Source organism: Lentzea sp. NPDC055074 (assembly GCF_053608005.1).
In genome coordinates this window covers 81,568-193,738 of the sequence record NZ_JBSGUQ010000008.1, presented here as the reverse complement: position 1 = coordinate 193,738, position 112,171 = coordinate 81,568, and the positions used below count along the sequence as shown (strand labels likewise).

The following is a 112,171-nucleotide window of genomic DNA, read 5'->3' as shown; positions in this document are numbered from 1 at the left end:
CCGTGGCGGCCGAGGACAACCAGACGATCTGGGCCCGCTGGGACGCGTCCGCGCCGCGAGCGCAGGCCGAGGGCTTCCTGGAGCACGACGGCCGCTGGCTCGACGTGGTCGAGGCGCTCACGCCCGAACAGCGCTCGTCGCTGACCGTCGACCTCGGCTTCCTGCCGGAGCCGGTCCCGCTGCTGACCGCCCTGGGCATGCGGCTCAACGAGGTGGCCAACCACTCGTGGGACGTGCGCGTGGCGTTCGACCCGGACGCCGGGGTGCACGCCGACTCGGCCGCGGTGCTCGTCGACCTCCTGGCCGGGCCCATGGGCTTCCTGCTCGGCTTCTTCGCGAAGCCGGCCGAGATCGCGGCCCCCGTGTCCGTCGCGATTCCCGGTGGGGGCCTGGTGATCGACGACGCGGTCACCGTGACGGACCACCTCGAGTCGCCCTCCGCGACGTTCGACGGGCCGCAGGAAGCGCTCGTCCGCCTGATCAGCGGCCGCCCCAAGGCACCCCACGACGCCGGCGTCACCGTCGAGGGCGCTGTCACGCTCGACGACCTGCGGCGCGTGTTTCCCGGCTTCTGACAGAGCTGTGCTGTTCGTCCCTGTGCGTCCGGGTTCGAGCTCACGGACGCACAGGGACGTGCGTGGCGCCGTCCCGAGCCGGCTGAACCGCATCTGGCGGATCCGCGCACTGGACATCCGTGCGCGACACCCGGCCGGATCGGTGCCGGGGGCCGGATGCACCTGATGGAGTGACTACCTCGCGGACGTCAGGTCGATGTCTTCGAGCGCTCGTTCGAGCTCGCGGCGGTTCTTCGCGCCGAGCTTGTTCCTGATGCGGGTGACGTGGTGTTCGACGGTCTTGGCCGAGATGAACAGGGCGTCGCCGACCTCGCGGTAGGTGAGGCCGTCGCGGACCAGTGCGGCGACCTCCTGCTCGCGGTCGCTCAGGACGTCCGCGCCGCCGCCGGCCTGGCCGTGGGTGCCGTGGAACTGGCGAGCGACGTCCAGCAGCTGGGTCATCGCCTTGCGGTCCGTCGTGTGCATGGCGGCGTGTCCGGCCAGTCGTGCCGCGTCCGCGCCCATGCCGTGGGCGTGCAGTTCCTGGGCCGCCGACTCGACCCGCGTGTGGTCCACGTCGCCGCGGGCCGCCTGGTTCCAGCAGTGCGCGGCGGTGGCGAGTGCGCGGGCGAACGGGAGCGCGTCGGCGGCGTCGTCCAGTGCCGCGAGGTGCTGTTGCGTGGCTGGGTGGTCGCCTAGGAGAAGGGCGGCGTGGAAGGCGTTCCAGCGCGGGAGCACTGACCACAGTGGAGGGTCGCCCAGGTTGGCGAGCAGCGTCCACGCCTCGTTCAGGTGCGTCTCGACTCGGTGGAACTGGCCGATTCTCGCCGCGGCGACGGCGATCTCGGTCAGCGGGATCAGCGTGTAGAGGTCGACGGGGTGCACGACCAGTGCCTGCTGGGCCGGTTCCCACGCCGAACGCAGGGCGCGGAGGTCACCGGCGCGGCGGGTGATGCCCAGTTCCAGTGCCGCGGCGAACAAGGCTTCCCGGGGTTCTCGGGGCAGGGCTGGGTGTTGTGCCGCTTCGGCATCCCCGCCGAAGAGCTCGACGCACGCGAGCAGCAGTCGGTGCCGGTCCGCGTGCAGTCCCCTGCCGTCGTCGCCGTGCACTGCCTTGGCCAGCAACGACTTCGCGACCGTCAGTTCGCCGGCGTGGACGCAGATCAGCGCGGCGAGCGCGGTCGGGCTGTCCGGCTGCACCGAGGCCCTGGACCCCGCCTGGTTCACCCCGGCCGTGGCCACCGCGGCGGCCACCGCGGCCATCGGCGGTCCGGTGACGGTCTCGAGCACCACGTCTGCCAGCCGGTGGCCGAGGGTGTCGGTCAGGGACCTGGCGGGCTGCGACTGCGTGCCGAGCTGGACGGTGCGGGCCTCCTCCAGGCGTCCGGCGCCGAGCAGGCCCGTCACGGCGTAGCCCAGGGCGAGGCCGTTGTCGGAGCGCTGGAGCAGTTCGCCGCCGCGGCCCACCTGTCCGCGCAGCGTCAGCACGGTCGCGGCGACCAGCAACGCGTCCGCGTCGGCGTGTTCGAGGTCCACCACCTCCACGGCGCCGTCCAGGTCACCGCTGAGAGCGCGGGCCCGTGCCAGGAGCGTGGACGAACCGGTGCCGGCGGCGGTGAACAGACGCGCTGCCAGCCCTGGCTCGTCGTCGATCACCTCGTGGCCCGCGGCGGTGAACACGTCCGCGAGGCCGGGGTCCACCACGCCGAGTTCGAGCAACAGCCGGGCGTAGCCGTGCACCGGTCGTGCGCGTGCGGCCTGGGCGAGAGCGAGTTTGCGCAGCAGGTCAGCGCGTTGCTCCACCGGGGCGAGCGCCTCGATCGCGTCGGCGGCGACGGGCAGCGGCGCACCGTCGATCTGGAGCAGACCGGCCGACCTGAGGGCCTCGATCGACTCCGACACCGCGGGCAGGTCCAGCGCGAGCACGGTCGCGAGCAGGCCGACGTCGAACGGGGCGCCGAGCGCGCGGGCCAGCAGCAGGTCGCTCGCTGCCGGGGAGAGGCCGTCGAAGTGGCGGGCGAACGCGCTGCGCGGCTCCGGCGACAGCTCGTCCAGCACGAACCCCGGCGTGCCCCCGGTCCGCTCGTGCAGGAGTGCCGCGAACTCCTCGCTCACCTCGGCGTCCAGCAGGTGCGCGGCGAGGGAACGGACGTGGCCGCGCGTCAACGGCCGGAGATGCACCCGGACCACGGCACCGGGAAGTTCGCTGATCAGCCGGTTCAGCGCCCGGTTGTCCGGCCACGGCCGATGGGCGAGAGCGAGCCGGCCCCCGGCGTGCACGTCGTCCAGCAGGCGTCCGACCTCGTCGTCCCCGAGCGCGTGCCCGTCGTCGACGACGATCGGCTGACCGAAGGTGCGCAGCACCGTGGTCTTGCCGCACCCGGCGGGACCGACCAGCACGACGTGGTCCGCGCCGCGTGCCCGTTCGAGCGTCCGAGCGGTCCCGCTGTCGAGCAACAAGGGCGAGTCCGGCATCGGGGACATGAGCGCGTGAACCTCCTGGTGGCCGACCTCTACCTCAGTGCTTCGGTGCATCACCCGTTCAGGTTTGGTCACGCCCCAAGATCGGGAGACACCCCTATTCCCCTACGCGCGGTGGTGCCGATCCCCGATCAACCCCCGGCGGACAGAACCAGGCATGTCACCCGATGTGGTGAGCACCCTGCTCTTCGTAGCTTTGAGTGGCACAAGCACAACGACGCACCCTGGAGTTCGACGTGACCCTGCCGCAGACGCTGCACGACTTCACCCTCAACCTGCTGAGCGACCCGGACGCCCGGTCGGCCTTCCAGCTCGACCCGCAGGGCTCGCTCGACGCGGCCGGTCTCGGTGACGTGCACCCGGCGGACATCCAGGAGCTGCTGCCGCTCGTGCTCGACTTCGCCCCGGTCACCTCGCTCGGCGACTTCGGTTCGACGATCTCGAACCTGGACCTCGACCAGCAGCTCGACCTGATGAGCACGCTGCAGAACACCGTCGGCCAGCAGATCGACGACAACACCGTCCTCGGTGCCGTCTCGGGCCTCACCGCCGCCGTGCACGGCGTCACGACCGGCTTCGACGTGCTCAGCGACCCGTCGAGCGCGCTGGACGTCGTCGGCAAGACCGAGATCACCGACGTCACCAAGACCGTCACCGACCTCGACGTCACCAACACCGTCGGCGACATCACCAACGGCACCGACGTGCTCGACACCACGCAGGTCACGGACGTCGTCGGCGACGTCACGAACACCCTGCACACCGGTGACCTGGGCGTGAACGACGTGCTCAGCGGTGACGTCACCTCCGCCATCGGCAACGTGACCGGCAACGACCTGTCGCTCGACCACGTCGGCAACGTCGGCGACGTCGTGGGCAACGTCGGCGACGTCGTCTCCCACGTGGGCAACGTCGGCGACCTGACCGGTGTCGGCCACGTCGGTGACATCGGCAAGATCGGCGACATCTCCGGCGAGCTCGGTGACGTCAACGTCGGCGGCGTGCTGAACGACCTCGACCTGAGCCTCTGACCCACCGCTCGCGAAAGGCCGCCCCGACCGCGCTCCGGGGCGGCCTTTCGGCGTTCTCCGGGCAGAACGCGATCACCTGGGGCAATCCGCTCATCGGACGGCTTCGAAGTCCCCAAGTGAAACCGGGAACGATGCGTGCGATCAACCCGCACCTGCTGACCGGTGCTCACGCACTCGGCGCGCTGCCCGACGCCGAGCGGGACGCGTTCGAGGCGCACCTGGACAGGTGCCGCCCCTGCACGGACGAACTGGCCGGCCTGCGGGAGACCGCGGCCCGGCTCGGTGCCGCCGCCGAACGCGTGTTCCCGCTCTCGTTGCGGCCACAGGTCCTCGGCGCGGCCCGGCTCGTCCGGCAGGCGCCACCGAACTCGGAGATCACGACGGATCTCTCGCGACGCCAAGGCTTCCGGCGTGCGGCAGCTCTCGTCGCGGCCGCCTGCGTGGCGGCCGCCGCGGTGGCGGGTGTGCACGGCGCGCTGACGACGTCGACGATCGCCCCCGTGGCCGCGTCCCCGCACACCAGGGTCGGAGATCTGCTGGCGGCGCCGGACCTCCGGCTCGTCACGGGACGGGATCCGGCGGGCACCGCGGCGATGTCGCCCAGCCGCGACGAGATGCTGCTCCTGGCCGACGGCCTGCGGGCGTTGCCGCGCGACCGGGTCTACCAGCTGTGGCTGGTGGACGCCCACGGCCCGCGGCCGGCGGGAACGGTGCGTCCGGCGAGCGAGGTGACGTCGTTGCTGGCGCACGGGATCGCGGGAGTCGGTGAGGCGATCCTCACCGTCGAGCCCGCCGGTGGGTCACCGGGTCCCACGAGCGCGCCGGTCCTCACCATCGACTTTCGCTGAACCGGACGCAATCCGGTCCGCGCCGCACGCCGAATCCAGGGCGTGACCGATCACATTCTCGTCGTCGGGTACGGCGACGCCGGGCGCTGCGCCGTGAACTCGGTGCTGGCGGCTCAGCCGGATGCGCGACTGACCGTGCTCGACACCGACTACCTGGCCGTCGTCGAGGCCGCGGCCAACGGCGCCGTCGCGGTCGTCGGCGACGGGCGGGACAGATGCGCGCTCGACGAGGCCGCCGTCGACGCCGCCGATCGGGTCATCGTGGCGGTCCCGGACGACCTCAACGCGTTCCTGATCACGAGGGCGGTCCGCCCGCTCAACCCCGACACGGTCATCGTGGTCATCATCCGCGAGGCGGAGAACCACGCGATCTTCGAGTCCGACGGGACCATGACGGTCCACATGCGACACACCGGCGACCAGTAGACGTAAAACTCCGGGAACCGCTTGACACAGCGCGGTTCCCGGAGCCGGTGGTGCTGGTGCCCTGGAGATGTCAGGCAGGCATCAGCACCGAGTCGATGAGGTACACGGTGGCGTTCGCGGTCTTCACGCCACCACAGATGACGTTGGCGTCGTTGACCTTGATCGCGTTGCCCGAACCGGTGACCTTCACGGTGCCGGTCTGCACGGTCTTCTGGTCGCCGGCGATCTTGTCGGGCGCGATCTGGCCGGGGACGACGTGGTAGGTCAGGATCTTGGTCAGCAGCGCGTCATCGGTCTTGAGCTTCTCGATCGTCGCGGCATCGATCTTCGCGAACGCCGAGTCGACCGGCGCGAAGACGGTGAACTCGGCGCCGTTGAGCGTCGAGACCAGGTTGACCTTCGGGTTCAGCTTGCCCGACACGGCGCTGACCAGAGTCGTCAGCAGCGGGTTGTTGCTCGCGGCAACGGCAACCGGGTCAGCGGCCATGCCGGACACGGAGCCGGCGCCGGACGGGACCTGCTTCGCGTAGTCGGCACAACCAGGGCCGACCAGGTTCGCGGCCGGGTCCGCCATCGCCGCGGAAGAAGACGCGGCGGTCGAGGTCGGAGCAGCGGTCGACGAGGAGCCGGTGCTGGCCATGTCGCCCGAGCCGCACGCCGCGCCGAACAGGGCGAGCGAGGCGGCGCCGAGGGCCAGGACGGTGTTGCGGACGGTCTTGTTCATGGCGAGACATCTCCAAAGGTGAACGGGGAAGTTTCTACGAGTGATTCGCCGCCCCCGAGGGAGCGGATGGGTGTGGTTATCCAGCTGTTACCAACGGATCCGCACATCACCCTTGACCAGCGGAAACACCTCGCGCGGACTTGAAAGTCCACAGTGGAGCTTCAGCGAGACGCGCAATCCGTGCAGCTCGCAGGCCCGAAGAAGGGTCATGAAACAAGGCGACATCGCACCCGACTTCACCCTGCCCGACGACAAGGGCGAACCCCGCACGTTGTCCGACTTCCTGGAGTCAGGCCCGGTCGTGCTGTTCTTCTACCCGGCCGCGATGACGGGCGGCTGCACCGCCGAGAGCTGCCACTTCCGCGACCTGGCCGCGGAGTTCGAGGAGGTGGGCGCGCACCGGATCGGGATCAGCCCCGACGGCGTGAGCAAGCAACGCACGTTCTCGGCCGCCAACGGCTTCGACTACCCGCTGCTGTCCGATGTGGACGGAACCGTGGCGAAGCAGTTCGGCGTCTGGCGGCGGTTCAGCCCTCTGCACGCGAAGCGCCACACGTTCGTCATCGACACGAACCGCGAGGTCCTCGCCGTGGTCAAGAGCGAGCTGAAGTTCACCGTCCACGCCGACGAAGCTCTCGACGTCCTGCGCCAGCGCGCGGCCGAGCACGCCTAGACGGGCTTCACCGGTCCCGCCGCGGCGGGACCGGTGCGACGTCGTGCCGCTCAGCCGGCGACCGAGGTGAAGACCATCGAGTGCCAGCCGGTGGCGCCGTCCGGGATGGGGGCGGCGCGCTCGTTGGTCTGCGTGTAGCCCTTGCGGTCGGTGGCCCGGCATTCCACAGTGTGGTTGCCTTCCTTGAGGTCCAGCTCGATGCGCCACATCCGCCAGGTGTCGACGTTGACCTCGGTGCTCAGCATCGTCTCCTGCCACGGCCCGCCGTCGACGCGGACCTCGACGCGGTCGATGCCGGTGTGCTGCGCCCAGGCGATGCCCGCCGCGACGAACTTCCCCGCGGGAACCCGTTCGAACGACTTCGGCCGGTCGACCCTGGACATCACCTTGACCGGGGCCTTCTTGCCCCAGCCGCGCTGCGCCCAGTACGGGTCGAACGCGTCGAACGTCGTGAGCTCCATGTCCACGAGCCACTTCGTCGCGGAGACGTAGCCGTAGAGACCCGGGACGACCATGCGGACCGGAAACCCGCGTTCCAGCGGCAACGGCTCGCCGTTCATGCCGATGGCCAGCATGGCGTTCGAGCCGGGCGCCATGATCGACTCGACCGGCGTGCCGCACGTCCAGCCGTCCACGCTGCGCGTCGCGAGCTGGTCGGCACCGGGCCGCACCCCCGCGTCCCGCAACAGGTCGGCCAGGTCCACGCCGATGAAGTTCGTCGTGGAGATGTACGGGCCGCCGACCTCGTTCGACACGCACACGAGCGTGATGGTCTTCTCCAGCAACGGGCGCCGCAGCAGGTCGTCGTAGGTCAGCACCATCTCGTTGTCCACCATGCCGTGCACCCGCATCCGCCAGTCCTCGGCGCGCAGGCGGGGGATGGAGAGGGCGGTGTCGACCCGGTAGAACTTGTCGTTCGGCGTCAGGAACGACGGCGTGCCCTCGCGGGAGAAGTCGGCGTTGAACGGGATCTCCGGCGCCTTCTCCCGAGGTCGCAACGTGATGCCGCGCCGGGAGGCCTCGACGTCCACCCGGCCTGCGAGGAACTGACCGCCCACCGCCGCGACACCGGCCCCGGCCGCGATCGCCGCGGTCGACAGCAGGAACCTCCGCCTCCCGGGCACCTCCGCGGGCGCCTGCGACCACAACCAGCGGAACGCCAGGACACCGACCACGAGACTGGCCAGCGGGGCGATCACCGCCCAGGTCGTCGTGGTCGGTCTGGCCAGCACCGCGACGACTCCGAGCACGCCGAGAGCACCGGCGAGCGCCGTGCCGGGCCAAGGGCTCCGGCGCGACAGCAGACCCGCCACCACGCCGAGCACCGCGAGCACGACCGCCATGCCGCCGAGCAGCACCAGCTTGTCGTTCTCGCCGAACGTGCGGATGGCGAAGTCCTTGACGGGGTGGGGCGTCAGGTCGATCGCGGTGTTGCCGACCGCGAGGAACGGCGACGCCAGCGGGCTGACGAGACCCGCGACGAGGTGTCCCGCTGCCAGCGCCGCGGCGACCGACACCAGGCCGATGAGGACGGATCGTGTTGCCTTCACACGTGTGTTTCGAAACGAACGGCTCACCAGATTGGCGACGAACCCGTTCGGGGCTTTCCGGCCACGAACGGGGCAGTGCTCCAGATCACAGCGGTTCACCCCAAGCGTCGTAACCGAGCGAATCGGCCCGCGACGGAGAGCACCTGTCGATACGGTGGCCCGATGCTCACGGCGTGGGGGCTGACCAAGGCCTACGAGGGTCGCACGGTCGTTGATCAGGTGGGCTTCGAGCTCCAACCGGGCACCGTGACGGCCTTCCTCGGGCCCAACGGGGCCGGCAAGTCGACGACCCTGCGGATGATCACCGGACTCACCAGACCCGATCGAGGTCAGGCGACGGTGGCGGGCCGCCCGTTCACCGCGTGGCCCAACCCGGCGCACGTGGCCGGGGTGCTGCTCGACGCGGCGGCCGTCCACCCGGGACGCAGCGGCCGCGGCCACCTGCGCATGGCCGCCACGCTCGCCGGCGTGCCCGCTCGCAGGGCGGACGAGGTGCTGGAGATGCTGGGCCTCGCGGACGCGGCCGGCCGCAAGATCGGCAAGTACAGCCTCGGCATGCGCCAGCGCCTGGGCATCGCGCACGCCCTGCTCACCAACCCGCCGTTGCTCGTGCTCGACGAGCCCATCAACGGCCTCGACCCCGAGGGCATCCGCGCGGTGCGCACCCTGTTGCGGGGCCACGCCTCCCGGGGCGGCACCGTGCTGCTGTCGAGCCACGTGCTGTCCGAAGTGGACCAGACCGCCGACCGCGTGCTGGTGATCGGCAACGGCCGCATCGTCGCGGACGGCCCGCTGGCGAGCCTGACCACGTCCTCGCGTTCCCTGGTGCGCGCCAAGGACATGAACCGCCTGGCCGGCGCGTTGCAGCAGGGCGGGGTCGCGATCCAACCGGCGCCGGACGGGTACATCGCCGCCCACGCGCCGGTCGAGCGGGTCTCGGACGTCACGTTCGCCGCGGGCATCCCGTTGCTGGGCCTGCGCGAGGAGCAGATGAGCCTCGAGGACCTGTTCTTCCGTCTCACGAGTGGAGGCAGGGCATGATCCCCGGCCACGTCGCCCCGCCGATCCTCGCGCCGCCCGCGGCCGGTGGGCCCTGGGCTGCCCGTGCCGCCGAGCGCTCCCCGTTCTGGCGGCTGGTCGCGGTCGAGCTGCGCAAGCTCGTCGGCACCAGGTCGGACAAGCTCGTCCTGGCGTTCGCGCCGGTCTTCCTGGTCGGCCTGATGGTGCTGTTCACGCTCCCGCAGTCGAACCTCGCGAGCGCGGGCAAGCAGATCGGTCCGCTGCTGATCGTGGTCCAGCTCGGTCTGCTGCTCGTGTTCGCGACCGTGATCAAGCTGGTCGCGGGCGAGTGGCAGTACAAGAGCGTGCAGCCGACGTTGCTGGTGCAGCCCTCGCGCATGCGCTACTTCCTGGCGCAGGGCACGGTGCTCGCGACCGTGTGGCTCGCGTGCTCGCTGGTCACGTTCGTCCTGTTCCCGTTGCTCATCAAGTCCGCGGCGAACGGGAACAACCACAACTACCTGCTCGGCATGCGCCTGGGCTGGGTGCTCGGCGTGACCATGCTGGCCACCGCCCTGGTGCTGCTCACGGCGTTGATCGTCTCGCTGCTCGTGCCCAACACCGGTGGCGCGCTGACGGTGTTCTTCATCGTGGTGCCGATCCTGATGCTCGCGAGGATGGCGCTGCCGGAGGTGTTCGGGCTGATCTACCCGCTCGAGGCCGCCTGGCACCTGGCGGGGCTCGGCACGGGCTGGGCGCAGACGATCTGCTCGCTGGTCCTCTGGCTGTCCCTGCTCGGGTTCTCGCTCTTCCGGCTGCAGCGCCGCGACGCGGGCTAACGGGCGCGGCTGCCGCCGTTCTCGTCGATCAGCGGCAGCAGCTTCTCCGCCACCTCCCGTGCCGGAGGGCAGAACTCGCGCAGGGCCCGGTCGATCGGCTGGTCGACGTCCTGGGCCTGCAGCGCCATGCTCTCCTCGAAGTCCATCGAGGCCTGCACCTCGAACGGCAGCTCGGAGCCGGTGTCGACGGTGACCGTGCAGCTCTCGTTCACCTCGCCGCTGATCACCGTGGTCGCGTAGTAGCGGTCGAGCAGGACGGACCGCTGGAAGTAGTGCCCCGCCCCGCGGTCGCCGTTCCAGACGTCCACGAAGTGCCGCGCGTTCGACTTGCGCCCGGCGCCCGGCCCCAGCAGCGAGATCGTCAGCCTGCCCCACTCGAGGTCGGTGAAGCAGCCACCGCCGTTGCCCGTGATCGGTTTCTTCGCGGAGCCGACCAGCTTCTGCAGGTTCGCCGGCAACGTCTCACACGTGTTGTCGAAGACCTCCTGCCGGTCCAGGCGGAAGTCGAGGTTGTCGTAGGCGATCGCCTGCGGGTCCAGCGCCGGCCCCGGCGAGCCCAGCGGCGGCTCCGGCGGTGACGTGCACGCCGTGAGGGCCGAGAGGGCGGCCAGAACGGCGATGAAGCGGAACGTGCCCATGCGGCCAAGTTCAGCACATTCACGATCTTCGGGCGGTGGTTTGAGCGGTTCGCCCGCCCGCACGACCGGGTGACATCGGTAGCGTCGGGGGAAGCCGGACATCTGGGGGCGGGCGTGACCGAGCTCTACGACGACATCGGCGCCGGGTACTCGCTGGGCCGGCGCACCGACCCGCGCTGGATGGCCGAGATCCTCGCCGCCCTGAGCACCGCGGGGACCATCGCCGACGTGGGCGCGGGCACCGGGTCGTACGAGCCGCCCGGCCGGACGGTGCTCGCGCTCGAACCGTCCGGCGAGATGATCCGGCAGAGGGCTCCCGGCGCGAGTCCTGCCGTGCGCGCGGTCGCCGAGGCCCTGCCGGTGCGGGACAACGCCGTCGACGCCGTGCTGGCCGTGCTCACCGTGCACCACTGGACGGACTGGCGGGCCGGGCTCGCCGAACTGCGCCGGATCGCGCCGCGGCGGGTCGTCCTGGCCTACGACACGCGCCGGCACAGCGAGTTCTGGTTCGTCCGCGAGTACGTGCCCGAGATCGCGGACCTGGAACGCACCCGGCCGTCCGCGGACGACATCGCCGCCGAGCTCGGCGCGGACGGCGTCACCGCGCTGCCGCTGCCGTGGGACTTCACCGACGGGGTGTTCCCGGCCTACTGGCGGCGCCCGGCCGCCTACCTCGACCCCGGTGTCCGCCGCGCGTGCTCGGCACTGGCCCAGACCGCTCCGGACGCCGTCGAGCGGGGCATCGGGCGGCTGCGCGAGGACCTGCGCACCGGCCGTTGGCACGACACCCACCGGGACCTGCTCGAACTCGACGAGTGGGACGCCGGCTTCCGCCTCGTCGTGTCGGGTTAGACCCAGTCGGGCGACCGTCCCAGCGTCGCCAGGATCCGGCGCAACGGGTCCTGGCTCTCCTCGTCCACCGCGGGCCGGAACGGTGCGCCGGGCTTGCGCCTGCCCTCGCCGTCCGGGACTGCCAGCGCGATCTCCAGAGCGGGTGCGGCGACCTCGTCCGCCAGGCGGTACTCGAGTCCGAGCGAGCGCGCGACGTCCCAGCCGTGCACGACGTAGTCGATCAGGTGGAACCCGACCGCCTGGACCGCGGGGAAGCTCGCGTGGAACTCCGGCAGCTCGAACTCCTGGTGTGACACCTCCGAGAAGGCTGCCAGGACGTCCTCTGCCGCCTCGGCGTGGTCGGCCGGTCCGGCGGGCCGGACCTCCCAGGCCGCGAGGTCTCCTCCCCTGCCCCGTGCCGCGGCGGCGAACCCGCGGTGCTGGGCGGTCATGTGGGCGAGCAGGTCCGCGAGCGTCCACTCGGCGCAGGGCGTGCGCCTGCCCAGGTCGTCCCCGGTTGTGCGGGACACGATCTCGACGCTGGTCAGCACCACTGTCCGGTGGTGAGCCAGCAGGTCATTGATAAGCATCTGCTTACGATAAGCAGATGCACATTATCGCCGCAAGGTCGGTATCATCCCGGACGTGGATGGCCGGCGACGTGACCTCGCGGCGATGATCGCGCCGTTGCAACGAGCGCTGGTCGCCGCCGAGCAACCGGTGCTGCGCGCGCACAGCCTGAGCATGTGGGGCTACGTGGTGCTCGACGCGCTCGAAGGCCAGCCGGTGCGCACCCAGGCCGCGCTCGCGGAGTTCATCGGCGCGGACAAGAGCCGCATCATCGGTGTGCTGGACGAACTGGAGAACGACGGCCTGCTGGAGCGCACCCGCGACCCGGCGGACCGGCGAGCGCGGCTGGTGGCCATCACCGAGGAGGGCCGTCGCCGCCACGGCGAGGTCCAGGCCGAGATCCAGCGCGGCGAGGAACGCCTGCTCGCCCGGCTGGCCCCGGCCGACCGCGAGGCGTTGCTGCGCTCGCTGACCCTGCTCGTCGACGAGTTGCCGAAGCTCGGCTGAGGGAGACACAGTGCCCGACCTGCACGCGCTCTACCGCGATCTGCACCAGCACCCCGAGCTGTCGTTGCAGGAGTTCCGCACGGCTGGTGTGCTCGCGGACGCGTTGCGCCCGTTGGGCTACGAGGTCACGACCGAGGTCGGCGGCACCGGAGTGGTCGGCGTGCTGCGCAACGGCAACGGACCGCTCGTGATGCTGAGGGCGGACATCGACGCGTTGCCCGTGGAGGAGACGACGGGGCTGCCGTACGCCTCCACGGCCCGTGCGACCAATTCGGACGGTGAGGACGTGCCGGTGGCGCACGCGTGCGGGCACGACATGCACGCCACGTGCCTCATCGGAGCCGCAGCGCGTCTGTCGGAGACGCGCGAGGAGTGGTCCGGCACGCTGCTCGTGGTGTTCCAGCCCGCCGAGGAGCTGGGTTCGGGCGCGCGTGCCATGGTCGACGACGGCCTGTTCGACCGCTTCGGCACGCCGGAAGTCGTGCTGGCGCAACACGTCGGCCCGTTGCCCGCCGGGATGATCGCGCACGGCAGCGGCCCGGTGATGGCCGCCTCCGACTCGGTGCGCGTGACGTTGTTCGGCCGGGGCGGCCACGGTTCGGCGCCAGAGATCGCCGTCGACCCGGTGCTGATGGCCGCACATGCCGTCGTGCGCCTGCAAGGCATCGTGGCGCGCGAGATCGCACCGTCCGAACGTGCCGTCGTCACGGTCGGACGGCTGCACGCGGGCACCAAGGAGAACGTCATCCCGGAGACGGCCGAGATCGGCGTCAACATCCGGGCGTTCAGCGACCACATCCGCGGCATCGTCCGCGCCGCCGTGGAACGGATCGTGCGCGCCGAGGCCGCCGCCTCCGGTGCGCCGCGCGAGCCCGAGTTCGACTGGTACGACGGCACTCCGGTGCTCGTGTCCGATCCGGACGCGACCGCCAGGACGGTGGCCGCGTTCACCGAGCATTTCGGCGCGGGCAACCTGATCCCCGGTGCGGTCGTCAACGCCAGCGAGGACGTTGGGGTGTTCGGCACCTCCGCCGGTGTGCCGACGGTGTTCTGGTTCTTGGGCGGCACCGACTTCAGCACCCGTGAGCCCGGAAAGCCCGTGGCGATGAACCACTCGCCTGAGTTCGCGCCGGACGTCGAGCCGACGCTGTCCACCGGGGTCGACGCGCTGGTGGTGGCCGCGCGGGCGTGGCTCCGGTAGCCACGAGCCCGGCGACCGTCACGCGTCTCGGCCGCGCAACCGATCGAGCGCCCGGTCTCGGACCTGGTCCCAGTCGTGCGTGGTCAGCCGCCGCAGAGCTGACGACGGCGTGTTCCGGTGGCCTGCGACGAGCAAGGCCACCGCCTGGCTGCCGTCGTGCGAAAGCCGGTCGAGCAGATCGGACGGACACGAGTTCTTCATCGCGACGCGGTGCCGGACGCGCCAGTCTCGGTTCCCGCAGAGCTCCCCGAGGATCTCCTCGGGAAGAGTCCGGTTCGAGGCGACCGCGAACGCCAGATCTTCGTGTCCACCGAGGACGGACCGCCAGACCTCGACCGGCGCCTCGTCGAACGACGCGCGACGACGTTCGGCGGTGTCCTCGCTCTCGACGAGTGCCCGGAAGAGCTCAACCGAGTCGATCATCGGCCACTCCCGGCACCCCTTCTCGTTCGAAGCGAACGACGAACCTCCTGTCCGGAGGCTTGCCCTCGTCGCCGGCCATCACGTCGGTCAGGAGCCTCTCGATCCTGCCGAAGAGAACGCTGCCCAGATTGCTCCGGCTGATCTCGGAGCGGGTCCAGACGAGCTCGACCGGGCGCTCGACGTCCACGGTGAGCCGATCCCAGAGGGCATCGAGATTCCTGCCGTAGTACGGCCCGAAGTCGAGCGGACCCGAGAGCGCGTCGTGAAGATCGCTCTCGGTTCCGATCAACGCCCCGTCGATGACGACCTTCACGACTCACCTCCCCCGTGGCGCGGCTCGGCCGCGATCCCGTCGTACATCACCCGCCGCACCGCCTCGCTCTGCGCGGCCTGGGCCTCCGGCGTGCGCAGGGACGAGATCGCGGTGCCGAGGATCATCCCGTTGATCGCCCTGGCCGTGTTGTCGACGTCGAGGTCGGCGCGCAGGTACCCCAGCGCGACGCCGTGCGAGAGGTACGCGGACGTGAGGGCCGCGGCCAGGTCGAACAGGTCGAGGATCCGCTCGGCCATGGCGCGGTCGATGCCGGGCGCCTCGAAGAGCAGCAGACGCGGCACTCGCGGGTCCTCGCCGAAGATGCGGGCGAGCGACTCGCCGATGCGCGCGGACTGCTCGCGGTACTCGGCGAGGGTCGACACCGCGTCCGGCGCGTTCTCCGCCGTGAGGGCCCCGGTGATGCGGCCCACCAGGTCGTCCACGACGTGGTCGACGATGTCCCGCTTGTTCTGGAAGTAGCGGTAGAACGTGCCGTGCCCGATGCCGAGCCGCGTGGCGACGTCGGCGATGCCGGTGGCGTGGTAGCCGCGTTCGGCGAAGCAGTCGAAGGCCGCGTCGATGATCTCGCGGCGCAGTTCCTGCTTCTTGCGCTCGGCGCGGCTGACGGGTTCGGCACTGGACGTCATGGGCCGAGTCTATGACCTGCGGAGTCTTGCGATCATCAGCGGAACTGACATACGGTTCCGGAACTGACATGCGATTCCGTTCGAGTGCGGAGGCCTGGATGCGGTACGACGCGGTGATCGTCGGAGCGGGGTTCGGGGGCATGGGCGCGGCGATCGAGCTCCAGCGGCTCGGGCTGCGCGACCTGCTGATCCTCGAGCGGGAGGACGACCTCGGCGGCACCTGGCACGTGAACCGCTATCCGGGGCTCGCCGTCGACATCCCGTCCTCGACCTACTCGTACTCGTTCGAACCGAACCCGCACTGGTCACGGCTGTTCGCGCCGGGTGCGGAGCTCAAGCGGTACGCCGAGCACGTGGCCGTGAAGTACGGGCTGCGGCCGTTGATGCGCTTCGGCGTGACGGTGGACGGTGCTCGCTGGCGGGGTGACCACTGGGAGGTGTCCGCCGGCGAGGAGACCTTCACCGCGCGGTATCTCGTGACCGCTACCGGGTTCCTGTCGATGCCGAAGACTCCGGACATCGAGGGCATCGGGTCGTTCCGGGGCAAGGTGGTGCACACCGCCGCCTGGGAGCCCGTCGACCTGGCCGGGCAGCGGGTGGCGATCATCGGCACGGGCGCCACCGCCGTGCAGCTGATCCCCGAGCTCGCACGGGACGCCGCCGCGCTGACCGTCTTCCAGCGCACGCCGATCTGGGTCAGCCCGAAGCCCGACCACCCGGTTCCGCCGGTGATGCGGAGCGTGTTCGCGCGGCTGCCGTTCGTGCAACGGATCGTGCGCTGGGTGGGCAGTTCGGTCCTCGAGCTGATGATGATCTCCGGAGTGGTGCGCTACAAGCAGTTGCGGGTGGTGAACCGGCTGGCCGAACGGTGGTGCCGGCTGCACCTGCGCCGGCAGGTCCGCGATCCCGGGCTGCGGCGCGCGCTCACGCCGGACTACTCGTTCGGCTGCAAGCGGCCGACGTTCTCCAACGACTACTTCCGCACGTTCACGCGGCCGCACGTGAGGCTGGAGACCTCGGCGATCGAACGGGTCGACGAGGGCGGGATCGTCACGGCCTCCGGCCGCACCGAGGTCGACGTGCTCGTGCTGGCGACAGGATTCAACCTGTGGAACACCAACTTCCCCGCGTTCGAGGTGATCGGGCGGGACGGCAAGGACCTCGGTGCGTGGTGGCGCGAGAACCGCTTCCAGGCCTACGAAGGCGTGACGGTGCCGGGGTTTCCGAACTACCTGTCGCTCAACAGTCCTTACTCCTACAGCGGGTTGTCGTACTTCACGACGATCGAGTGCCAGATGACGCACATGCGGCGGCTCTTCACGGCGATGCGCTCGCGTGGGTCGTCGGTGTTCGAGGTGACGCAACGGGCGAACGACGAGTTCCTCGAACGGATGCGGTCCAAGGTCGTGCGGAACTCGGTGTTCTCGCTCGGCCAGTGCGCCACCGCGCACAGCTACTACTTCAACCAGCACGGTGAGGCCACGCTGCTGCGGCCGACCTCGACGGTCAGCGCGCACCGTGCCGCGGGCCGCTTTCCGTTGTCGGACTACGACTTCTCGCCCGCGCTCGCGACGGCACGGCTGACCTGAGTCACTCCGACAGGCAGAGCAGGTGCCCCTGCGGGTCGGCCAGGACGGTCCACTGTCCCTCGCCGGGCTGGAAGTCAGGTGTGGTGGCACCGAGCTCGAGCAGTCGCTCGACCGCGAGCGCGACGTCCTCGACGCGGAAGTCGAGGTGCGCCTGCTTGTCCGCTCCGGGCCACGCGGGCGGCCGGTAGCCGGGCACGCGGACGAGTGCGAGCTGGACGCCGTCCTCGCCCAGGTAGGCGGAGTCGTCGTCGCTGGAGGTGATCTTCCAGCCGGTCACGGCGCGGTAGAACTCGGCGAGCGGGCCGGGATCGGCGCAGTCGAGGACGATCGTGGTGAGCTGGGCCAGAGCGGGCATGGTCGGTTCCTTCCGGGTTGGTGCGCCCAGCCTGCTTCGCGACCCCCTTTCCGGTCTTGAACATCCTTGCGGCGAAAAAGTGTCGGACCCCGTCTCTAGCCTGGGGTGGTGCTCTCCTTCAACGCTCTCGCGGCCCGCCCGGAGTTCACCGTGTCCGCGGTGGACTGCTCGGACGACCGCCGCGGCTGGTCGGCCGAGCAGCCGCGCCCGGACGTGTGCCTGGTGCTCGTGCGCGGCGGTGGGTTCCGCCGCCGCGTCCGGGGCGTGTGCACCGATCTCGACCGCACGGTCGGCTATCTCGGGCTACCTGGGGAGGAAGAGCACTTCTCCCATCCCGCCGGCGGCGACGTGTGCACGTCGATCAGCCTGCGGCCCGAGCTGTGGCGTTCGCTGGCGGGCGACGCGCCGCGGCTCGCCGGACCGTCGCTCTACGTGGACGGCAGGCTCGACCTCGCCCATCGCCGGCTGCTCCGCGCCGCGCGGGAGGACGGGGCGGAGGAGCTGGTGGGCCTGGTGGCGCAGGCCGTCCGGCAGGTCGTCACCACACCGGTGCCGTCCGGCGGTGGCGACGAGGCTTTGGTGGCGAGGGCGCGGAGTGCGATCGGTGACGACGATCCGGCGGCTTCGGGACTGATCCCGCTGGCCGAGTCGCTCGGCGTCTCGCCGTACCGGTTGAGCCGCGCGTTCACCCGAGCGCTGGGGGTGTCGCTGACCCGCTACCGCAACGGTGTCCGGGTGTCCCGTGCGCTGGATCGCTTGCAGGAGGGCGAACCCAGCCTCGCCATGCTCGCCGCCGACCTCGGGTTCGCCGACCAGGCGCACCTGTGCCGGACGGTGCGCGAACACCTCGGACACACGCCAACCGCCCTGCGCAGACTTCTCGGGGCAAATCGAACATCGAGCCAGACAAAGGAATGTTCGGCAGCAAGTCCTACAAATGCGCACGAATTGTTGGTGTGAATAAGTTAGTACTTGTTAACGGTCGGCCGGGAACTCATTCTTTCCCTGCTCCGCCACCACATTCACCTCGACGAACACCCGGCTCCCCCTGCAACGAGGGCCGGGTCCGTTCGCCCTGCAACGAGGAGAAAAATGCAAGCGAGACGCACACTCGTGCTGGCCGCGGCAGGTTCACTGGTCGCAGCCGTCCTCACCCAGACCGGCGCGCAGACCGCCGCCGCCCAGCCAGGTCCGACCGCGGAGGCGCTGGCCGTCGACGCGGCCGCGAGCCTCGTCGCGAACCGCCCGGCACAGCTGCACGCCGGGTCGAACGACGCGTTCGTGCGGCACGGCGTCATCTCGTCGACGAACGGCCTGAAGTACGTCCCGTACGACCGGACGTACAAGGGAATTCCGGTCGTGGGCGGTGACTTCGTCGTCGTCACGAACTCGACCGGCCAGGTCCTGCAGACCTCCGTCAGCCAGAACACCACGATCGACCTCGCGAGCACCACGGCCTCCGTCACCAAGGCGCAGGCCGAGACCACCGCGAGGACCACGATGTCCACTGTGGACGGCGTCGGCACCGCGGAACAGGTCGTGTACGCGCTCGACTCCGCGCCGGCGCTCGCGTGGAAGGTCACGGTCACCGGCCGCGACGCCGAGGGCCCGAGCAAGCTCGACGTGGTCGTCGACGCCACCAGCGGCAAGGTCCTGCGCAAGCAGGAACGCGTCATGCACGGCACCGGCACCAGCGGCTGGAACGGCCCCGTCACCATCGCCACCACGCACTCCGGCTCGAACTACTCGCTCAAGGACCCGACGCTGACCAACGTCAGCTGCCAGGACGCGGCGAACAACACCACGTTCACCAAGACCACCGACACGTGGGGCAACGGCACCCAGACCAACCGCGAGACCGGCTGCGTGGACGTCCTGTTCGCCGCGCAGACCGAGGCGAAGATGCTCTCGCAGTGGCTGGGCCGCAACGGTTTCGACGGCAACGGCGGCGGCTGGCCGATGCGTGTCGGCCTGAACGACCAGAACGCCTACTACGACGGCAGCCAGGTCCAGATCGGCAAGAACTCCGCCGGCCAGTGGATCGGGTCGATCGACGTCGTCGCGCACGAGCTCGGCCACGGCATCGACGACCACACGCCCGGCGGCATCTCCGGCGCGGGCACGCAGGAGTTCGTCGCGGACGTCTTCGGCGCCACCACCGAGTGGTACGCGAACGAGGCGTCGCCCTACGACACCCCGGACTTCCTCGTCGGCGAGACGATCAACCTCGTCGGCCGCGGCCCGATCCGCAACATGTACAACCCGTCCGCGCTGAACCACGCGAACTGCTACTCGAGCTCCATCCCGAACACCGAGGTCCACGCGGCCGCAGGCCCCGGCAACCACTGGTTCTACCTGCTCTCCCAGGGCACGAACCCGACCAACGGCCAGCCGGCGAGCACCACGTGCAACAACACGTCGATCACGGGCCTCGGCGTCGAGAAGGCCATCAAGATCTTCTACAACGCCATGCTGCTCAAGACCTCCAGCAGCTCGTACCTGAAGTACCGCACCTGGACGCTGACGGCGGCGAAGAACCTCTACCCCGGCAGCTGCGCGGAGTTCAACACCGTCAAGGCGGCCTGGGACGCGATCAGCGTGCCCGCCCAGTCGGCCGACCCGACGTGCAGCGCCACCGGCACGGTGACGGTCAGCAGCCCCGGCAACCAGTCGAGCACCCTCGGCACCGCGGTGAGCCTGCCGCTGTCCGCGAGCGGCGGCACCGCGCCGTACAGCTGGTCCGCCACCGGCCTGCCCGCGGGCCTGTCGATCAACTCCGGCACCGGCACCATCTCCGGCACCCCGACCACCGCGGCCACCTCGAACGTCACGGTCACCGCGACGGACAGCGCCTCCAAGAGCGGCACCGCGTCGTTCAGCTGGACCGTCGGCACCACCGGTGGCAACTGCTCCGGCCAGAAGCTCGCCAACCAGGGCTTCGAGTCCGGCACCGCCTCCTGGACCGCGAGCTCGGGCGTCATCGGCCAGCACAGCGCGGACGGCCAGCCCGCCCGCACCGGCACCTGGTCGTCGTGGCTGAACGGCTACGGCTCCTCGCACACCGACTCGCTGTCCCAGTCGGTGACGATCCCCGCCGGCTGCAAGGCGTCGCTCAGCTTCTACGTCCACATCGACACCAAGGAGACCGGCAGCACGGTCTACGACAAGCTGACCGTCGCCGCGGGCGCCACCACCCTCGCCACGCTCTCGAACACGAACGCGGCTTCGGGCTACGTGCTCAAGACGTTCGACGTCTCCTCGTTCGCGGGCGAGACGGTGACCATCAAGTTCACCGGCGTCGAGGACGCCTCGCTGCAGACGTCGTTCGTGATCGACGACACGGCGGTGACCTTGAGCTGACCGCCTTACCCTGAGCGCCTCGACGAAGAGGTGCTCATGAAGAAGCAGGCATACGCGGTCGCCGCGATCGTGGACTCGATCGCGGCGACCGTGCGCGGCGCCAAACCCGTGCGCCCCATCACGAAGACCGCGCTCATGCCCGCCCTGGCCGTGGCCAGCCCACCCCAGGACCTGGGCATGGCGACGGGCCTGGCCGGCTCGTGGCTCGGCGACGTCGCCCTGCTGGGCGACACGGACAAGGCGTTCCGAACAGGACTCTTCAGCTTCCTGGTCGCCCACCTCGGCTACACCGCGGCCCTCGCCCGCCGCTCGGCTCCGGGCTCCCGGCGCCTGGTGGTCCCGATCGTCGCGGCCTCGGCGGCGGGCGCGGTCGCGTTCGGCAAGGCAGCGGGCCCGATGGGCAAGCCGGTCGGCCTCTACGCCCTGACGCTGGGCACCATGGTCGCCGCCGCCTCGACGGCCCGCGGCCCCGGCGCACGGCGAGTTCTCGGTGGCGCGGCCCTGTTCGCGCTCTCGGACGCCCTGCTCGGAGCCAGCCGTTTCGTCCTCGACGGACGCGCGGCACGAGTCGCCTCAGCAGGCGTGATGCCGACCTACGCGGCGGCCCAGTGGCTCCTGCACACGGGGTTCAAGACGTCGAACGGGTGACCCCCGCGAAAACCCGTTGGAACCCCTGTGCTAACGTTCTCCACGTCGGAACGAGCAAGGCTCCGGCACACAAACAAGCGCCGCTAGCTCAGTTGGTTAGAGCAGCTGACTCTTAATCAGCGGGTCCGGGGTTCGAGTCCCTGGCGGCGTACTCCAGAGAAGCAGGCAGAGATTCGTCTCTGCCTGCTTCTCTGCTTTTCGGGTGCTCATCCGAATTCTCCCTTCCGTGGTTCTGGATCATGGTTTGCGAGCCCGAGACATGCCCTGGAAGTCAGGCGAACCGCTCGGTGTGGTGGGCCCAGGCGGCGGTCTCGTTGTAGGTCGTGCGACTGGCGAGGCAGCCGTGAAAGATGCCGACGAGCCGGTTGGCGACGTGCCGCAAGGCGGCGTCGTGCGGCACGTCATGGGCACACCGGCGGTCGTAGTAGGCACGTGCGGCGGGCGAGATGCTCAGCGCGCTTGACGCATGAGCGAGTCGACCAGTCCGGTTGTTGCGCACGTACCGGCAGTTCACGGTGGTCTTGCGGCCAGAGACGATCGTGATCGGGCTGGTACCGGCGTCGTTCTTGCGGGCTTTCGGGCTGGCATGGCGGGTGCGGTCGTCGCCGAGTGCCCTGGCGCTCGGGACGAGAGCGGAGTTGCGGTACTCCACCTGTCTCCCTTCCGAACTAGCGCGTCGGCTCCACGACGCTGGCACAGCTGAGTGCTTTGCCGTCCTTGAACACGAAAGTCACGTGCAGGTCGGTGTCCGGGTTCTCACCAAGCCCCAGCATCACTTCCAGATTCACGTTCGGCTCCTCCGGATTCTCGAAGCACTGATGCGGCTCCCCCACGTCCAGGCCCTCGGGCACACGAGGCAGAGCAGCCTTCTCGTGACGAAGGACCCACCCCAGCTTGGGGAACTCCTCGCGGAAGTACGCGAGGAGCGCATCGTCCTTCGACGTGGAAGTCAGCTGCCTGCCCACCCGACCGGAACCGTCTTCGTCGTCACAGGGCTTGGTCGCGTAGACCGGACTCCCCTTCGTCTCGGGCGGCAACGACTCCAGCACCGGACTCACCTTCAGCCTCGTCACAACGGCATCAGCAGCGGAACCGCATTCCGGTGCGGTGAAGGCCGAGGTGCATCCGGCCAGACCAGACGTTGTCGCCAGCAGCGCCAGGCCCAGCGCGAACCACCGAAACGCAACCCTCATCAAGTCCTCAATCGTCCCGATCTCAGAAGTCCGTTGCACGAACCCAGCGAGTAGCCCTACGAGGCTCCCCGTACCAGCGCGCGTTGAGGCCGACAGCGCGTCCACAGATGTTCTTGTACTCATCCTTAGTCATTGGCGCTACCACCTTCCACGGGGTCGACCGACAGGGATCGGGCGAGCAGCGGACTGTACGAGCGGGCTCCCATCTGGACGATGGACAACGCGCCGGCGTGCTCGTACAACCGCTGGTGCTCGCCTGGCCATCCGTTGTCCATCTGGCCTGGCATGTTGTCCGGAACGCCACCCGGATCAACCGCGCCATCGGACTTGACCGGCTCGCCGAACGGCGTGCAGGTCCGGAGTGCACCGACCTGCTCGCCGTCCGCGCCCGTGGTCAACGCCAGATCACCGCGCACGGTCGGACGGATGGTCCAGCGTGAACGTGGTCGACTTCCACGTGTAGATCACACCTCCTGGCAAGCTGATGCTGTAGGAGACGTCCGCCGCGTCCGCACCGGTGACCCGCGCCGCGATGTTGCGGTCCGCGCCGTCCCACGACAGATGCGTCGTCGCACCGCTGGTCGTGCACTGCGTGGTGTTGCCGTTGTTGTCATAGCGGACATCGCTGACCACAGAAGCACCTACGGTGCTCAGCAGCCTCTCCGCGGCGTCGTAGCAGTAGCCGGTCTCGGCGACGCCCGAAGAGGTTTCGTCAAGCAGGCGCACCCGGTTCGTGTTGAGACCTGCGTTGGCTTGATCAGCGGGTCCGGGTTCGAGTCGCTGGCGGCGTGCTCCAGAGAAGCAGGCAGGGATTCGTCTCTTCCTGCTTCTCTGCTTTTCGGGTGCTCATGAAGCTCCGGGCGCCGTCCTCATCCCTGAAACCTCGCAAAACGTGAGACAGTTGAGGTCTTCACGCGCCTCGGTTCACGCCCGCGAGCGCGCTTCACCGGAGCGGACGCCGCCTCATCCAGGCGCGTTTCACCGCTGCCGGGACGATTCGCACCACTCCACGCCCAGGACCGGGCCCAGCACCACCCCCACGAGGGAGAACTCCATCACCACTTCCGCGCTCACGCCGGCCCTGGCCGCACCCCGCACCCTCACCGACGTCTACGGCCCCGACGTCGCCGTCTGCGCCCGCCCCGCCCAAGAACCGGCCGTGCCGTCGAGCAGACACCGCACCACCCGCGACGTCCTGTCCGCCCGTCCTCTCGCCGTCGCCGCCGACACCCCGGTCATCACCAGCGCGGGCGGCACCGAACGCAACCTCCTGGCCGCCCTCCGCGACGGCGGCCTGCCCGTCTGCACCGACCCGCGCGAGTTCCGCACCGAGGCCGAGTTCGCCACCCGCGTCGCCGAAGCCCTCAGTGACGGGCTGCGTCTCTCGATGGAGTACCCGCAGCCCGCCGACCTGCGTCTGGACGAGCGGTCCGTGAAGAGCGCCGAACTCGTCGGGTATCTCAACAACAAGGCCAGCATCAGCACCTTCGTGGACCCCCGTTTCCAGGCCCGCCGCCAGATTCTCGGCATCGACGAGCTCGCCCTGGCCACCCCCGTCCAGAAGTCGTGGGTCCTCAAAGCCGCCACCAACGCCGCCCACGGCGCGAGCCTCGACGTCTATCTGCACCGAGCCGGGGATCCGGTCGCTCTGCCCGCGTTCACCGACGTCCTCACCGAGGTCGTCGTCGAGGAGTACCTGCACATCCACCGCAACTGGGGCATCCAGCTCTACGTCGCCCCCGACGGCAGGGCCCGCCTGCTCGCCGTGACCGACCAGCGGATCGACGCCGACGGCGTCTACACCGGCGGTCGCTTCGGGCTCGTCGAGCCGCTTCCCGCCGACCTGCTCACCGAATGTCTCGCGATCGCCCAGCGTGCCGCCGACGTCGGCTACCGCGGCGTGTGCAGCCTCGACTGCGCCCAGACCCACGACGGCAGGCTCGTCATGCTCGACCTCAACTTCCGCATCACCAGCGGGTCCATCCCCCTGCTGGCGCTGCAGACCATCCGTCCCGACGCCCTCGACCGCCCGTCGGAGTCGATGAAGGTCACCACCGCCGCACCCGTCGGCGCGCTGCTCGCCGCACTGCGGCCCGCGCTCCTGCGCGGAGGCCTGCTCATCACCGGTGGCCACGACACCCGCCACACCGACGACCCGGTCAACCAGACCACACTGCACCTGCTCGTCTTCGGCGACGACCCCGACGAGGTCACCACCCGCCGCACCGCGCTCGAAGCGATGTACAACCGCCGCTGACACACCGACCCTCGCACAGGAACGGAGAAGCAGGTGGAGACGGATCTCCACCTGCTTCTCCGGCTTGCTCGGGACGTCAGCCGCGGTGCCACTTCTGGTTGGCGCCGCCGACGCAGTCCCACATGTGCAGGACGGCGTCGTTGTTCGGGTTCCACTCCGCGATGTCCACGCACTTGTTCGCCTGCGGGTTCACCAGGTCACCGGAGCCGTTCAGCACGAACTGCTGCGCCGCGTTGCCGGAGCAGGTCGCGAGCTGCACGGCGGCACCGTTGGCCGTCGAGCCCCACGCCACGTCCACGCACTTGTTGTTCTCGGTGCGCAGGGTGCCGCCGACGAACTCGAACTTCTGGTTCGTGCCACCCGTGCAGTTCCACACGATGAGGCGCTGGCCGTCGGCGAAGTTCCAGTTCGGCACGTCGATGCACTTGCCGTGCCAGTCGCTGACGATGCTGCTGAAGTTGCCCGCGGGCGGCGGGGTGGAGCCGCCGCTGAACGGGGTGAGGATGATGCCGGCGGAGCGCGGGTCGCCGTCGTGCACCAGGGACTCCTGGGCCTGCACGTCGTCGAACGCGAAGCCGTAGGCCTTGCCGTCCACCATGTTCTGGTGCACCAGCCGCGAGTAGTGGTTGGTGATCGCGCCCTGGTAGAAGTCGGCGGGGCCGCCTCCCGGCTGGACGTCGATGCGGCCGAGCGTGGAACGGTGCAGCGCGGCGCACAGGGTGCGGGCGATCGGGCCGACCACCTGGTCGTTGGGTGCGTGCAGCGCGCCGTCGCAGCCCCACACGTTCGACGTGGACGGCTTCGCGAACGACGCCACCTGCTGGCCGGAGGTGTTCGTGAAGTTCATGTTGTTGCCGGACGTGCGGCCGAAGTACTTCACGTCCGGACGGTCACCGAACGGCTGCACGGTCAGCGTCTTGCCGGTGTACGCGTTCCAGGCCTGGCTGATGTAGGAGTCCAGGTAGTTGCGGTCGAAGTTGCCGACGTCGGCGGCCTTGCCCGGCGCGAGCACGCGCAGGACGGTGCCGTCCGAGCGGGACATGATCGACCCGCCCCAGCCGGACTGGTTGCGGATGCCGTTGATGACCGCGTCGCGCCCACCGGACTTGAGTTCGCCGGTCTTCTTCGTGGCACCGCTCGCGCCCGTCACGGTGACCGCGTGCGGAACGGCGAACATGTCGACCTGCGAGCTGTTGAGCCACAGGCCGGCGTCGTTGTAGGTGAACTCGCTCCAGTCGAACAGGATGCCGCTGTTCGGGTCGCCGCCCGCCCACGGTGCCGGTTGCACCAGGCCGTCGGGGGTCAGGAAGAACTTGAGCTTCTCGCCGAACGACATGTAGACGCGGCCGGAGATGAACCGGGGCACCCGCAGCGAGGCGGTACCGCCGGGACCGGGGCCGGCGATCGACACGTCCGGTGCGGGCGTGGGCGGGTTGCCGCCCGGCGACCACGGCGTGAAGGTGCCGCCCTGGTTGACGTACCCGAGGCGGCCGTTGCGGATGTCCGTGCCCAGGACGTACAGGTGCACGGCCTCGGACCGGCCACTGTTGTTGGTGACGTTGAGCGGCAGCAGGTCGGGGCCGATCGCCTGTGCCGGCGGCAGCGCGAGAGCCGTCGACGCGGTCACCGCCAGGGCGGCGAGCGCGCTCCACCACTTCGTTCGAGTGCGCATGTGACTCCTTGTGCAGGGGTGCTCCGCGACCAGGCCTCCGACCGGCTTCAGGGCAGTCGGCGGCCTCCGATCGAGAAGTGGTCCAGACCGGTTATGAGAGCGCTTCCATGGTTGTTCTCAGGTGCGCACCCTGTCAATACCGGACCTGCACAAAACAAAGCAGGCCGAGACGAGTCCCGGCCCGCTTTCCCCTCTTTCGTCCACAATGGATCCGGGCGGAAACCGGACCGATCGGGCCCGAACGTCAGCGCCTCGCGGCCCACCACCGCCGGCCCGCCTCGGGAAGCGAGGAAATCGGGTCGTAGTAGGGGAAGTGCTGGTCCTGGTCGGGCGACTCGGTGTCGAGCAGCGTCCGGTAGTTCTTGGTCCAGCTGGAGATGCCGCGCTCCCGGTCGTACGCGACGGCCTGGTCGACCCACCGCTTCCCCACGTACGGCACGTCGCACACGATCCGCGGCGTCGCGTAACCGGGCAGGTACCCCATGATCGCGTGCTGCAGGTCCTGCGCCTCCGCCACCGACACCCGCCAGTGCTCGGCGGCGGGGATCATGTCGCACATGTAGAAGTAGTACGGCAGGATGCCCGCCTCGCCCTGCAACGCGAAGCAGAGGTCCAGCAGGTCCTCGGCCGTGGCGTTGACGCCGCGCATCAGCACGCCCTGGTTGCGCACGTCGCGCACACCGGCGTCGAGCAACGCCCTGGTCGCCTCGGCCACCAGCGGCGTCACCGACCGCACGTGGTTGACGTGGGTGTGGACCGCGAGGTTGACGCCCCGGCGGGCGGCGGTCCGGGCGACCTTGGCCATGCCCTCGACGACGGCCGGCTGCAACCAGTGCTGAGGCAGGCCGGCCAACGCCTTCGAGGCCAGCCGGATGTCGCGCACCGAGGAGATCGCCAGCAGCCGCATCAGGAACGCCTCCAGCTGGCGCCACGGCACGTTCGCCACGTCACCGCCGGAGACCACGACGTCGCGGACGCCGGGAGTGCGTTGCAGGTACTCGAGCATGGCGTCCTGGCGGTCGACCGGCTTGAGCAGCAGGCGCTGCTTGTCCACCTGCGGGGTCGAGGTGCCGACGAGGTCCATGCGGGTGCAGTGCCCGCAGTACTGCGGACAGGTCGACACCAGCTCGGCGAGGACCTTGGTCGGATAGCGGTGCGTCAGGCCTTCGACGACCCACATCTCCGCCTCGTGCAGCGAGTCGCGGCTCGAGTGCGGGTGCGACGGCCACACCGGGTCGCGGTCGGAGGCGACCGGGAGCATGTAGCGGCGGATCGGGTCGGCCAGGAACGCCTCCGTGAAGCCGGAGGACGCGGACGGCGCCATCGTGTTGAGCATCTGCGGTGGCAACAGCATCGACATGGTCGCGAACTTCGCCTGGTCCTCGGCGAGGTCGTCGTAGAACGCCTCGGACAGCAGGCCACCGACCAGCGAATGCAGCTGCCGGGCGTTCTTCACGCAATGCGCGCGTTGCCACTGGGGATCACGCCACTGTTCTTCCGTGACGTCGGCCCAGCCCGGGAAACGGCGCCAGTCGGGCTCCACCAGTTCCCTGCGCACGTAGTCGTAGGGCTGCTCCAGAGCACCCCGCACCGCCGCCGTCGTCACACCGACACCCCCAGGAACCCCGGCCGGACCACAGAATCACCCGCACCATCCACACTGGACAGTCCGGTCAGGACGGACCGGTAGGCCGCGCTGTGCGTCGACAGCAGACGGCCCAGCGGTTGCGGCACCGACCGGACGGCGGGCAGCACCGCCTCGATCCGCGCCGCCCACGACGCGCGCACGGCGGGGTCGGCGAAGTCCACCGTGCCGACCTCGCCGCGGCACCAGGGCGAGCCGCAGACGCAGTCCATGGACCACGACTCCGGATCACCGTTGAACGTGCCGTAGTCGCACGTCACCTCGGCGCCCGCCGGGATGTCCACGACCGCGACACCGAAGTCCAGGCCGAAGTCCAGCACCGACGGCGTGCACGAGTGGTTCATCAGGTAGGCGCCCGCGCACGGCACCAGCATCCGCGAGTCGGAGAGCAGGTGACCCCAGGTGTCGAGGCGGTCGACGACGTCCGGCGGCAGCAGACCGAGCTGGTCCGGCGTGTAGGTCGGGCACTGCGGACAGGGGAACCACACCACGGTGCCCGCCGGAACGGGGGCGGTGGCCCGGAGACCGAGGCCGTGCGTGGTGCCCCCGTCCGGCGCGACGGAACCGAGCAGCATCAGGTCAGGTCCAGCACGTCGACCAGGCGCTTCTCCAGCGTCGCGACCTCGTCGTGGTCGCGGCCCAGCACCAGGAACCGCCACTTGCGGTCCAGCCGCCGGGTGTCCGCGGTGAGGATCACGCCGACGCCGTCCGCGTAGGCGATGCCCGCCTCCCGCAACGCTTCCGCGGCCTCGGTGAAGGACAGGTCGCTCTGCCCGACGCGGCCGTCCGCGAGCCAGGTGACCTGCTCGTCGCCGTGCAGGCGGCGGATCAGGAACTCCAGGTACGTCGTGCCCGTGCGGCGGACGTTCGTCTCCGTCACGTACAGCTCGTCGCCCGCGGTGATCGCGTCCAGGTCGAACGGTCCCCGGTACCCGGCGTCGTGCAGCTTCCGGCCCCACGTGAGGCCGTGCTCGCCGAGTGCGTCCAGATGCGCGCCCCACTCGCGGGGCGGCGTGAGCTGGCCGCTGAAGCTGCCGTTCGGGGTGATCATCTGGCCGGTGTGCACCAGCTCCGGACCGTCGGCGTGTGACCACATCTCGACCGTCAGGATCGACTGGACCTGCATGAACTCCTCGACCAGCCACCCGTCGGGCTGCGCGGTGAGTCCCGCGAGGTGGGCGTCGAGCGCGGCCTTGGCGTCCTGGTCCGCTTCGAGGAACAGCAGGGCGAAGCCGTTGGAGCTGCGGTTCAGCTTGACGACCGCGCCCTTGCCCCGGCTCTGCAGGTCGGCCACGGCGGCGTCGAGGGACGCGCGGTCCGGGCAGAACGTGCCGGGGACGACCGGGATGCCGAGCTCGACGGCCAGGTCGCGGAAGCCCGACTTGGTGTTGAGCCGGTACGCGGTCTCGACGGCGGTCTCGGTGACCTCGTCGTAGCCCTCGAGCGGCACACCCAGCTCCGCGAAGAGCTCCAGCGTGGGCCGGTCGAACGCGAACGGCAGCACCCGCACGCCGGGCCGTGCCGCCAGAGCGTCGCGCAACCGGTCGACGAGGCCGAGCTCGCGGATCCGGGTCGCGAGCGGCCGCAACGGCCCCGAGTCGACCGTGATCACCTCGACGTCACCGACCTCGATGCCCAGCAGTTCGTGGGCGTACTCCCAGAACCCGGCGGGCGGCTCCGACGGCAGCACCATCAGGTCGCCGGGCTCGGCGAGCCATATCTTGCGCGGCGCGACCTCGACCAGCGCGCGGGCGTGGCGCTCGTCGGGCACCGCCACCATCAGCTCGTTGACGAAGTTGCCGAAGATGCAGCGAGGCTGGTCAGCCATCCTGGCGCTCCCCTGTCTTCGTCGCCCCGAACACGGCGTGGCCCGCACGCGCCCAGTAGACGTCCACGTCGGCGAAGCCGATCTCGTGCAGCCAGTCGAGCTGGTCGCGCAGCGGGGACGGCTTGTCGAGGTCGTCCGGGTACTGCAGCCAGCTCCACTCGTTCTCGTGGAACGCCTTGTAGGGCTCGTCGCCGAGACCGGAGGCGAGCGCGTTGTCGCGCACCCACTCGTCCCACTCGCGGCGGGCCAGCTCGGTCGCGCGGGCACCGACCGGTTCGATCAGGTCGGCGATCACGAACGCGCCACCGGGCGCCAGCATGCTGTGCACGTCGGTGTAGAGCTGCTTCTTCTGCGGGCCGTCGAGGTGGTGGATCGCGAGCGACGACACCACCGCCGCCGGGGCCTCGGCACGGGCGCGCCAGTCCGCGGCCGGGAGGTCGAACTCCTCGGCGGTGAACCGGTCGCCGTAGGCCGACAGGACCTCGCGGGACTCGGCGAGCATCGCCGCGCTGGCGTCGAGACCGACGACGCGGGCCCGCTCGTGGTCGGCCAGCAGCCGGCCGCACAGCGCGCCGGGGCCGCTGCACAGGTCGAGCACCAGCCCGGAGCCGACCGGGCCGATCATCGTGCTGATCAGTTCCTGTTGTTTCTCGCGCTCGGGAACGAAGAAGTCCGCGAATCGGATGAACGACGCGGAGTCCGCCTCGCTCCACACGCCGGTGGTCATACCTGTTCAGCCCTCTCGCCGATTGCGTCCAGGAACCCGTCGAGCGCGGCACCGATGGCCGGCACCGCCTCGACGTGGCACATGTGTCCCGCGCCGGGCAGGACGGCCGACGGCACGCCCAGCTCGGCCAGGTGGGTGGGGCCGGCCCAGGCGTCGAGAACGCCCGCGACGGCCAGTGCGGGCACGCCCGCGGCGGCGACGTCGGCCGCCACCGTGTCCAGCTTCGGGAAGACGTGGTCGTTGAAGTACCGCAACGCGTCGAGGTTCGCGGGCTGCGCGGCGATCCGCTCGCACCAGCGACGCGTCTCGCCGGTCAGCGGGCCGAGCCACAACGGGGCGACGTCGGCGATGTGGCGGCCCAGGTCGGCTTCGTCCGGGTAGACGTCGCCCTGGGCGGCCAACGCGGCGAGCGCCCGCGCGCAGTCCGGTTCGTGCGCACGGGTGGTGTGCAGCGCGTCCGCCTCGGCTTCCGCGCGCTCACCTCCGTACGCGGGAGTCGCGAGCAGCACGAGCGCACGCACCAGGTCGGGCCTGCGCGCGGCGGCACGGGCCACGACCACGCCTCCGTGCGAGTGCCCGAGCAGCACGGGCGGCTCGGCACGGCCGCTGAGCCACGTGATCAGGTCGTCGGCGTACTCGTCGGGCGAGTAGGCGTCCGGGTTCGCCGGGCGGGCGGTGCCGCCGGTGCCGCGCGGGTGCAGGATCGTGACCCGGTACCGGTCGGCGAGGTCGAGCAGCGTGTCCACGTACGCGGGGTCCATGCCGGGCCCGCCGGGGTGCACGACGAGGTCCGGGCCCGTGCCCCGCACCGTCGTCGCGAGCGCCGGGCTCACCGGCCGGCTCGCGGGATGAGCACGGCCGCCATCACGGCACCGACCGCGGCGCAGACCGCGGCGACCCAGAACGCCGCCGCGACGGACTGGCTCGCCAGCACACCGCCGAGTGCCGTGCCGATCGGGAAGCCGATGAGGTTGACGCTGATCGACACCGTCATGACCCGGCCGAGCCACTGCGGTTCGGTGCGGCGCTGGCGCAGCGACAGCACGCCGACGTTGAGCCCGCCCTCGACCAGCCCGAACAACGCCATGCCGACGCCGAGGGTGATCACCGACGCGATCGCGTTGATCGGCAGCACGGCGGCGGACGCGATCAGCGTGACGATGATGGTCATCCGCTCGGCGCTCGCGTGCACGACCTTGCCCGCGACCAGGGCGCCGACCGCGCCGCAGACACCCGTGATGCTCCAGATCAGACCGGCCCACTGCTCGGTCGCGCCGTCGCCGGGGATCCGCTGCGCCACAGCGACCGGCACGGCGACCACGAGGATGCCGAACGCGATCTGGTAGGTCGAGTAGGCGGCCGCCAGCCCGCGCAGGGTGGCGTTGCGCATCAGGTAGACGATGCCGTCCCACGCCTCGCGCACCAGGTGCTTGCGCGGCTCGCGTTCGGGCTCGGTGAACGGGCCGCGCACCGCGAGCAGGCTGAGCGCCGCCAGCACGAAGATCACCGCGACGACCGCGAGTGCGGGGTCGGCGCCGACGAGCGCGATCAGGGCACCCGCCGCCAACGGGCCGGTGACCTCGATGGCGGAGTAGGTGCTGAGGTCGAGCGCGTTCGCCTTGGCGTAGGCGTGCGGCGGCACGATCATCGGGAACAGCGTGCGCACCCCGCCCGCGCTGAGCGGGCTGGTCAGCGAGAACACACCCAGCGCGCCGAGCAGCAGCGGCGCGGTCAGCCAGTCGCCGACCGACGCCACCACGATCAGTCCGATGAGGACACCGCTGACGAGCATGTCGAGGATGACGGCCCGGCGCGCGCCGACCCGGTCGAGCAGGGCACCGGCCACCGGGCTGACGAGGAATCCGGGCAGGGTCAGGAAGAACCCGCTCAGACCGGCCAGCACCGGTGAGTCGAAGCGGACGAGCACCGACAGCACGACGGTGAACAGCGTCATCTCCGACGCCAGCCGCGACAGCGACGCCGACAGCAGCAGCGGCGCCACGTTGCGGGTGGTCAGGACCTGCCAGTACCCGATCTGGGTCGGCTGGTCCCCGGTGTCCTGGGTGGTCTGGGTCATCGTGCTGCGGCCTCCGCGGGTTCCCGGTACGGGAACGCGGCCTGCCACCCGCGGTCCTCGTACCACGCCTTGTCGAACCCGCGGATCGGCCCGACAGGGATGTCACCGGTGTCGAGGCACTCGGCGAGGGCACGCCAGAAGGCGTCGACCAGCGAGGTGTGACGCACGGCGTCGGTCAGTTCACCCAGAGTGTAGGGCGGGCCCTGCATGCGAACGAGGCGAATGTCGTAACAGCCCCGGAAGCCGTGACCGAAGACGGTGAACGGCTCGCGCCACACCTGCGCACCGGGTGCGCGGATCGTGTAGCGGACCGCGGAGGCGACGTGGCCGCCGTGGATGTGGTCGGCGTGCTCGGCGATGTCGGGGATCTGCGGCGGGAAGAAGTAGTGCCGGTTCTCCGGGATGTCCGCGCGGTCGAACTCGCCCGGGATGAAGTGCCAGCGGTTGTACTGCATGCGTTGCGCCGACCGCCAGAGGATCGGCACGTCCTCGTCGCCGACGTGCGCCATCCGCGTCGGGTGCGGCAGGCAGCAGCAGAAGAAGTCGGCCTTGCGCAGGGCCAGCACACCCTCGGGGCCGCCGGCCTCGGCGCCGCGCAACGACGCGAGGTCGCGCACCGAGCTGCTCATGCCGTAGTCGGAGTCGGTGACCCGCACGGCCGACGAGACGATGGTGGCCAGCAGTTCGCCGAGCACGCCGATGTCGTCTCCGGGCGGGTTCTCCGCGTCCCGCCCGGCCGCCGCACGGGTCATCGCGCGCAGGTCGGCGCGGACGTCGCCGGTGGCGGTGAGGTCGAGGCGTTCGCGCCCGAAGTCCGCGATGAGACCGGGCATCTCCGCGGGGTCGCGGGGCAGCGGGAAGTCGGCGAGGTTCTCGCTCTTGGCCAGCGTCATGCCGCTGATCCGGCGGTACCGCATGTGGTCGGTCCGGTCGGCCTCCGGCATCAGCTCGCGGATGCGGCCGGCGAGCTCGAGCAACGGCAGACCGTGCAGGTCGACCGGGTCGCGGCCGAGCGCGTGGCAGTACGCAGCGTAACGATTGGTGAGGAACTCACGCAGGTTGACCGCACTGAGTTGCTTTCCGTTGTACTCCTCGAAGCGGACCGAGCGGCCGCTGAGGAAGAGGCAGTGCGCGGCGACGACGAACAGGCAGTCGCTTTCCCGCCACTGTTCACGCGGGGTTCGGCGAAGCTTCCCCACCAGGTCATCACGGGTGAGCGTGTTCGATCCCGCATCGGATTTGGAGAAAACATCGCGTCCGATGAAGATGTAAATACTTTCAACCCGCTCGACGATGTCCTGGATGACCGCGAGTCGTTTGTCGAGCTCGCCCGACTTCTCCCACCGATCCAGCAGTTCGTGTATACCACGCATTTCCGCGCGTTCGCGCACTGCGATGGCGGCAGTTTCCTCGTCGACCATTTCAATGACCGAACGCGGCACGTCCAGCCAGCCGATCGTACGTTCGTCCGACTGCTCCGGCGCGGTGCCGGGCGCCCAGAACGACACCCCCGACAGGGGTGCGGTCGTGATCTTGACGATCACCCGCGAAGGGCCCTGAGCTGCAGGATAGGTGTCGTGCGCGGTCACATCGGGGTGCCCGAGCGCGTGCTGGGTCAGCAACGCCTCCCACGCCGTGAGGCGCTGGAGCGCCAACCGGAAGGAGATCCTGCCCGCAGCCGTGAATTCGGCCAATAAAAGGGAAGAAGTGTCCGAAAGTTCAGACTCGACAAATTGCATGCCCACCCCCGCCGGCGCAACTTTCGTATGCAACCTTTACCGCCCCAGATTCCCCCGACGTCTTCGGACTATACGCATGATCGACCAGCGCCCTGCAAGGCCTCATCCGAGCTTCACCCGGACGGCGCAACCACTCCGAATCGGCCATGACGAAGTGTGTCGTGGTTATGATGCCGATGAATGGCAGGGGAGATTCGGGGGATAACAGATGACAATATTGTCCCCGACTGACCGGGTGCTCTGTTTGGAGTGGGGAGCTGGTCCAGTCGGCGCAATGCGGGAGCTGGGGGTCGCGGTCACGTGTGTGGCGACCGCGGGTGATCCCGGGGTGCCGGGCGAACTGCCTGCGAACGTGCAAGTGATACCGGTGCGTGACCACAGTCGTGTGGAGGACGTGCTGGCCGGGCTGGCGTCCACCGGGCTGACCCCCTCCGACTTCACCGCCGTGGGCACCGACGACGAGTTCTCCGTGGTGTCCGCCGCCGTGCTGGCCGCGCTGGGCGGCGCCCGCGGGGTGCCGGTGCCGGTCGCGCTGGCCCTGCGGGACAAGCCGGAGCAGAAGCGGCTCGTCCGCGCGGCCGGTCTGCCGACGGCGCGCTGCGCCCTGGCCGGGTCGCTGGCCGAGGCCAAGGGCGTCGGGATCGAACCGCCGCTGGTGATCAAGCCGCCCGCCGGTGCCGGCACGCAGCGCACGTGGGCCGTGCGGACCGCCGACGACCTGGCGGCGATGCCGGACGAGGCCGGGCCGTGGCTGGTCGAGGAGTTCGTGCCCGGCGAGGAGCTGCACGTCGACGGCGCGGTCCGCGACGGCGTGCTCGTGGTCGCCGTGGTCAGCAGGTACCTGCACAACGTGATCGGCGTGCGCGACGGCGACCTGGTCGCCTCGACCACCGTGGACGATCCGGACCTCGTCGGGCGCACGACCGAACTGACCTCCGCCGCGCTCGCGGCACTCGGTCACCGCGACGGCGTTTTCCACCTGGAAGCGTTCCACGACAACGGTTCGCTGGTCTTCGGCGAGTGCGCCGGGCGCATCGGCGGCGGTATGGTCGCGGAGACGGTGCTGGCCAAGTCCGGTGTCGACCTCTACGCCGAACTGGCCGCCGCGGTGCTCGGCGTGCCCTCCCCCGCCGTCGTGTCCACGACTTCCGGCGTGCTGGGCTGGGCGAACCTGCCGGTGCCCGCGGGCCGGATCACCCGGTTGCCCTCGGAGGCCGAGATCGCCGCCCGTCCCGGTGTCGCCGCGGCCCAGGTCTGGAAGCGCGCGGGTGACGTGGTGAGCGATCCGAGCGGTGGCTCGCACCTGCTCGCGGCCAAGATCATGGTCCGCGCCGACTCGGAGGAGGACGCGCGACGGGCCCTCGTCGACACCGCGGCCTGGTTCACGGGCGCGGCCCAGGTCGTGCCCGAATGATCACCCGGCTGTCCCTGGCCGAGGCCGCCGCCTCCCCCGCGTGGGCCTCGTTGTGCGGCCCGGCCGACCTGTTCTGCACCCCGGCGTGGCTGGAGGTCGAACGGGCCGGCGTCGGCCCGTGGGTGCCACGCGAGGCCGCCTGCCTGACGTGGTCGGACGAGGACGGTGTCGCGGCGGGCACGACGCTGCAGGTGTTCGACGGCTCGGTCACGGACGACACCGTGCGGCTCGACCTGATGCTGCCCGCGCCCGTGCCGCTGGACCGCGCCCTGTTGTGCGGCACGTGGTTCAACTCGTCGGTGCTGCACGACCCCGTCCGCGCTCCGGCGCACGCACGACTGGAGGTCGCCGAGGCGGCGGTGGGGTTCGGTGCGGCGCAGGGAGTCGACGCCGTGTACTTCCCGTACGTCGACGCCGCGGACACGGACCTGCGAAAAGCATTGGCGGAGCTGGGTTTCCTGGAGTTCCCCGCGCCGGACCGGCACGTGTTCCCGACGCACTACGCCGACTACGACGAGTTCCTCGGCACCCTGCGCTCGCATCGGCGCACGCGACTGCGCAAGGAACTGTCCGTGGTGGCGTCGGCGAACCTCACGACCGCCGCGACCGTGGTCGACGACTCGAACGTCGAACAGCTCTCGCTGCTGGCACACCTGCTGGAGCGCAAGTACGAGCAGGAGTCGACGCTCGACGAGATGACGGGGTGGTTCGCGGAGATCGCCCGCCGGATCGAGGTCGTGGCGTTCACCGCGGCCCCCGAGGGCGAGGACCCGTTCGGGATGAGCCTGTGGCTGCGGCACCACGACCTGCTGTACGGGTTCCACGCCGGGTTCGACTACTCGCGTGCCGGCGGGCTGCCGCTGTACACCCTGGTCGGGTACCACCTGCCGATCCAGTACGGGTGCGCCGATCCCGGTCTGTCCGCGCTGGAGTACGGGATCAGCTCGGACGACGCCAAGCGGCTGCGGGGAACCACGGCGCTGCCGCAGGTGCTGGCGGTGCGGGGGATGACGGACTCGGTCTCGTCGGCGCTGGCCGCTCTGTAGTCCACAAAGGACGAAGCCGGGACGCTCACGTGAGCGTCCCGGCTTCGTGTGCCTGAGATCAGGCAGGCATCAGCACCGAGTCGATGAGGTACACGGTGGCGTTGGCGGTCTTCACGCCACCACAGATGACGTTGGCGTCGTTGACCTTGATCGCGTTGCCCGAACCGGTGACCTTCACGGTGCCGGTCTGCACGGTCTTCTGGTCACCGGCGATCTTGTCGGGCGTGATCTGGCCGGGGACGACGTGGTACGTGAGGATCTTGGTCAGCAGCGCGTCGTCGGTCTTGAGCGTCTCGATCGTCGCCGCGTCGATCTTCGCGAACGCCGAGTCGACCGGCGCGAAGACCGTGAACTCGGCACCGTTGAGCGTCGAGACCAGGTTGACCTTCGGGTTCAGCTTGCCCGACACGGCGCTGACCAGCGTCGTCAGCAGCGGGTTGTTGCTCGCGGCCACAGCGACCGGGTCAGCGGCCATGCCGGACACGGAACCCGCGCCGGACGGGACCTGCTTCGCGTAGTCGGCACAACCAGGGCCGACCAGGTTCGCGGCCGGGTCCGCCATCGCCGCGGAGGACGACGCGGCGGTCGAGGTCGGAGCAGCGGTCGACGAGGAGCCGGTGCTGGCCGTGTCAGACGAACCGCACGCCGCGCCGAACAGGGCGAGCGAGACGGCGCCGACGGCCAGGACGGTGTTGCGGACGGTCTGCTTCATGACAGGACATCTCCAAGGGGTGTTCGAGCAGTTGCTGACCGTGATTCGCCGCCCCTCGGGGACCGGATGGGTGTGGTTATGGATCCGTTACCAAACCCGCCCGCCCCACGCCTGGATGTGACTGCACATTCAGGACCGATCCATGAGCGCTCCTGCTGCGAACAACAGAGGACAACGCTTGATGGAGAGGACCTCGGATGCCTGAGCGTGAGCGGGCGCTGCAAAGCCTGCAGAGCACTCCTCGGGACGTCGGCCCGACAGCCGACGATCTGCTCGCGCTCGTCGCACGAGGGGACGAGGCCGCGTTCGAACGGCTCTACGACGTCGTGTCCGGCTCGGTGTTCGGGCTGATCAGGCGCGTCGTGCGGGACCAGGCGCAGTCGGAGGAGGTGTTCCAGGAGGTGATGCTCGAGGTGTGGCGGACCGCGACGAGGTTCGACCCCGAGCGGGGCAGTGCCACCACCTGGATCCTCACGCTGACGCACCGCCGCGCGGTCGACCGGGTCCGCTCCGCCCAGGCCGCCACGCACCGCGAGGACCGCGCGGCCCGCCTCGACCCGGCGAGGCCCTTCGACGAGGTGAGCGAGCAGGTCGACGGCCGGCTCGAACAACGCCAGGTGCGCCGGTGCCTGAGCTTCCTGACCGAACTGCAGCGCGAGTCCGTGCTGCTGGCCTACTACCAGGGCTACTCGTATCCGGAGGTCGCGAGCCTGCTGGGCATCCCGCTCGGCACGGTCAAGACCCGGATGCGCGACGGCCTGATCCGACTGCGGGACTGCATGGGGGTGACCGGATGAGGACCACATCCGCTGATCTGCACACGCTCACCGGCGCCTACGCCGTGAACGCGTTGTCGGAGATCGAACGCACGGCCTTCGAGGCGCATCTGACCCGGTGCCAGAGCTGCGCGATCGAGGTCACCGAACTGGCCGCGACGGCCGCACGGCTGGGTGTCGCGGTGGAGTCACCGCCACCGCCGCAGCTCCGTGCCCGCGTGCTCGCCGCCGCGGCAGAGACCCGGCAGATGTCGCCTCACGCCGACCGCGTGCCGGACCCGAGGCGCAAGCGCTGGGCGGGAGCGCTGCTCGCGGCCGCCTGCCTCGTCGCCGCGGTGTTCGTGACGGTCCAGTACGCGGGGACGTCGGACCAGGACCGGCAGCTGGCACAGCTCTCCAGCGAGTACAGCCGGTTCTCCGACTTCCTGTCCACACCGGACGCGAGGCTCGTCAACGGCAAGGCGCCCAACGGGGCCACCGGTACCGCCGTCGTGTCGGCGAGCCGCGACGAGGCCCTGTTCCTCGCCAAGGACCTGCCGGACCCCGGTACCGGGAAGACCTACCAGCTCTGGACGATCGGTGCCGACAAGGTCCCGCACTCGGCCGGACTGCTCGCCTCGCGGACGGCGCCCGTGTTCGTCAGCGGGCTGACCGGTGTGCAGGAGGTCGCGCTGACCGTGGAGCCGTCGGGTGGCTCGACCGAACCGACCACGCCACCGGTGATGGCGATGCCGCTCGCGTGAACCAGGGCGTTGGTTGTCCTGGACGCGTGTCAGCATCCCACGCATGATCGGACGTTGGCACGGCCTGGTGATCGACTGCGTTGATCCGCGGAGTCTCGCGGAGTTCTACGAACAGCTGCTCGGCATGGTCCGGGTGCAGGACGACGAGAAGTTCGTCGTCATCGGTGACGCCCCGGACCGGCCCGGCGTCGCGTTCGCGCGCGTCGAAGGCTGGATACCGCCGAACTGGCCGGACGAAACCGCCCAGATGCATTTCGACGTGCGTGTGGACGATCTCTCGTCGGCGGGCGAGAAGGTGCTGGCACTGGGTGCGCGCAGGCTCGAAGGTGGTGGCGAGCGGTTCCACGTCTACGCGGATCCCGCCGGCCACCCCTTCTGCCTGGTGAGCTGGTGAGCTGGTGGCACGACTCGGAACGTCGGCGAGGTGATCCACGCTCAGCAGGGCACCTCGCCGCGCCGCCCCCACGCCCCCGTACAACCAGTACGAGGACGTGGGGGCGGCACCACGATGCACCCGTCTGACCGCGAATCCCCCGGCAACGTTCCGAGCCACACCACTAGACCAGGCGGGCGCGCATCACGTGCGCGTCCAACGGAAGCGTCTGGGTCTCGACGAGCTCGAACCCGGCCTCCGCGAGCAACGCGCGGTAGTGCGACTCCGTGCGCTCGCGGCCTCCGGTGTTGCACAACATGTGGATGTCCCAAGGGATCGCGAGGGAGTCCACCTCACCGGCCTCGGGCAGCAGCCGTTCGATCACCAGCAACTCGGCGTGGGCGGGCATGTTCCGCGCGCAGGTGGCCAGGATCGTGCGGCACTGCTCGTCGTCCCAGTCGTGCAGCACGCGGGACAGCAGGTAGACGTCACCGGTGTCCGGGACGGCCTGGGTGAAGTCGCCGGGCACCAGGCTGACGCGGTCCGCGAGGTCCGCGAGCCGGGGCTCGGCCGCGGCCAGGGCGTTCGGGAGGTCGAGCAGCACGCCCCTCAGCGCCGGGTTCGCGTGCAGGACACGGGAGAGCAGCTCGCCGTTGCCCCCGGCCACGTCGACGACCGTGCGGGCGGCGGAGAAGTCGATGACCTTGGTGACGCCGGTGAACATGGCGTTGCTCGCCGCCATGGAACCGTGGAACAGCTCCGCCAGCGCCGGATCCGTTGCCATGTGGGCGAAGTGGTGCGCGCCGAACGCCTTCGCGTACGACTCCTCACCACTGCGCACGGACTCGGTCAGCTCGGCGAACGAGCGGTAGAACGGGCCGCCGTACATCAGGGCGAGCGGGCGCATCGATCCCGTCAGGTCCGACCGCAGCAGCTCGCCGAGGTCGGTGAGGCCGTACCGCTCGCCGGAGACGTGGACGACGCCGAGTGAGGTGAGGTAGCGCAGAAGCCTTGCCAGGCTTTGGGTTTCGGTGCCGGTCGCCGACGCGAGGCCGTCGAGGTCCGGGATCGTCACGAGGTGGTCGAGCAGGTGGAGCTCGGCGGCCGTCGCGATGGCCTGCGTCGCCCACGCGCCCGTCAGCAGGCGCAGCAACTCCGTGCCGGCGCAGGACTCCCGCTGGTGGGTGGCCTGCAGCTGCGCGAACCGGCCCGTGGCGATCAGTTCCAGGCGGCGGAACGCGGGGTCGGCGCAGTGCGCGTCGCGGAAGTAGAAGACCGAGTTGTTCTCGTAGCGGTTGTACCCGCCGCCGTCGGAGCGCCGGACACCGGCGATCATCGTGCGCAACCCGCGCAGCAGCACCGGGTCCGGCCTGCGCACGGCCAGCGCCACGTGGTTCTCGTGCTCGTGGCGGCGTTCGTCCTCCGCGATGTGCGCCAGCTCCGGCGGCGTCACCATCACGAAGATCTCCAGCTCGCACGGCCAGCCGTTGCGGTCGGGCACGGGGGCGCGCAGGATGCCGACCTTCAGGTCCGCCACGGGCACCGAGTACCGGGCGCTCAGCCGTTCGCGGACGACGACGCTCGGGGTCATCGTGCCGACCTCGAGGCCGAGGCGGGCGAGCTCGTCCGTGAGGCCCACCAGGGTCTCCGGGAAGATGAGCAACGCCGCGTGGTCGAGAGCGGCGTGCCTGGTCACGGCGGCGCGCTGGTCGGCGGGCAGCGACGGCACCGCGGCGGCGAGCGCCGAGTGCGTGTCGTGCCTGCCGATGAGGGAGATCGCGGCGGTCAGCCGGCCGAGGTCGGCCGCGGCGATGATGCGGGTGGTGGTCGAGATCATGGTGACGGTTCCTGGTGGCTCAGATGCCGACGTAGTGCTCGGCGAAGAAGTTCTGGTGGGCGTGGCAGTCGCGCAGGCTGTGCAGCCGGGCGCGACGCAGAGCGCGGTGGAAGTCGTCGTCCTGGGTGTGGAGGAGATCGATCATCCAGCGGGAGAACTCCTGCGCCCGCCAGACGCGGGGCAGGCAGGTGCGCGAGTAGGCGGCCAGCGGCCGTTCGTCGTCGTGGCGCAGCGCGGAGACCAGCGCGGAGGCCAGGGTCTCGGCCTCCATGATCGCCAGGTTGGCCCCCTTGGCGGCGGACGGGCTGATCAGACCGGCCGCGTCGCCGACGAGGAACAGCCGCTCGTGCTGGATCTCCTCGACGACCTCGGACCGCAGCCGCACGATCCGCCGTTCGATGATGGGACCCTGCTTGAGCTGCCCGAACTCGTCGACGCGCATCCGGGTGTCGAGGGCGGTCCAGATCCGTTCGTCGGTCCAGGCCTCCGGGTCGTCGCCCGGCGGGACCTGCAGGTAGTACCGAGTCACCCCGGGGCTGCGGGCCATGTGACCCGCGAAGCCGTCGTCGTGGATCGCGTAGGTGACCGCCGCCATGCTCTGCGGTGCCTCGGCGAGCACCGCGAGCCAGCTGGCCCCGTGGTCCTGGCTGATGCGCTTGCCAGGTACCGCCTGCCGGGTCACCCCGTTGCCGCCGTCGCACCCGGCCAGGAACCGGCCGGTGACGGTGTTCTCGCCCCGCTCGTCCCGGCAACGGATCGTCGCGGTACCGGAGTCGACGCCGGTGACGGTGACACCGAAGCGGATCTCGCCGCCGCGGTCCAGGTACTCGGCGATCAGATCCGTCACGAGGTCCTGCTGCGGGTACACCGTGTGCACCTCGCCACGGCCGAGCCGCGAGTAGTCGAGCTCGAACTCCCCTTCCTCGCCACGGAAAGCGCACACGCCGTGCTTTCGTCCTTTGTGGAGCATTCCGGAACCGAGGCCGTGCTCGGTAAGCACCCGCGCGCTGTGGGGACCCAAAAAGCCTGCCCTGGCACGGGTCTGCACCTGTTCACGGCTTGCGCGTTCGACGACGAGAGTGTCGATCCCCTGCGCCTGCAACAAGTTGCCTAACACGAGCCCTGCCGGCCCCGCGCCCGCGATGAGCACGGTGGTGTGGTCGACCACGCCTTCTGGTCCTCTCTGCGGATCCATTTTCCGCAGCACTGGACAACAGCGGCAGGTGCGGGCGCGTGCGGCTCGCCGAAGATGAAGATCATGATCACTCCATCGTGTCCGAACGGAACGACGCGGTACCGGTACCGACGGGACCCGCATGGTTTGTAACGACTTCATCGGCCGTGCATGACTTAGTCGTCACCATCAGGCATTCTGCGCAAATGGCACTCCGTGAGGCGAGCGACTTCGCCCAGCTTTCCACCGAGATCAAGCAGGCCGGCCTGCTTGCCCGGCGGCGTGGTCACTACTTCACCAGAATCGGCGTGAACCTCGCGGTCTACGCGGGGGCGTGGGTGGCGTTCGCGCTGCTCGGCGACTCGTGGTGGCAGCTCGCGGTGGCGGTGGTGCTGGCGGCGATGACCACGCAGCTCGCGTTCATCGGCCACGACGCGGGGCACAAGCAGATCTTCGCCTCGCGCCGGTGGAACGAGATCACCGGCTACTTCCACAGCGGGCTGGTCGGCGTCAGCTACGGCTGGTGGAACGGCAAGCACAACCGCCACCACGCCAACCCGAACCACGAGGACGAGGACCCGGACGTCGACATCTCGGTGCTGGCGTTCACGCAACGGCAGGGCCTCGCCAAGCGCGGTCCGCTGCGGTGGATCGCCTCGCATCAGGCGTTCCTGTTCTTCCCCCTGCTGCTTCTCGAAGGCTTCGCCCTGCACTGGCACTCGATCCGCTACTCCGGCCGCGAGCGGTGGGTGATGATCGCGAACGTCGTGGTGTACCTCGGGGTCGTGTTCTGGGTGCTCTCCCCCGTGTACGCCGTCGCGTTCATCCTGGTGCACCAGGCCCTGTGGGGCTTCTACATGGGATGTTCCTTCGCTCCCAACCACAAGGGCATGCCGGTGCTGTCCGCCGGGCACACGCTCGACTTCCTGCGCAAGCAGGTGCTCACCTCGCGCAACATCCGCGGCAACTGGTTCACCGACATCCTGCTCGGCGGGCTGAACTACCAGATCGAGCACCACCTGTTCCCGAACATGCCCCGGCCGTCGTTGCGGCACGCGCAGGTGATCGTCCGCGACTTCTGCGAGCAGCGCGGGATCTCCTACGCGCAGTGCGGCCTGTTCCGCTCGTACGGTTACGTGCTGGAACACCTGCACGAGGTCGCGTCCTCGTTGTCCGAAAGTGGACAAAGGTCCGCCAAAACGCTCGCCTGACCCCCACGGCGCTGATTTCCTCGGTTCGGGAGACCGAACTGGGGAGTTCACATGCGCAGAAGGCTATTCGGCGTGCTCACGGCAGGTGTGGCGCTGGCTTTGGTGGCCGGCGGGCAGTCTGCCGCGGAGCCCGCCGCGGCACTGGTCCAGCCCGATCCGATGCTCGCCTTCCTTCCCGCGGAGGCGCGGGTCGACTGGGCCGCGGTGCACCGCGGCAGGGAGGCCCGCAAGCAGAACCGCGAGCAGGCCCGTGTGGCGGCGAAGAACGCGGGCCAGCCGTTGACCTACGCGGAGAAGGAGGCCGGGCAGGGCGCGAACGACGCGCCCTCGAAGGCCGAGCACGTCGCCGGGTTCGGGACCGGCAGGGGCAAGAACCCGAAGCTCACGCTCATCGGTGACCTCGCCGGTGACCCGACGACACCCGTCGTGCCGCCGTTCGCCGAGACCAACGACGCCATCCCGCTCGCGAACGCCGTCGGCACGCCCCTGCGGACCAGCGGTCAGATCGGCGACGGCCCGTACGGCAGCGGTGGCGACGGCAGCGGCGACCACGACTTCTACAAGCTGAGCGGCGGCCAGGAGGGCAAGTCCGTCATCGTCACGACGGACACCCCGACGGGCGACCTGGACACGTTGCTCGCCGCGTTCGACCCGGCAGGGCAACTGCTGGCGCAGCACGACAACCTCGCGGGCACCACGGACAGCAGGCTGCAGGTCCGCGTCCCCGCCGGCCAGGACGTGTACGTCATGGTCGCCGCGGCCGGTCCTGGCGGCATCCCGGCCGACCCCCTCAAGCCCGGCACCGGCAAGCGCGTGCTCACCGAGGGCGCCTACGACCTGACCTTCACGTCCGGCACCGGCCAGGTGGACAGGGACTACTTCTCCGTCGACCTGAAGGCCGGCGACGTGCTCGGCGCGTCGGCGGCGGGAGCGGCGACCAGGGTGGTCGTCCACGACCCGGCCGGACGCGAGGTCTTCGGTTCGTCGCAGGACTTCAGCTTCCTGTACGCCGAGAACTCGCCGATGCCCGCCGGTGGCAACGCCGTCGCGGACTTCGTGGCACCGAGGGACGGCCGCTACACCGTGGGCGCCGAGAACGGTGACGGCCGCTACGACGTCACGGTCGAGGCCTACCGTCCGGGCTCGGAGCTCAACCAGCGGCCCGAGGTCCTGACGATCTTCCTCGACTTCGACGGCGCCCGCGTCAACACCCGGATCTTCAGCTCCGATCCCTCCGCAGGCAACAAGGACCTCTCGCCGTTGAAGAAGTTCCTGCCCGGCTGGGGACTCTCCGACGCCGACGAGAACGCCGTGATCGACGGCGTGGTCGCTACCACGCGCGAGAACATCGAGAAGGACCTCGCCGCCAAGGGCACCAACAAGCGGTTCGCCGTGCGGATCCTGAACAGCCGCGACCACGCCGACCCGTGGGGTCAGCGCAACGTCAGCCGGGTGGTCGTCGGCGGCTCGATCGCCGAGTCCGGCATCCAGACCGTCGGCATCGCGCAGTCGATCGACGCGGGCAACTTCGGCAAGGAGGAGACCGCCCTGGTGCTGCTCGACATCCTCAGCGCCCCCTCCGCCCAGACCGGGACGTCGCTGAACCGCTACCTCACCCCGGCCAGCGACAAGATCGCGTTCATCGGCCGGGCGATCGGCAACATCACCGCGCACGAGGCCGGGCACATGTCGGGAAGCTGGCACCAGGACCAGTTCAACGCGCTGGACGCCATCATGGACCAGGGCGGCAACCCGAAGGGCATGTTCGGCGTGGGCCCGGACGCCGTCGGTGGCACGGCCGACGACGTCGACGTCGACTTCCACGAGGACGTCCTCAACCCCAACGAAGGCTTCACCGGGATCGAGGACTCCCTCAACCGCACCGCGTGGGCGTACGTCCGGGGCGCCAACTGACGGTCCGATTCCCGCCAGACCCCCGCACGTGGTTCCAGCAGGCTGAACGGCATGGGATCACTTGCAGGGAAAGCGGCTCTCGTCACCGGCGGGAGCCGCGGCATCGGGGCCGCGGTCGCCGAGAAGCTCACCGCTCTCGGCGCCCACGTCGCCGTCACGTACCAGAACACCAAGCCGGACAACGGTTTCGCCATCCGGGCCGACAGCGCCGACCCGGACGCCGTCGTGGCCGCGGTCGAGGAGACCGCGGTCCACTTCGGACGGCTCGACGTGCTGGTGAACAACGCGGGCGTCTTCCAGGTCGGCCCTCTGGAGGAAATCGGCCGGGAGGAGTTCGACCACACGATGGCCGTGAACGTGCGCGCACCGTTCCTCGCTGCCCGTGCGGCGGCGAAGCACATGCACGAAGGCGGCCGGATCATCAGCATCGGAAGCAATGTCGCCGTGTACGCGCCGTTTCCGGGCTTCGCGTTGTACTCCGCCAGCAAGACAGCGCTGATCGGCATGACGAAAGGACTTGCGCGCGAGCTGGGCCCGTTGGGCATCACGGCCAACGTGGTGAACCCGGGACCCACGGACACCGACATGAACCCGGCCGACGGGCCGATGTCGGACACGATTCGCGGACTGACCGCGTTGGGGCGCTACGGACGGCCGGCGGAGATCGCCGAGGTCGTCGCGGCTCTGGCTGGAGAGGCCGGTGCGTACGTCACCGGCGCCAGCATCAACGTCGACGGTGGGTTCACCGTCTGACGGCTACGCCCAGGTGACGGGCAGGGCGTGGACGCCGTAGATGTTCATGTCGGTCCTGAGCTTCACTTCCCGGGCCGGAACGGCGAGTTCCAGCGCGGGGAAGCGGCGCAGCAGTCCCTCGAACCCGGCGCGCATCTCGATGCGGGCCAGCTGCTGACCGAGGCACTGGTGCACGCCGTGCCCGAACGCCAGGTGGCCGCGGGCGTTGCGGTGCACGTCGAGCTCGTCGGCGTGCTCGTAACGCTCCGGGTCGTGGTTGCCCGCCAGGAGCGACAGCACGACCATCGAACCCTCGCGGATCGTCTCGCCGAAGAACTCGATGTCCTCTGCCGCGTAACGGAAGAAGATGTCGGCGACGGCCAGGTAGCGCAGCAGTTCCTCGACCGCGTCGGGGATCAGCGACGGGTCCGAGCGCAGTGCCTCCAGCTGTTCCGGGTGCTCCAGCAACGCGAAGGTGCCCAGCGCCAGCATGTTCGCGGTCGTCTCGTGGCCCGCGAGCAGCAGCAGGAACGCCATTCCGACCAGTTCCTCGATGCTGAGGTCCTCGTCGCGGGCGAGGTCGGACAGCAGGTCGTCACCCGGTTCGGCGCGCTTGCCGACGGCCAGTTCGACCAGGTAGTTGTTGATGGCCATGTACGCGGCCATCTTGTCCTCCAGGTTCACCTGCCGTTCCATGAACTTGGAGGAGTTGTGCTGGAACGTGTCCCTGTCGGCGTACGGCACACCGAGGATCTCGCAGATCACCAGTGACGGCACCGGAAGCGCGAACTCCTTCACGAGGTCGACCGGCGGCGTGAGCTTCGCGAGCTCGTCCAGCTGCCGTTCGGTGATCTCGATGATGCCCTCTTCCAGGGCCTTCATCCGCTTGACGGTGAACGCTCCGGTGAGCTTGCGCCGCAGCCGGGTGTGGTCCGGCGGGTCCATGGCGATGAACAGGCCCGGCGTCTGCGGGACCGGCTCGGTCATCTCCGGCATGCCGGGCGTCGGGAACGGCACGTGGATGATGCCGAGGTCCTGCCGGCTGCTGAACCTGGTGTCCGCCAACGCCTGCCGCACGGCTTCGTAGCCGCTGACCAGCCAGCCCTCGTGGCCGTCGGGGAAGAGCATCGGGCTGACCGGGCGGGTCGCGCGCACCGCGGTGATCCTGCTGGGAGGATCGAACGGGGTGACGTCGCGGTCCATGGGTAAACCTTGCAACATGATCGGTGTTCTCCTTCAGCGGGTGGATTCGCGGTTGAAGAGCTTCTTGGACCAGAGGTAGCCGCCGAACCCGATGACGACGCACCAGGCGAAGGCGATGTAACCGCTGTTGCCGATCGACGTGCCCATCAGCAAACCGCGCAGGGCGTCGATGAACGGGGTGAACGGCTGATATTCGGCGAACCAGCGCAACACGGTCGGCATCGAGTCGGTGGGCACGAAACCGTTGCCGAAGAACGGGAGCAGGATCAGCGGCAGGCCGACGTTGCTCGACGACTCGACGGACTTGCTGGCGAGGCCCAGTGCGGCGGACAGCCAGATCATCGCGAACGACATCGCGATCAGCAGACCGGCCAGCGCGAGCCAGTCGAGTGCGCTCGCCTGCGGCCGGAACCCGATCGCGACGGCGACACCGAAGACGACCGACATGGCGAGGACGGTCTGGACGAGGCTGCCGACCACGTGTCCGGTGAGGACGGACACCCGCGCGATCGCCATGGTGCGGAAGCGGTCGACGATGCCCTCGGTCATGTCCATCGCGATGGAGATGCTCGTGCCCTGCACCGCGGCGGTGATCGACATCAGGACGATCGTCGGCGTCACGTAGTTGAGGTACTCGGCTCTGCCTCCGCTCGGCCCGCCCAGGCCGGCACCGAGGGTGCCGCCGAAGACGTAGACGAACAGCAGCAGGAAGACGACCGGCATGATCAGGAGCTGGAACGTCAGCGACGGGTAGCGGATCATCCGCGTGAGGTTGCGGCGCACCATCGTCGCCGAGTCGGTCAGTGCGTAGGTCATGGCTGGGTCACCTTTTCGGGATTTCCGGTGAGGGCGAGGAAGACGTCGTCGAGGTCGGGCGTGTGCGTGCTGAGCGACTCGACGGCGACCGCGTTCTCGTCGAGCCGGTCGAGCAGGGCCTTGAGCGAGCGGACGCTGCCGTCGCTCGGCACCCGCAGCGCGAGCGCCTCACCGTCACGCGAGGCCTCGCCGATGATCCGCGTGGCGGACTCCAGGTCGCGCAGGTCGGTGAACTGCAGCAGGACGTGACCGCCGGGCATGCGGCGCTTGAGCTCGTCCGCGGTGCCCTCGGCGACGATCCTGCCGTGGTCCAGCACCGCGATCCGGTCGGCGAGCTCGTCGGCCTCCTCCAGGTACTGGGTGGTGAGGAAGATCGTGACGCCGCTCGCGACCAGGTCCCGCACGATCTGCCACATGGTGCGGCGGCTGCGCGGGTCGAGGCCGGTGGTCGGCTCGTCCAGGAAGATCACCTGCGGCGACCCGACCAGCGTCATCGCGAGGTCGAGCCGGCGCCGCATGCCGCCCGAGTAGGTCGACGCGGACTTGTCAGCCGCGTCCACCAGGTCGAACTGCTCCAGCAGCTGCTCGACCCTGCCCCTGCCCTCGGCCTTGCCGAGGTGGTGCAGGTCGGCCATGAGCTTCAGGTTCTCGCGGCCCGTCATCAGGTTGTCGACGGCGGAGAACTGGCCGGTGACACCGATGGCGGCGCGCACGGCGTCGGGGTCGCCCGCCACGTCGTGACCGGCGACGGACGCGCTGCCGCCGCCCGCCCGGATCAACGTGGACAGGATCTTCACAGTGGTGGTCTTGCCGGCGCCGTTCGCGCCGAGCAACGAGAAGACGGTGCCGCGCTGGACCTTCAGGTCCGCGCCTTTGAGCACCTCGTTGTCGCCGTAGGAGCGGCGCAGGCCGGTTGCCTCGATCGCGTACATGGAGTTCCCCTCAGGCACGGCGGACGGAGATGTCGCCGAAGGACGTGTGGGCGGTGACCTTGACGGTCTGCGTGGAGTTGCCGGGGCCGTCGCTCCCGTCGAGCGTGTTGGTGACGCGGCCGAACGACGTCTTGGCGTCGATCCACGCGGCGGTGCCCTGGGCGATCCCGATCTCGATGCCGCCCATGGCGGTGTTCAGCGTGACGGTGTCGCTGACGACCTCGGCCACCTCGATGGAGCCCATCGCGGTCCGGGCCTCCACGAACGCGCCGGCACGTTCGACGTTGATGTCGCCGTTGGCCGAACGGGCCCGCAGCTGGCCCTCGACCGCGCCGACGTCGATGTGGCCGTTGGAGTTCTTGACGACCAGCGAGCCCTGGACCGTGCCGACGCGGATGTGGCCGCTGCCGGTCTTGACCTCGGCGTTGCCGATGACCGTGCCGATCTTGACCTGGCCCGCGCCCGTGTCGGCCCGCAGCTGGCCGGTGCGGTCGAGGTGGATGTTGCCCGCCGACAGGTCGACCTCGGTCTCGCCGAGCACCCCGGAGGTGCGGGCGCTGCCGGCCGTCACGTCCAGGTCCACCTTGGACCCGGCCGGCAGCTCGAGCACGATGTCGACGGACCTCGTCTTCCTGGAGAAGTCGAACGTCCTCTTCGGCCCGCGCACCATCAGCGTGCCGTCGGCGTAGTCGACCGTGGTCTTCCTCGCGGCCTCGACGTCCGAGGAGTCGGACGAGTCCGAGGGGCGCACGTCGACCACCGTGGTGGTGCGGTCGGACGCGACGACCTGGACGTGGCCCGCGTAGATGTCGAGCAGTACGGAAATCGGTTCCGGCGTGTCGTAAGAAGGCATGGCTGTCCCCTCAGAAGGTGTGGGTGGCGCATCCCCGCAGGTCGGGGCGATGTGATGAAAGACTGGGGTTAGCGGACCCAGCCGACGAAACGCTGCGATCCGGTGATGCTGCTCTCGATCGCCTCGGCGATGGTCTCGCGCTTCGGGCTCAGCTGAGCGGACGCGGCGCGCACGAGCCAGGCGTTGACCGAGCGGCCCTCCTTGGCGGCGGCCTCGTCGATCGCCGCCTTGAGAGGCTCGGGCAGGCGGACGTTGATGCGCACGGTGGTGCCGTCGTCGAAGCCGGCCGCCACGTCCTCGGCGGGCGCGGCGGGAGCGGGCTCCGGAGCGACGGCGGCCGGCTCCGGCGCCCGGCGCGTCACGACGAACTTCGGGTCACGGCCCCGCAGCAGCACCTGCACCGAGTCCGGTGCCAGGTCCGCGGTGATCTCGTCTGCGGCGGCGGACAGCGCTTCGAGCAGTGCCAGCCGGATCGCCGACTCCATCGTCACGGTCAACCGCTCGACCAGCGCACTCGCTTCGCCACCGCCGGTCTCGACGGCGGTCAGCAGCTCGCGACCGAGGGAAGCCACATACGGGGTCAGATCCATGGCATCACTATGGCACACGGTGGCACCACCAGCAAGCATTTCTGGCTCAGCTTGGCATCATTTTGGCTCAGCGCAGGTCAGGGATGGTGTCAGCCCAGCACGTCGGTGAACGCGCCCAGCGTCGGCGTGCCCTTCTGCCCGTCGAGCACCGCGAAGACGACGTGGTCGAAGTACCGGTTGTCCCTCAGCGCGAGCCCGAAGATCCGCGCGACGGTCGCGGGGTCGTTGCCGAAGACGCCGCAGCCCCAGGCGCCCAGCACCAGCCGGCGGTGGCCGTGCGACGCGGCGACGTGCAGCACGCGGATGGCACGCCGCAGCAACGCGAGCGGGATGTCGTCGGCGCGCTCCGGCTGGCTGCGCAGGATCGCGGACCGGTTCGGCGCCGCGGCGGTGAGGAACGAGACCTCGTAGGGCCGCGGCAGCAGCGCTCCCCTGTCGTCCTTGAACACCGGCACGCGCGGCGAGTAGATCACGCGGTCGCTGTACAGAAGGCTCTCGTGCGCGCGGTGGTACGCGTAGAACTCACCGGCGGCGCGCAGGCTCGGGTAGATCGCCGAACCACGGGCGATGCTCTCCTCCTGGGCCTGCGCGCCGTTGAGGAACCCACCTCCGGCGTTGCGCGCGGAGGCGAAGTTCAGCGCGGCGACGTCACCGCCGAGGCGGCGCGTGGCGTCCAAAGTGGACTCGTTGGTGACGTCGACGCGGGCCTCGCCGACCTCCAGGGGCAGCGACAGCACCTCGTCCGGCAGGTGGAGCCGGGTCCCCTCGACGGCGGGGGTCACGGCGATGGTGACCTCACCCGCCGGGGTGGAGTAGGAACCGCGCTCCGCGATGGCGACGGTGTCGTGGGCGATCGCTCGCAACCTTGCGCTCATGATGCCCCGAGTCTGGCGGCCGCCGCAGTGCGCGCCAAGCGGTTAAATCCGCGCGTACACCTCGGCGACGGCGCCGAACGCGGCCTTGGGCTCCCAGGTGCCGTCGTCGTAGACCTTCACGATGCCGGGACCCGCCATGTCGAGGTCGCGGTCCGGCTCGTCCGGCCGGTGCGGGTAGCCGGCCAGCGCGAACAGGTAGACGAACGCCGCGTCGACCCCCTCGGCCTCGAACGTCTCCAGCACCTCGCGCAGGTACGTGGCCTGCTCCTCCTCGTCGCGGACGTAGCCGGCCTTCACGCGGACCGGCAGCCCGGACTCGTCGTGCTCGACGATCTCCATGCTGCGCGGCGCCACGGCACCCGAACCGTGCCACGCGGCCGTGCCGAAGCCAGTGATGGCGACCGGTTTCCCCTGCGCCACCACGTTCCTGATGCTCTCGGCGTACACGCCGGCGACCTCGGCGGACCGGATCAGCTCGAAGGACTTGAAGTCGAACAGGTCCCAGTCCGGGTTCTCGAAAGGGATGCAGGCGTAGGTGAGCTTGCCGTGGAAGTGCTCCCGCACCACGCCGACGGCCTCGGCCAGGAACGCGTTGAGCTTCTCGCCCGCGGCCCGCATCCGTTCGGGCCGCCCCAGCAACTGACCCAGGCGGTCCAGGACGTCGTCTCCGGGCATGAAGCCGGAGTTCATGATGCTGAGCTCGACGCCGGTCACGAACACGACCTCGGCGTGCGCCCGGATCCGCTCGGCTCTCCTCGCGCAGTCGGCGAACAGGTCGAGGATCTCGGACGGCGTGAGCTCCAGCGGGTAGGGCGAGAACCAGATCTCCAACCCCAGTTCGGCGGCGATCCCCGCGGCCCGTTCGAGCCGTTCCGGATCACCTCCGACGAGGTGGACGGCGTTGCAGCGCAGGTCGTCCCTGATCGCGGTCAGGTCCCGCCTGACGTCGCCGAGATCGAACTTCTCCAGCGACATGTCCCCGTGGCGCACGAAACCGGTGTCGTACGCGATGCCTTTTGCTCGCATGGCCTCAGGCTATGCGAGAAAATTGCGCGCACGCAAGTTTGCGTCTAGGCAGTTATGTCGGCCAGACCAGGAGCACCGGGCAGGTCGCGTGGTCGACGACGAACCGGGTCGCCGGGCCGAGGCTGCGCGGACCGGCGTGGCTCACGTCGCCGTCCCGGCAGAGGACCAGCAACGACGCTTCCCGCACCGCCGCGACGACTTCGTGCTCGACCCGGCCGACGCGCGCCTCCTTCGCGCACGGCCGCCCGAGGCGTTCGGCGGCCGCGTCCAGGAGGTGCGTGGCGTGGTCTGCGGCGAGGTCGTCGAGGCGCGTGCCGGGGTCGAGCGAGGAGTGCCTGCCGAACAGCCCGGCGAACGCGCCGTGAGCTGCCCCGGCCACGTCGCTGACGTGCAGCAGTAGGAAGTCCTCACCGCCGTGGGCGCGGGCGGCGTCGACGCAGTCCTGCCAGGTGTCGTCGGCGATCCACACGACCACCGTCATGGTCATCCTCCGATCAGCTGAAGGGACGCCCACAGTGCCACGACGGCGCCGAGGAGGGTGGCAGGCACGGCGAGCAGGCCGAGCTTCGTGAACTCCGGCAGGTGCACCTCGGTGTCGTGGTCGTGCACGATCCGCCGCCACAGCAACGTCGCGAGCGAGCCGGCGTAGGTGAGGTTCGGGCCGAGGTTCACGCCCAGCAGCACCGCCAGCACCACCCCCGGCCCCATCGGTGCGACCAGCGGCAGCAGCACGAGCACCGCGGGCAGGTTGTTGATCACGTTGGCGAGCACCGCGGCGACCGCGGCCACCCCGAGCAGCGCCAGCAGGCCGGTGCCGTCCGGGATCGCGAGCTTCAGCACGTCGTCCAGGCCGTTGTCGACCACCGCCCGCACCACGATGCCCAGGCCGAGCACGAACGCGAGGAACGGCAGCGACGCCGACCGCACGACCTTGACCACCGACGTGCGGCGCCGGACGAGCGCCCGCACGGCCATCGCGACCGCACCCGCGCAGGCAGCCCAGGCCGGGTCGACGCCGGTGGCGGACGCGACGACGAACCCGACGAGCGTCAGCCCGACGGTGGCCAGTGCGAACACCGGCAGCTCCTGCGGCGGCTGCTCCCGGGGCGCGTGCACCGGCGCGTCGAGGTCGGTGCGGAAGAACCGCCGGAACACCAGGTACTCCACGCCGATCGCCACGACCCACGGCAACGCCATCAGCGCCGCGAACCGCGTGAAGCTCAGCCCGCTCGAGGCGAACGCGAGCAGGTTCGTCAGGTTCGACACCGGCAGCAGCAGTGACGCGCTGTTGGACAGGTGCGTGCACGCGTAGACGTGCGGCTTCGGCCGGACCCCGAGCTGCGCGGCCGTCGCGAACACCACCGGCGTCAGCAGCACGACCGTCGCGTCGAGACTCAGCACCGCCGTCGTCACCGAGGCCGTGACGAACACCCCGCCGAGCAACCTCCGCGGCCTGCCCCCGGACGCACGCGCCATCCACGTGCCGCAGGCGTGGAAGAGCCCATCGTCGTCGCAGAGCTGGGCGAGCACGAGGATCGCGGCCAGGAACCCGATCACGGGCCCCAGCCGTACCGCCTCGTCCACGACGTGGTCGAGCGGCAACGCCCCGGCCAGCACGACGACGACGGCCGCCGGGACCGCCACCGCCGCCTCGGGCCAGCCCCACGGTCGGACGACCGCGCAGACGAGCACGGCGACCAGCAGCACGACGGACAGCGCCAGCACGGGTTCCTCCTGCGCCGGCACGCATCCGGCTGACTCCTACATCTTGGCCGCCGCCGACTTTATGGCCTGCCTGATGCGGAAGTAGGTACCGCAACGGCACACGTTCGCGATCCGGTCGATGTCCTCGTCCGAAATCTCCTTCTTCGTCCGGAGCAACGCCGCGGCGGCCATGATCTGGCCCGGCTGGCAGTAGCCGCACTGCGCGACGTCCTGCTCCAGCCAGGCCTCCTGGACGGGGTGCAGGTCGTCACCGGAAGCCAGCCCCTCGATCGTGGTGACCTCCTGGCCCGAGCACTCCGCGACCGGGGTGACGCACGGCTGGATCTCCGCGCCGTTGAGGGGGGACGTGCAGGCGCGGCAGACACCGATGCCGCAGCCGAACTTCGGGCCGCGCACGCCGAGCTTGTCGCGCAGCACCCAGAGCAGGGCCATGTCGGCGGGAGCCTCGACGGTGACCGGCTTCCCGTTGACGATCATGGTGTAGGTAGGCACAGCTGACGCTCCTTCAGCGCGGGAACGGCTCGAAGTCGACCGGGAAGATGATCGGGAAGCTCGTCGGCACCACACCGGTCGCCCGCGCGTAGGCGTTGGCGATCGCGCCGACCGCGGCCGGCACACCCAGCTCTCCCGCGCCGCCCGGTTCACCGGTCGCCGGCATCACGTGGATCTTCACGTCGAGCGGCGCGTCCTTCTGGCGGGCGTAGTGGAACTGCGAGAACGAACCCTCCAGCGGCAGGCCCTTGTCGATGTGCAGACCGGCGCGCAGCGTGGTGGAGATGGCGTCGGTCAGGCCGCCGAGCATCTGCGCCTCCAGACCGCGCGGGTTGATCGGACGGCCGACGTCGACCGCGATCGTCGCCTTGACCACGCGCGGGTTCTTCGGGTCGCGCGCGTCGATCTCGACCAGGCAGGCCGTGCACGACTTGTACTCGTCGTGGAAGGCGACGCCCTGCGCGAAGCCCTTGGGCATCGCGCGACCCCACTGGCCCTCCTCCACGACCTTGTTGAGCACGGCGCGCTGGCGGGCGGTCTTGAGGTACTCGCGGCGGAACGCGACGGGGTCCTTGCCCATCTTCTTCGCGAGCTGGTCGACCAGGACCTCTTCCGCACCACGGGTGTTCGCCGAGTACACCGACCGCCACGAGCCGGTGTGCATGCGCAGCGGCACCTCGTTGAGCAACGAGGTCACGACGCCGAAGTTGTACGGCACCTTGCACGTCGTGAGGAACACCGTCTGCGCGAACGACAGGTTGCCCGCGACGGGCAGCGACGCGGCCGTGGCGGTGAGGATCTCACCCAGGCCGTGCCGGAAGTCGGTCTCGACGGACGCCACGCGGTGCTCGAACGTCAGCACGTTGCCGAGCGCGAACGTCGCCCGCAGCTTGTGGTGGCTGGCGGCGCGCGCACGGCCGTGGCGCATGTCGTCCTTGCGGTCCCACATGAGCTTCACCGGGCGCCGCAGGGCTTTCGAGATCTGTGCGGCCTCGATCGCGGCGTCGAAGAAGAGCCTGCGCCCGAACGAGCCGCCGCCCTGCGTCACGTGGACCGTCACCGCCGACTCGGGCAGTCCGACGGCCGCCGCGATGGTCTGCCGCGCCACGATCGGCGACTTCAGCCCGGCCCAGATCTCGGCGCGGTCGTCCCGGACGTCCGCGATCGCCGAGTTCGTCTCCATCGGAGCGTGGCTGACGAACGCGAAGTCGAACTCCATGTCGACGTGCTGGGTCAGCAGCGGCGGCACCACGAACGGCAGCGCGGCGGCCTGCAGCTCGGCGCGGATGTCCTTGTCCGACAACGCGTCGATCGTGCCGGCGTTCCAGGTGACCTTCAAGGCGTCCCGTGCGGCCATGGCCTGCCCGAACGTCTCCGCGACGACCGCGACACCCGTGGGCACGACGCCGATCGCGAGCACCCCGGGCATCGCCTTCGCGGCCGCCGAGTCGACGGACCTGACCGAGCCGTTGATCGTCGGCGGCCGGCGCACGACCGTCGGCATCGCGCCCGGCACGTCGTGGTCGAGCGTGTACTCGAACTGGCCGGTGACCATCGCGCGGGCGTCGATGCGCGACTGCGGCGTGCCGATCAGCCGGTGCTCGCTCGCCGGTTTCGGTTGCGCGGCGAACACTCCGGTCAGTTGTGCCGCGGCCGACGTCAGCAGTCCGTACAGGATCGGCCGCCCGTCCGGCAGGATCACCGCACCGTCCCTCGTGGACAGTCGCTCGACCGCCACGCCGTGCCGCTTCGCCGCCGCCGCGAGCAGCCGGGCCCGTGCGGCCGCCGCCGCCTGACGGACCGGGCCGTACACCGACCGCATCGTGTTGGAACCGCCCGTGAGCTGGTTCATCAGCAGCTCGGGCCGCGCGTCCGCGAGCGTGACGCGGACCTTGTCGAGCGGCAGGTCCAGCTCCTCCGCGACGAGCATCGCGCAGGCCGTCGTGATGCCCTGACCGACCTCGGCGCGGGGCAGGTCGAGGGTGACGACGCCGTCCTCCCCGACGCTGAGCACGGCGAGCGCGCCCGCGGTCGGGGTGCCGGCCAGGATCAGGACGTCGCCGAGATCGAGGATCTCGGCCGGTTGCGGCAGCGTCGGGATGACGGCCTCGGCCGTGCCGGGAACCGCGACGGTGAGCACCGGCGCGGCCACCAGGAACGTGAGGAACCGCCGACGACGAACCGGTGCCCCGGCTGCAGGGACCGGGACTTCGTTGTCACAGGTCATGTACTCGTCAACGACATCCGGTGGGCACGGGTACGACCGTCAGCCGAATGGGTGCACGACCGAACGGCGCATCGCCGCACCTGCGCCGTTGCCAGGGGAGATCCGCCGTACCTGCTGGCCTAGTCGGTCGGTGCGAGCCGGTGTTTCAGCACCGGTTCGGCGCCCCCGGTCGCCACCAGGACGCTGACGAGCGCGCGTTTGACCTCGTCGTTGCCGTGCACGTCCAGCTCGCGCCGGAGCCGTTGGCTGTCCTCGACCAGGCGCCTGCCGCGGCTGGTCAGCTGGGCGCGCCGGATCCGGCCGTCCACGCGGTCCGGCACGCGCTTGACGTACCCGAGGCTCTCCAGCTCCAGCAGCTGCTTCGACGCGGCCTGCTGGGTGACGCCGAGCAGCTCGCCCAGCTCCCCCACCTTCGGCTCCCCGTCGACGAGCTGCTGGATCACGTAGCCGTGCGACATCCGCACGCCCTTGTGCCCGATCTCGTGCAGCTGCTTGAGAATCGAGTCGTTCGCGGAGCGGCCCGCGAGGTAGGCGAGCGTCCCGAGGTCGATGTCCATCAGGTCCACGACGCGAATCCTGACATTGCCAACCACGGTTGTACAACTATGGTTGTGAGTACGGGTCCAATCGAAGCTCCTCCCCTCGCCACCGCTGCCGCAGCAGCCGGTCGTGCGACGCCACCACGACCGCGCCCGGATAGTCCGCGAGCGCGGCCTCGAGCTCCTCCACCAGCGCGAGCGACAGGTGGTTGGTCGGCTCATCCAGCAGCAGCACACCGGACTCCCGGCTCAGCAACCGGGCGAGCGCGAGCCGCCGCCGCTGGCCGACGGACAACGCGCCGACGGGCGTCGCGAAGTCCTCCCTGTGCAGCAGGCCCAGTGCTTCGAGTTCGTCCGCGCTTCCACCGAACGCCTTCAGGACCGTCTGCTTCGGTTCGTGCACAACGGTTTCCTGCGGCAGGTAGCCGATCTCGCCGTGGCGGGTGACCGTGCCGCGCCGCGGTTCGCGCACACCCGCCAGCACGTCGAGCAACGTCGACTTGCCGGCGCCGTTCGGCCCGGTCACCAGCACCCGTTGCCCCGCCTCGACCCTCAGCTCGCCGAACTCGAGCACCAGGCCCTCCCGAGCCACGCCGAGCGGGGCGTTGAGCCGCAACGGTTCCGGCGGCCTGGGCACCGGATCGGCCCGCAGCCGCTCCAGCCGTTCGGACGCGCTGCGCACCCGCGTCCTGATCGACGCCTGCACGCGCCGTCCGTCGCCGTTGTACTTGCACTTGTTGTGGTCGGGGATCGGACGGCCCGGCGCGACCCGGTGTGCCGTCGTGCCGCGCCACTCGGTCCAGTGCCCGATCTCGCCGACCCACTCCGCGTAGGCCTGCTCCCACCGTTGCCGCGCCGCCCTCTTCTCGGCGACGTAGCCCGCGTAACCGTTGCCGTAGCGGGTGATCGACCGGTTCTCGATCTCGACGACCGCGGTGGTCACCCGTTCCAGCAAGAGCCGGTCGTGCGTCACCACGACCACCGTTCCCCGGTGCCGCCGGAGCCTCGTCTCCAGCCAGGCCAGCGCCTGGTCGTCGAGGTGGTTGGTGGGTTCGTCGAGCAGCAGCAGCTCCGGTTCGGCCGACAGCACGCCCGCGAGCGCCAGCCGGGCCCGTTCGCCGCCGGACAACGTGCCGAGCGCGCGTTCACGACCGACGGTGAGACCAAGCGCGGACATCGCGGCCTCGACCCGTGCGTCGGCCGAGTAGCCGTCGCGCAGTTCGAACGCGGTCAGCAACTCGCCGAGCTCGTCGAGACGTTCGTGTTCCGCCGCGGCCGCGATCTGCTGCTCCAGCAGGCGGATCTCGACGAGAGCGGCGTCGATCGCGTCGCCGACCGTCGCCTCGGAGGGCAGGTCGAGCACCTGCCCGAGGTAGCCGACGCCCTGCGCCACCACGGTGATCTCACCGTCGTCCGGCACGTCCTGCCCGGCGACCAGCCGCAGCAGCGTCGACTTGCCCGACCCGTTCTCGCCGACCACGCCGAGCCTCTCGCCCGGCCGGACCGTCAGGGACACGTCGTCGAGCACGCGCTTGAAAGCGTAGCTCCTGGTGATCTTCTTGATCGTCAACTGAGCTGACATGAGGGACCCCCACACCGCCGAAGGAAACCGGACGCGCTGGAAACGGGGTCAGAGGATCACCTAACTGATGTTGCCATACAGCGTACGAGAGGGCAACCGCATACCGCCCGCATACCCGGCCCCGTTTGCATCTCCGGTGTTCACCGACGAAGGGAGACCGGCGATGTCCGGCGAAAGGCAGTACAGCCGCCGTGCGATCGGCAAGCTGGCGGCAGGCGCCGTCGCGGCGGCGGGCATGGCGTCGTTGCCGGGCCGGGCCTCGGCCGCACCGCACTACCGCGCGCACGGCCCGTTGCTCACCGACGGCTACCAGACGTGGATCGACGCGATCAACAACCAGGGCGCCGACCTGGCGAAGGTCGTGACGGGCTGGGGCATGCCGGGCTCCGGCCCGTGGCAGAACTTCCCCGACCACGTCTGGACGGCGGCCGGCGCGACGAACTTCCTCATCGTCCGCACGGTCACCGGTGACACGGACAAGATGATCGACCCGAACCAGGCGGTCGCCGAGATCCGCGACTCGCGCTTCTTCGAGTTCAAGAAGATCCGCTCGGGCGCCGACAAGTGCATCATCGAGCTCGGCAACGAACCGAACATCCGCGTCGCCGACCCGTGGGCGTACGGCTACAACCTGAGCGTGACGATCGACCGCATCCGGGAGACGTTCCCCGGAGCCAAGATCTGCGGCACCGCGCTGTCGCCGAACAAGACCACGAACCCGGACACCTGGTACGCCAACCCGAACTTCGTCGACGCCATCAAGAAGTGCGACTTCGTGGGCGTCCACTTCTACAGCAACGCCGACGACGGCAACTTCGCCGCGCAGGGCGGCTGGAACGAGCTCACGTACTCGGAGACGCTGTCGCGGTGCGCGTCCAAGTGGCCCGGCAAGCCCGTGATCGCCACCGAGTACTCGATGCGGACGACCCGCGTCACGCCGTACGACAAGGGCTACAAGTACGGAAGCCTCATCCACTTCGACGACTCGGTCGCGTCCAGCCTCTGGGGCGCCTGCTACTACCACGTGCAGACCAACCCGAACGGCATCGACTTCCACGAGAACGTGGGCTCCGAAGGTGCCCGCGGCTACCGCAGACGCCTGAGCGAAGGCGGCCTGTGACCCACTCCCCCAGGTAGACTGACAAGCCGTCTACCTGGGGGTTCGAGTGCAGCGGAACGTGCGTGCGATCGACGACGTGATGCGGGTGCTGGACGAGCTGTCCGCACCGCACGAGGGCGACTGGTGGGACCGGTTCTACGCGGACCGCTCGCGCGAGGTCCCGTTCTTCGTGGCCGAACCGGACGAGAACCTGGCCTCCTACGTGGAGCGCGGACTGCTCGCACCAGGCCGCGCCCTGGACGTCGGCTGCGGTCCCGGCCGCAACGCGATCTTCCTGGCGCGCAACGGGTTCCAGGTCGACGCGGTGGACATCTCGGCGACCGCGATCAGGTGGGCCGAGGAACGTGCCGAGGGCCTGGACGTCCGATTCAGACACGGCGACGCGTTCGCGTCCGAGGGCCCGTACGACCTGATCTACGACTCGGGCTGCTTCCACCACCTGCCCCCGCACCGTCGCGTCGGCTACCTCGCGCTGCTGGAGCGCTCTCTCGTGCCCGGCGGCCACTTCGCGCTCACCTGTTTCACCGCCGAGGAGGGCACGGCCGCCCCGGACGTGGACCTGTACCGGACGGGCCTCGGAGGCGGCGTCGGCTACACCCCGGACGAGCTCCGGTGGATCTTCCAGGACCTCGAGGAGGTGGAGCTGCGCCGGATGAGCGAGGAGCCCTCGGACTCGCCGCGGTTCGGGAAGTCGTTCCTCTGGACGGCCCTGTTCACCCGCAGAGTGCTCTGACCGGACGCGAACGTTCGGCAGGCGGAAAAGTCGGGTGTCGCCACCTGCGAAAGTAGGGTCAACCCCCTGCTCCAGTAGGTGATCCAAAGCACAAAACCGGCAGTATCGTCACCGGCGTGACGCAGGCACTCGTGCTGCTCGTACTGGTGGCGGCCGCGCTCGCGAGCCTGTACGTCGGCACGCGGCGCAGCCTCACGCGGGCTCTGGCCGAGCGGGACCGCGAGCTGCTGGCCGAGCAGGCCCGTGCCGACGAACGCGCGAGACTCGCCGCCGAGATGCACGACGTCGTCACGCACCGGCTGAACCTGATGGTGCTGCACGCCGGCGCGTTGCGGATCGCGGCACACGACGACGGGGTGCGCGAGGCGGCCGGCGAACTGCGCACCGCGGGCTGCCAGGCGCTGGCCGAACTGCGCGACCTCGTCGGGGTGCTGCACTCCGGCCGCGTCGCCCGCATCCCCGACGTGCTGCCCGACCACCTCTCCCGCCTGGTCGCCGACTCCGGCACCGGCCTCGCGGTCACCCTCACCGAGCACGGCGACGCGAACACCATCTCCCCCGCCATGCGCCGCACCATGTACCGCGTCGTCCAGGAGTCCCTGACGAACGTCCACAAGCACGCGCCCGGCGCCCGCACCGAGATCACGATCCACTGTGGACCGAGTGTCGTGCGCGCCGTCATCCGCAACACGCGACCCGCCGCACCGGTCCTCGCGCTGCCCGGTCCCGGCAGCGGCCTGCTCGGCCTGCGCGGGCGGGTGGAGATGGTCGGGGGAACGCTGACGGCCGGTCCGACGGACGACGGCGGCTTCGAGGTGGACGCCGTGCTGCCCGCGTTCGTGCCTACGTGACCTCGTCCGACGCGCGGACGGCCCGGCAGGCCAGGTGGACCGCGAGCCGTTCGTCCGGGTTCAGCAGGCTGACCCCGAGCAGCTGCTCGACCCGGTTGATCCGCTGCGACACCGTGTTCCGGTGCACCTTCAGCCGCACGGCGGCCGAGGACGTCACCGACTCCTCGTCCAGGTAGACGGCGAGGGTGCGCAGCAGCTGACCGTCCTCGACGCCTGTCAGCGGTTCCAGCAGCCGCGCGGCCTGGTCGACCAGCGCCGGGGTCTCGGCCGCCATCGACAGCAGGCGCCGCACGCCCAGTTCGTCGACGTGCACGACCTTCGCCGCGCCGGTCATCGAGGCGGCCTCGCGGGCCTCCGCCAGCGTCCTGCCCACCCCCGTGACGCCGGGGTGCGGGCGTCCGATGCCGGCGACGAGCGGGCAGCCGCCGAGCACCTGGGCGATCTTCGCGGTCAGCTCGCGGTGCTGGGTCTGGGGCGGTTCGGTGTCGTTGGTGAGCCAGAACGACCAGCCCTCGGCGCCCTCGACGAGCTGGCCGTGCAGGCCGCGGCGGGACAGGTCGACGCGCAGCCGTTCGGTGCTCGCGGGGTCGGCCACGCTCGACGGCACGACGTAGACGCCGGTGTGCCAGCCGTCGAGCCGCCACCCGGCGAGCACGGCCTGCTGCACCAGCTGCGGTGGTACGTCGTCGCCGGACGCGAGCAGCTCGGCCAGCAGTGAGCCGCGGGACCGGGCGCGACGCTCTGTCTCCAGGCGTTCGGCGGCGACCCAGCTGCCCAGCGCCCACGACGCGACCTGGCTGATCTGCATGACGGTCTCGGCCCAGCGCTTGTTGCTGCCCCGCGCGTGCGAGACGAGCCACAGGTGCACGTGCCCGGTGCGGTCGGTCTCCACCGGCACGGCCACGGCGAAGCCCTCGGCCATCTCGACGGTGGAGGCGACGGAACCCGCCAGCAGGTCCGGCGGCAGGCCCGGTGGGGACACGCCCTCGATCGCGGTGCCGTCCGCGCTGATCACGGCGCACGTCACGTGCAGCTCGCCGGACAGGATCGTGATCACCGATCGCGGGTCGGGCCTGCTGCGGCCCAGCCGCGCGGTGACGGCGTTGAGCAGCCTGGCCGCCGCGACCTCGGGACGCCGCACGGCCGTGCGCAACGCGTCCGCGACCAGCAGCGGGTCGTCCGCGTCTGCCTGCAGCAGCGGCACGCCGAGCCGGTTCGCGAACGAGATCGTCGCGGTCGAGGGCGCCTGGTAACCGCCGGTCGACGGCCGCACCAGCACGACGGCCCGCACGTCCGCGCTGTACGCCCGGCGCAGCGCCACCTCGACGAGGTACGGCTGGTGACCGGTGAGGATCACCAGGTCGCCCGCCGAGCACGCCTCGACGGCCGTGATGTCCGCCGCCAGCCGCACGTCCGCGACCTCGGTGCCGACACCGCGTTCGCCCGCCAGCAGCGTCACGTCGCCGAGCGCGCCGATCTCCAGCAGATCGCGCACGGTCAGCGAGCCGGCGTCGTCGATCACTCGGCGTCCCGGAAGGGCAGGTAGTCGAGGTCGTAGCCGAACGCACGCGGGTCGACGCGGCCGAGCAGCCCGGGACGCACCCACTGCGGCGGTGATGGGAGCGCTACCACGTCCACGACCGCGCCGAACCCGAGCCGTTCGGCCGACAGCGGGTGGCCGGTCTCGGCGTCCAGGCAGCACAACAGGTCCGGTGTCGTCACGAGCGCCTCGCCGTCCGCGAGCGCGACGAGGTACTCCCCCTGCATCTCCAGGCGCACGTACGCATCGTCGGCGTCCAGCCGCCGCAGCGCCACCGTTCCGCGCGGGAAGTCGCCCACCGACTCGCGCCACACCTCGACGACTTTTCCCCGTGCGACGAGGAAACCACCGGAGGCCTTGGCCCTCTCCGCCACGGAGTCCGTGCGCCGCGACCAGATCTCGCCCAGTTCGAGGGCACGGGCGAGCGAGCCCGTGATGCCCGCCGCGACCGCGTCCGCGAGCTTCAACGGTTTCGCGACCATCATCGCCCAGCCACCGAAGTCGACCATCACCGTGCGGGCGAGCTTCTCGATGCCCGTCGAGTCGAGCACCGCGCGGTTGCCGCTGGGTTCGGTGATGGCGAGCGGGGTCGTGGGCAGCCCGGCCGCGTCGTAGGTCGTCTGGTCGATGCGCGGGAACGCTCTCCCCATGCCGTCGACGTCGACGTACGGCAGGCCCAGCCGTGCGGCCAGGAGCAGCGGCAGCAGGCCGTTGCAGCCGCCGATCTCCCACCCGATCACGGCCGTCGCGGACGTGGAGTCGTGCGCCTGCAACGCTTTCAGCGCCTCCTCGGCCTCCCGGCCGGAGGGCAGCTTCTCGATCAGCACGGTCGGTGCGCCGAGCAGCCCGACCCGCGCTCCGTAGCCGTCCGGGTCCGCCTCCTGCGCGGTGAGGACCGTGACGGGACCGCTCTGCCGCATCTCGTGCCGCAGCATCGCGGCGAACGCGTGGGTCTCCTGCTCGCCGCCCCCGCCGCCGCTGCCGAGCATGACCACGCCCAGGGCGAGCCGGTCCACCTCGTCGGGCCGCAGCAGGTGCATGAGCAGGACCTTAGTGGCCGAGCAGCAGATCACCCACCGCACGCGCTCGCACGCGGCTCGCGTTTCCCGGCAGGTAGGCGAGGGGGATCTCCTCGATCTCGACGATCCGCACGCTGCCCGCGTCCGCCCCCGCCGCCACGGCCCTGTCCACGGCCTCCTGCCGGGCGGCGTCGAGCACCTCGTCACGCCGTGCGGGCTCCATCGTGAACACCCGGTCGACCTCGCCGCCGACCTGGGCGATCGCGGCACCGATGGCGCCCGCGAAGGCGTGGTGCGGCGGCCTGGTGCCCTTGACGGCGTCCGGCACGAGCACGCTCCCGCCGCCGACCAGCACGACGGGCACCGGTGCCGGGCTCGTGCGCATGCGGTCGACCTGCGTGGCGATGCGGTCGCCGACGTGGTCGAGCACCGACCGCACGAGCGTGCGGTCGAGGTGCCGTACGAGGCTCTTGTCGCCGATGTCGGCGAGTCCGGCCGCGACCGCGATGTCCGTGACCGTCAGCGTGTCGCCGCCGAACACCAGTGCTCGTTGCGCCAGCCGGAACCCGACGCTCTCCGGCCCTGCCTGGGTCTCCCGCACGACGCTGCCCCCACCGAGGCCGATAGAGCGGACGTCGGGCATGCGGAAGTTCGTGCGCACTCCCCTGATGAGCACCTCGGACGACGCCTCGCGCGGGAAACCGTTGTGCAGCATGCCGATGTCGGTCGTGGTGCCGCCGACGTCGATCACCGCGCAGTCGTCCAGGCCGGACAGGAACGCGCCGCCGCGCATCGAGTTCGTGGGTCCGGAGGAGAACGTGGCGACCGGATAACAGCGCGCGTACTCCAGGTCCATAAGCGTGCCGTCGTTCTGGCTGAGGTAGAGCGGGGCGTCGATGCCCTGTGCCTCAAGGGATTCCGTGAGCCCGTCTGCGATCTGCTCGGCGAGCACGCGCAGGGCGGCGTTGATGATCGTCGCGTTCTCCCGCTCCAGCAGGCCGAGCCGCCCGATCTCGTGCGAGAAGCTCACCAGCAGGCCCGGCACCCCGGCCGTGAGGATCTCCGCGGCCCGGCGCTCGAACTCGTTGCTGACCAACGAGAACACCGACGAGATGGCGACCGACCGCACGTCCTTCGCGGCGAGGTCTGCGGCGACCGCGCGCAGTTCGTCCTCCCGGAGCGGCGAGATGACCCGGCCGTCGTACTCGTGGCCGCCGTGGCAGAGGTAGGAGTAGCCGCCGATGGCCTCGCGCAGCTCTCCCGGCCAGTCGACGAACGGCGGAAGTGCCGCAGTGGCGGGAAGTCCGAGCCTCACGGCCGCCGTCCTCGCGAGCCCCCGGCCCTCGACGACGGCGTTGACGAAGTGCGTGGTGCCGATCATGACGGCGGTGATCGAGGCCGGTTCGAACGCGTGCCGCAACCCGCCGACCGCCTCGACGATCCCCGTCGTCACGTCGGCCGTCGTGGTCGCCTTGCACTCGGCCAGGACGCGCCGGCCCTCGACGAGAACGGCGTCGGTGTTCGTGCCGCCGACGTCGATACCGATGTGCATGTCCACCCCTCAGGCGGCCTGGGCTTCCTCGACCACCTTACGGTTGGTGGCCCTGCGCGTGCGCATCCGCAGGAGGTCCAACCGCCCGGCGCAGACGTACAGCCCGAACGCGAGCGCGAGAGAGTTCACACTGGACTGTCCGAACGGCAGCAACTCGCCCAGGAAGGCCGAAGCGGGCCAGATGACGACCGTCGCGGGCACCCACGACGGCGCCGAGCGCGGCACGTGCGGCCGCGTCGAGATGATCTCGTTGCGCCACTGCCGCACCACGAAGTACTCGGCGGCCATGATCCCGGCGACGGGCGGGAACACCACGCCCAGCAGCACCAGGAAGTGGCTGAACTGCTGCACGATGCCCGCGGCCGCGAGGAAGCTGCCCGCGCACCCGACCACGACGGTCACCTGGGCCCGGCTGATCCGGACCGCGAACACGGCGTCGACGAAGTTCACGATCCCGAGCGAGGCCGAGGAGAGGTACCAGTCGTTGATCTTCAACACCGCCGTGACGACGACCAGCGCGCCGATCCAGCCACCAGACGCGCTGACGACGCCCACGACGTCCGTCGTGCGGAGCCCGTGCGCGAGAACGACACCCATCAGCCCGATGACCCACTGACCGGCCGTTACTCCCAGGACCGTCTGCTTGACGACGTCGCGTTCGGTGCGGTGGAAGCGCGTCAGGTCCGGCGCGATCGCCGCCCCGACGATGAAACTGCCGGTGACCAGCGTGATCGCCGTGAGCATCCCGATCGGCGGCCCCGGCGCCGGCCCGCTGACCGCGGCACCGACATCGTTGACATTGCTCAGCACCACATAGACCAGCAACAGCAGAAACGCGGGCACCGCCACGTACGAGACCCACGCCATCCACCGCACGCCATAGGCAGCGACGACCGTGATGGCGACCCCGAGCACCAACGACCACACGGGCGCCGGCAACACCCCGGCGGCGGTGGCGAGCGTCGCCCCGGCCAGCCCCGTCTGCACCCCGAACCACCCGGTGCACGACAGGGCGATGATCAGCCCGAGCATCGCCGACCCGGCGTGCCCGAACCCGGTCCACCGCCCGAGCAGCGCCGTCGGCAACCCCTCGCGCTGCCCGACGACCCCCACCGCGATCGCCACGGCGGCCAGCAGCACCGCCCCGATCGTGAGGGCGAGGAACGCACCCCAGAACGTCATGCCGAAGCCAAGTGTCGCGCCCAGCAGCAACTGGCTCAGCGCGGTCGTCTGCCCGAAGCGCTGGGACGCGACTGACCACCACGGGTGCCGCGCCTGGTCAGGGACACGACTGAGGGCCTGATCATCACGCCCGGCAAGAGCGGCCACGACCATCCCTCCGCCCCGTGATCGACAACCCGGACAGTAATAGCCTGCTCACGATCGAGCTACAGACAATGTGCACAGTCGGATGAATCATCACGTTGCGAAACGCACAGGCCGCTCAATTCATCGCGAGCGCAATCCGCCGGCGCGCCACCAACCTCGTCTGGTGCACGTCCATGCTCACCCCGAGCCCGGGCCGCCGCTCGAACCGGTCGTAACTGCGGCTGAGCAGCCAATGAGCGGCCTCGGGAGTGATCAGCTCCAACCGCATCTCGTCCCGCAGCCGCGCCAGCGCCTCCTCGACCTGCCGCGTCAGAAACGCGTGCCGCGTGAGGCTCCCGCTGATTTCGTCGATCATGAAAACCATGGCATGAGGCGAGTCGCCGTACGAATAGCTGCACAGCAGTGCCAGATATCCCGCGTCGATGGATCGGTCACCGATCCAGCACTCGCCGAATGAAAGCGTTCCCAGATCCCATTGAGGCCCAGGCTGATGCCTCGCGGCGGCTTGCGCCCACACCCCAGGCCGCCCGGGCAGCAGGTGCCCCAGCGCCGTCAGCAGCGCGGCACTACGCCTGCTCGGCACCTCCTGCAGGTGCCGGACGACGACCTCCCACAGCTCCTCGTTGTCCGCGAAGGGCCCGACGAACGCGCTGACCTGGAGCTCGACCTCCAGCGGATCGGTGAGCTGGGGCAACGGCCGCCCGGCGTCCACCACCGCCTGCTGCATGGGGGTCAGCCTCGTCCGCATGGCGGGAGATTAGGCCGATCGGCCCAACGCAGGCCGTTCGTCGATCAACGCCACCACGCGGATCACCCCATCGTGGTCACGTCACGCAGTCCGTCCACCAGCAACTCACCCGGAACCTCGAACTGAACCCCACCCTGCGCGGTCACCAGCAGCGTCGCGGGCCGTTCCTGCGCGTCCAGCACGACAGCGAGCTCCACGCCGCTGAACCGGTGCCAGTACGGCGGCCAGTCCCGTGGCAACGCCCGTTCCGAAGCGAAGGCGTCCACCACGTCCCCGCGCATCACCAGATGCCGCCGCGGTTCACGCGCCGGATCAGCGGGCAGCACGAGCTCGGCCGCCAGCACCGCGTCCACCAACTCGCCCTTGTCCGCATGCCCCCGATGCACCAGGTACATCAACGACTCGAGGTCGTTCTCGAAGGTGATCTCCGGCGCCCGGTACCGGGGATTGGGCACGTACTCGTCGGTGATCTCACCCCGCGCGTCCACGAGGTACCGCCCGATCACCGCCTCACCCGAGACACCGTCGAACGCCGGGTCCACGACGTGCAGCCAGTTGCTGGGCGCACGCCGGGCACGCTCCCGCATCTCCCGAGTGACGAGCGGCTTCACCATGCACGCATTGTGCCAAACCGTGCGCGACGAGTAGCCGGAAATGGCACCATTTCGTCCATGACCGATCCGCACCAGTTCCTCGCGAACTTCGAGGGACGCCTTCAGCAGGCCCAGGAACAGGCGAACGCCATCCAGACGGCGTTCCGCGAGTCCCGCACCGAGGCGCAGAGCCCGGACGGCGCGGTCGTCGTCACCGTGGGCTCCGGCGGCCGGATCGAGTCGCTCCAACTCACCCCGCGCGCCGACGACCTGGGCCACAACGCGCTGGGCCGCTCCATCATGGACACCATCCGCCGCGCCCAGGTCGAAGCAGCCCGCAAGATCGAAGAGACGATGCGCCCCATCCTCGGCGACGGCGAGGGCATGGCCTTCCTGCGCGAACAGGTGCAGCAGGGCATCGCCGTGATCGACCCGGCGGGCACCGTCTCCGAACCTCCACCCGCACCGGGCCGTCCGGCGCCGCCACAGGGCGATGACGACGACTTCGGCGGAAGCTCGGTGCTGCGATGAGCGGCTTCGTGGCGCAGTCCGAGGCCATCGCGGCCCACGGCAAGCAGATCGTCGGCCAGCTGTCCCCGTCCCTGCAGGAGGTCTCCTCCGCCTCCCAGGTGAGCCTGGGCCCCACCGTGATGGGTGAGCTCTGCCAGGTGTGGTCGTTCATCTTCAACGACGAGCTGGACAAGGCGAAGCTGCTGCTGGCCGAGCTGCCCAAGGCGTTCGAGGCCACCGGTGACAGCCTCTGCTCCACCGCGGAGACCTACCGGCAGACCGACGAGGGCAACCGCGACGCACTCCGGGGAGTGCACGGATGATCAAGCGCATCGCGATCGCGGTGGCCATGTGGGTCATCGCCCTCTACCTCGCCCAAGCCGGGCCCCGGTTCTTCGGTGGGGAGGACGGTTCCGGCGGGGAGACGAAGGGCTACGCCGAAGACATCTCCTGTTCGAGGAACTGGTGGGCTTTCGGCGCCCTCTGGTCTTGCGACGCCACCATCGTCGCCAACGACGGCAAGCGCTACAGCTACCACAACGGCAATTCCTCGCTCACTCCCCAGGATGTCGGCACTCGCGTGCCGATGACCAACAACCGCGTGCGAACCAGTAGATCTTCAGCCGCGTCCGTGAAGTGGGGCGTGACCGAACCCCGCGAGCCCATCAAGGCCCTTGCAGCCCTCTCCATCGTCGGCTTCCCGGGCGCCGCGTTCATCATCACAGTCCGCATGTTCCGCAAGAAGAAACCCGTGGAAGAGACCGGACCAGCGTCGGCTCAGCCTGGAGGAACGAACCGATGAGCAGTCCACTGATCGCCAAAGAGGAGCCTGACAAGAAGTGGCTCGCCGGTGCTGGTTTCGCTGACACCGGTGAGGACCTGGTCAAGCATTTCACCGAGGGCAAGAAGATCGACCCGATCGCCCTCGGCATCGACAGTGCCGCGATGGTCCTCGACGTCGCGGGCCTGCTCACCGACCCGCTCGGCACGCTCGCCTCGTCCGTCGTCGGCTGGATCATCGAGAACGTCGGCTTCATCCGCGAGCCCTTCGACAGGCTCGCGGGCGACCCTCCCGCCATCGAGGCGGTGGGCAACACCTGGGAGAACATCGCCAAACGTCTGAGCGAGGAGGCCACGACCTACGGCAACCAGGCGAAGGCGCTCGCTGACTGGACCGGCGACGCGGCCGACGCCTACCGGGCCAGGTGCAGCACCCTGGTGGCCCAACTGGAGGGCTCTTCGGCCGCCGCGTCCTCTGCGGCGAACAAGATCAAGGTGGCCGGCGCCATCGTCGCCGCCACCAGGGCGTTGATCCGCGACCTGCTGGCCGACCTCGCGGGCACCCTACTGATGTGGGGCATCCCGGCCGCCGCGTCGGCGATTCCCACGGCCGGTGCCTCGATCGCCGCGTTCATCACCCGCGCGGTGACCAAGGCCGTCGAGATCGGCACCAAGATCGCGAGGTTCGTCGCCAAGCTGTTCAAGGCTCTCGACAAGCTCGGTTCCCTGGCGAAGAGCGCGGGCGACGCCATGCGCAGGCAGGCCGACGACCTGGCCGCGCTGAGCCGGCAGATGCCGAACAGCCGCTACGGCAACCAGCGCGCGGCGGAACTGGCGTCCGACTCCGCCACGAGGGTGTCGAGGGCCGACACGCTCGACAACGTCGGCGAAGGACTCGGCAACGCGAGCAGGCGGATCCAGGACGGCGTCGACAACGCGATGAACAAGGTCGACGATCTCGCCCAGCGCACGAGCCGGAAGGTCGACGACTGGGCGAACCGCGTGAAGGAGAACGGCCCGGCGCGCAAGCAGAAGGTCAGGGACGTCTACGAGAAGATGAACCAGCCGCCGCTCACCACGCGCAGGGAGAACCTGGGCGATCCCACCCACTGGGGTGGCCGCACGGGCGACCACGTGGACGCACCCCTGACGAAGGGCGTGCTCGACGGCCAGAACTGGGTGCGTGCCGTGGCCAGCCGGGACATCAGCCACCTGATGCCGCACTACGGCGACCTGGTCCACCCGGCGAAGGAGCTCGGCAAGGAGATGAACAAGGTGATCAACGGCGACGACCAGCAGACCCCCGAGCAGAAGAAGTGACGAAGTACCGCAAGCGACGCCTGGCCGTCGCCTGGTGGCTGGTGTCGCTGTACGCCGCGATCTTCGTCGGGACGTTCTGGGCGGGCCACACCGACGGCGGCGAGGCCGAGGCCACCGCGAACAACGTCCAGTGCGAACGCAACTGGCTGCTGCTCGGCACCCGGTGGAGTTGCGAGGCGGTCGTGACGGACTCCGACGGCGTGCGGTACCGGTACACCAACCACTCGTCGATGCTGACGCCGGCGGACATCGGAACCGACGTGCCGATGGAGCAGTTCAACCATGTCGACGCACGGCCGACGTTCAGCCCCGCGAGAGGAGCGTTCACCCCAGGGCCGTGGAACGTGATCGCCGGGTTCGCGTTCGGCATCGGCGCCTTCGTCGGCCTCGCCTTCCTCTGGCCTCCTGACAGGCTCGGTCACCCGACCGACCCCGGACGAAGGCGCGCGCTGGCCGCTCGTCTTCGCCGCCAATGGCGCTGGAACCTCGTCATCGGCGTGCTGGCCTTGTACGGCGCGTACTTCGTCTACGGCGTATTTATGGTGGCGCACATCAACAACAACGGAACCGTCACCCTTCCCACGAATGGCACCGGAACAGCCCGATCCTGCGACCGCGACTGGCGCTACCTCGGCGTCACCTGGCGGTGCACCGTGGACGTGACACCCGATTTCGGCAACCAGATCACCCGGACCATGAGCCAGTCGCAGTTCACCCCGGACGACATCGGCGTGCCGAAGCCGGTGACCCTCGTGCGCGGCAGCACCTGGGAGGCGGTCGACCAGCCGTACGAGAGCGAGCTGGCCCGGCCCGCGATGGCCCTCCTGCTCGCGATCGGCACGGTGATCGCCAAGCCGCTGTCCAACGTCCAGATCGCCCGGCGACTGGAGAACGGCCCGCGCCCCGCACCTCGCCCGGCGATGATCGAGTGACGAAGTACCGCCAGCGGCGCTTCGCCCTGGGCCGGCTCTCCCGGCACCGTCACCTCCGACAGGGATGGCAAGCCGGTGCACGTCTCGGCCTCCTGAACGATCTGTCGGCCTGACAGCTGCTCAGACCTGTCACCCGAAAGCCCTACTGCGACCAGCTACGGTGGCACAGGTGACGACGTTTCCACCGGTGCCCGCGGACCTGTTCCGCTTCACCACGACCGACCAGGCGGACCTGCACACTGCAGTGATGCGCGTGTTCGGGGTGGCGAACGAGCGCCTGCAGACCGTCCTCACCGCCGATGACGTGCAGCAACGGCTGCGTGGCGTCGGCTGGTCCGAGCAGGTGACGGACGACGAGCTGCACGCGTCCCTCAACGCGCTCCGTGGATGGGGCCTGCTCGACGCGGCGCAGCACCGCTACGGCCTGACGAAACCGGGCGAGGCCGCGTACGCCGGCATCCAGCACGCGATGAGCACGATCGCGAGCACCGGCTCGCTGCAGACCGCGGTCCTGGACGCCATCGAGGCCAAGCTCGACGAACTGCAGGCGCCGCTGGACGACCGCCAGACGTTCACGAAGCTTCAAGAGCTCGAAGGCCACCTGGAAGCGTTCAAGACCGGCACGACCACGTTCAACGCCGACCTGCAGAGGCTCCTGAGGGACGACCAGGCCGACCTCGCCACGTTCCAGGACGTCAAGCGCACCACGGTCACCTACCTGCGCGACTTCATCGCGGACCTGGACGCCCGCAAGCAGAAGATCCGCGAGGCCGTGCAGGCCATCGACCCCACCGAGCTGCACGAACGCGCCCGCAGCGGCGCGAACCTGAGCGACGAACTGTGGCTGCAGCAGCGCAAAGAGCGCTGGAACAGCCTCAAGTCGTGGTTCAGCGACAACCCGCCGCGCGTCGAGGAGCTGCAGGACGTGTCGCGCAAGGCGATCGTGCAGCTGCTGCGCGTGCTCGACCGGATCAGCGAGCAGCGCAAGAAGCCCACGAACACCGCCGCTGACTTCAAAGCACTGGCCCGGTGGTTCGCGAGGACCGAGACCGAGGACGAGGCCCACGAGCTGTTCAACGCCGCGTTCGGGATGTGGTCGGCTCGGCACGCGCACCTCGCGCACGCCGACGGTGAGCTGCTGCCCAGCGGCGAGGCCTGGCACAACACGCCGCCGGTGCCCGTGTCACCGCAGCTGCGCGCGACCGGCAAGCAGGAGCACATCGGCGCGACCGGCAAGGTCCGCAACGTCGACGAGGTGCGCCGCAACCGCCGTGAGCAGGCCGAGAAGGAACGCGCCGAGCTCGAGCACGCCTGGTCGTTGATCCAGACCGATGGCGCGATCCGGATCTCCACGCTCACGAACCTCGACCACGACACCTTCCACCGGCTGATCGACCTGGTCGGCAGGGCCCTGGGCAGCGACCCGGACAGCACCGGCACGCGCACGGCCGGGACGAGTGACGGGCGGATGCAGATCAACCTGCGCAACGCGCGCGGCTGGGCGACCATGACGACCCAGAAGGGCACGCTGAGCGGGCCCGACTACGTGATCGACGTGCAGAGCCGATGAGCCGCACGGGGAACCAGCTCGCACGGCTGGAGAGCGAAGAAGTGGCGCGTGGCGTCAGGATGCTGCTCGCACGGCCGTTGCTCACCGCGGCGCAGGACCACGACGGTTTCGACCTCGTCCGCAGGCGCCGTGAGCCCATCACGAAGTGGTTCGACTACTACTGCGGCTGGCGGGTCGTTGTCGAGCCACGGGCCGGATACGCGCGTCTGTTCAAGGTGACGCAACGGCCCGACCGCACGCGTCCGGCGTTCGACCGCAGGCGCTACACGCTGCTGTGCCTGGTGTGCGCGGAGCTGCTCAGCACACCCACGACCACGCTCGACGAGCTCAACGCCCGCACGAAGCAGGCCGCGGCCGAGGACGGCATCGGGTTCGACCCGGCCAGGCGCAGCGACCGCAACGCGTTCAACGACGTCCTGACGTTCCTGGAGGAGCTGGGCGCCGTCGAGACGGGCGAGCACGTCCGCGCGGACCCGACGCTGATCACGCGCCTGCTGGCCTCACCGGCACCGCCCTCCACAGTGGACACGATCGCGGACCTCACCCGCGAGACCCGGTACGACACCGCGCACCGCAGCCTGTGGCAACGGCACTCCGTGATGCGCCGCCTGATCGACGATCCCGTGCTGTACAAGGAAGATCTGAACGCGAGCCAGCTCTCGTTCCTGTCCTCCCCCGCCGGGCGCAAGGTCGTGCAGACGGGCATTCGGCTCGCCGGCTGCACGCTGGAGGAACGCGCCGAGGGCTATCTCGTGGTCGACGCCGACGCGATCGCCACGGACACGAGGTTCCCGGACGACGACAACCACGCGAAGGTCGCCGCGTTGTTGTTGCTCGACCGGTTGGCACAGGGCCCGGCGACGACCGAGGAACTGGCCGAGGAGTCGCACGAGCTGCTCACGAAGTTCCGCACCTGGGCCAAGGCCTACCAGTCGGACGGTGGGGCGGGCAGACTCGCGGCGGACGCGCTCGAACTGCTCGAGGCGTTCGGACTCGCACGCACGGAGAACGGCACCGTTCACAGGCTGCCCGCCGCAGCCAGGTACGCGGTCGAGGAGCTCAATGACTGACCGGTGGCAACCGAGCCGCGCCGGCATCATCAACGTCTGGCGCTACTACGACGAGATCTTCTCGTTCTACCAGGGCAGACTGCTGCTCAGAGGCCCCAACGGCACGGGCAAGTCGAAAGCGCTCGAGCTGCTGCTGCCGTACCTGTTCGATGCGAACCTGCGTCCGCACCGTTTGTCGACGTTCGGCAGTGCGGACCGCACGATGCACTGGAACCTCATGGGCGAGGGCAACCAGGGCAGCACGCGCGTCGGGTACGTGTGGCTGGAGTTCCAACAGGGCGAAGAGTGGTTCACGTGCGGTGCGCGGCTCCAGGCCACCACGAACACGTCAAACGTCTCCGCCACGTACTTCACGACGTCGCAGCGGATCGGCGACCTGGCGCTGGTGAACGAGGCCGGACGGCCGCTGACCACGACCGACCTCGCCGCGTCGATAGGCGACCACGGCGTCGTGCACACCTCACCGGCCGATTACCGGCACATGGTGCGGACGACGTTGTTCCCCGGTGTGAGCGAGCAGCGGTACGACTCGTTGATCACGGCGCTGCTGCAGCTTCGCACGCCGAAGCTGTCCGAGCGGCTCGACCCGAGCGTGCTGTCCTCGTTGCTGTCCAAGGCACTTCCGCCGCTGGACCAGTCCGATCTGACCGAGATCGCCGAGGGCTTCGAACGGCTCGACCGCCGGCGTGAGGAGCTGCGGCGGCTCGACGAGGAGATCACGACCGCCGAACGGCTCGCGGACGTGCAGCGCGGGTACGCCCAGCGCGTCTTGGGCGTGGCCGCGTGGGCGTTGGAGACGTCGACCGAGCAGCTCGAGGACCTGACCAGGGCCGCGCGGATGAGCGACCGGCGCTACGAGCGTCAGATCACGCTCACCGACGAGGCGTTCGACCAGCTCGCGGCGCTGGGACGCGAGGCGAGCGCGGTCGACGCGGAGATCTCCGGCATCTCCGACCTGCCCGCGTACCAGGAGGGCAAGCAGCTCGACCTGTTGCGGCAGCAGCTTTCCGCCGCGAGCGTGCGTGCGTCCGAAGCCGCCGCGCATGCCGCGAAGCTGCGCGCACGAGCCGTTGCCGACGACGAACTGGCCGGGCAGGCGAAGACCGATGCGGCCGCACGCGCCGATGAGCTGCGTCGTTCCGCGGTGACCGCACGGGAAGCAGCCGAACAGGCGGGCATGCCGTCGGTGTTCGAGGAGATCGAGTCGGGTGCCGACGCACGGGCGGGACGCCAGCTGCTCACCGCCGCCGTCGAGTCCCGCTTCACCGAGATCAACGCGATCGCTCGTGCCGTCGCCGCGTACGAGAGGGTTGTCTCAGCACGGAACGCCGCACGCCAACGGCTCGAGGAAACCCGTGACGAGCTCGACCTCGCCACGGAAGCGGAGACCACGGCCCAGCAGACGTTCGAGCAGGTGTTCGCGAAGTTCCGCGCGGACTTCGACACGTGGGCGCACGGCTGCCGCGAGCTGAACGTGTCCGAGCACGGCGAGGTCGTCGAGGCCGCCGCGCGCGCACGCGAGGAGTTCAGCCGCATCGAGGCACGTCTGGAGGAGACGCGCACGGCGCTGAACGGTCAGCTCTCGCAGTACAACTCCATCCGCGAGAAGCTCGCCAACCAGGTCGACGTGCCGCCGCCCGCGCCGTACACGCGTGACGGCGAGTACCGCTCTCACGCTGTGGGGGCCCCTCTGTGGCGTCTGGTGGACTTCCGCCCCGGCACGCCGCCGGCCGTACAGGGCGCGGTCGAGGCCGCACTGGAGGCGTCGGGCCTGCTCGACGGGTGGCTCACGCCGGAGAACTCGTACGGCATGTCCGAACGGGACCGCTTCGTCGAGCCGTCGCTCGCTCCCCCGGCTCCCGGCTACACGCTGTCCGAGGTGCTGGTCACCGAGGACGAGCGCTGCCGGAGGTTCCTGGAAGGCGTCGCGTTCGGCGACACGGCGACCGGGCACGCCATCGCGATCGGCGCGGACGGCACGTGGCGCCTGGCCAACGCGCACGGCCGCTGGACCAAGGAGTTCCCCACCTACATCGGCGCGGACTCCCGCAAACGCGCTCGCGCGGGCCGGATCGCCGAGCTGACCGGCCTGATCGAGCAGCTCGCCACCGACGTGTCCGGTGTGGACGCCGCGCTGAACCAGATCGCGGTGCGCCGCGCGACGCTGGCCGGTGAGCTGGCCCGGCAGCCCTCGACCGACCCGATCGAGATCGCCGAGGAGCAGCGGACCAAGGCCCAGTTGAGGTGTGCGGCGCGCAAGGACGCCGTGGCGGCCGCGACCCAGCGGGTGGCCGAGGCCGAGGCCGTCGTCGCCCGGCACAGCGCCACGACCGAGGTCCCGGACGCGGACGCGCTGACGGCGTTCGGCACGGCGGCCCACCGCTGGCTCGACGACCGCTACGACGCGTTCGCCTCCGAGGCGCTGTCGGCTGACGCGGTCAGCCGTGCCTCGACGAGCAGCGCGCTGGCCGACGAGGCCGAGGAGACGGCGGCCTCCCGTCAGCAGGAGGCGGCCGATCTCACGATCACGCTGGAGACCGTCGAACGGTCCGCGGGCTCCGAGTTCCACGCCCTGGACCAGCAGCTCATCTCGTTGCGCGCCAAGGCACTCGCACTGGCCGAGCAACGCGAGCTGCTGCTGGACAAGCAAACGGGCCTGGCGCGCACACTCGGCACGTTGGAGGAGAAGCGCAAGGTAGACACCGCACGCGCCGCCGAGGCCGCAGTCGTGCACCAGGCGGCCGAAGCCCGCTACAAGCACCTGACCAGCGGCCACCTGCCCGCCGACGCCGGCGAGGTGCCCGACGGACCGGTGGACCCGCGCCTGATCCGCGACTCCGAGTCCCGGCTCGGCGCCGCGGTGCACGAGGCCCAGCAGCACCTGGCCGGGCGCATCGACCTGTCGCTCGATCCCGACGACGACGTCACCGTGCTGACCGCGACACTCGATGGCACGCGCATGGGCGCACACGCCCTGCTTCACACACTGCAGGCCGAACGCGACCGCATGCGCACCCACATCACCGACGGCGAACGCGACCTCTTCGACCAGACCCTGACCGGCGACACGCGCAGGCACATCGCCCAGCGCATCCAGGGCGCCACCGAACTGGTCGGCACCATGAACCAGCACCTGGAACGCGTCCAGACGGCGTCGGGCATCCGCGTGCAACTCGACTGGCAGGTCGACCCGCAGCTGCCACCGGGCACCCGGGAGGCACGCGACCTCCTGCTGCGCTCAGACCTGGACGACGACGAACGCGCGTTGCTGCACCAGTTCTTCCGCGAGCGCGTAGAGGAAGCACGCGCGCACGACTCCGCGACGGGCTGGGAACAACAACTGGCCCAGGTGCTCGACTACACGACGTGGCACCAGTTCGTCGTGAAGGTCGACAGAGGCGAGGGCTGGGTCCCGGTCACCAAGCGCGTGCACGGCGCGTTGTCCGGCGGCGAGAAGGCCATCGTGCTGCACCTCCCGCTGTTCGCCGCGGCCGCCGCGCACTACCACGCCACGCCGACCGCACCCCGCATGATCCTGCTGGACGAGGTGTTCGTCGGCGTCGACGCGACCAACCGCGGCCAGCTGCTGGAACTGCTGGTCAACTTCGACCTCGACCTGGTGCTGACGTCGGACCACGAGTGGTGCGACTACCGGGAGCTGACCGGCATCGCCATCCACCAGCTCACGACGGGCACGGACGGGGACGACGCCGTGACGACCGTGCGCTTCACATGGGACGGGCACAGCCTCACGGCTGATGACTAGCTACAGAACAACGCCAGCATTTCGCGCTGTTCATCGGTGAGCGGAAACGACGGGTTGCGCCGCGGATAGATCTCCGCGGCGTCCCACAGTTCGTCACGCACGCTGGACGCGGTGCCGATTCTGCGTCCACGCGCGCGTAGCTCGGCCACGACGGCAGCGGCGTCGATGCGGTTGCGTTCCCGGACGAGCGCGGCCACCCGGTCCACGGCGCTCACGCCGACCCGCTCAACTGCCCGAGCAACCCGGCGAACAGGTCCTCGGACACGATCGGGATCCCGTACGTGCGCGCCTTGTCCGCTTTGCCCGACATGGAGTCCGGGTCCGCCGCGATCACCACCGCGGTCTTCTTCGTCACGCCCGCCTTCACCGTGAGCCCGGCGGACAGCGCGCGGCTCTCCCACACGTCCCGGCCCTCGCGCATCTCGCCGGTGAACACGACGAGGTCACCCAGCGAGAGCCGCACCGGTCTGCGCAGCGCACCGGCGACCTCCACCCCGAGCAACGACGCGACCAGCCTCAGGTCGGCTTCCTCGTCCGCGGTCACCCGGCCGTCCTCCCAGGCGGCGTCGGCCAGGGCGGCGAGGTAGCCGCGGTGCAGCTCCATCACCTGCGGCAGGCCGAGGTCGAGCGACTGCGCCACCTCGAGCAGCTCTTCCTGTTCCTCCTGCGACAGGTGCCGGTCGACCAGCGCCCGGTCGAGCACGTCGAGGTACTCGTCGCCCGACAACGCCTCGACGCGAGGCAGCAGTCGCACGAGCTTCGCCAGGAAGTGCTGTTCGGCTCCGTGCGCGTGGCTGCGTTGCACGGCGAATGCGTTGACAGTGCGGGGAACCGTGAGCTGTACCGGCTCTACGTGCCCGATACGGTCCAGGCATCGTGCGAGCAGTCCTGCGGACGCGCGCGCGTCGTGCAGTGCGGAGTGTGCGGTGCCCATGGTCACACCGGCCACCTCACAGCACGCGGCGAGCGAACGCGATGATGCACCGAGGTAGCGGCCCGCGAGGTCCATCGTGCACAGGCCCGTCGGCGCGGAGAGTTCGTGGCCGAGGCGCGCGAACTCTGCCTGCAGGAATCGCAGGTCGAACGACAGGTTGTGCGCGACGAGCACCCGTCCCGACAGCCTCGCGGCGAGCTCACCGGCGACACCGGCGAACTCGGGCGCGCGCCGGGCGTCGGCCGCGCTGATGCCGTGCACGTGCTGGGCACCCAGGTCGCGGCGCGGGTTGACGAGCGTGCACCACTCGTCGGTCCGGCGCCCGGACGCGTCGAGGTGCACGACGGCGACCTCTATCACCCGGTGGTGCTGACCTGGTGAAAGCCCAGTGGTCTCGACGTCGACGACCGCGTAGCCGTTGTTCATGCCGGGCCTGTCGTCCGGACCCGTGCCGAGTGTTATCCGCGGCCGCCGAGGTCATCCGTAAGGACCAACGCGAGCTCGCCGCGGGTCGCGATGCCGAGCTTCGCGTACGTGTTGGACAGGTGGTTGTCGACGGTCCGCACGGAGATCACCAGTGTCTCGGCGATCTCCTTGTTCGTGAGGCCTCGTGCGGCCAGCACGGCGACCTCGCGCTCCCGCTTGGTGAGTGGCTCCAACGTCATCTGCGCCAGCGCGGGCGTGCGCGCACCTTCACACAGGCCGATCAACCGCGACGCCAGCGCACGGTTGCCGGACGCGGCGGCGGCTTCGGCCGCGAACAACACGTACCCGGCCTCCTCGAACCGCGCGGCCACCTCCTCCAGCGCCTTGGAGTCGTTGTGCACCAACGCCTCCGCGTGCGCGGCGTACACCGGCACCAGCAGCCCGGTCGTGGTGGCGGCGAGCTCCCGCAGCCGTTCAAGAGCTTCAGTGGCACGCCCGAGGCGCACGGCATCGTGCAGAAACATCGCCTCCGCGGCGTACTCCCCGTACGCGCGCACGTCGGCGGCCGCGTCGAACGGCGACACACCTCCGGCCCAGATGCGGGCCGTCCACAAGCCGAAGAGGTACGGCCGCATCCCCTGCGCCACCAGCTCTTCCGCCTCGGCGAGCAGCGAGCGCGCGTCGTTGCCCAGCAACGCCTCCACCTGCGCGAGCAGGCACAACTGGACGAACGGCTGGGCGGGCCGTGCCTCCCGCAGCAGCCTCCGCGCCTCCCGCAGCCGCCCGCCGGCCATCGCCATCCCGGCCAGCGACACCGCCCAGATCGACCGCATGGAGTCCCATTCGGCCTTCTCCTGATGTGCCTGCACGGCAAGACGTTCCGCTCGGGCCAGGTCGCCGTGCGTGGCGTGCACGAACGCCTCCGCGAACACCGTCGTCGTCGCGCCCAGCCCAGCCGCCGGGTTCGGCGGGATGACCGGGAACGGGCCCACGTACCGTCCCTGCACCACGTCGACCATCGCGAGGATCGCGGCCTCGTCGGGCGCGTTGTAGGAGAGCAACGCGCGGACCTCGTCGTACTTGCCCGCGTAGAACAGCAGCACGGCTCGCGCGAGGTCGTCCTCCAGCATCGCCGCGGCTTCCTCGTGCCGGCCCAGACCCCAGCCCAGGTTCAGGGCACGCATCGTGCGCTGCTCGACCGGGTCGTCGTCCGTGGCGATCATCGCGAAGACCTCTTCGGCATCCGCTGGACGATCGGTGAACAGCAGCACTTGAGCCAACAGCCGTGCGGCCTCCACTCCGCCGCCGATCGACCATGCGGCGCGTGCGAGTCGTTCCGCCAGAACAACACCACCTGTCGCGCTGGCGAGGTTCGCTGCCTTCAAGAGCAACGCGGGATCGTCTGCTGTACCGCTGTCCAGACGCAACACCGCGACGCGCAACGGATCGTCGAGCACGGAAGCCAGATACCGCTGATGGTTGCGCTTGCGCAGAGGAGGGCACTGCGCGCGCAACACTTCGCCGTACAAAGGATGCGCGAGCCGCAGTCCCTCGTCGGTCACGGTCACGAGCCCGTCCAACGCCTCCGACACGGCCAGGTCCAGCGGTTCGCCGAACGCGAGCAACTCCAGCACCCGGCGTTCGTCGGCGGGCACGGCGGCGAGATGAGCCTCGATCAGTTCCACCAGCCGAGGCGACAACGGCAGCGGACCGTCCAAGGACCACACACCGCCGTGCGACACCCACTGCGCGGCGAAGTGCATCTCTCGCAGCAGCAACATGTTTCCGGCGGACGCTGTCCACAGCCGATCGGCTGTCGCGCTCTCCAGCACACCGCCGAGCACGGTCTCCAGCACCTCGACCACCGCGGCGCGGCCGAGCGGTTCGAGCTCGATGCGCGGAAGCAGTTCGTCCTTCCAGAGCGCCACCACCGGTTCGGGTGCGCGCTCGCCCGAACGCAGCGTCGCCACCACGACGGCTTCCCGGTGCTGGACGAGCTGGTGCAGCAGGCCGGCCGACGCGTCGTCGAGCAGATGTACGTCGTCGACCACTACGACGCGACCGCGCAACACGGCCCGTGCGGCGGTCAGCATCGCCAACGGCGAGGGGTCGACCGACGGCAAGAAGGGCGCCAGGACACCGAGGGGGATCTCAGACATAGCCGCTGTGGCACGCAACCGGATGTCGCATTGGACCTCGTCCAACAGCCGTGTCTTGCCCACGCCCGCAGGACCCGCCACGATCAGCCCCACCCCGCGCACCGCACGCCGGACCGCAGTGAGCTCGGCGTCCCTCCCCACGAACGGCCACCCCATGCCGTCAGGCTAGGTGATCGGCGCCGCGAAGATGGGTGATGGCTCACTCATGCCCCTGAACAGCGCGAACACCACGATGACGGCATGAGCTTCTACACGGATCCGGCCCCGTACTTCGACGAGTGGCGCGCACGGGGTCCCGCGCTGGTCGAGACGCCGGACGGCCAGAGGTCGTGGATGATCAGCCGCTACGACGACGTCGTCCAGGCTCTCAGCCACCCCGGCCTCAGCAGTGCCCTCTTCGCCGGCGGCATGCTGAGCCACACGGACCCGCCGGAGCACACGCAGCTGCGCAAGCCTGTCGCGCGCGCTTTCTCCACACGGCGCATGGAAGCGCTGCGTCCGCGCATCGAACAGATCGCCAACGAACTCCTCGACGCGTGGGAGGACGCGGAGGAGGTGGACGTCATCGAGACGTTCGCCCATCCGCTCCCGATCACCGTCATCTGTGAACTTCTGGGTGTGCCCAAAGAGGACAGAGACGAGATCCGGACGCTCTCCACCGAGCTGCTCGTCCCCGCGACCATGACCGAGGCCTTCGGCAGGTTCGCGGCATACGTCGAGCGGCTCCTGACGACAAAAGAGCCCGGTGACGACGTCATCACCGAGCTCCGCGACGAACCGAACCTGGTGATGAACCTCGTGTTGCTCATCACAGCGGGACACGAGACGACCGTGCACCTCATCGGCAACGGCCTGCTCGCCCTGCTGCGCGACCCGGACCTGAAACGGTCGCTGGCGGACGATCCGATCATGGTTCCGGAGGCCGTCGAGGAGTTCCTGCGCCTCGACGGGCCACTGGCACTGGGGGTGGGTCGCGTCGCCACGTCCGACGTGGTGATCGGAGGGGTCACGATTCCGAGATCTTCGCAGGTCACCATCTCACTAGGAGCGGCGAACCGGGATCCGTCCCGGTTTCCGGACGCGGACGTGCTGCAGCTGGGCCGAGACCCACACGTCGCGTTCGGTCACGGGATCCACTACTGCGTGGGGGCGCGGCTGGCTCGTATCGAGGGTGAGATCGCGTTCGGAACGCTCCTTCGGCGTTTCCCGGAACTCGTGCTCGCCGCTGAGCCCGAGTGGAGGGAGTCATTCATCCGAGGCTTGGGATCATTTCGCGTGCGACCGAAGCCTTGACGGCGGCACGGGCGGCGGACAGGTCGTCGACCGCGTAAATCTCGGGACAGGACGCGATGACGAGGTCCTTGTCCGACGCGACGGTCAGCAAAGAAACTTTCTCCGTCAACGACTTCGCTTGCCGGACAACTCCCTTGGAGTCGACGCGGATCAACGTGACCCACGTCTCTGACCAGGGAAAGTCGGCTACGGCGCTGGATTTGCGCAGGCCTTCCACATCGAACTCGGCAAATCTGGGCATGACACCAAGATAACGAGTCGAGGTTGCGGAAAGTCAAAGATCACCCTTTCACCGCAATGCAGCCAGCAGATGGGACACGTTGACACCAACGGCGTCCGCCAACCGGCGCACGACTTCCGGAGCGGGTGCCAACGGGTGTGTCTCGCGGGTGAACGGCAGGCCTTCGCCACCTGAAAACTTCGATTGCGGGGTGACGGGGGCCAGGATCGGGTAGATGCGCCAGCGCGGCACCTTCGAGTCGGCCATCGCGAGCGTGTTCTCCTGCCACAGCATCACGGCGGACGACCGGATGTTGCGCGCGAGGACGCAGCCGTGGCCCGTGAGCGTGATCGCGCGCGCAGCGGCTCGCACGGCGTTGCGGAACTCGCCCTCGACCACCCACACGCCGTTCATGTACTCGGCGGTGAAGCCTTCGGTCTCCAGCGCGGCGATCGTCTCGGCGTGCTGGTCGTCCGCGGCGGCCGTGGCGAGCTCGATGACCTCCTGCACCTCCGAGGCCGTCACGACGCGCGCACCGGCCTCCGTGGAGTGCTGCAGGAGCCGTTCCACGTGACGATCCTCCGCGTAGGCCGCCCACTCCTGGGCCTTCTCCCACGCCGACCGTGCGATGACGTCTGCCTCGGAGCCGCCGCGCAGCCGTGCGTCCTGCAGCAGCTGTGCGAGCACCACGGCGATGACAGAGCTCAGCAGGGCGTCGTCACGCGTCTCGTCGTCCTCGGGCACGAGAGAGACGACCAGGTCCCTCAGATCGGCACGCCAGCTCTCGTCGCCCGCCCACACGCCGATGGCGAGCAGGTTCAGGTAGTGGTCCGCCAGTGCCATCCGCACGAGCAACGGCTGAGTGCCCGCTTCTCGTGCGTCACGGCGCGCGGTCGCCTTCATCTGCTGCCGTTCCGCGGGATCCACCACGCTCACGCGGATCTTGTCGAGTTCGTCGAGGAAGTCGTCCCACCGGTCATCCGAAAACCGGGCGAAGACGTCGTCCACCTGATACCTCCAGCTCAGAGTCGAGCGACGGACTCGAGTACTCGTCTGGTGCGCGCGACCTCGTGCGCACGAAAGACCGCGGCGCCCGCCAACGCCGCGATCGCGGTTGCCACAAGCGTGCCTTCGACGCGCTCGTGCAGTTCCACGCCGAGGGTCTCCCCGACGAAGTCCTTGTTGGACAGAGCCATCAGCACCGGCCACCCGGTCGCCACCAGCTCGTCCGTGTGCCGCACCAGCGCGAGGCTGTGCCATGTGTTCTTGCCGAAGTCGTGTGTGGGGTCGATCAGCACGCTCTTGCGAGGCACACCGAGTGCGACCACCCTCTCCGCGCGCGTAGTCGTCTCCGCGATGACGTCCGCGACGAGGTTCGGGTAACTAACCCTATGCGGACGCGTGCGCGGCACCGCACCGCCCGTGTGCGAACAGACGTAGCCGGCGCCGTACTCCGCGGCGACCTCGGCCAGTTGCGGGTCCGCGCCCGCCCACGTGTCGTTGAGCAGGTCGGCGCCGGCCTCGCAGACGAGCCGGCCGACGTCCGCGCGCCAGGTGTCGCTGCTGATGATCAGCTCGGGGTAGGCGGCGCGCACGCGGGCGATGAACGGCACGACGCGGCGCACTTCCTCGCCCGAGTCGACCAGATCGCCCGGACCGGCCTTCACACCGCCGATGTCCACGATGTCCGCGCCCTCGTCCACGACGCGGTGCACGGCCTCCATGGCCACGTCCTCGGCGTAGGTGGCGCCCTTGTCGTAGAACGAGTCGGGGGTGCGGTTGATGATCGCCATCACCAGCGCGTGGTCGCGGACGACGGTCCGGCCGCGGAACTGGAGCTCGATCACATCCCGTGTCTACCAGGTGGTCCCCGACCTTTGCACATGGCGGACGTCTCATACTGCGTGGCGTGGAACTGGTGAAAGCGGTCGACGCGCTCTGGCAGCGCGGCTGGCTGCCGTACGACGTGCGCGAGATCGTGGCGCGTTCGCTCGATGAGTCGGCCGCCTCTCTCGTGGTGGACGTGATCGCTTTGTCCTGTTCGCCGCATGCTCCGGAGACGGTGCACCCGCGGTGGAAGGGGCAGCTGGACGAGATCGGCGCCTCCGTGTGGTGGGAGGGGCCGCTGCTGGAGGCGTGGGCGACGCGGCACATCGAGACGCTGTCGTACGCGAACCGCACGGCCGCCGAGCTGCTGAAGTTCCTCGGGCGGTTGCCGTCGTTGCCGCAGATCCTGCCGTTGCCGGGTGACGTGCTGATGGCGGCCGTGCGCGCGGGACTCGACCCAAAGGTGCTCAACCGGGTGCGTGGGCTGCTGGCGAAGGCCGAGTCGACGGCGTTCCCCGAAGAGGCGGAGGCGCTGTCGGCCAAGGCGCAGGAGCTGATGAACCGGCACGCGCTGGAGCGGGCGATGCTCGACGCGGACCTGCCGGCGGAGGCGACCTCACGGCGGCTGTGGCTCGACAAGAGCTACTTCAAGGAGAAGGCGCAGCTCGTGCACGTGGTCTCGGAGGCGTTCCGGTCGCGTGCGGTGGCGTACGACGGGTTCGGGTTCGTCGCGCTGGTGGGCGACGAGGTGGACCTGGAGAGCGTGGAGCTGCTGTCGACGTCTCTGCTCGTGCAGGCGACACGGGCGATGGTCGCCATCGGCGGCAAGGCCGGCAAGGGCAGCGAGGCGCGCTCACGGCCGTTCCGGAGGTCGTTCCTCGTGGCCTACGCGTCGCGGATCGGGGAGCGGCTGGAGGCCATGACGGCCGCACCGGTCGCGCCCGATGACCCGATCGTCTCGGACGAGCGACTGCTGCCGGTGCTGGCGGACCGCAAGAAGGCCGTGGACACGTTGTTCGAGGAGATGTTCACGCGCACGAAGACCTCCCGCGTGACGGTGCGTTCCGCCGCCGGCTGGGGCGCGGGCCGCAGGGCGGCGGACGCGGCCGACATCGGCACGGGCCGGAGCGCCGTCACCTCGGGCTAGGCGCTGTCCTGCAGGTCCCGTCGGGCGAGAGCGGCGGCCGGGGGCCCGCGTCTCTCACCTGACGAACTCGCAGGACAGCACCTGGGCCACCCCTTCGAGTGAACCCCCGACCTCACAACGGCCCCAGAGCCCCCAACCCCGAAAAACCGTCAGACCCCCTCCCTAACGTCCACCCCATGACATCCACCTTCCACAACGAGATCAAGCTCGGCGAGGTCAACTACCGGCTGAGCGCGACGACCGACTCCGACGAGTCGATGGTGCTCGACCTGCTCGGCTCACTGGACTCGGGCGAGGTGATCGCCGACGGCCGCCTCCGCCTCCCGGTGGAGGGCGGCGTGACGATCGGCAAGCTCCTCGCGCGGGTCCTGAGCGCCCACACGCGCCTGCGCACCCGCCCGACCCGTCACGCGAACGCCAACCAGCCCTGGACCGAAGCCCTCGACACCGACCTGCGCACCGCCTGGCTCACCCCGTCCGACCAGAGCTCCCCAGCGCTGATCCGCTCCCTGGCCGACGAGATGGAGCGCTCCCCCACCGCCATCCGGGCCCGCCTGGCGAGGGTGGGCTGCGACCCGGACGTCCCGGGCCGCGAGCTCTCCGCAGCAGCCGCCGTGCTGCTAGGGGGAAAGTCAGGGCCGAGTCAGGGAAAGACCTGATTCGCTCCTTCTGGCCCCGGCAGACCCTGGAGTGGCACACACCAGAGTCTCAGGGGGCACCCAGTGGAAATCGACGGCCTGTTCACCGCACTGCTCTTCGGAGCCGTCATCGGCGGCCTCGGCCGCCTGGTGATCCCGGGCAGACAACACATCTCACTGCTGGCGACCATCCTCGTAGGCATAGCCGCGGCCCTCCTGGGCACCGTGGCGGCCACAGTCCTGGGCGTCGCCGACACCTCAGGCATCGACTGGATCGAACTGGCCCTCCAGGTAGGCCTCGCCGGCGCCGGCGTGACCGTCCTCGCCAACCGCTCCAGGCAGAAGCTCCCGCACTAGCCCCACCGCGGGCACCCCGCCGCCGACCCGAGCAGCCCAGCCCTCCGAGCGCACCCGAGCCACAGCGCCCGGACCGCGAGGCACCCAACGGGTCCGGCGGCCACCACCGCACCCCGACACCTGACCCCGGTCGCTCCCGGCCGCCGCAGAACGCCGACGGCCAGGGCCGGCGGGCTGCTGCCGCCCTCAGATCCGAGCCACGCTGCCTCGAACGCTCCCACGCGCCCGACCCCAGCGCCCCAACGGATCCCGCGGCTCAGCCCGAACACCGCACCACCGCCTGACTGGACGGCCATCAGGGCCGGCGACGCGCGGGCACGCCCGACCAACCCGGCCCAGTCAGGCCCGGTGACGCGAACTCGCCCGACCGCCCCGGCTCCGTCAGGCCCGGTGATGCGAACCCGCTCAACCGGCCCCAGCTCCGTCAAGCCAGGTGACACGAACTTGCCCGACCGCCCCGGCTCAGTCAGGCCCGGTGATGCGAACCCGCTCAACCGGCCCCAGCTCCGTCAAGCCAGGTGACGCGAACTCGCCCGACCAACCCGGCTCAGTCATGCCCGGTGGCGTGCGCGCACCTCCCACCACATCAGTCCCCACTGCCTGGCGGCCCCGCCCCCACCACCCCCGTCCCGTCTCCACTCCCCAACCACCTCCCCTGTCCCCACAGGGCCAAGCCGGAACCCGATCCACCCCAGATGATCAGCAACCGTTCACCCCCGAGCCCACTCCGTCGGCCACACTGCGCGCCTCCGACCGTTGAGGAGGACCAGTGGTCCGGTTGTGCGCAGGCCTGGTGGCCGCGCTGTTGCTCGTCTCGGCCGCACCAGCCGGGGCATCGGCCCCGTCGCGGTTCCAGCGGTTCGACACGATGCCGGTGTTCCGCAACAGCTCGTCGACCGAGCACACGGCCGCCGAGATCGCGGCCGCCACCGCGGACGGCAAGCTGGTCGTCTACACCGACTCGCCCGGTAAGCGGATCGGGTTCGCCAAGGCCGGGCAGAAGCTCACGCCGGACGGCGTGCTGCCGATGCCCGGTGAGCCGACGTCGGTCGACGTCCTCGGCGGGCTCGCGCTCGTCGCGGTCAACACCTCGAAGTCGTACACCGAGCCGTCGGGTGTGCTCGCGGTCGTGGACCTCGAGAAGCGACACGTCGTGGCCACGCACGAGCTCGGTGGCCAGCCCGACTCGATCGACATCTCGAAGGACGGCCGGTTCGCGGCCATCGCGATCGAGAACGAGCGCGACGAGGACGTCAACGGTGGCGCGATCCCGCAGGCGCCGGCGGGATTCCTGACCATCGTCGACCTCGTCGGGCGCGGGCCGTCGGCGTGGCAGCTGCGCGAGGTCGCGCTGACCGGGATCGCTCAGGTCGCGGCGGACGACCCGGAGCCGGAGTACGTCAGCATCAACGGTCGCGGTGAGGTCGCCGTGACGCTGCAGGAGAACAACCACATCGCGATCGTCGACCTGCGGTCCGGCCGGATCGTGAGGCACTTCTCGGCCGGCACGGCCACGGTCGCGAACACCGACACCGAGGACGACGGGAGGTTCGAGCCCACAGAGACCATCACCGCCGCTCGTGAGCCCGACGCCGTCGCCTGGCTCGACGACCACACGCTCGGCACCGCCGACGAGGGTGACTACCTCGGTGGCTCCCGCACGTGGACGGTCTTCGACGCCGACTCCGGCAAGGTCGTGTTCTCCTCCGGCAACGACCTGCAGCGGATCGCCGTCGAGCAGGGGCAGTACCCGGACGGCCGGTCGGACAACAAGGGCGTCGAGCCCGAAGGGCTTGCCGTCGCCACGTTCGGGCGCGACAGGTACGCGTTCGTCGGTATGGAACGCGCCAACCTCGTGGCCGTCTACGACGTGAACAACCCGCGCAGGCCGCGTTTCCTGCAGGCGCTGCCGACCGGTGTCGGGCCCGAGGGTCTGCTGCCGATCCCTGCCACGAGCACGCTCGTGGTCGCCGCGGAGGAGGACTCGGCCGAGGACGGGATCCGCTCGTCGCTCAGCGGGTACCGGCTGACGCGCAAGCCGCTCGCGTTGTCGTTGGCGCACAACCAGGGCACGCCGTCGATCGTGTCGGACGGCATCGGGTTCGGTGCCCTGTCGGGGCTGTCCGGCATCCCGGGTGACCAGCGCGACGTCGTGGCCGTGACGGACGCCGCCTACAGCCCGACCCGGATCCTGACGATCGACACCACCCAGGCGCCGGCGAAGGTCCGCAAGGAGCTGACGCTGACGAAGGACGGCAAGCCCGTCGGGTACGACGGCGAGGGCATCGCGGCGCGCAGGAGCGGGTACTGGGTCGCGGTCGAGGGCGACGGCAAGCAGAAGCCGAACCTGCTCCTGGAGGTCGCCGCGAACGGTGCCGTCACCAGGGAGGTCCCGCTGCCGGAGGCGGTCGCGAAGACCGCTACCAGCAACGGTTTCGAAGGCGTGACCGTGGTCGGCGGCGGCAGGTCGGAGCAGGTGTGGCTCGCCGTGCAACGCGAGTGGAAGGCCGACAAGCCCGGCCAGGCGACGCTCGCCCGCTTCACCCCGGCGACCGGCGAGTGGGCGTTCGCCGCGTACCCGCTCGACGCCGCCCAGCCCGGTACGTGGATCGGCCTGTCCGAGATCACCGCGTTGAACGACCGCACGCTGCTGGTCCTCGAACGCGACAACCAGCGCGGTGACGCGGCCAGGACGAAGAAGGTCTACCGAGTCGGCATCAGCGATCTCGAACCGGTGGCCGCGGGCGCCGAGAAACCGTTGGTGTCGAAGAAGCTCGCCGAGGACCTCCTCCCGGCGCTGAAGGCGGACGGCGCGGCAGCGCACGACAAGCCGGAGGGTCTCGCGGTGATCGGCAGCTGGCCGCTCCAGCGGCTCGTCGGCGTCGTGGACAACGACGGCCTCGACGACGCTCCGGGCGAGTCGGTGTTCCTGCGCCTCGGCTGGATCCGTTAGTCGCCGGAGAGGATCTGCTCGGCAGGCTTCAACGACAGGTAGGCCGGACGCAGAACCTCGGCCAGCGACGATCGGCCGATGGTGATCGGCACGCCGTCGAGCTGGTCGAGGACCGCGTCCGTCCGCACCACGGCTGTGGGGTCGCCGAAGCCGAGGTTCGACGTGGTCTGCTTCTGCCAGAACGTGTCCAGGCACCTCGTCAGCGGCGGCGCCTCCTCGCGGACCACCGCGGACCGGGTCGTGCCGCGCAGCGTGCGGAGCCGTTCGAGCAGGTCCTCACGGCTGCGGCCACGCCAGGCGAGGATCTCGAACGGGTCGTTGTCGAACGACTCGGCGAGCAGGTAACAGGTGGCGGCGAGGTGCTTGCACGGCACCTCCCAGTCCGGGCAGCTGCAGTCCATCGTCAGCTCGCGCTGCGTCGCCGGGAAGAGCTGCAGCCCGAGCGAGGCGAACAACGTCTCGATGTCCGCGGGCATCTCCCCGGCCAGCAGTTTCGCCGCGTACAGGGCCTTGCCCGCCAGCGCGTGCTCGATGCGCTGCCACTCCTGGCCCGTGAACGACTTGATCGCGATCCGCGTCTTGTACGGCGTGGGGCGCGAGCCCTGCACCAGCGCGATGACCATGCTCGTGGACAGCGACAACGACAGGACCTGTCCCTGCCGCGCGTAGTTGCGGCCGCGGGTCAGGCGGCCGCCCATGCCGAACGACTCCAGCACCTCGATGAACCGCCGCGACCACCAGGTGGCGCCGATGTCGCCGCGCTTGCTCACCGCCTTGATCCCGTTGTCCACCTTGATGGTCTTGCCGTAACGCGGGCGTTCGCCGGACCAGTGCTCACTCACCGATGGCCTCCCCGGACAACATCAGCAGGTCCCGCAGCTGCGAGGTGGACAGATCGGTGAGCCAGTTCTCACCGGCGCCGACGACCAGCTGGGCGAGCGCGCGCTTCTCCTCGATCATGGCGTCGATGCGCTCCTCCAGCGTGCCGATGCAGACGAACTTGCGCACCTGCACGTTGCGGCGCTGGCCGATCCGGAACGCGCGGTCGGTCGCCTGGTCCTCGACCGCCGGGTTCCACCAGCGGTCCAGGTGGATGACGTGGTTCGCGGCGGTGAGGTTGAGCCCGGTGCCGCCTGCCTTGAGCGACAGCAGGAACAGCGACGGCCCCTTGCGGTCCTGGAAGCGCTCGACCATGCGGTCGCGGGACGCCTTGTTCGTGCCGCCGTGCAGGAACATCACCTCGGTGTCGAAGCGCGCGGCCAGGTACGGCACCAGCATGCTGCCGAACTCGGTGAACTGCGTGAAGCACAACGCCTTGTCGCCCTCGGCGAGCACTTCCTCCAGCACCTCCTCCAGGCGCGCGAGCTTGCCGGAGCGGCCGGCGACGCGGGAACCGTCACCGAGGAAGTGGGCCGGGTGGTTGCAGACCTGCTTGAGCTTCGACATGGTCGCGAGCACGAGTCCCCGGCGCTCGATCCCCTCGTCGGCTTCCTCGATCTTCTCCAGCATGTCGTTGACGACGGCCTGGTAGAGCGAGGCCTGCTCGGTGGTGAGGTTGCAGAGCTGACGCATCTCGACCTTGTCGGGCAGGTCGCTGATGATGCGCGGATCGGTCTTCACGCGGCGCAGCACGAACGGGTTCGTGATCTTGCGCAGGCGGGCGGCGGCGTCCTGGTCGTTGTGGCGCTCCACCGGGACGGCGAAGCGGGCGCGGAACGTGTTGACCGTGCCGAGCACGCCCGGGTTGGCGAAGTCCATGATCGACCAGAGCTCGGCGAGGCGGTTCTCGACGGGCGTGCCGGTCAGCGCGACGCGGTGGCGCGCCCTGAGCTGCCGCACGGCCTGGGACTGGCGGGTCGCGCTGTTCTTGATGTTCTGCGCCTCGTCGAGCACCACCCGGTCGAAGGTGAGGTCGCTCAACGCGTCGGCGTCGCGCGCGGCCAGCGCGTACGTGGTGAGCACGAGGTCGTTGCCCTCCACCGCTTCGCGCAGCGCGTCACCGTTCAGGCGGTCCGCGCCGTGGTGGACGTGCACCGAGAGCTCCGGGGTGAACCGCGCTGCCTCGCGTTGCCAGTTGCCGACGACCGACATCGGGCAGATCAGCAAGGTGGGCGGCCTCTTGCCGTGCGAGCGGTTCAACGCCTCCAAAGCCAGCAGCTGCACGGTCTTGCCGAGGCCCATGTCGTCGGCCAGGCACGCGCCCAGACCGATCTTGTCGAGGAACGCGAGCCACGCCAGACCGCGCTTCTGGTACGGACGCAGCTGCGCGAGGAAGCTCTCCGGCGGCTCAACGGGTTCGAGCTGCTCGTCGGCCTTGCCGGACAACAGGTCGCCGAGCCAGCCGTCGGCCTCGACGGACGTCAGCGGGAGCGGGAGACTCTCGTCCTCCTCGGTGAGTCCACTGTGGAGCATGACCTCGGCGGCCGTCATCTGCCCGCCGCCGCGCCTGAGGAACGCGAGCCCCGCGGCGAGCCGCTTCTGGTCGACCTGCACCCACTGGCCGCGCACCTTGACCAGCGGCACCTTCGCCCTGGCCAGTTCGGCGAGCTCGGCGTCGGTCAGCGTGTCCTCGCCGAGGGCGAGCTCCCACTTGTAGTCCACGATGGACTTCAGGCCGATCTCGCTCTCCTTGGCGACGGTTCCGGCGGTGCCGCGGCTCTTCGTCGTGAGCTTCAGGCCGAGCTTCGTCGTCTGCTGCCACCACGACGGCAGCAGCACACCGAACCCGGCCTGCGCGAGCACGGGAGCCGCGGTCAGGAACCGGTACGCGCCCTCCGCGTCGACCTCCATCTCGGCGGGGTGCGAGCCGCGCAACGCCTCGTCGAGGTCGGGGTGCAGCTTGCTCGCGCGGCCGAGATCGGCCAGCAGGTGCTCCTGCGGCGCCGGGATCCAGCGCCGCAGCACGCCGTCGTCCGCGAACCAGACCTGTTGTGCCGGAACGAGAACACTCGGCTCGTCGACGGCCTGGAGCAGGAACTCGACGGCCCACTCGTCCTCGTCGCGCTGTTCGGGCGAGCGCAGCCGGAAGCAGGTGCGCACGGGGCTCTCGTTGCCCGCGCTGTCACGCCACCGGTCGAGCTGCTCGCGCAGTTCGTAGAGCTCGACGGGGTCCGCGTCGAACGCGGGCTCGCCGGTGAGCGCGTCGAGCCAGGACTCCGCCGTCGTCGCGCGGCCCCGTCGTCCCGGGGCGAGCGCAGTGCCGTTCAACCGGCCCCGCACCTGCTCGTCGACCGCGGTCGTGAGCGCCGCGCGCACGAGCTCGGCCGGGTCGCTGACGATCTCCTCGCACCGGCAGGCGGGCGGCATCGCGGTCTGCAGCGCCGCGAACCGCGCCGAGTCCGTCCCCGACAGCACCGGCACCCACCGCGCGACGGCCCGGTCGGGCGCGACCGAGGGCAGCACGCGGCCGCGGTCGACCAGGTCGGCGGCGAAGCCGGCCACGTCGAACACGAACCTCGCGGAGTCGCTCAGCCGCACCTCGGCACCGAGTTCCGGGGCGCCGTCGAGGCGGATCGTGGGCACGCCCCACTGCCTCAGCGTCACCTTGCCGCGCTGTGCCCGTCCCGCCGTCAACGGGTCGCGCACCAGCTCGGGCGAGGCCATCGGACCCGACGAGAAGGACGGCAGCAGCAACGCCCGCGTCGTGGTCTTGTGCGGTTCCTGACCGAGCGCGGCGGCTAGCGTCTCGGCCGGCGCCGCGAACGGGTGCGGTGCGTCACGACGCGTGCTCTCGCTGCGTGCGGGCAGCCCGGAATCCTCGGCCCACAGCGTGAGGACGCCGTCGGTCGTGCACAGGCCATGCAGTACGAGCACCTTTGAACCCTATGTGCTCACATTGGCGCCATGGTCGAAGACTCCCCTGTCGTGCTGGACGGTCGGTCCCTGAGCGCCGACGACGTGGTGCGCGTCGCGCGGTATCACTCGCCGGTGACCCTGCACGCTGATGGCCTCGCACGGCTCGAAGCGTCGTGGGGCGCCAGCCAGCGACTTGTGGTGCGACGACAGGTGTACGGCCGTACGACCGGAGTCGGTGCGAACCGCGACCAGATCGTCAGCACGGAGGGATGGGCGGAGCACGGCCTGCGCCTGCTGCGCAGCCACGCGGGCGGACTCGGCGGCATGCTCCCCGAGGAACAGGTGCGCGCCATGATGGTCGTGCGCCTCAACCAGCTCCTCGCGGGCGGCGCCGGCGTGCGCAGAGCCGTGGCCGACGCGCTGCTCGCGGCTCTGAACAGCAGCTGCTACCCCGGCGTCCACGAGTACGGCGCCATCGGCACGGGTGACCTCACCGCGCTGGCCGAGACCGGTCTGACGCTGCTCGGTGAGCGCTACTGGCTCGGTTCCACGCAGACCCCCGACCCGATCGAGCTCGACTCGGGCGACGCGCTGGCGTTGATCAGCAGCAACGCGCTGACCATCGGCATGGCGGGCCTGGCCTGGCAGGACGCGCACCAGCTCCTCAGGGCGACCCAGGTCGTGGCCGCGCTGTCGTTCCTCGCCGTCGACGGAGCGGTGGAGGCCTACGACGAACGCGTCCACCTGGGCCGCCCGCACCCCGGCCAGGTCGCCGTCGCCGCCGAGATGCGCCGCCTGATCGGCGAACCGCCCCGCCCGCCCGCGCGCATCCAGGACCCGTTCGGCTACCGGTGCTTCCCGCAGATCCACGGCCCGGCCGTCGACGCCGCCACCGACCTGGCACGGGTCCTCGACGTCGAGTTCAACGCGGCCGCCGAGAACCCGCTGATCGTCGCCGACCACTTCGGACCGGAGGACGACGCCGCTTACCACCACGGCGCGTTCCACAGCGCGTACCTCGGCCAGGCCCTCGACCGGCTCCGGCTGTCGATGCTGCACACCGGCCACATCTCGACCGCCCGCCTCGCGACGCTGGTCGAACCGAACTTCACCGGCCTACGCCCGTTCCTGGCCGAGGGCGTGCGCGGCAGCTCCGGCGTGATGATCCTCGAGTACAGCGCCAACTCCGCGCTGGCCGAGGTCCGCACCCTCGCCGAACCCGCGAGCATCGGCAACGCCGTGGTCTCCCGAGGCCAGGAGGAGAACTCGAGCTTCGCGTTCCAGTCCGCCTCCCAGGCCCTGCGCTCCCTGAGCGCGTTCCGCCTGGTGCTGGCCTGCGAGGTCGTGGCCGCGGTCCGGGCCCTGCGACTGCGCGGCATCACCCCGGCCACCCCGTCGCTGCGCGCCGCCTTCGAGGCCGCCGAGGCGAAGCTCAACCCGGACATGTCCGACCGCCAGCTGAGCCCCGACGTCGAGGTCGCCTCGGCTCTGCTGGACGACTTCGCCTCCTGCTGACGGACTTGATCTCCACCAAACTGGAGCTTTTACGGTGGGACGCGACCAGTTGATCGAGGTGGGGGATGTGGTTGCGATGCGTGCCGTCCGAGTGCACGAGTTCGGCGGACCCGAGGTGCTGCGCGAGGAGGAGATCCCGGACCCGGTGGCGGGCCCGGGACAGGTCGTGGTGGCCCTGGAGGTCGCCGACGTGATCTTCCTGGACACCCTGCTGCGCGGCGGCTGGGGCGGCGAGTACTTCCCGTTGACACCGCCCTACGTGCCCGGCGGAGGAGGCGCGGGCCACGTGCTCTCGGTGGGCGAGGGCGTGGACCCGGCATGGCTGGGACGGCGCGTCATCGCCCGAGGCGCCGGCGGGTACGCCGAGCAGATCGTGTTCGCCGCCGAGGAGATCGTCCCGATCCCGGACGGCCTGGCCTCGACCACCGCCGCCGCGATGGTGCACGACGGTGCCACCGCGGTGCTCCTGTCCCGCCGCGCGGAGATCAAAGCGGGCGAGTGGGTCCTGGTGGCGGCCGCGGCGGGCGGTGCGGGTTCGTTGCTCGTGCAGCTCCTGCGGGATGCGGGGGCACGGGTGATCGCCGCGGCTCGGGGCGAACGCAAGCTCGCGCTGGCCCGGGAGTTGGGGGCGGAGGTCGCCGTCGACTACTCGCTGGACGGCTGGCAGCAGCAGGTCCGTGAGGCGACCGGTGGTGTCGGCCTCGCGTTCGACGGGGCGGGAGGAGCACTGGGCAAGGCGACGTTCGAGGTGGTGTCCGACGGCGGGCGCTTCGTCACCTACGGCTCGTCGGACGGGTTCGCCGACGTCGATCTCGCGGAGGCGGCGCGGCGGAAGGTCGAGGTGGACGACGTGCTGGGCGCCGGCCCGCCTGCCCCGGACGTGGTGCGCGGGTTGCTCACGGACGCGCTCGGCCTTGCCGCGGAGGGGCGGATTCGGCCGGTGATCAGTGCGACGTACTCGTTGGCGGAGGCCGGGGACGCGCACCGGTCGCTCGAGGGACGCGCCACGCTCGGCAAGTCGCTGCTGGTGGTGTGAGGGGTCGCGGGCCGGGGCGGCGGGGAGTGTCGGCCGGGGCCGAGGGTGTGGGGCTGGGCGGTTGAGGTGGCGGCCGGGGCCGAGGGTGTGGGCTTGGGCGGTTGAGGTGGCAGCCGGGTAGAGGGCGAGCCGGGTAGAGGGCGAGCCGGGCATTTGGGGCGGCAGCCGGCCTTCCGGCTGGCCAGAGGGTGTGGGGCTGGGCAGAGGGGCAGGCTTGGCCAGGAAGTCGGCTAGGCATTGGGGTGGCGGCCCGACCTTCAGGCTGGCCAGTGACTGGGCTGGCCAGCGACTGGGCCAGCCACCGACACACTCGGCCGGTCGCTGGACTAGGTAACAGCAGACTCGGCCGGTGGCTGGGCTGGCAGCAGCGGACTCGGCCGGTGGCTGGACTCGCCAACGGCGGACGCGGCTGGTCAGCGGCGAACTCGGCCGGTCGCTGGACTCGCCAACAGCAGACTCGCTGGCCAACGGCGGACTCGGCCGGTCGCTGAACTCGCCAACAGCAGACTCGCTGGCCAACGGCGGGCTTGGCCGGTGGGTGGTTTGGCCGGTGGGTGGTTGGGCCGGTGGGTGGTTGGGCCGGTGGGTGGTTGGGCCGGTGGGTGGCTTGGCGCATACGCCGCAAAGCCGCGGCGGCAGCTCGCCGCAACGCTGGGGTGCGCCGCCATCCCCGGTCGGCGCACCCCGGCACCACGCCAGGCGATCAGCCCCCTGCCACGCTCGGCAGGATCTGGATCTCGGCCCCCGCCGGTAGCGGCGTGGCCGGGCCGGCGAGGCGGCGGCACTCCTCGCCGTTGACGTAGAAGTTCACGTAGCGGCGGAGGGTGGCTCGTTCGTCGCGCAGGCGGCGGTCCAGGAGCGGGTAGGTGTCTGCCAGGACGTCCAGGGCACCGCCCAGGGTGGCTGGGTCCGGGACCTCCACGTCCAGGTGGGCCGCGCCGTCTGTCGCCGTGCGGAGGACGCCCGGGATCAGGACCTTGACCTTCACGTCGGGATCACCGCCGCCCGCACCGACATCACGTCCGGGAGGTGGGCTGCCACCTGGTGCCACGTCTCGCCCTCGTCGGGGCTGGCGTAGACCTCGCCCGAGCGGGAGCCGAAGTAGACGCCGGGGACCTCGGCGGTGTCGGTGCACATCGCGTCGCGCATCACCGCGGTCCAGAAGCCGTCCGGCAGGCCTGCACCCAGGGCCTGCCAGGTCTTGCCCGCGTCGCGCGAGCGGTAGACGCGGCACTTGCCCTCCGGTGGGAAGCGGCGGCCGTCGGCCTCGATCGGGAACGTGAAGATCGTGTCCGGGTCGTGGGGGTGGACGACCATCGCGAAGCCGAAGTCGGTGGGCAGGCCCTCGGCGATCGACTGCCAGGTGTCGCCTCCGTCGTCGCTGCGGTAGACGCCGTGGTGGTTCTGGGCGTAGAAGCGGGAAGCCAGCGCCGGGTGCTGGGCGACCTTGTGGACGCACTGACCGAACTCCGGCCACGGGTCCGGGAAGAAGTACGCCTTGATGCCCTTGTTGCGGGCCTCCCAGGACTTGCCCCCGTCCGCGGTGCGGTAGACGCCGCCGGTCGACATCGCCACCAGCATCCGGTCCGGGTCGACCGGGTCGGGCACGATCGTGTGGACGGCCTGGCCGCCGAAGCCCGCCTCCCACTCCGGGCGGTGCGGGTGGTTCCAGAGGCCCTCGACGAACTCGAACGAACGGCCTCCGTCGGAGGACTTGAACAGCGCCGACGGCTGGGTGCCCGCCCACACGACGCCCGGCTGCGAGTCCGGGGCGGGCTGCAGCTGCCAGACGCGCTCCAGGGCCGCGTCGTCCACCGGGAACGCGATCGGCGGCGTGGAGGACTCCTCCCAGCTCTCCCCCAGGTCGTCCGAGATGGACACGCCGGGGCCGAAGTGCGGTGAGGCCACGCCCGCCAGCAGGCGGAGGCCCGACCGCGCGTCGAACGCGACCGCGTACACCTCCTGCATCGCGTGGTGCGGGCCGTCGACCTGCCACGAGACACGGTCCTCACTGCGGGCGAGCCACAGCCCCTTGCGCGTACCGATCGCCACAACCACCGTCATCGCAACGCGACCTCCTGAACGGGAGAGATGTGATGCGGAGCACGTTACGCCGGGGGTCTGACAATTTCTGAGCAGGAGGGAAACCCCACGTAGACCCACAAGTTACTCACTGGTAGCGTCCGAACGCAGAGACGCAAGGAGGCGCACAGTGCTGCTCGACCCGAACCACTACGACCCGGCCCACCTCGACGACGAGACCCGCCGCCTGCTCAGGGCGACCGTCGACTGGTTCGAGGCCCGCGGCAAGCGGCAGCTCATCGCGGACGCGCAGGACAAGGTCTGGTACACCGAGTTCCTCGACTTCGTGAAGCGGGAGAAGCTCTTCGCCACCTTCTGCACCCCGAGCGGCGTCGACGGCACCAAGCGCTGGGACGCCGCCCGCAACGCCGCGTTCAGCGAGGTGCTGGGCTTCTACGGCCTGCAGTACTGGTACGCCTGGCAGGTCACGGTCCTCGGCCTCGGCCCCATCTGGATGAGCGGCAACGAAGAGGCCAAGCAGAAGGCGGCCGCCCTCCTCGACAGCGGCGCGGTCTTCGCGTTCGGCCTCTCCGAGAAGGAGCACGGCGCCGACGTCTACAGCACCGACATGATCGTCACGCCCACCGAGGACGGCTACACCGCGACCGGCGGCAAGTACTACATCGGCAACGGCAACGTCGCCGGCATGGTCAGCGTCTTCGGCAAGCTCGCCGACTCCGACGAGTACGTCTTCTTCGCCGTCGACAGCCAGCACGAGAACTTCCACCTGGTCAAGAACGTCGTCGACAGCCAGATGTTCGTCAGCGAGTTCCGCCTCGACGGCTACCCCCTCACCGACGCCGACGTCCTGCACCGCGGCCCGGACGCCTTCTCCGCCGCGCTCAACACCGTCAACGTCGGCAAGTTCAACCTCTGCACGGCGAGCATCGGCATCTGCGAGCACTCGTTCCACGAGGCGATCACCCACGCCCACAACCGGATCCTCTACGGCAACCCGGTCACGGACTTTCCGCACGTGCGCCAGAACTTCGTCGACGCGTACGCGCGCCTCACCGCCATGAAGCTCTTCGCGGACCGCAGTGTCGACTACTTCCGCAGCGCCAACGAGAACGACCGCCGCTACCTCCTCTTCAACCCCATCACCAAGATGAAGGTGACGAGCGAGGGCGAGCAGGTGATCGACCTGCTCTGGGACGTCATCGCCGCCAAGGGCTTCGAGAAGGACACCTACTTCACCCGCGCCACGGCCGACATCCGCGCGCTGCCCAAGCTCGAGGGCACCGTCCACGTGAACCTGGCCCTGGTGCTCAAGTTCATGCCGAACTACCTCTTCAACCCCAAGGCCTACGACGAGGTCCCGACCCGCCACGACGCGACGGACGACGACTTCTTCTGGCACCAGGGCCCCGCGCGCGGCCTCGGCAAGATCCAGTTCCACGACTGGGAGCCGGTCTACGCCGAGCACGCCCACCTGCCCAACGTGAAGCTGTTCCACGAGCAGGCCAAGGCAATCAAGACGCTGCTCACCACCGCGGCGCCGGACGAGGCCCAGCAGAAGGACCTCGACTTCCTGCTGAACCTCGGCCACCTCTTCACCCTGGTCGTCTACGGCCAGCTGGTGCTGGAGCAGGCGAAGATCACCGGTACCGACCAGCAGGTCCTCGACCAGATCTTCGACGTGCTGGTCCGCGACTTCGCCGGGTACGCGACCGCCCTGCACGGCAAGGCGAGCAGCACCGAGGCCCAGCAGCAGTGGGCGATCGGGCAGATCCGCAAGCCGCACGTCGACCAGGCCCGCTTCGACGCCGTGTGGCAGCAGGTGGTCGCGCTCTCGGGCCAGTACGAGATGCGTCCCTAACCCTGGTACCGCTCCAACGCCGCGATCATGAGTTCGAGCCCGAACTCGAACTCGTGATCGTGGTCGTAGGTCCCGAGCTCGTCGATCACCCCGGCGGACAACGGGAACGCCGTCACGTCCACGTCCCCGTACGGCGACAACGCGATCCCGCCGAGCTCAGGTGAGGTCGCGACCTCCCGCATCAACGTGCCCAGCAGGTACGACACCATCGCGCGCATCATCCCGACGGCGATCTTGCCCCGGAAGCCGGCGCGGTCGAAGTTCAGCAGCGCCGCCTCGATCGTGCGGAACCCCGCCTCCCCGCTCAGCCTCCGCGTCGCCAGCATCACGAACGCGCGGGGGTGCCGGCGCGCCATCGCCCGCACCGCACGGGCGTGCGCCCGGATGTGGTCACGCCAGTCATCGCTGTCCACGTGGTACGGCTGCGCCTCGGCCATGATCCGCTCGGCGGCGAGGTCGACGAGCACCGCCTTGTTCGGCACGTGGTTGTACAACGACATCGTGCCCGCGCCCAGCTCGGCGGCGAGGCGGCGCATCGAGACGGCCTCGACGCCCTCGCACTCGATCAGCCGCACGGCCGCGTCGACGATGCGGGCGCGGGTCAGCGGCTCACGCGGCGAGGACACTGGCGGAGACCCCATGACGTGGAGTAACTTCCCTGCGACGTACGGCGTACGTAGGAGGGTCAGCCGGCATGACCGAGTCCAAGGCGCTCAGAGCGCTGCGTGAAGCGATCGTCTTGGAGCACATGGAGTCGCAGAACGACCACGACTTCGACACCTCTCTGAACACGTTTCCGCACCCCCGCTACGAGATCATGGCGTCCGGCCAGGTCCTCGACGGCGTCGACGCGGTCCGGGACTACTGGCAGCGCACCCGCGCGGCCTTTCCCGACCAGCGCAACAAGGTCATCGACGTCCACCACGCGGGCAGCGCCGTGATCGTCGAGTTCGAACTGCAGGGCACGCACCTCGGCAGCCTCACCGGGGAAGAAGTTACCGGACGGTCGTTCAAGGTCAGGATGGCCGGTTTCTTCCTCTTCGACAAGGACGTCCTCGTCTGCCAGCGGGTGTACGGCGACACGGCGACCGTCCTGGCCCAGCTCGGCATGCTCGAAGTGCCCGAGCAGTTCTAGAACACCACCCGGACCTCCCCGACGACCTGCCCGCCACCGAGCACCGGCACGGACAGGGACTCCTTCGCGGGCGACACGTCGAACCCCAGCGCGGCGAGCGCCGTGAGCCCGATCGCCGTGGTGGCACGGGGACTGCCGTCGAGCACCTTCACCGCGACGGCGTGCCCGGCGGCGGTCGCCAGCACCAGCACACCCTCCGCACCGCCCTTGGCCACGACGCCGGGCAACTGCTGCATGACCACGGTGTTCACGTGCCCGGTGCCGCCGACGAACTCGGGAAACCCGCGCATGGCATCGGCGACGGGCGTGCGCAGCAACCCCTGAATCGCGCGCGCCAAGCCGTGCAACGACAACCCGTACACCGGCGCACCACAACCGTCGATCGCCGTGTGCGCCACGGACTCGCCGGACAGCTCCTCCACCGTCCGCATCACCAGCTGCTGCAACGGATGTGCCGGCTCCAAATAGGTCTGCGTCGGCCACCGCGCCGCCACGCACGCCGAGAGCATCGCCGCGTGCTTGCCGGAGCAGTTCATCCGCACCCGGGACGGTTCGGCCACCCGTTGCCTCGTCGCCTCGTCCTCGGGCCAGGACGGCGGACAGCGCAGCAACCCCACCGGCAACCCTCCGAGCAGCTGCATCACCAGCTCGACGTGCCGGTTCTCCCCCGTGTGCGACCCGGCCGCGATCGCCAGCGCGGGCCCGGCCAGCGGCGCTCCGGCGGACAGGCACGCCAGCGCCTGGAACGGCTTCATGCACGACCGCGGCAGCACCGGGTCCTCCACCGCGCCGACGGACACGCCCACGGCACCGGACGGCAGCAGGCCGACGACGCTGCCGTGGTGCAGGCTCTCCACGAACCCCGACCGGGTCACCTCAGCGAGCAGTGCGGGCACGAGCAGCCTCCAGCCGGTGGGCCAGCCTGGACAGAGCCAGGTTCACCACGAGGTAGACGAACGCGACGACGATGAACGTCTGGATGAGCAGACCGTTGTAGTTCGCGAGCACCCGCCCGTTGAACAACAACTCCGTGTAGGACACGACATAGCCCAGCGAGGTGTCCTTCAGCAGGCTCACGGCCTGGGTGACGAGCAACGGCGTCATGTGCCGCACGGCCTGTGGCAGCACCACGAACCGCGTCACCACGCCGTCCGGCATGCCGAGCGACAGCCCCGCCTCGCGCTGACCGGGATCGACCGACTCCACGCCTGCCCGGAAGATCACCGCGTAGGACGCCGCGTGCGACAACGCCAGCGGCACCACGAGCTTCCAGAACAGCGGCAGGTTCACGCCGAACGACGGCAGCACGAACAGCATCACGTACACGAGCAGCAGCACCGGAACCGTGCGCATGACCTCGGCGTAGGCGCGCGTGAACCGGTTGGGACGCAAAGCGAGCAGCAACCCGCCCGCCATCGCCAGCACACCCGTCGCACATGCCGCCACCACCGTCGACCACAGGCCCCCGAGCAGATAACGCCAGACGGGCCAGGTCAGATACGGCCTCCACCGAACCGGGTCCAGCTGGCCGTTCGCGGCGAACTGCCGCAGCCCCAGGGCCAGGAGCCCGAGCAGCACCGCGGCGGACACCACCGAGACCCAGAAGACGCGGCGGCGGAACCGGGGACCGGGAGCGTCGAACATCAGGCCAGCCGCCGTTCCAGCACGCGGGCACCGAACCCGATCCCGGCCGCCATCACCAGATAGCAGAGCCCGACGCCGGTGAACACGAGCAGCGGCTGCGCCAGTTCGAGGTTGATCCGTTGCGCCGCACGGGTCATGTCCACTACTCCGACCACACCGGCGAGTGCCGTCGCCATCGTCAGCGCGATCGCGATGTTCGCCAACGGCTGCACGACCCGGCGAGCGGCCTGCGGCAGGACCACGTGCCGCAACGACTGGCGGAACGTGAGTCCCAGCGCCCGTGCGGCCTCACCCTGCCCGGTCGCCACCGAGTGCACACCCGACCGCAGCGCCTCGGCCACGAAAGCCGCCTCGTACAGCGCGATCGCCGTGAAGGCCGTCCAGAACAACGGCATGGTCACGCCCACCTCGGGCAGCCCGAACACGAACAACACCAGCCACGCGAGCAGCGGGATGTTGCGCCACACCTCGACGTAGACCGCTCCGACCCCGCGCAGCAACGGCACCGGCACGATCCTCAGCACGGCCACCAGCAGCCCGACGAGCAGCGCGCCGGCGAACGACAGCAGGGTCAGGGCGACGGTGTTCAGAAAGCCTTCGAGGACCAGGCTCATGAGGCGATCGCGGGTGGCGCCGGCGCGTCGCCGGTGACCACGGTGCCGATCGTCTGCTTCCAGACCTCCTGCCACAGCCCCGACTTGCCGATCTCGCGCAGCCAGTCGTTCACGAACTTCGTGAACTCGGCATCCCCGTGCTCGATGCCGATGCCGTACGGGTCCTCGGTGAACGGCTCCCCGACCAGCTGCAGCTCGCTGTCCTTGGAGGCGTCGGCGACCAGGATCGCCTGGTCCTGGACGTAGGCCTCGCCGCGGCCCTGCTTCAACGCCGTCACGCACTCGGGATCGGAGCCGAACTCGACGATCTTCGCGGTGGGTGCCGCTTCCTGAACCGCTTTCACCCCAGGGGTGTTGGCGCCGACGATGACGGTCCTGCCCGCCAGATCAGCGGGTTTCGCGATCCCGGACGTCCCCTTGCGCACCGCGATCGACTGCCCCGACTGGTAGTACGGTCCGGCGAACGAGACGCGCTCCCGACGGGCGGGCGTGATGGTGTAGGTCTGGATGATGACGTCGACGGTCCCGTTGGCCAGCAACGGTTCGCGGGTCTCCGAGGTGGCGGACAACAGCTCCGTCGAGGGCTTGCCGACGACGTACTGCGCGAGCAGCTTGCCGAGGTAGGCGTCGAAGCCGGTGAGCTCGCCGCTGATCGGGTCGAGCTGGGAGAGCAGCGGGGCGTCCTGGGAGCCGCCGATCAGCAGCCTGCCGCGCTTCTTGATGCGGTCGACGGTCGAGCCGGGAGTCACCTGGCCTGCGAAAACAGGTGCTTTGGCGAGCAGCGCGTCGATCTTGCCGCCGCCCGGCACGGCGTCCGAGCCGCCGGAGCACCCGGCCACGAAGAGCAACAGAGCAGCTACGAACAGTCTCCCCATGCCCCGAAGCTACTGATCACCGGCGAAGAGGCACAAGACGCAGCAAAGCCGCCTGTCCGATACAGGACAAGCGGCTCGGCTTCAGATCAGATGTGCTGACCGGTCGGACTCAGACGGCGCGAACGCCCTGGGCCTGCGGACCCTTCTGGCCCTGACCGATCTCGAACTCGACCCGCTGGTTCTCCTCGAGAGCCTTGTAGCCGTTCATCTGGATCTCGGAGTAGTGGACGAACACGTCGGCGCCACCGTTGTCAGGGGAGATGAAGCCGAAGCCCTTCTCCGCGTTGAACCACTTGACGGTGCCCTGTACTGCCATCTTGCTACTTCTCCTCTAACAGGTGCCGGATCGCGCTCGCGACCACCGGGTCAGGTCGAAGCGGCGTCTTCTCCGGAACCTGGAGAACCCGCACAACTCGCGACCTCGTTCCGCGAGCGGGGTGATCCACGAACACGAAACGTACGACCGCAGACAGTCAACCACGGCTCCCCGCCCCCAGTCGAGCCATCGATTTCGCTGCTACCGTGAGATCCCAAATGAGTCACCGGAGGTCCCCAGTGTCGGAGCAGACAGCGATGTCGATCACGGTCTCCGTGGCACCGCAGACCTCCGGAGGCCTCGCCGCGCTCGCCGCGAAGCACCTCGTGGACACCGCTTCCGAACCCGCCGCGAAAGACCGCGGGAACGGCCGCACGACCATCTCCAACAAGCTGGTCGGACCCGTCAGCGGCACCGTGTTCCAGATCGGCACCGTCCACAACATGAACATGCCGGAAGGCCGGTAACCTGGAGGGTCGTTGACCCAGGGGGCCGTGGCTTTGACCGGCAGCGAACGACTGCTCTTCTTCTTCATCGGCTTGGTGACCACATTCGTGTTCATCCGCATCAGCGTGCGCATGATCCGGGCGAAGGTGCGGTGGTGGCCGGGCAACATCGTGCACGGCGACACGCACGTGCACCACGTCGTGTTCGGCACCGTGCTGTTGCTGCTGTCCAGCGTCACGAGCCTCGTCATCCCGGACGACATGCACGGCGCGAGACTCGCCGCCTCGGCCGTGCTCGGAGTGGGCGCGGCGCTGGTGCTGGACGAGTTCGCGCTGATCCTGCACCTGAGGGACGTCTACTGGACGAAGGCGGGCCGGCTGTCCGTCGACGCGGTGTTCCTCGCCGTCGGCCTGACGGGCACGTTCCTGCTGGGCGCGCGCCCGTTCGGCTACGACGAGGTGCTGCAGCTCAACCCGGAGACGACGCCGGCGTCCACGTTCACGCTGCGGGTGATCGCCATCGGCGTGAACCTGTGCTTCGCCATAGTGGCGCTGCTCAAGGGCAAGATCTGGACGGGGCTGCTCGGCCTGCTCGTGCCGGTGGTGCCCGCCGTGGGCGCCGTGCGGCTGGCACGGCCCGGCTCACCGTGGGCGCGCTGGCGCTACCTGGAGGGCTCGCGCAAGCTGACCCGCGCGTACCGCCGGGAGGCGCGGATCAGGCAGCCGATCATCAAGGCGAAGATCGCCGTGCAGGAGTTCATCTCGGGACGTCACGACCTGCCGGATCACGACAGGTCGTGACGGGGCTTCTCACCCTCCGAGGATGTCCTGCTGGGCGCAGGCCGGGGCCAGGGCGCCGGCGCACAGCTCCGCCGGCTTGATGATGCCCTCGGTGACCAGCGTCCGGATGTTGTCCTTCTTGATCAGCGTCGCGCCGAGCAGCACCGACTTCACGTCGCGCCGCGAGACCGGGTCCCGCAGGTTGCCGGTGGCGAGGTCGTCGGCACCCGAGAGGTCTCCCTTCGCGATCGCGATCGCGAGCCTGGCCGCAGCTTCGGCCTCGTCGCGCACCGGCTTGTAGACGGTGACGCACTGGTCGCCCGCGAGCACCGCCCGCAGACCGTCCACTGTGGCGTCCTGACCGGTGACGGGGACCTTCAGGTTCTTCTTCTTGAGCACCGCGATGACCGCGCCGGCCAGACCGTCGTTGGCCGCGACCACGCCGTCGACCTTGCCGCCGTTGCCGTCGAGGATCTGTTCGAACAGCTTCCCGCCGAGCTCGTTGTCCCAGTTGTCGATGGGCTGCGACTTGACGAGCTTGAGCGCGCCGCTGTCGTACTTCGGCGCGAGCCGCGACTTCTGGCCCTGGGTGAACAGCGTGGCGTTGTGGTCGGTCGGAGCGCCCTCGATCTCGATGATGTTGGCGCCCGGCTTCTCCCCGAGGCAGCCCAGCAGACCGTCCGCCTGGAGCTGGCCGACGTTCACGCTGTCGAAGCCGACGTGGTACTCCGCCTGGCCACCGAGGGTCACGCGGTCGTAGTCGATGACCGGGATGCCCGCGGCCTTCGCCTTCTTCTGCACCGCGAGACCGCCCGCCGCCGACAGCGGCGTGATCATCATGACCTTCACCTTGCGGCGGATCATCTCGTCGGCGATCTGCGCGAACTTCCCCTCGTCACCCTCGGCGTTCTCCATGAACGGTTCGATGTCCGCGTAGTTGAACGCCTGTGTGAGCAGTGGGCGGTCCTGCTCTTCCCAACGCGCGGATGTCGTTCGGTCGGGAAGGATTACCCCGACGATTGGTTTGGGACCGCGCGTAGGCAGCGTCGGAGAGCCCTGACCAGCGTCACCACAGGCAGAGAGGAGAAAGAGCAGGCACGCCGACGATGCCATTACCCGTCTTCGCATAAACGCGGAGTCCAGTCCTTGAATCTTGTTAAGTCAAGATTTCTTCTCATAACATCACGCTCCGCTTCCGATCGGCTACAGTTCGATTCCGTACGAAAGGCGCTGATGCGTGGCGCATTTTCGTGTCACTGTGTCCAACTTGGGCGGCAATCGGGGGCCGCACCGTGTTGTTGGATCCAGCCCTGACCGGGTGTGAGGAGACAGCTAGGTGAGAACGCGCAGAACCGTGATGGCGGTGGCGGCAACGGTGTCGCTGATCGCAGCGGGCACTTCGGCGGCGGGGGCCGCTCCGGCCACCACAGGGCCGACCACGGAGTACACCGTCCTTCTGGAAGAACCCGGAAACCGCGACTTCGCGATCGACGCCGTGGAAGCGGCGGGCGGCGAGGTCGTGCGGAGCAACGACGCCGTCGGTCTGCTGACGGTCAAGGCGCCCGCGAACGGCTTCGCGGAGAAGGTTTCCGCTTCGAGCGCGATCGTCGGTGCCGCTCGGTCCAAGCCGATCGGGCACGCGCCCGCGGCGAAGGCCGAGAAGACCAAGCGCGACAACGTCGAGAAGGAGAACAAGGGCGAGAAGCCGAACAAGGCTCCCGCCCAGCAGGGATCGACGGCCGGCATGGACCCGCTCGACGGGGACCTGTGGGGCCTGAACCTCGTTCGCTCCAACATCGCGCGGGCCAAGCAGGCCGGCGACAAGCGCGTGTACGTCGGCATCCTCGACACCGGTGTGGACGGTTCCCACCCGGACATCGCGCCGAACTTCAACAACGAGCTCTCGCGCAACTTCACCGTCGACATCCCGAACGACTCCGACGGTGGCGTGTTCGACGGCCCGTGTGAGTTCCGCGGCTGTGTCGACCCGGCGAACTGGGACGACGGCGGCCACGGCACGCACGTCGCCGGCACCATCGGCGCCGCTGCCAACGGTTTCGGCATCTCCGGTGTCGCGCCGGGCGTCTCGCTCGTCAACATCCGCGGTGGGCAGGACGCGGGTTCGTTCTTCCTGAACCCGGTCGTCGACGCGCTCACCTACGGCGCCGACATCGGCCTGGACGTCATCAACATGTCGTTCTACGTCGACCCCTGGTACATGAACTGCGCCAACGACCCCACGGCCTCGGCCGAGGAGCAGCTGGAGCAGCGCACGATCATCGCGACCGTGCAGCGCGCGCTGAACTACGCGCACCGCAAGGGCGTCACGCTGATCGGTGCCGGTGGCAACAACCACGAGGACCTGGGCAAGCCGCGCCAGGACACCGTGAGCCCGAACTACCCGCCGGGCCACAACCGCCCGCGTCCGGTCGACAACGCGACGTGCCTCAACCTCCCGACCGAGGGCAACCACGTCATCTCCGTGTCGTCCCTCGGCCCGTCGACCAACAAGGCCGACTACTCGAACTACGGCGTTGAGCAGACGGCGCTCTCGGCTCCCGGTGGTTACTTCCGCGACGGCCTCGGCACGCCGTGGTACCGCACCAACGAGAACCTGATCCTGTCGACCTACCCGCGCAACGTCGCTCTCGCCGAAGGCGCGATCGACGAGGCCGGCAACATAACCGAGGCCGGTCTGGCCGCCGGTGTGAAGAAGGCCGTGCAGGGCGACAAGGTCGGCTACTACCAGTACCTGCAGGGCACCTCGATGGCCGCCCCGCACGCCGCCGGTGTCGCCGCGCTGGTCGTCAGCGAGTACGGCAAGAAGGACAAGAAGAACCCCGGTCTGACCCTCGACCCGGACAAGGTCGAGAAGGTCCTCTACAAGACCGCGACGCAGCGCGCCTGCCCGAACCCGCGCACCGTGTCGTACGTCAACGTGGGCCGCACGCCGGAGTTCGACGCCACCTGTGAGGGTGACGCGAAGTTCAACGGCTTCTACGGTCACGGCATCGTGGACGCCTACGGCGCTGTCACCCGCGGGAAGCAGTTCCTGTAAGTCCTTGTGACAGAACAAAAGGCCCCCGGTGTCTTGCCGGGGGCCTTTTGCGTGCGACGAAAGTGGACTCTCCCCCGACACCTTCGTCTGAACTGTTCCGGCCTGCCTTGACCGTGCCGTAGCGGCATAGTTTCAACTGGGTCCTGTCAGCAACCGGGGAGGAGGACGTCGTGGCGTGGAGCACCAGTCAGCTGGCCGATCTCGCCGGCACGACGTTGCGCACGATCCGGCACTACCACGACGTGGGCCTGCTCGCCGAGCCGGAACGCCGCGCCAACGGCTACAAGAGCTACGGCGTGCCCCACCTCGTGCGGGTGCTGAGGATCAAGCGCCTCACCGACCTCGGGTTGTCGCTCACTCAGATCGCGGAGCTCGGCGACGGGGACGAACATCCTCGCGAGGCGTTGCGGGAGCTCGACACCGAGCTGGCCGCGCAGATCGAACGCCTGCAGCGGATCAGGGCCGAGCTGGCTCTGGTGCTGCGCCAGGAGGTGCCGACCGACCTGCCGCCGGACGTCGCGACGATGATCGAGAACGCGAACCTGTCGCCGCAGGACCGCTCGTTCACCGTCGTGCTGGCCCAGCTCCTCTCGCCGGAGACGCTGGCGAGGTACGCCGGGACGCTGAAGGACTACGCGCGGGATCCGGCGGTCATAGCGTTCGACACGCTGCCGGAGGACGCGGACGAGGCGACCCGGCAGGCCGTGGCGGACGCGATGCGCGAGATGCCGTACATGGCGCAGATGCGGGCCGCGTTCCCGGATCCGGCCGGCCTGTGGAGCGACGCGCCGCGCGGCGTGGAGCACGCGAGACGGACCGTCATCAAGGTCCTGGTCGAGCTCTACAACAAGGCCCAGCTGGACGTTCTCGTCCGCATGAACGGCTGAGCACTCATTTGTGGCGCACCGAGAGAGTGCGTCGTCGGGGAGGTATTTGCTAATGCGAAAGACACTGTCGCTGACCGCGGTCGTGACCGCGGCCGCAGCACTGGTGGCTGTACCGGGGGTGTCAGCCGCCGCCACGCCGAAGCCCGAGGTGCAGTGGGTCGCCTGTCCCACCGACGTGGCGCTGCCCGGCCTGGAGTGCGGAAAGCTCCAGCTGCCGCTCGACTACCGCAAGCCCGAGGGCCGCAGGACGGAGGTGATGATCACCCGGTTGGCGAGCAAGAACCCCGCGAAGCGCAAGGGGATCCTGCTGACCAACCCCGGCGGGCCGAGCGAGGGCCTGACGTTCCCGGCCGTGCTGAAGGCGGTCGGACTGCCGCAGGACGTGCAGGACGCGTACGACATCATCGGCATGGACCCGCGAGGCATCGGTTACAGCTCACCGTCCACGTGCGACATGACCGACGAGCAGATGGCGGACGGCAGCGTACCTCCGTACGCCAACAACTCGGCCGAGGTGCGTCAGCGTGCCGAGGAGGTCAAGAAGATCGCCGAGCAGTGCCTCAAGTCGTCCTCGGCCGGTGAACTGCCGTACAACACGACGGCGAACATCGCGCGTGACTACGACTCGGTCCGTGCGGCGCTGGGCGAGAAGAAGGCGTCGTTCCTCGGGTACTCGTACGGCTCGTACCTGGGTTCGGTGTACGCCACGCTGTTCCCGAAGACCTCCGACCGGGTCGTGATCGACAGCAACCTGCCCAAGGGCGGCTGGGACGTCGAGGGCGGCCGGCTGATGGGCCGCGGCGTCGAGGACACGTTCCCCGACTTCGCGAAGTGGGCGGCGGCGCACCCCGAGTACAACCTGGGCACGACGCCGCAGCAGGTGCGCGCCAAGTTCTTCGACCTGGCCGCACGGCTCGACAAGAAGCCCTCGGTGGAGGGCATCGACGGCAGGCTGTTCCGCTTCCTCACCTTCACGGCCCTCTACGCCACGGGTGACGAGGCCTTCGCGAAGCACGCCGCCTCCTGGAAGGCCTTCGACACCGGCCAGCCGCAGCCGCCGCAGGAGTACCCGGAGGTCCCGCGCGTCCAGGCCCTGCTGGCGGGCCGCCTGAACGTGATGTGCGGTGACTCCGCCTGGCCGTCGTCGGTCGGCACCTACGAGCGCAACGTGGCGATCGACCGCGTCCGCCACCCGATGTTCGGCGCGGGCGCCGCGAACATCCAGCCGTGCGCCTTCTTCCCCAAGCCGGTGGAGAAGCAGGTCCTGCCGTCCGACCGGGGCCCGCGCAACGTGCTGCTGGTGCAGAACGAGCGCGACCCCGCGACGCCGCTGGTCGGCGCCCAGTCGACGCGCCGCGCGTTCGGCGACAGGGCCGCGATGATCACGATCGACCAGGGTGGGCACGGCGCCTACATCTTCGGCAAGAACAAGTGCGCCAACAACAAGGTCACCGAGTACCTGCTCGGCGGACAGCGTCCGAACGACCAGAAGTGCGCCGCTGAGAACGGCTGATGACAGTGGAGGGTGCGGGGCGGGCGCCCCCCCCGCCCCCGCCCCGGGGGGGGGGCCCGGCCGCGGGGGAATAAAAAAAAGAACCCGGCCCCCGGAGGGGGGGGGGGTGTAGGGGGGGGGGGGGGGGGAAGT

108 protein-coding genes and 1 tRNA gene (1 of these 109 cut by a window edge) are annotated in these 112,171 nt (G+C 69.9%); 49 read left to right on the top strand and 60 right to left on the bottom strand.

The features are described 5' to 3' along the window. Positions 1 to 575, top strand: the 3' portion of a protein-coding gene (locus ACWF7A_RS20590) for a maleylpyruvate isomerase family mycothiol-dependent enzyme (RefSeq protein WP_452252059.1). It extends 199 nt beyond the left edge of the window; the window shows 575 of its 774 coding nt (coding positions 200-774); its start codon lies off the left edge, out of view; the stop codon is at positions 573 to 575. A 174-nt stretch (positions 576 to 749) separates the two neighbouring features. Here the strand turns inward: ACWF7A_RS20590 and ACWF7A_RS20585 are convergent, their stop codons facing one another. After that, positions 750 to 3,038, bottom strand: coding sequence for a helix-turn-helix transcriptional regulator (locus ACWF7A_RS20585; RefSeq protein WP_452252058.1), 2,289 nt, complete (start codon positions 3,036 to 3,038; stop codon positions 750 to 752). Positions 3,039 to 3,271: 233 nt separating this feature from the next. Between ACWF7A_RS20585 and ACWF7A_RS20580 the strand changes: the two genes are divergently transcribed. From ACWF7A_RS20580 to ACWF7A_RS20570, 3 genes are all read left to right on the top strand, one after another. Beyond that, a complete protein-coding gene (locus ACWF7A_RS20580; RefSeq protein ID WP_452252057.1) occupies positions 3,272 to 4,066 on the top strand; it encodes an IniB N-terminal domain-containing protein in 795 nt (264 codons plus the stop codon). Positions 4,067 to 4,197: 131 nt separating this feature from the next. Continuing rightward, positions 4,198 to 4,914, top strand: a complete 717-nt coding sequence (locus tag ACWF7A_RS20575) for an anti-sigma factor (protein ID WP_452252056.1) — start codon at positions 4,198 to 4,200, stop codon at positions 4,912 to 4,914. Positions 4,915 to 4,956: 42 nt separating this feature from the next. Then, positions 4,957 to 5,340, top strand: a complete 384-nt coding sequence (locus ACWF7A_RS20570; protein WP_452252055.1) for an NAD-binding protein — start codon at positions 4,957 to 4,959, stop codon at positions 5,338 to 5,340. A gap of 70 nt (positions 5,341 to 5,410) precedes the next feature. Here the strand turns inward: ACWF7A_RS20570 and ACWF7A_RS20565 are convergent, their stop codons facing one another. Beyond that, positions 5,411 to 6,064, bottom strand: a complete 654-nt coding sequence (locus ACWF7A_RS20565) for a fasciclin domain-containing protein (RefSeq protein WP_452252054.1) — start codon at positions 6,062 to 6,064, stop codon at positions 5,411 to 5,413. A gap of 208 nt (positions 6,065 to 6,272) precedes the next feature. On the opposite strand from ACWF7A_RS20565, the gene ACWF7A_RS20560 reads away from it, so the two are divergent. Beyond that, a complete protein-coding gene (locus ACWF7A_RS20560; RefSeq protein WP_452252053.1) occupies positions 6,273 to 6,737 on the top strand; it encodes a peroxiredoxin in 465 nt (154 codons plus the stop codon). Positions 6,738 to 6,787: 50 nt separating this feature from the next. On the opposite strand, the gene ACWF7A_RS20555 is transcribed toward ACWF7A_RS20560, so the two are convergent. Then, complete coding sequence (locus ACWF7A_RS20555; protein ID WP_452252052.1) at positions 6,788 to 8,287, bottom strand: molybdopterin-dependent oxidoreductase; 1,500 nt, start codon at positions 8,285 to 8,287, stop codon at positions 6,788 to 6,790. 162 nt (positions 8,288 to 8,449) lie between these two features. Here ACWF7A_RS20555 and ACWF7A_RS20550 point away from each other — a divergent pair, with 162 nt between their 5' ends. Beyond that, the gene (locus ACWF7A_RS20550) at positions 8,450 to 9,328 is read left to right on the top strand and encodes an ABC transporter ATP-binding protein (RefSeq protein WP_452252051.1); all 879 of its coding nucleotides are present in this window, start codon (positions 8,450 to 8,452) and stop codon (positions 9,326 to 9,328) included. Further along, positions 9,325 to 10,125 (top strand): hypothetical protein, encoded by an 801-nt coding sequence (locus ACWF7A_RS20545; protein ID WP_452252050.1) that lies wholly within the window; start codon positions 9,325 to 9,327, stop codon positions 10,123 to 10,125. Before ACWF7A_RS20550 ends, ACWF7A_RS20545 begins: the two co-directional genes overlap by 4 nt. On the opposite strand, the gene ACWF7A_RS20540 is transcribed toward ACWF7A_RS20545, so the two are convergent. Next, entirely contained in the window at positions 10,122 to 10,763 is a 642-nt protein-coding gene (locus tag ACWF7A_RS20540; RefSeq protein WP_452252049.1) for a hypothetical protein, read from the bottom strand. The genes ACWF7A_RS20545 and ACWF7A_RS20540 overlap by 4 nt on opposite strands. 180 nt (positions 10,764 to 10,943) lie before the next feature. Between ACWF7A_RS20540 and ACWF7A_RS20535 the strand changes: the two genes are divergently transcribed. After that, positions 10,944 to 11,615, top strand: a complete 672-nt coding sequence (locus tag ACWF7A_RS20535; RefSeq protein ID WP_452252190.1) for a class I SAM-dependent methyltransferase — start codon at positions 10,944 to 10,946, stop codon at positions 11,613 to 11,615. Here ACWF7A_RS20535 and ACWF7A_RS20530 read toward each other — a convergent pair. Then, the gene (locus ACWF7A_RS20530) at positions 11,612 to 12,184 is read right to left on the bottom strand and encodes a TIGR03086 family metal-binding protein (RefSeq protein ID WP_452252048.1); all 573 of its coding nucleotides are present in this window, start codon (positions 12,182 to 12,184) and stop codon (positions 11,612 to 11,614) included. The genes ACWF7A_RS20535 and ACWF7A_RS20530 overlap by 4 nt on opposite strands. A gap of 55 nt (positions 12,185 to 12,239) precedes the next feature. On the opposite strand from ACWF7A_RS20530, the gene ACWF7A_RS20525 reads away from it, so the two are divergent. Beyond that, complete coding sequence (locus ACWF7A_RS20525) at positions 12,240 to 12,671, top strand: MarR family winged helix-turn-helix transcriptional regulator (RefSeq protein WP_452252047.1); 432 nt, start codon at positions 12,240 to 12,242, stop codon at positions 12,669 to 12,671. Positions 12,672 to 12,681: 10 nt separating this feature from the next. Further along, positions 12,682 to 13,872, top strand: a complete 1,191-nt coding sequence (locus ACWF7A_RS20520) for an amidohydrolase (RefSeq protein ID WP_452252046.1) — start codon at positions 12,682 to 12,684, stop codon at positions 13,870 to 13,872. Between the two features lie 18 nt (positions 13,873 to 13,890). Here ACWF7A_RS20520 and ACWF7A_RS20515 read toward each other — a convergent pair whose 3' ends face one another. Genes ACWF7A_RS20515 through ACWF7A_RS20505 form a run of 3 tightly spaced genes read right to left on the bottom strand, consistent with a single transcriptional unit; the run spans position 13,891 to position 15,255 of the window. Next, positions 13,891 to 14,295 carry a hypothetical protein gene (locus tag ACWF7A_RS20515; protein ID WP_452252045.1) on the bottom strand — a complete coding sequence of 135 codons (405 nt, stop codon included), beginning with the start codon at positions 14,293 to 14,295 and terminating at the stop codon, positions 13,891 to 13,893. Next, the gene (locus ACWF7A_RS20510; protein WP_452252044.1) at positions 14,279 to 14,608 is read right to left on the bottom strand and encodes a barstar family protein; all 330 of its coding nucleotides are present in this window, start codon (positions 14,606 to 14,608) and stop codon (positions 14,279 to 14,281) included. Before ACWF7A_RS20510 ends, ACWF7A_RS20515 begins: the two co-directional genes overlap by 17 nt. Beyond that, entirely contained in the window at positions 14,605 to 15,255 is a 651-nt protein-coding gene (locus tag ACWF7A_RS20505) for a TetR/AcrR family transcriptional regulator (protein WP_452252043.1), read from the bottom strand. Before ACWF7A_RS20505 ends, ACWF7A_RS20510 begins: the two co-directional genes overlap by 4 nt. Positions 15,256 to 15,353: 98 nt before the next feature. Between ACWF7A_RS20505 and ACWF7A_RS20500 the strand changes: the two genes are divergently transcribed. Beyond that, positions 15,354 to 16,844: a flavin-containing monooxygenase gene (locus ACWF7A_RS20500; RefSeq protein WP_452252042.1), complete on the top strand. Its 1,491-nt coding sequence runs from the start codon at positions 15,354 to 15,356 to the stop codon at positions 16,842 to 16,844. Position 16,845: 1 nt separating this feature from the next. Here ACWF7A_RS20500 and ACWF7A_RS20495 read toward each other — a convergent pair whose 3' ends face one another. Further along, positions 16,846 to 17,199: a VOC family protein gene (locus ACWF7A_RS20495; protein ID WP_452252041.1), complete on the bottom strand. Its 354-nt coding sequence runs from the start codon at positions 17,197 to 17,199 to the stop codon at positions 16,846 to 16,848. Between the two features lie 108 nt (positions 17,200 to 17,307). Between ACWF7A_RS20495 and ACWF7A_RS20490 the strand changes: the two genes are divergently transcribed. From ACWF7A_RS20490 to ACWF7A_RS20475, 4 genes are all read left to right on the top strand, one after another. Then, positions 17,308 to 18,159, top strand: a complete 852-nt coding sequence (locus ACWF7A_RS20490) for a helix-turn-helix domain-containing protein (RefSeq protein WP_452252040.1) — start codon at positions 17,308 to 17,310, stop codon at positions 18,157 to 18,159. Between the two features lie 132 nt (positions 18,160 to 18,291). Beyond that, positions 18,292 to 20,559, top strand: a complete 2,268-nt coding sequence (locus tag ACWF7A_RS20485; RefSeq protein WP_452252039.1) for a M4 family metallopeptidase — start codon at positions 18,292 to 18,294, stop codon at positions 20,557 to 20,559. Positions 20,560 to 20,595: 36 nt separating this feature from the next. Next, positions 20,596 to 21,207 (top strand): lysoplasmalogenase, encoded by a 612-nt coding sequence (locus ACWF7A_RS20480; RefSeq protein ID WP_452252038.1) that lies wholly within the window; start codon positions 20,596 to 20,598, stop codon positions 21,205 to 21,207. Between the two features lie 77 nt (positions 21,208 to 21,284). Then, a tRNA-Lys gene (locus ACWF7A_RS20475) sits at positions 21,285 to 21,358 on the top strand. A gap of 120 nt (positions 21,359 to 21,478) precedes the next feature. Here the strand turns inward: ACWF7A_RS20475 and ACWF7A_RS20470 are convergent. The 4 genes from ACWF7A_RS20470 to ACWF7A_RS20455 all read right to left on the bottom strand — a co-directional run bounded on the left by ACWF7A_RS20470 (position 21,479) and on the right by ACWF7A_RS20455 (position 23,126). Further along, positions 21,479 to 21,859, bottom strand: coding sequence for a hypothetical protein (locus ACWF7A_RS20470; RefSeq protein WP_452252037.1), 381 nt, complete (start codon positions 21,857 to 21,859; stop codon positions 21,479 to 21,481). Positions 21,860 to 21,875: 16 nt separating this feature from the next. After that, complete coding sequence (locus ACWF7A_RS20465; RefSeq protein ID WP_452252036.1) at positions 21,876 to 22,403, bottom strand: hypothetical protein; 528 nt, start codon at positions 22,401 to 22,403, stop codon at positions 21,876 to 21,878. Positions 22,404 to 22,525: 122 nt separating this feature from the next. Continuing rightward, positions 22,526 to 22,816 carry a hypothetical protein gene (locus tag ACWF7A_RS20460; RefSeq protein WP_452252035.1) on the bottom strand — a complete coding sequence of 97 codons (291 nt, stop codon included), beginning with the start codon at positions 22,814 to 22,816 and terminating at the stop codon, positions 22,526 to 22,528. After that, a complete protein-coding gene (locus tag ACWF7A_RS20455; RefSeq protein WP_452252034.1) occupies positions 22,806 to 23,126 on the bottom strand; it encodes a hypothetical protein in 321 nt (106 codons plus the stop codon). Before ACWF7A_RS20455 ends, ACWF7A_RS20460 begins: the two co-directional genes overlap by 11 nt. Before the next feature lie 175 nt (positions 23,127 to 23,301). On the opposite strand from ACWF7A_RS20455, the gene ACWF7A_RS20450 reads away from it, so the two are divergent. Continuing rightward, a complete protein-coding gene (locus tag ACWF7A_RS20450; protein WP_452252033.1) occupies positions 23,302 to 24,657 on the top strand; it encodes a hypothetical protein in 1,356 nt (451 codons plus the stop codon). A 76-nt stretch (positions 24,658 to 24,733) separates the two neighbouring features. Here ACWF7A_RS20450 and ACWF7A_RS20445 read toward each other — a convergent pair whose 3' ends face one another. The 8 genes from ACWF7A_RS20445 to ACWF7A_RS20410 all read right to left on the bottom strand — a co-directional run bounded on the left by ACWF7A_RS20445 (position 24,734) and on the right by ACWF7A_RS20410 (position 34,261). Then, positions 24,734 to 26,329 carry a glycoside hydrolase family 64 protein gene (locus tag ACWF7A_RS20445; RefSeq protein WP_452252032.1) on the bottom strand — a complete coding sequence of 532 codons (1,596 nt, stop codon included), beginning with the start codon at positions 26,327 to 26,329 and terminating at the stop codon, positions 24,734 to 24,736. 244 nt (positions 26,330 to 26,573) lie between these two features. Then, positions 26,574 to 27,935 carry a KamA family radical SAM protein gene (locus ACWF7A_RS20440; RefSeq protein WP_452252031.1) on the bottom strand — a complete coding sequence of 454 codons (1,362 nt, stop codon included), beginning with the start codon at positions 27,933 to 27,935 and terminating at the stop codon, positions 26,574 to 26,576. Next, complete coding sequence (locus ACWF7A_RS20435) at positions 27,932 to 28,549, bottom strand: SET domain-containing protein-lysine N-methyltransferase (protein ID WP_452252030.1); 618 nt, start codon at positions 28,547 to 28,549, stop codon at positions 27,932 to 27,934. Before ACWF7A_RS20435 ends, ACWF7A_RS20440 begins: the two co-directional genes overlap by 4 nt. Then, positions 28,549 to 29,802 carry a preATP grasp domain-containing protein gene (locus ACWF7A_RS20430; RefSeq protein WP_452252029.1) on the bottom strand — a complete coding sequence of 418 codons (1,254 nt, stop codon included), beginning with the start codon at positions 29,800 to 29,802 and terminating at the stop codon, positions 28,549 to 28,551. The genes ACWF7A_RS20435 and ACWF7A_RS20430 overlap by 1 nt, the downstream gene beginning before the upstream one ends. After that, complete coding sequence (locus tag ACWF7A_RS20425) at positions 29,795 to 30,529, bottom strand: class I SAM-dependent methyltransferase (RefSeq protein ID WP_452252028.1); 735 nt, start codon at positions 30,527 to 30,529, stop codon at positions 29,795 to 29,797. The genes ACWF7A_RS20430 and ACWF7A_RS20425 overlap by 8 nt, the downstream gene beginning before the upstream one ends. After that, entirely contained in the window at positions 30,526 to 31,362 is an 837-nt protein-coding gene (locus ACWF7A_RS20420) for an alpha/beta fold hydrolase (RefSeq protein ID WP_452252027.1), read from the bottom strand. The genes ACWF7A_RS20425 and ACWF7A_RS20420 overlap by 4 nt, the downstream gene beginning before the upstream one ends. Further along, positions 31,359 to 32,606, bottom strand: coding sequence for an MFS transporter (locus tag ACWF7A_RS20415; RefSeq protein WP_452252026.1), 1,248 nt, complete (start codon positions 32,604 to 32,606; stop codon positions 31,359 to 31,361). Before ACWF7A_RS20415 ends, ACWF7A_RS20420 begins: the two co-directional genes overlap by 4 nt. Then, the gene (locus tag ACWF7A_RS20410; protein ID WP_452252025.1) at positions 32,603 to 34,261 is read right to left on the bottom strand and encodes a hypothetical protein; all 1,659 of its coding nucleotides are present in this window, start codon (positions 34,259 to 34,261) and stop codon (positions 32,603 to 32,605) included. Before ACWF7A_RS20410 ends, ACWF7A_RS20415 begins: the two co-directional genes overlap by 4 nt. A gap of 451 nt (positions 34,262 to 34,712) precedes the next feature. On the opposite strand from ACWF7A_RS20410, the gene ACWF7A_RS20405 reads away from it, so the two are divergent. Both ACWF7A_RS20405 and ACWF7A_RS20400 read left to right on the top strand, forming a co-directional pair. Further along, on the top strand, positions 34,713 to 35,759 hold the full coding sequence (locus tag ACWF7A_RS20405; protein ID WP_452252024.1) for an ATP-grasp domain-containing protein: 1,047 nt from the start codon (positions 34,713 to 34,715) through the stop codon (positions 35,757 to 35,759). Then, positions 35,756 to 36,805 (top strand): peptidogalycan biosysnthesis protein, encoded by a 1,050-nt coding sequence (locus ACWF7A_RS20400; protein WP_452252023.1) that lies wholly within the window; start codon positions 35,756 to 35,758, stop codon positions 36,803 to 36,805. The genes ACWF7A_RS20405 and ACWF7A_RS20400 overlap by 4 nt, the downstream gene beginning before the upstream one ends. A 58-nt stretch (positions 36,806 to 36,863) precedes the next feature. Here the strand turns inward: ACWF7A_RS20400 and ACWF7A_RS20395 are convergent, their stop codons facing one another. Next, positions 36,864 to 37,517, bottom strand: coding sequence for a fasciclin domain-containing protein (locus ACWF7A_RS20395; RefSeq protein WP_452252022.1), 654 nt, complete (start codon positions 37,515 to 37,517; stop codon positions 36,864 to 36,866). 197 nt (positions 37,518 to 37,714) lie between these two features. Here ACWF7A_RS20395 and ACWF7A_RS20390 point away from each other — a divergent pair, with 197 nt between their 5' ends. From ACWF7A_RS20390 to ACWF7A_RS20380, 3 genes are read left to right on the top strand one after another with little or no spacing between them, the layout of a single operon-like run. Further along, positions 37,715 to 38,314, top strand: coding sequence for a sigma-70 family RNA polymerase sigma factor (locus ACWF7A_RS20390; protein WP_452252021.1), 600 nt, complete (start codon positions 37,715 to 37,717; stop codon positions 38,312 to 38,314). After that, positions 38,311 to 39,036, top strand: a complete 726-nt coding sequence (locus ACWF7A_RS20385; RefSeq protein WP_452252020.1) for an anti-sigma factor — start codon at positions 38,311 to 38,313, stop codon at positions 39,034 to 39,036. The genes ACWF7A_RS20390 and ACWF7A_RS20385 overlap by 4 nt, the downstream gene beginning before the upstream one ends. 43 nt (positions 39,037 to 39,079) lie before the next feature. Further along, positions 39,080 to 39,430, top strand: a complete 351-nt coding sequence (locus ACWF7A_RS20380) for a VOC family protein (protein WP_452252019.1) — start codon at positions 39,080 to 39,082, stop codon at positions 39,428 to 39,430. Between the two features lie 163 nt (positions 39,431 to 39,593). Here ACWF7A_RS20380 and ACWF7A_RS20375 read toward each other — a convergent pair whose 3' ends face one another. Both ACWF7A_RS20375 and ACWF7A_RS20370 read right to left on the bottom strand, forming a co-directional pair. Next, positions 39,594 to 41,246: a methyltransferase gene (locus ACWF7A_RS20375; protein ID WP_452252018.1), complete on the bottom strand. Its 1,653-nt coding sequence runs from the start codon at positions 41,244 to 41,246 to the stop codon at positions 39,594 to 39,596. 19 nt (positions 41,247 to 41,265) lie between these two features. Continuing rightward, positions 41,266 to 42,441, bottom strand: a complete 1,176-nt coding sequence (locus ACWF7A_RS20370; RefSeq protein WP_452252017.1) for a 4-hydroxybenzoate 3-monooxygenase — start codon at positions 42,439 to 42,441, stop codon at positions 41,266 to 41,268. A gap of 185 nt (positions 42,442 to 42,626) precedes the next feature. Between ACWF7A_RS20370 and ACWF7A_RS20365 the strand changes: the two genes are divergently transcribed. From ACWF7A_RS20365 to ACWF7A_RS20355, 3 genes are read left to right on the top strand one after another with little or no spacing between them, the layout of a single operon-like run. Next, entirely contained in the window at positions 42,627 to 43,631 is a 1,005-nt protein-coding gene (locus tag ACWF7A_RS20365) for a fatty acid desaturase family protein (protein ID WP_452252016.1), read from the top strand. A gap of 51 nt (positions 43,632 to 43,682) precedes the next feature. Further along, a complete protein-coding gene (locus tag ACWF7A_RS20360; RefSeq protein WP_452252015.1) occupies positions 43,683 to 45,545 on the top strand; it encodes a hypothetical protein in 1,863 nt (620 codons plus the stop codon). Between the two features lie 51 nt (positions 45,546 to 45,596). Continuing rightward, complete coding sequence (locus ACWF7A_RS20355) at positions 45,597 to 46,298, top strand: SDR family NAD(P)-dependent oxidoreductase (RefSeq protein WP_452252014.1); 702 nt, start codon at positions 45,597 to 45,599, stop codon at positions 46,296 to 46,298. Between the two features lie 3 nt (positions 46,299 to 46,301). On the opposite strand, the gene ACWF7A_RS20350 is transcribed toward ACWF7A_RS20355, so the two are convergent. From ACWF7A_RS20350 to ACWF7A_RS20290, 13 genes are all read right to left on the bottom strand, one after another. Continuing rightward, complete coding sequence (locus tag ACWF7A_RS20350; RefSeq protein ID WP_452252013.1) at positions 46,302 to 47,480, bottom strand: cytochrome P450; 1,179 nt, start codon at positions 47,478 to 47,480, stop codon at positions 46,302 to 46,304. A 33-nt stretch (positions 47,481 to 47,513) separates the two neighbouring features. Then, positions 47,514 to 48,296, bottom strand: coding sequence for an ABC transporter permease (locus ACWF7A_RS20345; RefSeq protein WP_452252012.1), 783 nt, complete (start codon positions 48,294 to 48,296; stop codon positions 47,514 to 47,516). Beyond that, positions 48,293 to 49,228: an ATP-binding cassette domain-containing protein gene (locus ACWF7A_RS20340; RefSeq protein WP_452252011.1), complete on the bottom strand. Its 936-nt coding sequence runs from the start codon at positions 49,226 to 49,228 to the stop codon at positions 48,293 to 48,295. Before ACWF7A_RS20340 ends, ACWF7A_RS20345 begins: the two co-directional genes overlap by 4 nt. 10 nt (positions 49,229 to 49,238) lie before the next feature. Continuing rightward, positions 49,239 to 50,081: a DUF4097 family beta strand repeat-containing protein gene (locus tag ACWF7A_RS20335; protein ID WP_452252010.1), complete on the bottom strand. Its 843-nt coding sequence runs from the start codon at positions 50,079 to 50,081 to the stop codon at positions 49,239 to 49,241. A gap of 68 nt (positions 50,082 to 50,149) precedes the next feature. Beyond that, positions 50,150 to 50,671 carry a ribbon-helix-helix protein, CopG family gene (locus tag ACWF7A_RS20330; RefSeq protein ID WP_452252009.1) on the bottom strand — a complete coding sequence of 174 codons (522 nt, stop codon included), beginning with the start codon at positions 50,669 to 50,671 and terminating at the stop codon, positions 50,150 to 50,152. A gap of 89 nt (positions 50,672 to 50,760) precedes the next feature. Further along, positions 50,761 to 51,546, bottom strand: coding sequence for a TIGR02452 family protein (locus tag ACWF7A_RS20325; protein WP_452252008.1), 786 nt, complete (start codon positions 51,544 to 51,546; stop codon positions 50,761 to 50,763). A 42-nt stretch (positions 51,547 to 51,588) separates the two neighbouring features. Further along, positions 51,589 to 52,572, bottom strand: coding sequence for a hypothetical protein (locus ACWF7A_RS20320; RefSeq protein ID WP_452252007.1), 984 nt, complete (start codon positions 52,570 to 52,572; stop codon positions 51,589 to 51,591). Positions 52,573 to 52,624: 52 nt separating this feature from the next. After that, complete coding sequence (locus ACWF7A_RS20315; RefSeq protein ID WP_452252006.1) at positions 52,625 to 53,053, bottom strand: hypothetical protein; 429 nt, start codon at positions 53,051 to 53,053, stop codon at positions 52,625 to 52,627. Positions 53,054 to 53,055: 2 nt separating this feature from the next. Continuing rightward, the gene (locus ACWF7A_RS20310) at positions 53,056 to 54,318 is read right to left on the bottom strand and encodes an SLC13 family permease (protein ID WP_452252005.1); all 1,263 of its coding nucleotides are present in this window, start codon (positions 54,316 to 54,318) and stop codon (positions 53,056 to 53,058) included. A gap of 15 nt (positions 54,319 to 54,333) precedes the next feature. Next, positions 54,334 to 54,789 carry a (2Fe-2S)-binding protein gene (locus ACWF7A_RS20305; protein WP_452252004.1) on the bottom strand — a complete coding sequence of 152 codons (456 nt, stop codon included), beginning with the start codon at positions 54,787 to 54,789 and terminating at the stop codon, positions 54,334 to 54,336. Between the two features lie 13 nt (positions 54,790 to 54,802). Further along, positions 54,803 to 57,016 (bottom strand): molybdopterin cofactor-binding domain-containing protein, encoded by a 2,214-nt coding sequence (locus tag ACWF7A_RS20300; protein ID WP_452252003.1) that lies wholly within the window; start codon positions 57,014 to 57,016, stop codon positions 54,803 to 54,805. A gap of 119 nt (positions 57,017 to 57,135) precedes the next feature. Next, positions 57,136 to 57,573, bottom strand: a complete 438-nt coding sequence (locus tag ACWF7A_RS20295; protein WP_452252189.1) for a MarR family winged helix-turn-helix transcriptional regulator — start codon at positions 57,571 to 57,573, stop codon at positions 57,136 to 57,138. 46 nt (positions 57,574 to 57,619) lie between these two features. After that, positions 57,620 to 59,137 carry an ABC-F family ATP-binding cassette domain-containing protein gene (locus ACWF7A_RS20290; protein ID WP_452252002.1) on the bottom strand — a complete coding sequence of 506 codons (1,518 nt, stop codon included), beginning with the start codon at positions 59,135 to 59,137 and terminating at the stop codon, positions 57,620 to 57,622. Between the two features lie 163 nt (positions 59,138 to 59,300). On the opposite strand from ACWF7A_RS20290, the gene ACWF7A_RS20285 reads away from it, so the two are divergent. The 3 genes from ACWF7A_RS20285 to ACWF7A_RS20275 all read left to right on the top strand — a co-directional run bounded on the left by ACWF7A_RS20285 (position 59,301) and on the right by ACWF7A_RS20275 (position 61,841). Next, entirely contained in the window at positions 59,301 to 60,257 is a 957-nt protein-coding gene (locus ACWF7A_RS20285; RefSeq protein WP_452252001.1) for a hypothetical protein, read from the top strand. A 58-nt stretch (positions 60,258 to 60,315) separates the two neighbouring features. Further along, complete coding sequence (locus tag ACWF7A_RS20280) at positions 60,316 to 60,990, top strand: class I SAM-dependent methyltransferase (RefSeq protein WP_452252000.1); 675 nt, start codon at positions 60,316 to 60,318, stop codon at positions 60,988 to 60,990. A 116-nt stretch (positions 60,991 to 61,106) separates the two neighbouring features. Continuing rightward, a complete protein-coding gene (locus ACWF7A_RS20275; RefSeq protein ID WP_452251999.1) occupies positions 61,107 to 61,841 on the top strand; it encodes a sensor histidine kinase in 735 nt (244 codons plus the stop codon). On the opposite strand, the gene ACWF7A_RS20270 is transcribed toward ACWF7A_RS20275, so the two are convergent. From ACWF7A_RS20270 to ACWF7A_RS20245, 6 genes are all read right to left on the bottom strand, one after another. Next, positions 61,834 to 63,363, bottom strand: a complete 1,530-nt coding sequence (locus ACWF7A_RS20270) for a helix-turn-helix domain-containing protein (RefSeq protein ID WP_452251998.1) — start codon at positions 63,361 to 63,363, stop codon at positions 61,834 to 61,836. The two genes, ACWF7A_RS20275 and ACWF7A_RS20270, sit on opposite strands and share 8 nt — an antisense overlap. After that, on the bottom strand, positions 63,360 to 64,421 hold the full coding sequence (locus ACWF7A_RS20265; protein ID WP_452251997.1) for a DUF917 domain-containing protein: 1,062 nt from the start codon (positions 64,419 to 64,421) through the stop codon (positions 63,360 to 63,362). The genes ACWF7A_RS20270 and ACWF7A_RS20265 overlap by 4 nt, the downstream gene beginning before the upstream one ends. Positions 64,422 to 64,431: 10 nt before the next feature. Beyond that, positions 64,432 to 65,952 (bottom strand): hydantoinase/oxoprolinase N-terminal domain-containing protein, encoded by a 1,521-nt coding sequence (locus tag ACWF7A_RS20260; RefSeq protein WP_452251996.1) that lies wholly within the window; start codon positions 65,950 to 65,952, stop codon positions 64,432 to 64,434. Between the two features lie 9 nt (positions 65,953 to 65,961). Next, the gene (locus ACWF7A_RS20255; protein ID WP_452251995.1) at positions 65,962 to 67,281 is read right to left on the bottom strand and encodes a purine-cytosine permease family protein; all 1,320 of its coding nucleotides are present in this window, start codon (positions 67,279 to 67,281) and stop codon (positions 65,962 to 65,964) included. A gap of 115 nt (positions 67,282 to 67,396) precedes the next feature. Then, the gene (locus tag ACWF7A_RS20250) at positions 67,397 to 68,008 is read right to left on the bottom strand and encodes a hypothetical protein (RefSeq protein ID WP_452251994.1); all 612 of its coding nucleotides are present in this window, start codon (positions 68,006 to 68,008) and stop codon (positions 67,397 to 67,399) included. Between the two features lie 83 nt (positions 68,009 to 68,091). Then, positions 68,092 to 68,643 carry a hypothetical protein gene (locus ACWF7A_RS20245; RefSeq protein WP_452251993.1) on the bottom strand — a complete coding sequence of 184 codons (552 nt, stop codon included), beginning with the start codon at positions 68,641 to 68,643 and terminating at the stop codon, positions 68,092 to 68,094. A 57-nt stretch (positions 68,644 to 68,700) separates the two neighbouring features. Between ACWF7A_RS20245 and ACWF7A_RS20240 the strand changes: the two genes are divergently transcribed. The 8 genes from ACWF7A_RS20240 to ACWF7A_RS20205 all read left to right on the top strand — a co-directional run bounded on the left by ACWF7A_RS20240 (position 68,701) and on the right by ACWF7A_RS20205 (position 78,570). Next, on the top strand, positions 68,701 to 69,153 hold the full coding sequence (locus ACWF7A_RS20240; RefSeq protein ID WP_452251992.1) for a YbaB/EbfC family nucleoid-associated protein: 453 nt from the start codon (positions 68,701 to 68,703) through the stop codon (positions 69,151 to 69,153). Continuing rightward, positions 69,150 to 69,455 (top strand): hypothetical protein, encoded by a 306-nt coding sequence (locus tag ACWF7A_RS20235; RefSeq protein ID WP_452251991.1) that lies wholly within the window; start codon positions 69,150 to 69,152, stop codon positions 69,453 to 69,455. Before ACWF7A_RS20240 ends, ACWF7A_RS20235 begins: the two co-directional genes overlap by 4 nt. Further along, positions 69,452 to 69,934 (top strand): DUF6346 domain-containing protein, encoded by a 483-nt coding sequence (locus tag ACWF7A_RS20230; protein ID WP_452251990.1) that lies wholly within the window; start codon positions 69,452 to 69,454, stop codon positions 69,932 to 69,934. Before ACWF7A_RS20235 ends, ACWF7A_RS20230 begins: the two co-directional genes overlap by 4 nt. After that, entirely contained in the window at positions 69,931 to 71,232 is a 1,302-nt protein-coding gene (locus ACWF7A_RS20225) for a WXG100 family type VII secretion target (protein WP_452251989.1), read from the top strand. Before ACWF7A_RS20230 ends, ACWF7A_RS20225 begins: the two co-directional genes overlap by 4 nt. Then, positions 71,229 to 72,164: a DUF6346 domain-containing protein gene (locus ACWF7A_RS20220; RefSeq protein ID WP_452251988.1), complete on the top strand. Its 936-nt coding sequence runs from the start codon at positions 71,229 to 71,231 to the stop codon at positions 72,162 to 72,164. The genes ACWF7A_RS20225 and ACWF7A_RS20220 overlap by 4 nt, the downstream gene beginning before the upstream one ends. A gap of 169 nt (positions 72,165 to 72,333) precedes the next feature. Then, positions 72,334 to 73,734 (top strand): TIGR02677 family protein, encoded by a 1,401-nt coding sequence (locus ACWF7A_RS20215; RefSeq protein WP_452251987.1) that lies wholly within the window; start codon positions 72,334 to 72,336, stop codon positions 73,732 to 73,734. Further along, positions 73,731 to 74,804 carry a TIGR02678 family protein gene (locus ACWF7A_RS20210; RefSeq protein WP_452251986.1) on the top strand — a complete coding sequence of 358 codons (1,074 nt, stop codon included), beginning with the start codon at positions 73,731 to 73,733 and terminating at the stop codon, positions 74,802 to 74,804. The genes ACWF7A_RS20215 and ACWF7A_RS20210 overlap by 4 nt, the downstream gene beginning before the upstream one ends. Beyond that, positions 74,797 to 78,570 carry a TIGR02680 family protein gene (locus ACWF7A_RS20205; protein ID WP_452251985.1) on the top strand — a complete coding sequence of 1,258 codons (3,774 nt, stop codon included), beginning with the start codon at positions 74,797 to 74,799 and terminating at the stop codon, positions 78,568 to 78,570. The genes ACWF7A_RS20210 and ACWF7A_RS20205 overlap by 8 nt, the downstream gene beginning before the upstream one ends. Here ACWF7A_RS20205 and ACWF7A_RS20200 read toward each other — a convergent pair. The 3 genes from ACWF7A_RS20200 to ACWF7A_RS20190 are packed head-to-tail and all read right to left on the bottom strand — an operon-like array spanning position 78,567 to position 82,245. Then, entirely contained in the window at positions 78,567 to 78,785 is a 219-nt protein-coding gene (locus ACWF7A_RS20200; protein ID WP_452251984.1) for a hypothetical protein, read from the bottom strand. The two genes, ACWF7A_RS20205 and ACWF7A_RS20200, sit on opposite strands and share 4 nt — an antisense overlap. Further along, positions 78,782 to 79,930 carry an exonuclease domain-containing protein gene (locus ACWF7A_RS20195; protein ID WP_452251983.1) on the bottom strand — a complete coding sequence of 383 codons (1,149 nt, stop codon included), beginning with the start codon at positions 79,928 to 79,930 and terminating at the stop codon, positions 78,782 to 78,784. Before ACWF7A_RS20195 ends, ACWF7A_RS20200 begins: the two co-directional genes overlap by 4 nt. A gap of 32 nt (positions 79,931 to 79,962) precedes the next feature. Then, positions 79,963 to 82,245 (bottom strand): helix-turn-helix transcriptional regulator, encoded by a 2,283-nt coding sequence (locus ACWF7A_RS20190; protein ID WP_452251982.1) that lies wholly within the window; start codon positions 82,243 to 82,245, stop codon positions 79,963 to 79,965. A gap of 84 nt (positions 82,246 to 82,329) precedes the next feature. Between ACWF7A_RS20190 and ACWF7A_RS20185 the strand changes: the two genes are divergently transcribed. After that, complete coding sequence (locus ACWF7A_RS20185) at positions 82,330 to 83,382, top strand: cytochrome P450 family protein (protein ID WP_452251981.1); 1,053 nt, start codon at positions 82,330 to 82,332, stop codon at positions 83,380 to 83,382. Here ACWF7A_RS20185 and ACWF7A_RS20180 read toward each other — a convergent pair. Genes ACWF7A_RS20180 through folP form a run of 3 tightly spaced genes read right to left on the bottom strand, consistent with a single transcriptional unit; the run spans position 83,339 to position 85,449 of the window. Further along, positions 83,339 to 83,623 (bottom strand): hypothetical protein, encoded by a 285-nt coding sequence (locus ACWF7A_RS20180; protein WP_285638247.1) that lies wholly within the window; start codon positions 83,621 to 83,623, stop codon positions 83,339 to 83,341. The two genes, ACWF7A_RS20185 and ACWF7A_RS20180, sit on opposite strands and share 44 nt — an antisense overlap. Positions 83,624 to 83,671: 48 nt before the next feature. Further along, on the bottom strand, positions 83,672 to 84,610 hold the full coding sequence (locus tag ACWF7A_RS20175) for a hypothetical protein (RefSeq protein ID WP_452251980.1): 939 nt from the start codon (positions 84,608 to 84,610) through the stop codon (positions 83,672 to 83,674). 14 nt (positions 84,611 to 84,624) lie between these two features. Next, positions 84,625 to 85,449 carry a dihydropteroate synthase gene (gene folP, locus ACWF7A_RS20170; RefSeq protein WP_452251979.1) on the bottom strand — a complete coding sequence of 275 codons (825 nt, stop codon included), beginning with the start codon at positions 85,447 to 85,449 and terminating at the stop codon, positions 84,625 to 84,627. A gap of 62 nt (positions 85,450 to 85,511) precedes the next feature. Between folP and ACWF7A_RS20165 the strand changes: the two genes are divergently transcribed. The 4 genes from ACWF7A_RS20165 to ACWF7A_RS20150 all read left to right on the top strand — a co-directional run bounded on the left by ACWF7A_RS20165 (position 85,512) and on the right by ACWF7A_RS20150 (position 90,524). Next, positions 85,512 to 86,576: a DUF2786 domain-containing protein gene (locus ACWF7A_RS20165; RefSeq protein ID WP_452251978.1), complete on the top strand. Its 1,065-nt coding sequence runs from the start codon at positions 85,512 to 85,514 to the stop codon at positions 86,574 to 86,576. 176 nt (positions 86,577 to 86,752) lie between these two features. Beyond that, positions 86,753 to 87,235 carry a hypothetical protein gene (locus tag ACWF7A_RS20160; RefSeq protein WP_452251977.1) on the top strand — a complete coding sequence of 161 codons (483 nt, stop codon included), beginning with the start codon at positions 86,753 to 86,755 and terminating at the stop codon, positions 87,233 to 87,235. Positions 87,236 to 87,298: 63 nt separating this feature from the next. Further along, positions 87,299 to 87,571, top strand: coding sequence for a GlsB/YeaQ/YmgE family stress response membrane protein (locus ACWF7A_RS20155; RefSeq protein WP_452251976.1), 273 nt, complete (start codon positions 87,299 to 87,301; stop codon positions 87,569 to 87,571). 769 nt (positions 87,572 to 88,340) lie between these two features. Next, positions 88,341 to 90,524, top strand: coding sequence for an esterase-like activity of phytase family protein (locus ACWF7A_RS20150; RefSeq protein WP_452251975.1), 2,184 nt, complete (start codon positions 88,341 to 88,343; stop codon positions 90,522 to 90,524). Here ACWF7A_RS20150 and ACWF7A_RS20145 read toward each other — a convergent pair. Next, positions 90,521 to 91,366: an SWIM zinc finger family protein gene (locus tag ACWF7A_RS20145; RefSeq protein WP_452251974.1), complete on the bottom strand. Its 846-nt coding sequence runs from the start codon at positions 91,364 to 91,366 to the stop codon at positions 90,521 to 90,523. The two genes, ACWF7A_RS20150 and ACWF7A_RS20145, sit on opposite strands and share 4 nt — an antisense overlap. After that, positions 91,359 to 94,337 carry a DEAD/DEAH box helicase gene (locus tag ACWF7A_RS20140; protein ID WP_452251973.1) on the bottom strand — a complete coding sequence of 993 codons (2,979 nt, stop codon included), beginning with the start codon at positions 94,335 to 94,337 and terminating at the stop codon, positions 91,359 to 91,361. The genes ACWF7A_RS20145 and ACWF7A_RS20140 overlap by 8 nt, the downstream gene beginning before the upstream one ends. Before the next feature lie 30 nt (positions 94,338 to 94,367). Here ACWF7A_RS20140 and ACWF7A_RS20135 point away from each other — a divergent pair, with 30 nt between their 5' ends. Then, positions 94,368 to 95,834 (top strand): aromatic amino acid ammonia-lyase, encoded by a 1,467-nt coding sequence (locus tag ACWF7A_RS20135; RefSeq protein WP_452251972.1) that lies wholly within the window; start codon positions 94,368 to 94,370, stop codon positions 95,832 to 95,834. A 76-nt stretch (positions 95,835 to 95,910) separates the two neighbouring features. After that, entirely contained in the window at positions 95,911 to 96,870 is a 960-nt protein-coding gene (locus ACWF7A_RS20130) for a zinc-binding dehydrogenase (RefSeq protein ID WP_452251971.1), read from the top strand. Positions 96,871 to 97,573: 703 nt separating this feature from the next. On the opposite strand, the gene ACWF7A_RS20125 is transcribed toward ACWF7A_RS20130, so the two are convergent. Both ACWF7A_RS20125 and ACWF7A_RS20120 read right to left on the bottom strand, forming a co-directional pair. Then, complete coding sequence (locus ACWF7A_RS20125) at positions 97,574 to 97,858, bottom strand: MoaD/ThiS family protein (protein WP_452251970.1); 285 nt, start codon at positions 97,856 to 97,858, stop codon at positions 97,574 to 97,576. Then, the gene (locus ACWF7A_RS20120; RefSeq protein ID WP_452251969.1) at positions 97,855 to 98,934 is read right to left on the bottom strand and encodes a WD40/YVTN/BNR-like repeat-containing protein; all 1,080 of its coding nucleotides are present in this window, start codon (positions 98,932 to 98,934) and stop codon (positions 97,855 to 97,857) included. The genes ACWF7A_RS20125 and ACWF7A_RS20120 overlap by 4 nt, the downstream gene beginning before the upstream one ends. Before the next feature lie 148 nt (positions 98,935 to 99,082). On the opposite strand from ACWF7A_RS20120, the gene ACWF7A_RS20115 reads away from it, so the two are divergent. Further along, the gene (locus ACWF7A_RS20115) at positions 99,083 to 100,771 is read left to right on the top strand and encodes an acyl-CoA dehydrogenase family protein (protein ID WP_452251968.1); all 1,689 of its coding nucleotides are present in this window, start codon (positions 99,083 to 99,085) and stop codon (positions 100,769 to 100,771) included. On the opposite strand, the gene ACWF7A_RS20110 is transcribed toward ACWF7A_RS20115, so the two are convergent. After that, complete coding sequence (locus ACWF7A_RS20110; RefSeq protein WP_452251967.1) at positions 100,768 to 101,412, bottom strand: TetR/AcrR family transcriptional regulator; 645 nt, start codon at positions 101,410 to 101,412, stop codon at positions 100,768 to 100,770. The genes ACWF7A_RS20115 and ACWF7A_RS20110 overlap by 4 nt on opposite strands. A gap of 53 nt (positions 101,413 to 101,465) precedes the next feature. Between ACWF7A_RS20110 and ACWF7A_RS20105 the strand changes: the two genes are divergently transcribed. Continuing rightward, complete coding sequence (locus tag ACWF7A_RS20105; RefSeq protein WP_452251966.1) at positions 101,466 to 101,906, top strand: ester cyclase; 441 nt, start codon at positions 101,466 to 101,468, stop codon at positions 101,904 to 101,906. On the opposite strand, the gene ACWF7A_RS20100 is transcribed toward ACWF7A_RS20105, so the two are convergent. The 5 genes from ACWF7A_RS20100 to ACWF7A_RS20080 all read right to left on the bottom strand — a co-directional run bounded on the left by ACWF7A_RS20100 (position 101,903) and on the right by ACWF7A_RS20080 (position 105,355). Continuing rightward, complete coding sequence (locus tag ACWF7A_RS20100; RefSeq protein WP_452251965.1) at positions 101,903 to 102,802, bottom strand: asparaginase; 900 nt, start codon at positions 102,800 to 102,802, stop codon at positions 101,903 to 101,905. The two genes, ACWF7A_RS20105 and ACWF7A_RS20100, sit on opposite strands and share 4 nt — an antisense overlap. Then, positions 102,783 to 103,550: an amino acid ABC transporter permease gene (locus ACWF7A_RS20095; protein ID WP_452251964.1), complete on the bottom strand. Its 768-nt coding sequence runs from the start codon at positions 103,548 to 103,550 to the stop codon at positions 102,783 to 102,785. Before ACWF7A_RS20095 ends, ACWF7A_RS20100 begins: the two co-directional genes overlap by 20 nt. Then, the gene (locus tag ACWF7A_RS20090; protein ID WP_452251963.1) at positions 103,550 to 104,164 is read right to left on the bottom strand and encodes an amino acid ABC transporter permease; all 615 of its coding nucleotides are present in this window, start codon (positions 104,162 to 104,164) and stop codon (positions 103,550 to 103,552) included. Before ACWF7A_RS20090 ends, ACWF7A_RS20095 begins: the two co-directional genes overlap by 1 nt. Next, the gene (locus tag ACWF7A_RS20085) at positions 104,161 to 105,039 is read right to left on the bottom strand and encodes a glutamate ABC transporter substrate-binding protein (protein WP_452251962.1); all 879 of its coding nucleotides are present in this window, start codon (positions 105,037 to 105,039) and stop codon (positions 104,161 to 104,163) included. The genes ACWF7A_RS20090 and ACWF7A_RS20085 overlap by 4 nt, the downstream gene beginning before the upstream one ends. A gap of 109 nt (positions 105,040 to 105,148) precedes the next feature. Beyond that, entirely contained in the window at positions 105,149 to 105,355 is a 207-nt protein-coding gene (locus ACWF7A_RS20080) for a cold-shock protein (protein ID WP_030468404.1), read from the bottom strand. 257 nt (positions 105,356 to 105,612) lie between these two features. Between ACWF7A_RS20080 and ACWF7A_RS20075 the strand changes: the two genes are divergently transcribed. Then, on the top strand, positions 105,613 to 105,822 hold the full coding sequence (locus ACWF7A_RS20075) for a hypothetical protein (protein ID WP_452251961.1): 210 nt from the start codon (positions 105,613 to 105,615) through the stop codon (positions 105,820 to 105,822). Between the two features lie 12 nt (positions 105,823 to 105,834). Next, positions 105,835 to 106,602: a hypothetical protein gene (locus ACWF7A_RS20070; RefSeq protein WP_452251960.1), complete on the top strand. Its 768-nt coding sequence runs from the start codon at positions 105,835 to 105,837 to the stop codon at positions 106,600 to 106,602. A gap of 9 nt (positions 106,603 to 106,611) precedes the next feature. Here ACWF7A_RS20070 and ACWF7A_RS20065 read toward each other — a convergent pair whose 3' ends face one another. Next, on the bottom strand, positions 106,612 to 107,709 hold the full coding sequence (locus tag ACWF7A_RS20065) for a sugar ABC transporter substrate-binding protein (protein WP_452251959.1): 1,098 nt from the start codon (positions 107,707 to 107,709) through the stop codon (positions 106,612 to 106,614). 229 nt (positions 107,710 to 107,938) lie between these two features. Here ACWF7A_RS20065 and ACWF7A_RS20060 point away from each other — a divergent pair, with 229 nt between their 5' ends. The 3 genes from ACWF7A_RS20060 (at position 107,939) to ACWF7A_RS20050 (ending at position 112,039) form a co-directional block, all read left to right on the top strand. Beyond that, positions 107,939 to 109,639, top strand: coding sequence for a S8 family serine peptidase (locus ACWF7A_RS20060; RefSeq protein ID WP_452252188.1), 1,701 nt, complete (start codon positions 107,939 to 107,941; stop codon positions 109,637 to 109,639). A gap of 170 nt (positions 109,640 to 109,809) precedes the next feature. Next, the gene (locus ACWF7A_RS20055; RefSeq protein ID WP_452251958.1) at positions 109,810 to 110,526 is read left to right on the top strand and encodes a helix-turn-helix domain-containing protein; all 717 of its coding nucleotides are present in this window, start codon (positions 109,810 to 109,812) and stop codon (positions 110,524 to 110,526) included. Between the two features lie 52 nt (positions 110,527 to 110,578). Then, on the top strand, positions 110,579 to 112,039 hold the full coding sequence (locus tag ACWF7A_RS20050; RefSeq protein ID WP_452251957.1) for an alpha/beta hydrolase: 1,461 nt from the start codon (positions 110,579 to 110,581) through the stop codon (positions 112,037 to 112,039). The last annotated feature ends 132 nt before the right edge of the window (positions 112,040 to 112,171 follow it).

Excerpts from the sequence above, each read along its gene's own strand:
- ACWF7A_RS20585 (WP_452252058.1), bottom strand. The coding sequence starts at position 3,038 with ATGTCCCCGATGCCGGACTCGCCCTTGTTGCTCGACAGCGGGACCGCT.
- ACWF7A_RS20575 (WP_452252056.1), top strand. The coding sequence starts at position 4,198 with ATGCGTGCGATCAACCCGCACCTGCTGACCGGTGCTCACGCACTCGGC.
- ACWF7A_RS20565 (WP_452252054.1), bottom strand. The coding sequence starts at position 6,064 with ATGAACAAGACCGTCCGCAACACCGTCCTGGCCCTCGGCGCCGCCTCG.
- ACWF7A_RS20560 (WP_452252053.1), top strand. The coding sequence starts at position 6,273 with ATGAAACAAGGCGACATCGCACCCGACTTCACCCTGCCCGACGACAAG.
- ACWF7A_RS20550 (WP_452252051.1), top strand. The coding sequence starts at position 8,450 with ATGCTCACGGCGTGGGGGCTGACCAAGGCCTACGAGGGTCGCACGGTC.
- ACWF7A_RS20545 (WP_452252050.1), top strand. The coding sequence starts at position 9,325 with ATGATCCCCGGCCACGTCGCCCCGCCGATCCTCGCGCCGCCCGCGGCC.
- ACWF7A_RS20540 (WP_452252049.1), bottom strand. The coding sequence starts at position 10,763 with ATGGGCACGTTCCGCTTCATCGCCGTTCTGGCCGCCCTCTCGGCCCTC.
- ACWF7A_RS20535 (WP_452252190.1), top strand. The coding sequence starts at position 10,944 with ATGGCCGAGATCCTCGCCGCCCTGAGCACCGCGGGGACCATCGCCGAC.
- ACWF7A_RS20530 (WP_452252048.1), bottom strand. The coding sequence starts at position 12,184 with ATGCTTATCAATGACCTGCTGGCTCACCACCGGACAGTGGTGCTGACC.
- ACWF7A_RS20515 (WP_452252045.1), bottom strand. The coding sequence starts at position 14,295 with ATGATCGACTCGGTTGAGCTCTTCCGGGCACTCGTCGAGAGCGAGGAC.
- ACWF7A_RS20505 (WP_452252043.1), bottom strand. The coding sequence starts at position 15,255 with ATGACGTCCAGTGCCGAACCCGTCAGCCGCGCCGAGCGCAAGAAGCAG.
- ACWF7A_RS20500 (WP_452252042.1), top strand. The coding sequence starts at position 15,354 with ATGCGGTACGACGCGGTGATCGTCGGAGCGGGGTTCGGGGGCATGGGC.
- ACWF7A_RS20495 (WP_452252041.1), bottom strand. The coding sequence starts at position 17,199 with ATGCCCGCTCTGGCCCAGCTCACCACGATCGTCCTCGACTGCGCCGAT.
- ACWF7A_RS20485 (WP_452252039.1), top strand. The coding sequence starts at position 18,292 with ATGCAAGCGAGACGCACACTCGTGCTGGCCGCGGCAGGTTCACTGGTC.
- ACWF7A_RS20480 (WP_452252038.1), top strand. The coding sequence starts at position 20,596 with ATGAAGAAGCAGGCATACGCGGTCGCCGCGATCGTGGACTCGATCGCG.
- ACWF7A_RS20445 (WP_452252032.1), bottom strand. The coding sequence starts at position 26,329 with ATGCGCACTCGAACGAAGTGGTGGAGCGCGCTCGCCGCCCTGGCGGTG.
- ACWF7A_RS20435 (WP_452252030.1), bottom strand. The coding sequence starts at position 28,549 with ATGCTGCTCGGTTCCGTCGCGCCGGACGGGGGCACCACGCACGGCCTC.
- ACWF7A_RS20430 (WP_452252029.1), bottom strand. The coding sequence starts at position 29,802 with ATGGCTGACCAGCCTCGCTGCATCTTCGGCAACTTCGTCAACGAGCTG.
- ACWF7A_RS20425 (WP_452252028.1), bottom strand. The coding sequence starts at position 30,529 with ATGACCACCGGCGTGTGGAGCGAGGCGGACTCCGCGTCGTTCATCCGA.
- ACWF7A_RS20415 (WP_452252026.1), bottom strand. The coding sequence starts at position 32,606 with ATGACCCAGACCACCCAGGACACCGGGGACCAGCCGACCCAGATCGGG.
- ACWF7A_RS20400 (WP_452252023.1), top strand. The coding sequence starts at position 35,756 with ATGATCACCCGGCTGTCCCTGGCCGAGGCCGCCGCCTCCCCCGCGTGG.
- ACWF7A_RS20395 (WP_452252022.1), bottom strand. The coding sequence starts at position 37,517 with ATGAAGCAGACCGTCCGCAACACCGTCCTGGCCGTCGGCGCCGTCTCG.
- ACWF7A_RS20390 (WP_452252021.1), top strand. The coding sequence starts at position 37,715 with ATGCCTGAGCGTGAGCGGGCGCTGCAAAGCCTGCAGAGCACTCCTCGG.
- ACWF7A_RS20385 (WP_452252020.1), top strand. The coding sequence starts at position 38,311 with ATGAGGACCACATCCGCTGATCTGCACACGCTCACCGGCGCCTACGCC.
- ACWF7A_RS20380 (WP_452252019.1), top strand. The coding sequence starts at position 39,080 with ATGATCGGACGTTGGCACGGCCTGGTGATCGACTGCGTTGATCCGCGG.
- ACWF7A_RS20375 (WP_452252018.1), bottom strand. The coding sequence starts at position 41,246 with ATGATCTCGACCACCACCCGCATCATCGCCGCGGCCGACCTCGGCCGG.
- ACWF7A_RS20370 (WP_452252017.1), bottom strand. The coding sequence starts at position 42,441 with ATGGATCCGCAGAGAGGACCAGAAGGCGTGGTCGACCACACCACCGTG.
- ACWF7A_RS20365 (WP_452252016.1), top strand. The coding sequence starts at position 42,627 with ATGGCACTCCGTGAGGCGAGCGACTTCGCCCAGCTTTCCACCGAGATC.
- ACWF7A_RS20360 (WP_452252015.1), top strand. The coding sequence starts at position 43,683 with ATGCGCAGAAGGCTATTCGGCGTGCTCACGGCAGGTGTGGCGCTGGCT.
- ACWF7A_RS20355 (WP_452252014.1), top strand. The coding sequence starts at position 45,597 with ATGGGATCACTTGCAGGGAAAGCGGCTCTCGTCACCGGCGGGAGCCGC.
- ACWF7A_RS20350 (WP_452252013.1), bottom strand. The coding sequence starts at position 47,480 with ATGGACCGCGACGTCACCCCGTTCGATCCTCCCAGCAGGATCACCGCG.
- ACWF7A_RS20345 (WP_452252012.1), bottom strand. The coding sequence starts at position 48,296 with ATGACCTACGCACTGACCGACTCGGCGACGATGGTGCGCCGCAACCTC.
- ACWF7A_RS20340 (WP_452252011.1), bottom strand. The coding sequence starts at position 49,228 with ATGTACGCGATCGAGGCAACCGGCCTGCGCCGCTCCTACGGCGACAAC.
- ACWF7A_RS20335 (WP_452252010.1), bottom strand. The coding sequence starts at position 50,081 with ATGCCTTCTTACGACACGCCGGAACCGATTTCCGTACTGCTCGACATC.
- ACWF7A_RS20330 (WP_452252009.1), bottom strand. The coding sequence starts at position 50,671 with ATGGATCTGACCCCGTATGTGGCTTCCCTCGGTCGCGAGCTGCTGACC.
- ACWF7A_RS20325 (WP_452252008.1), bottom strand. The coding sequence starts at position 51,546 with ATGAGCGCAAGGTTGCGAGCGATCGCCCACGACACCGTCGCCATCGCG.
- ACWF7A_RS20320 (WP_452252007.1), bottom strand. The coding sequence starts at position 52,572 with ATGCGAGCAAAAGGCATCGCGTACGACACCGGTTTCGTGCGCCACGGG.
- ACWF7A_RS20315 (WP_452252006.1), bottom strand. The coding sequence starts at position 53,053 with ATGACGGTGGTCGTGTGGATCGCCGACGACACCTGGCAGGACTGCGTC.
- ACWF7A_RS20300 (WP_452252003.1), bottom strand. The coding sequence starts at position 57,016 with ATGACCTGTGACAACGAAGTCCCGGTCCCTGCAGCCGGGGCACCGGTT.
- ACWF7A_RS20295 (WP_452252189.1), bottom strand. The coding sequence starts at position 57,573 with ATGGACATCGACCTCGGGACGCTCGCCTACCTCGCGGGCCGCTCCGCG.
- ACWF7A_RS20290 (WP_452252002.1), bottom strand. The coding sequence starts at position 59,137 with ATGTCAGCTCAGTTGACGATCAAGAAGATCACCAGGAGCTACGCTTTC.
- ACWF7A_RS20285 (WP_452252001.1), top strand. The coding sequence starts at position 59,301 with ATGTCCGGCGAAAGGCAGTACAGCCGCCGTGCGATCGGCAAGCTGGCG.
- ACWF7A_RS20265 (WP_452251997.1), bottom strand. The coding sequence starts at position 64,421 with ATGCACCTGCTGCGGCCCGACGAGGTGGACCGGCTCGCCCTGGGCGTG.
- ACWF7A_RS20260 (WP_452251996.1), bottom strand. The coding sequence starts at position 65,952 with ATGCACATCGGTATCGACGTCGGCGGCACGAACACCGACGCCGTTCTC.
- ACWF7A_RS20250 (WP_452251994.1), bottom strand. The coding sequence starts at position 68,008 with ATGCAGCAGGCGGTGGTGGACGCCGGGCGGCCGTTGCCCCAGCTCACC.
- ACWF7A_RS20245 (WP_452251993.1), bottom strand. The coding sequence starts at position 68,643 with ATGGTGAAGCCGCTCGTCACTCGGGAGATGCGGGAGCGTGCCCGGCGT.
- ACWF7A_RS20240 (WP_452251992.1), top strand. The coding sequence starts at position 68,701 with ATGACCGATCCGCACCAGTTCCTCGCGAACTTCGAGGGACGCCTTCAG.
- ACWF7A_RS20235 (WP_452251991.1), top strand. The coding sequence starts at position 69,150 with ATGAGCGGCTTCGTGGCGCAGTCCGAGGCCATCGCGGCCCACGGCAAG.
- ACWF7A_RS20230 (WP_452251990.1), top strand. The coding sequence starts at position 69,452 with ATGATCAAGCGCATCGCGATCGCGGTGGCCATGTGGGTCATCGCCCTC.
- ACWF7A_RS20225 (WP_452251989.1), top strand. The coding sequence starts at position 69,931 with ATGAGCAGTCCACTGATCGCCAAAGAGGAGCCTGACAAGAAGTGGCTC.
- ACWF7A_RS20210 (WP_452251986.1), top strand. The coding sequence starts at position 73,731 with ATGAGCCGCACGGGGAACCAGCTCGCACGGCTGGAGAGCGAAGAAGTG.
- ACWF7A_RS20205 (WP_452251985.1), top strand. The coding sequence starts at position 74,797 with ATGACTGACCGGTGGCAACCGAGCCGCGCCGGCATCATCAACGTCTGG.
- ACWF7A_RS20195 (WP_452251983.1), bottom strand. The coding sequence starts at position 79,930 with ATGAACAACGGCTACGCGGTCGTCGACGTCGAGACCACTGGGCTTTCA.
- ACWF7A_RS20190 (WP_452251982.1), bottom strand. The coding sequence starts at position 82,245 with ATGGGGTGGCCGTTCGTGGGGAGGGACGCCGAGCTCACTGCGGTCCGG.
- ACWF7A_RS20185 (WP_452251981.1), top strand. The coding sequence starts at position 82,330 with ATGAGCTTCTACACGGATCCGGCCCCGTACTTCGACGAGTGGCGCGCA.
- ACWF7A_RS20180 (WP_285638247.1), bottom strand. The coding sequence starts at position 83,623 with ATGCCCAGATTTGCCGAGTTCGATGTGGAAGGCCTGCGCAAATCCAGC.
- ACWF7A_RS20160 (WP_452251977.1), top strand. The coding sequence starts at position 86,753 with ATGACATCCACCTTCCACAACGAGATCAAGCTCGGCGAGGTCAACTAC.
- ACWF7A_RS20135 (WP_452251972.1), top strand. The coding sequence starts at position 94,368 with ATGGTCGAAGACTCCCCTGTCGTGCTGGACGGTCGGTCCCTGAGCGCC.
- ACWF7A_RS20130 (WP_452251971.1), top strand. The coding sequence starts at position 95,911 with ATGCGTGCCGTCCGAGTGCACGAGTTCGGCGGACCCGAGGTGCTGCGC.
- ACWF7A_RS20120 (WP_452251969.1), bottom strand. The coding sequence starts at position 98,934 with ATGACGGTGGTTGTGGCGATCGGTACGCGCAAGGGGCTGTGGCTCGCC.
- ACWF7A_RS20110 (WP_452251967.1), bottom strand. The coding sequence starts at position 101,412 with ATGGGGTCTCCGCCAGTGTCCTCGCCGCGTGAGCCGCTGACCCGCGCC.
- ACWF7A_RS20105 (WP_452251966.1), top strand. The coding sequence starts at position 101,466 with ATGACCGAGTCCAAGGCGCTCAGAGCGCTGCGTGAAGCGATCGTCTTG.
- ACWF7A_RS20095 (WP_452251964.1), bottom strand. The coding sequence starts at position 103,550 with ATGTTCGACGCTCCCGGTCCCCGGTTCCGCCGCCGCGTCTTCTGGGTC.
- ACWF7A_RS20090 (WP_452251963.1), bottom strand. The coding sequence starts at position 104,164 with ATGAGCCTGGTCCTCGAAGGCTTTCTGAACACCGTCGCCCTGACCCTG.
- ACWF7A_RS20085 (WP_452251962.1), bottom strand. The coding sequence starts at position 105,039 with ATGGGGAGACTGTTCGTAGCTGCTCTGTTGCTCTTCGTGGCCGGGTGC.
- ACWF7A_RS20080 (WP_030468404.1), bottom strand. The coding sequence starts at position 105,355 with ATGGCAGTACAGGGCACCGTCAAGTGGTTCAACGCGGAGAAGGGCTTC.
- ACWF7A_RS20075 (WP_452251961.1), top strand. The coding sequence starts at position 105,613 with ATGTCGATCACGGTCTCCGTGGCACCGCAGACCTCCGGAGGCCTCGCC.
- ACWF7A_RS20065 (WP_452251959.1), bottom strand. The coding sequence starts at position 107,709 with ATGCGAAGACGGGTAATGGCATCGTCGGCGTGCCTGCTCTTTCTCCTC.
- ACWF7A_RS20060 (WP_452252188.1), top strand. The coding sequence starts at position 107,939 with ATGGCGGTGGCGGCAACGGTGTCGCTGATCGCAGCGGGCACTTCGGCG.
- ACWF7A_RS20050 (WP_452251957.1), top strand. The coding sequence starts at position 110,579 with ATGCGAAAGACACTGTCGCTGACCGCGGTCGTGACCGCGGCCGCAGCA.